The organism is Azospirillum sp. TSO5, assembly GCF_003116065.1.
Taxonomy (GTDB): Bacteria; Pseudomonadota; Alphaproteobacteria; order Azospirillales; family Azospirillaceae; genus Azospirillum.
The window spans coordinates 1-97,178 of the sequence record NZ_LGQY01000010.1 but is presented as its reverse complement, the minus strand read 5'-3'; the positions used below and the strand labels follow the sequence as shown (position 1 = coordinate 97,178).

General features: G+C 68.3%; 85 protein-coding genes, 1 tRNA gene and 1 riboswitch. Of the genes, 47 read left to right on the top strand and 39 right to left on the bottom strand.

From position 1 onward, the window contains the following. From TSO5_RS02960 to TSO5_RS02945, 4 genes are all read right to left on the bottom strand, one after another. Positions 1–713: hypothetical protein (locus TSO5_RS02960; protein ID WP_199230790.1), on the bottom strand; the 713-nt coding region annotated here is incomplete at its 3' end. Continuing rightward, the gene (locus tag TSO5_RS02955; protein ID WP_146203663.1) at positions 688–4,071 is read right to left on the bottom strand and encodes an AAA domain-containing protein; all 3,384 of its coding nucleotides are present in this window, start codon (positions 4,069–4,071) and stop codon (positions 688–690) included. The genes TSO5_RS02955 and TSO5_RS02960, both read right to left, overlap by 26 nt. A 377-nt stretch (positions 4,072–4,448) precedes the next feature. Beyond that, a complete protein-coding gene (locus TSO5_RS02950; protein ID WP_109150164.1) occupies positions 4,449–7,037 on the bottom strand; it encodes a DEAD/DEAH box helicase in 2,589 nt (862 codons plus the stop codon). Continuing rightward, complete coding sequence (locus TSO5_RS02945) at positions 7,027–7,974, bottom strand: DUF1837 domain-containing protein (RefSeq protein ID WP_146203661.1); 948 nt, start codon at positions 7,972–7,974, stop codon at positions 7,027–7,029. Before TSO5_RS02945 ends, TSO5_RS02950 begins: the two co-directional genes overlap by 11 nt. 920 nt (positions 7,975–8,894) lie before the next feature. Between TSO5_RS02945 and TSO5_RS02940 the strand changes: the two genes are divergently transcribed. Then, positions 8,895–9,845, top strand: a complete 951-nt coding sequence (locus TSO5_RS02940) for an MBL fold metallo-hydrolase (protein ID WP_109150163.1) — start codon at positions 8,895–8,897, stop codon at positions 9,843–9,845. 15 nt (positions 9,846–9,860) lie between these two features. On the opposite strand, the gene tyrS is transcribed toward TSO5_RS02940, so the two are convergent. The 8 genes from tyrS to TSO5_RS02900 form a co-directional block, all read right to left on the bottom strand. Continuing rightward, complete coding sequence (gene tyrS / locus TSO5_RS02935) at positions 9,861–11,108, bottom strand: tyrosine--tRNA ligase (protein WP_109150162.1); 1,248 nt, start codon at positions 11,106–11,108, stop codon at positions 9,861–9,863. A 232-nt stretch (positions 11,109–11,340) separates the two neighbouring features. Beyond that, positions 11,341–11,934 carry a DUF882 domain-containing protein gene (locus TSO5_RS02930; protein WP_247870562.1) on the bottom strand — a complete coding sequence of 198 codons (594 nt, stop codon included), beginning with the start codon at positions 11,932–11,934 and terminating at the stop codon, positions 11,341–11,343. 198 nt (positions 11,935–12,132) lie between these two features. Next, entirely contained in the window at positions 12,133–12,960 is an 828-nt protein-coding gene (radC, locus tag TSO5_RS02925) for a DNA repair protein RadC (protein ID WP_247870561.1), read from the bottom strand. Positions 12,961–13,152: 192 nt separating this feature from the next. Next, positions 13,153–13,713, bottom strand: a complete 561-nt coding sequence (locus TSO5_RS02920; protein WP_109150160.1) for a cytochrome b — start codon at positions 13,711–13,713, stop codon at positions 13,153–13,155. 43 nt (positions 13,714–13,756) lie between these two features. Next, complete coding sequence (locus TSO5_RS02915; RefSeq protein WP_109150159.1) at positions 13,757–13,975, bottom strand: hypothetical protein; 219 nt, start codon at positions 13,973–13,975, stop codon at positions 13,757–13,759. A gap of 119 nt (positions 13,976–14,094) precedes the next feature. After that, positions 14,095–15,519, bottom strand: a complete 1,425-nt coding sequence (locus tag TSO5_RS02910; protein ID WP_109150158.1) for an ATP-binding protein — start codon at positions 15,517–15,519, stop codon at positions 14,095–14,097. After that, positions 15,516–16,217 carry a response regulator transcription factor gene (locus tag TSO5_RS02905; protein WP_109150157.1) on the bottom strand — a complete coding sequence of 234 codons (702 nt, stop codon included), beginning with the start codon at positions 16,215–16,217 and terminating at the stop codon, positions 15,516–15,518. The genes TSO5_RS02910 and TSO5_RS02905 overlap by 4 nt, the downstream gene beginning before the upstream one ends. Positions 16,218–16,332: 115 nt before the next feature. Next, complete coding sequence (locus TSO5_RS02900; protein WP_109150156.1) at positions 16,333–17,301, bottom strand: tripartite tricarboxylate transporter substrate binding protein; 969 nt, start codon at positions 17,299–17,301, stop codon at positions 16,333–16,335. 675 nt (positions 17,302–17,976) lie between these two features. Here TSO5_RS02900 and ykgO point away from each other — a divergent pair. The 9 genes from ykgO (at position 17,977) to TSO5_RS02855 (ending at position 29,507) form a co-directional block, all read left to right on the top strand. Further along, positions 17,977–18,102 (top strand): type B 50S ribosomal protein L36, encoded by a 126-nt coding sequence (ykgO, locus tag TSO5_RS02895; protein ID WP_012973122.1) that lies wholly within the window; start codon positions 17,977–17,979, stop codon positions 18,100–18,102. 228 nt (positions 18,103–18,330) lie between these two features. Continuing rightward, positions 18,331–19,818: an FAD-linked oxidase C-terminal domain-containing protein gene (locus TSO5_RS02890; RefSeq protein WP_109150155.1), complete on the top strand. Its 1,488-nt coding sequence runs from the start codon at positions 18,331–18,333 to the stop codon at positions 19,816–19,818. Between the two features lie 16 nt (positions 19,819–19,834). Continuing rightward, positions 19,835–21,133 carry an FAD-binding protein gene (locus TSO5_RS02885; RefSeq protein WP_109150154.1) on the top strand — a complete coding sequence of 433 codons (1,299 nt, stop codon included), beginning with the start codon at positions 19,835–19,837 and terminating at the stop codon, positions 21,131–21,133. Positions 21,134–21,150: 17 nt separating this feature from the next. Beyond that, positions 21,151–22,476 (top strand): glycolate oxidase subunit GlcF, encoded by a 1,326-nt coding sequence (gene glcF / locus TSO5_RS02880; protein WP_109150153.1) that lies wholly within the window; start codon positions 21,151–21,153, stop codon positions 22,474–22,476. 195 nt (positions 22,477–22,671) lie between these two features. Then, positions 22,672–23,379: a phosphatidylcholine synthase gene (pcsA, locus tag TSO5_RS02875; RefSeq protein ID WP_109075280.1), complete on the top strand. Its 708-nt coding sequence runs from the start codon at positions 22,672–22,674 to the stop codon at positions 23,377–23,379. A gap of 93 nt (positions 23,380–23,472) precedes the next feature. Beyond that, positions 23,473–24,453, top strand: coding sequence for a cation diffusion facilitator family transporter (locus TSO5_RS02870; protein WP_109150152.1), 981 nt, complete (start codon positions 23,473–23,475; stop codon positions 24,451–24,453). Then, the gene (locus TSO5_RS02865) at positions 24,453–25,208 is read left to right on the top strand and encodes a DUF72 domain-containing protein (RefSeq protein WP_109150151.1); all 756 of its coding nucleotides are present in this window, start codon (positions 24,453–24,455) and stop codon (positions 25,206–25,208) included. The genes TSO5_RS02870 and TSO5_RS02865 overlap by 1 nt, the downstream gene beginning before the upstream one ends. Positions 25,209–25,340: 132 nt before the next feature. Beyond that, positions 25,341–28,109 carry a DUF2339 domain-containing protein gene (locus tag TSO5_RS02860; protein ID WP_109150150.1) on the top strand — a complete coding sequence of 923 codons (2,769 nt, stop codon included), beginning with the start codon at positions 25,341–25,343 and terminating at the stop codon, positions 28,107–28,109. A gap of 81 nt (positions 28,110–28,190) precedes the next feature. Then, the gene (locus tag TSO5_RS02855; RefSeq protein WP_109150149.1) at positions 28,191–29,507 is read left to right on the top strand and encodes a hydroxyacid-oxoacid transhydrogenase; all 1,317 of its coding nucleotides are present in this window, start codon (positions 28,191–28,193) and stop codon (positions 29,505–29,507) included. A 9-nt stretch (positions 29,508–29,516) separates the two neighbouring features. On the opposite strand, the gene TSO5_RS02850 is transcribed toward TSO5_RS02855, so the two are convergent. Beyond that, positions 29,517–29,963 carry a GFA family protein gene (locus TSO5_RS02850; RefSeq protein ID WP_247870560.1) on the bottom strand — a complete coding sequence of 149 codons (447 nt, stop codon included), beginning with the start codon at positions 29,961–29,963 and terminating at the stop codon, positions 29,517–29,519. Positions 29,964–30,177: 214 nt separating this feature from the next. Next, positions 30,178–31,974: an acyl-CoA dehydrogenase gene (locus TSO5_RS02845; protein ID WP_109150147.1), complete on the bottom strand. Its 1,797-nt coding sequence runs from the start codon at positions 31,972–31,974 to the stop codon at positions 30,178–30,180. Positions 31,975–32,180: 206 nt separating this feature from the next. Here TSO5_RS02845 and TSO5_RS02840 point away from each other — a divergent pair, with 206 nt between their 5' ends. Both TSO5_RS02840 and cobT read left to right on the top strand, forming a co-directional pair. Then, positions 32,181–33,227 (top strand): transglycosylase SLT domain-containing protein, encoded by a 1,047-nt coding sequence (locus TSO5_RS02840; protein WP_109150146.1) that lies wholly within the window; start codon positions 32,181–32,183, stop codon positions 33,225–33,227. Positions 33,228–33,340: 113 nt separating this feature from the next. Further along, positions 33,341–34,366: a nicotinate-nucleotide--dimethylbenzimidazole phosphoribosyltransferase gene (gene cobT, locus TSO5_RS02835; RefSeq protein WP_109150145.1), complete on the top strand. Its 1,026-nt coding sequence runs from the start codon at positions 33,341–33,343 to the stop codon at positions 34,364–34,366. Between the two features lie 170 nt (positions 34,367–34,536). Here cobT and TSO5_RS02830 read toward each other — a convergent pair whose 3' ends face one another. The 5 genes from TSO5_RS02830 to TSO5_RS02810 form a co-directional block, all read right to left on the bottom strand. Beyond that, positions 34,537–35,106, bottom strand: a complete 570-nt coding sequence (locus tag TSO5_RS02830; protein WP_109150144.1) for a hypothetical protein — start codon at positions 35,104–35,106, stop codon at positions 34,537–34,539. A 22-nt stretch (positions 35,107–35,128) separates the two neighbouring features. After that, positions 35,129–36,277 (bottom strand): succinyl-diaminopimelate desuccinylase, encoded by a 1,149-nt coding sequence (gene dapE, locus TSO5_RS02825; protein ID WP_109150143.1) that lies wholly within the window; start codon positions 36,275–36,277, stop codon positions 35,129–35,131. A 13-nt stretch (positions 36,278–36,290) separates the two neighbouring features. Then, on the bottom strand, positions 36,291–36,608 hold the full coding sequence (locus TSO5_RS02820) for a hypothetical protein (RefSeq protein WP_109150142.1): 318 nt from the start codon (positions 36,606–36,608) through the stop codon (positions 36,291–36,293). 108 nt (positions 36,609–36,716) lie between these two features. After that, positions 36,717–37,559 (bottom strand): 2,3,4,5-tetrahydropyridine-2,6-dicarboxylate N-succinyltransferase, encoded by an 843-nt coding sequence (dapD, locus tag TSO5_RS02815; RefSeq protein ID WP_109150141.1) that lies wholly within the window; start codon positions 37,557–37,559, stop codon positions 36,717–36,719. 92 nt (positions 37,560–37,651) lie between these two features. Continuing rightward, positions 37,652–38,383 (bottom strand): pyrimidine 5'-nucleotidase, encoded by a 732-nt coding sequence (locus TSO5_RS02810; RefSeq protein ID WP_109150140.1) that lies wholly within the window; start codon positions 38,381–38,383, stop codon positions 37,652–37,654. A 248-nt stretch (positions 38,384–38,631) separates the two neighbouring features. Between TSO5_RS02810 and TSO5_RS02805 the strand changes: the two genes are divergently transcribed. From TSO5_RS02805 to TSO5_RS02790, 4 genes are all read left to right on the top strand, one after another. Beyond that, positions 38,632–40,341: a diguanylate cyclase gene (locus TSO5_RS02805; RefSeq protein WP_109150139.1), complete on the top strand. Its 1,710-nt coding sequence runs from the start codon at positions 38,632–38,634 to the stop codon at positions 40,339–40,341. Next, entirely contained in the window at positions 40,338–41,666 is a 1,329-nt protein-coding gene (locus TSO5_RS02800) for a DUF2336 domain-containing protein (protein WP_109150138.1), read from the top strand. Before TSO5_RS02805 ends, TSO5_RS02800 begins: the two co-directional genes overlap by 4 nt. Positions 41,667–41,697: 31 nt before the next feature. Then, on the top strand, positions 41,698–42,330 hold the full coding sequence (locus tag TSO5_RS02795; RefSeq protein WP_109150137.1) for a hypothetical protein: 633 nt from the start codon (positions 41,698–41,700) through the stop codon (positions 42,328–42,330). Between the two features lie 134 nt (positions 42,331–42,464). Further along, complete coding sequence (locus tag TSO5_RS02790; RefSeq protein ID WP_109150136.1) at positions 42,465–43,109, top strand: hypothetical protein; 645 nt, start codon at positions 42,465–42,467, stop codon at positions 43,107–43,109. A 33-nt stretch (positions 43,110–43,142) separates the two neighbouring features. On the opposite strand, the gene TSO5_RS02785 is transcribed toward TSO5_RS02790, so the two are convergent. After that, positions 43,143–44,495 carry a pentapeptide repeat-containing protein gene (locus tag TSO5_RS02785; RefSeq protein ID WP_109150171.1) on the bottom strand — a complete coding sequence of 451 codons (1,353 nt, stop codon included), beginning with the start codon at positions 44,493–44,495 and terminating at the stop codon, positions 43,143–43,145. A 333-nt stretch (positions 44,496–44,828) separates the two neighbouring features. On the opposite strand from TSO5_RS02785, the gene ffh reads away from it, so the two are divergent. The 15 genes from ffh (at position 44,829) to thiC (ending at position 57,742) form a co-directional block, all read left to right on the top strand. Beyond that, entirely contained in the window at positions 44,829–46,214 is a 1,386-nt protein-coding gene (gene ffh, locus TSO5_RS02780) for a signal recognition particle protein (protein WP_109075295.1), read from the top strand. 61 nt (positions 46,215–46,275) lie between these two features. Then, positions 46,276–46,632, top strand: a complete 357-nt coding sequence (gene rpsP / locus TSO5_RS02775) for a 30S ribosomal protein S16 (protein ID WP_063633821.1) — start codon at positions 46,276–46,278, stop codon at positions 46,630–46,632. Positions 46,633–46,674: 42 nt separating this feature from the next. Further along, complete coding sequence (gene rimM, locus TSO5_RS02770; protein ID WP_109150135.1) at positions 46,675–47,256, top strand: ribosome maturation factor RimM; 582 nt, start codon at positions 46,675–46,677, stop codon at positions 47,254–47,256. After that, on the top strand, positions 47,253–48,062 hold the full coding sequence (gene trmD / locus TSO5_RS02765) for a tRNA (guanosine(37)-N1)-methyltransferase TrmD (protein WP_109150134.1): 810 nt from the start codon (positions 47,253–47,255) through the stop codon (positions 48,060–48,062). Before rimM ends, trmD begins: the two co-directional genes overlap by 4 nt. A 41-nt stretch (positions 48,063–48,103) precedes the next feature. Further along, positions 48,104–48,499 carry a 50S ribosomal protein L19 gene (rplS, locus tag TSO5_RS02760; protein WP_109150133.1) on the top strand — a complete coding sequence of 132 codons (396 nt, stop codon included), beginning with the start codon at positions 48,104–48,106 and terminating at the stop codon, positions 48,497–48,499. Positions 48,500–48,600: 101 nt separating this feature from the next. Continuing rightward, a complete protein-coding gene (gene rpmH, locus TSO5_RS02755) occupies positions 48,601–48,735 on the top strand; it encodes a 50S ribosomal protein L34 (RefSeq protein WP_098740538.1) in 135 nt (44 codons plus the stop codon). Between the two features lie 8 nt (positions 48,736–48,743). Further along, entirely contained in the window at positions 48,744–49,130 is a 387-nt protein-coding gene (gene rnpA / locus TSO5_RS02750; RefSeq protein ID WP_109075298.1) for a ribonuclease P protein component, read from the top strand. A 15-nt stretch (positions 49,131–49,145) separates the two neighbouring features. Then, positions 49,146–49,475, top strand: a complete 330-nt coding sequence (yidD, locus tag TSO5_RS02745) for a membrane protein insertion efficiency factor YidD (protein ID WP_109150132.1) — start codon at positions 49,146–49,148, stop codon at positions 49,473–49,475. 55 nt (positions 49,476–49,530) lie between these two features. Next, on the top strand, positions 49,531–51,273 hold the full coding sequence (gene yidC, locus TSO5_RS02740) for a membrane protein insertase YidC (RefSeq protein ID WP_109150170.1): 1,743 nt from the start codon (positions 49,531–49,533) through the stop codon (positions 51,271–51,273). A 111-nt stretch (positions 51,274–51,384) separates the two neighbouring features. Further along, positions 51,385–52,068 carry a ribosome biogenesis GTP-binding protein YihA/YsxC gene (gene yihA, locus TSO5_RS02735; RefSeq protein ID WP_199230789.1) on the top strand — a complete coding sequence of 228 codons (684 nt, stop codon included), beginning with the start codon at positions 51,385–51,387 and terminating at the stop codon, positions 52,066–52,068. Positions 52,069–52,080: 12 nt separating this feature from the next. After that, the gene (locus tag TSO5_RS02730) at positions 52,081–53,370 is read left to right on the top strand and encodes a cation:proton antiporter (RefSeq protein WP_109150131.1); all 1,290 of its coding nucleotides are present in this window, start codon (positions 52,081–52,083) and stop codon (positions 53,368–53,370) included. A gap of 82 nt (positions 53,371–53,452) precedes the next feature. After that, positions 53,453–54,352, top strand: coding sequence for an acetylglutamate kinase (gene argB, locus TSO5_RS02725; RefSeq protein ID WP_109150130.1), 900 nt, complete (start codon positions 53,453–53,455; stop codon positions 54,350–54,352). Positions 54,353–54,372: 20 nt separating this feature from the next. Further along, entirely contained in the window at positions 54,373–54,660 is a 288-nt protein-coding gene (locus TSO5_RS02720) for a hypothetical protein (RefSeq protein WP_109150129.1), read from the top strand. A 38-nt stretch (positions 54,661–54,698) separates the two neighbouring features. Further along, positions 54,699–55,685 (top strand): CorA family divalent cation transporter, encoded by a 987-nt coding sequence (locus TSO5_RS02715; RefSeq protein WP_109150128.1) that lies wholly within the window; start codon positions 54,699–54,701, stop codon positions 55,683–55,685. Between the two features lie 76 nt (positions 55,686–55,761). Then, a riboswitch (TPP riboswitch) is annotated at positions 55,762–55,895 on the top strand. Positions 55,896–56,014: 119 nt separating this feature from the next. Further along, a complete protein-coding gene (gene thiC / locus TSO5_RS02710; protein WP_109150127.1) occupies positions 56,015–57,742 on the top strand; it encodes a phosphomethylpyrimidine synthase ThiC in 1,728 nt (575 codons plus the stop codon). A 157-nt stretch (positions 57,743–57,899) separates the two neighbouring features. Here the strand turns inward: thiC and greB are convergent, their stop codons facing one another. Further along, positions 57,900–58,451: a transcription elongation factor GreB gene (greB, locus tag TSO5_RS02705; protein WP_109150126.1), complete on the bottom strand. Its 552-nt coding sequence runs from the start codon at positions 58,449–58,451 to the stop codon at positions 57,900–57,902. Between the two features lie 102 nt (positions 58,452–58,553). Further along, positions 58,554–61,589, bottom strand: a complete 3,036-nt coding sequence (locus TSO5_RS02700) for a ribonuclease E/G (RefSeq protein ID WP_109150125.1) — start codon at positions 61,587–61,589, stop codon at positions 58,554–58,556. Positions 61,590–62,266: 677 nt separating this feature from the next. Here TSO5_RS02700 and TSO5_RS02695 point away from each other — a divergent pair. Then, positions 62,267–63,760, top strand: coding sequence for an N-acetylmuramoyl-L-alanine amidase (locus tag TSO5_RS02695; protein ID WP_109150124.1), 1,494 nt, complete (start codon positions 62,267–62,269; stop codon positions 63,758–63,760). Between the two features lie 227 nt (positions 63,761–63,987). Continuing rightward, complete coding sequence (locus TSO5_RS02690) at positions 63,988–66,525, top strand: penicillin-binding protein 1A (protein WP_109150123.1); 2,538 nt, start codon at positions 63,988–63,990, stop codon at positions 66,523–66,525. A 70-nt stretch (positions 66,526–66,595) separates the two neighbouring features. On the opposite strand, the gene TSO5_RS02685 is transcribed toward TSO5_RS02690, so the two are convergent. Both TSO5_RS02685 and TSO5_RS02680 read right to left on the bottom strand, forming a co-directional pair. Continuing rightward, positions 66,596–67,648 carry a hypothetical protein gene (locus TSO5_RS02685; RefSeq protein WP_109150122.1) on the bottom strand — a complete coding sequence of 351 codons (1,053 nt, stop codon included), beginning with the start codon at positions 67,646–67,648 and terminating at the stop codon, positions 66,596–66,598. A gap of 19 nt (positions 67,649–67,667) precedes the next feature. Continuing rightward, a complete protein-coding gene (locus TSO5_RS02680) occupies positions 67,668–69,104 on the bottom strand; it encodes an MBOAT family O-acyltransferase (protein WP_109150121.1) in 1,437 nt (478 codons plus the stop codon). A gap of 360 nt (positions 69,105–69,464) precedes the next feature. Here TSO5_RS02680 and prfB point away from each other — a divergent pair. Further along, positions 69,465–70,596 (top strand): peptide chain release factor 2 gene (prfB, locus tag TSO5_RS02675; RefSeq protein ID WP_108546617.1). Its coding sequence is split into 2 segments (ribosomal slippage): positions 69,465–69,533 and positions 69,535–70,596, totalling 1,131 coding nucleotides; the frame shifts between segments, so codons are not numbered across the junction. A gap of 126 nt (positions 70,597–70,722) precedes the next feature. After that, positions 70,723–71,034, top strand: coding sequence for a peptidoglycan-binding domain-containing protein (locus TSO5_RS02670; protein WP_109150120.1), 312 nt, complete (start codon positions 70,723–70,725; stop codon positions 71,032–71,034). 15 nt (positions 71,035–71,049) lie between these two features. Here TSO5_RS02670 and TSO5_RS02665 read toward each other — a convergent pair whose 3' ends face one another. Together TSO5_RS02665 and otsB are read right to left on the bottom strand one after the other, a co-directional pair. Next, positions 71,050–71,286: a hypothetical protein gene (locus TSO5_RS02665; RefSeq protein ID WP_109150119.1), complete on the bottom strand. Its 237-nt coding sequence runs from the start codon at positions 71,284–71,286 to the stop codon at positions 71,050–71,052. A 203-nt stretch (positions 71,287–71,489) separates the two neighbouring features. Then, complete coding sequence (otsB, locus tag TSO5_RS02660; RefSeq protein ID WP_109150118.1) at positions 71,490–72,278, bottom strand: trehalose-phosphatase; 789 nt, start codon at positions 72,276–72,278, stop codon at positions 71,490–71,492. 471 nt (positions 72,279–72,749) lie between these two features. On the opposite strand from otsB, the gene TSO5_RS32090 reads away from it, so the two are divergent. Further along, positions 72,750–73,055, top strand: coding sequence for a hypothetical protein (locus TSO5_RS32090; protein ID WP_146203660.1), 306 nt, complete (start codon positions 72,750–72,752; stop codon positions 73,053–73,055). 94 nt (positions 73,056–73,149) lie between these two features. Here the strand turns inward: TSO5_RS32090 and TSO5_RS02655 are convergent, their stop codons facing one another. Together TSO5_RS02655 and TSO5_RS02650 are read right to left on the bottom strand one after the other, a co-directional pair. Continuing rightward, entirely contained in the window at positions 73,150–73,374 is a 225-nt protein-coding gene (locus TSO5_RS02655; protein ID WP_247870559.1) for a hypothetical protein, read from the bottom strand. A gap of 193 nt (positions 73,375–73,567) precedes the next feature. Next, positions 73,568–74,473, bottom strand: a complete 906-nt coding sequence (locus TSO5_RS02650) for an ROK family protein (RefSeq protein WP_109150116.1) — start codon at positions 74,471–74,473, stop codon at positions 73,568–73,570. 218 nt (positions 74,474–74,691) lie between these two features. Between TSO5_RS02650 and TSO5_RS02645 the strand changes: the two genes are divergently transcribed. Continuing rightward, positions 74,692–77,181 (top strand): ankyrin repeat domain-containing protein, encoded by a 2,490-nt coding sequence (locus tag TSO5_RS02645; RefSeq protein ID WP_109150169.1) that lies wholly within the window; start codon positions 74,692–74,694, stop codon positions 77,179–77,181. 19 nt (positions 77,182–77,200) lie between these two features. Here the strand turns inward: TSO5_RS02645 and TSO5_RS02640 are convergent, their stop codons facing one another. After that, positions 77,201–78,895, bottom strand: coding sequence for a caspase family protein (locus TSO5_RS02640; protein WP_109150115.1), 1,695 nt, complete (start codon positions 78,893–78,895; stop codon positions 77,201–77,203). Positions 78,896–79,188: 293 nt separating this feature from the next. On the opposite strand from TSO5_RS02640, the gene TSO5_RS02635 reads away from it, so the two are divergent. After that, positions 79,189–79,452, top strand: coding sequence for a DUF3126 family protein (locus TSO5_RS02635; protein WP_085088058.1), 264 nt, complete (start codon positions 79,189–79,191; stop codon positions 79,450–79,452). Between the two features lie 24 nt (positions 79,453–79,476). Here the strand turns inward: TSO5_RS02635 and TSO5_RS02630 are convergent, their stop codons facing one another. Continuing rightward, positions 79,477–80,106 carry a hypothetical protein gene (locus TSO5_RS02630; protein WP_109150114.1) on the bottom strand — a complete coding sequence of 210 codons (630 nt, stop codon included), beginning with the start codon at positions 80,104–80,106 and terminating at the stop codon, positions 79,477–79,479. Between the two features lie 671 nt (positions 80,107–80,777). Between TSO5_RS02630 and TSO5_RS02625 the strand changes: the two genes are divergently transcribed. The 7 genes from TSO5_RS02625 (at position 80,778) to TSO5_RS02595 (ending at position 86,817) form a co-directional block, all read left to right on the top strand. Continuing rightward, positions 80,778–81,554, top strand: a complete 777-nt coding sequence (locus TSO5_RS02625) for an ABC transporter ATP-binding protein (RefSeq protein ID WP_199230791.1) — start codon at positions 80,778–80,780, stop codon at positions 81,552–81,554. Further along, the gene (locus tag TSO5_RS02620; RefSeq protein ID WP_109150112.1) at positions 81,547–82,410 is read left to right on the top strand and encodes an ABC transporter permease; all 864 of its coding nucleotides are present in this window, start codon (positions 81,547–81,549) and stop codon (positions 82,408–82,410) included. The genes TSO5_RS02625 and TSO5_RS02620 overlap by 8 nt, the downstream gene beginning before the upstream one ends. An 8-nt stretch (positions 82,411–82,418) precedes the next feature. After that, complete coding sequence (locus TSO5_RS02615; RefSeq protein WP_247870558.1) at positions 82,419–83,555, top strand: ABC transporter permease; 1,137 nt, start codon at positions 82,419–82,421, stop codon at positions 83,553–83,555. A 68-nt stretch (positions 83,556–83,623) separates the two neighbouring features. Then, entirely contained in the window at positions 83,624–83,956 is a 333-nt protein-coding gene (locus TSO5_RS02610; RefSeq protein WP_109150168.1) for a hypothetical protein, read from the top strand. A gap of 175 nt (positions 83,957–84,131) precedes the next feature. Continuing rightward, complete coding sequence (locus TSO5_RS02605; protein WP_109150110.1) at positions 84,132–84,905, top strand: ABC transporter ATP-binding protein; 774 nt, start codon at positions 84,132–84,134, stop codon at positions 84,903–84,905. Further along, complete coding sequence (locus TSO5_RS02600) at positions 84,898–85,728, top strand: ABC transporter permease (RefSeq protein ID WP_348981043.1); 831 nt, start codon at positions 84,898–84,900, stop codon at positions 85,726–85,728. Before TSO5_RS02605 ends, TSO5_RS02600 begins: the two co-directional genes overlap by 8 nt. Positions 85,729–85,779: 51 nt before the next feature. Next, complete coding sequence (locus TSO5_RS02595; RefSeq protein ID WP_247870557.1) at positions 85,780–86,817, top strand: ABC transporter substrate-binding protein; 1,038 nt, start codon at positions 85,780–85,782, stop codon at positions 86,815–86,817. A 23-nt stretch (positions 86,818–86,840) separates the two neighbouring features. Here TSO5_RS02595 and TSO5_RS02590 read toward each other — a convergent pair whose 3' ends face one another. From TSO5_RS02590 to TSO5_RS32530, 6 genes are all read right to left on the bottom strand, one after another. Next, on the bottom strand, positions 86,841–87,554 hold the full coding sequence (locus tag TSO5_RS02590; RefSeq protein ID WP_109150108.1) for an ABC transporter ATP-binding protein: 714 nt from the start codon (positions 87,552–87,554) through the stop codon (positions 86,841–86,843). After that, the gene (locus TSO5_RS02585) at positions 87,551–88,294 is read right to left on the bottom strand and encodes an ABC transporter ATP-binding protein (RefSeq protein ID WP_109150166.1); all 744 of its coding nucleotides are present in this window, start codon (positions 88,292–88,294) and stop codon (positions 87,551–87,553) included. Before TSO5_RS02585 ends, TSO5_RS02590 begins: the two co-directional genes overlap by 4 nt. Positions 88,295–88,320: 26 nt before the next feature. Then, a complete protein-coding gene (locus TSO5_RS02580) occupies positions 88,321–90,168 on the bottom strand; it encodes an ABC transporter permease (protein ID WP_109150107.1) in 1,848 nt (615 codons plus the stop codon). Positions 90,169–90,316: 148 nt separating this feature from the next. Beyond that, positions 90,317–91,588, bottom strand: a complete 1,272-nt coding sequence (locus tag TSO5_RS02575) for an ABC transporter substrate-binding protein (protein WP_109150106.1) — start codon at positions 91,586–91,588, stop codon at positions 90,317–90,319. Between the two features lie 150 nt (positions 91,589–91,738). Next, a complete protein-coding gene (locus TSO5_RS02570; RefSeq protein ID WP_109150105.1) occupies positions 91,739–92,179 on the bottom strand; it encodes a MarR family winged helix-turn-helix transcriptional regulator in 441 nt (146 codons plus the stop codon). Positions 92,180–92,547: 368 nt separating this feature from the next. Next, positions 92,548–92,721, bottom strand: a complete 174-nt coding sequence (locus TSO5_RS32530; RefSeq protein ID WP_158282330.1) for a hypothetical protein — start codon at positions 92,719–92,721, stop codon at positions 92,548–92,550. 416 nt (positions 92,722–93,137) lie between these two features. On the opposite strand from TSO5_RS32530, the gene TSO5_RS02565 reads away from it, so the two are divergent. Then, on the top strand, positions 93,138–94,406 hold the full coding sequence (locus TSO5_RS02565; protein ID WP_109150104.1) for an outer membrane beta-barrel protein: 1,269 nt from the start codon (positions 93,138–93,140) through the stop codon (positions 94,404–94,406). A 372-nt stretch (positions 94,407–94,778) separates the two neighbouring features. Continuing rightward, positions 94,779–95,360 (top strand): polysaccharide biosynthesis/export family protein, encoded by a 582-nt coding sequence (locus tag TSO5_RS02560; RefSeq protein ID WP_247870556.1) that lies wholly within the window; start codon positions 94,779–94,781, stop codon positions 95,358–95,360. Positions 95,361–95,464: 104 nt separating this feature from the next. Here the strand turns inward: TSO5_RS02560 and TSO5_RS02555 are convergent, their stop codons facing one another. From TSO5_RS02555 to rlmB, 3 genes are all read right to left on the bottom strand, one after another. Beyond that, the gene (locus tag TSO5_RS02555; RefSeq protein ID WP_247870555.1) at positions 95,465–95,659 is read right to left on the bottom strand and encodes a hypothetical protein; all 195 of its coding nucleotides are present in this window, start codon (positions 95,657–95,659) and stop codon (positions 95,465–95,467) included. A gap of 213 nt (positions 95,660–95,872) precedes the next feature. Continuing rightward, positions 95,873–95,948: transfer RNA gene (locus TSO5_RS02550), tRNA-Thr, on the bottom strand. A gap of 83 nt (positions 95,949–96,031) precedes the next feature. Further along, entirely contained in the window at positions 96,032–96,958 is a 927-nt protein-coding gene (rlmB, locus tag TSO5_RS02545; protein ID WP_109150102.1) for a 23S rRNA (guanosine(2251)-2'-O)-methyltransferase RlmB, read from the bottom strand. Between the last annotated feature and the right edge of the window lie 220 nt (positions 96,959–97,178).

The window sequence follows — 97,178 nt, the reverse complement described above, 5'->3', positions numbered from 1 at the left end:
GTGCGCGCGGCGGTGAGCTTGGCGATGACGTCGGCATGCTCCTTCGAGCCCCGTTCGACAGCCTCCTCGAGATCGGCTCGTTTGCGCTGCAGATCCTGCAGGATGGCGGCGGCCTCCTTCTGCTTGGCCGTCGCCTGCTGCTCCGCCTCCTGGGCGGCCTTCCGCCGAGCCTCGGCGTCGCGTGCGTCCTTCTCCGCGGCGACGGTGCTCCGCCGCAGTCCGTCGAGATCGCGCTCGAGGCTCTGCGCCTGCCGGCGGGCCGTCTCGATCTGCTGGACGAGCTGCTTGGACTCGGCCTCCGAAGCGGTTGCCGCGGCGCGGGCAGTCGTCTCCTGCTCCCGCGCGGTCTTCAGGCGCTGTGCGGCCTCGGCAAGCTGCCCCTCGAGCTGTCTGGCCTCGGCGCCGGCCCTCGCGGCTGCGGCATCCGCCTCGGCCTTCTCCTGGCGCAGACGCGCGACGTCCCGCTCGAGCGAGGAGCGATTGCGGACGAGATCCTCGTTGAGGGCGGTGAGCTGGGCGCGCTGTTCGACCCAGGCCCGGCGGGCGGCGCCGTCGGTCACGATGGCGGCGCCGGCGCCGGCGAGGCCGAGCGTGCCGAGCAGGCCGAGGCCGCACACCGCCTTGAAGAGGCGGGAGTGCCCGGCAAGGGCCCGGTCGGCTTCGCCGCGGACCGGCTCCCGTACGCCGTCAGAGTTCTCGTGCGACCCGTTCAACGCATCCCTCCATGTCCTCGCGAAGTTCATAGACCCAGAAACGGAGCACCTTCCAACCCAGCGACCGGAGCTGCAGGTCGCGGAAGTAGTCGGACTGCTTGCGGTTGCCGTCGATGTCCCGATGCCAGCGATCGCCGTCAACTTCGACGTCGATCATACGGCCGCCATCGATGATCCCCAGATCGAGGCGGCGACCGGCGACCGGGAACTGCGGCACCGTCGCGATGCCGCGTTCGAGCAGCGCGTCGTGGAAGCGCTTCTCCCAGGGCGAATCGAAGGTGCCGATGCGGTCGGCCGCGCGCCGGTTGCGCCGAGCGACAAGAGCTTGGACATGCCCGATGCCGCATGTCGCCGCGAAGTCGAGGTTGCCGAAGACGTGGCAGACGGCGCGAGCCCGGCTGACGGCGACGTTCACCAGGTTCGGCGTGGTGGCGACGAAGCCCTGGGAGCCGCGCGGCATGTCCGGGCCGAGGCAGAGGCTGAACACCATAAGGTCGCGCGCATCGCCCTGGAACTTGTGCGCGGTGGCGACGGTGAGATGGGCGGCTTCGCGGATGTCGGCCGGGATCTCGGCCTCGATACGGTCGCGCAGGCGCTCCGCCTGCGCGACGAACGGGGTGACGACGCCGACGGAGCCGCGGTAGCCCTGCTCGAGCAGCAGGGTGCGCAGGTGCGCGCAAACGGCGTCGGCCTCGGCTCGCGACCAGCAGCCGCTCGCCGCGGCGTTGATCGGTCCGACGACGGACGTCCAATGGAAACCCGGCGGCGTTCCGGGCGGCGGGCGGATCGCCGTCGGCGCGGTCAGCGCGCGCAGCCTCTGGCCGTAGAACGTGTCGCTGATGTAGTCGGCGATGTCCGAGTGGCAGCGGTAGTGGTCGCGCAGCAGATGCTGCCGTCCGCCCGCCGCGGCAACCAGATGGAACAGGCTGTTGGCGACGAAGCTGTAGCGGCCGATCCCCGGAGCGTACAGGCCGGCGGCGCGCAGCGCATCGACCTCCCAGGCATGGTCGACCTTGGTGATGTGCTTGAGCTGGGCGGGGTCGCCGACGACCACCACCGACCGGGCCCGTGCGAGCAGCGGGATGGCCGAGGCGATGTCGCACTGCGACGCCTCATCGATGATGAGGATGTCGAAGAGCCCGGGGATAAGCGGGATCTTGCTAGAGACGCCGAGGTTGGACACGGCCCAGAGCGGGAAGTGCCGGAAGATGAGCTCCCTGGCGCGCATCCAGAGATCGCGGTACTGCTCGGCGCCGGCGGCGCCGCCGCGTTGGTTGAGACCGACCTCGCCGCGCAGATCCGTCAGTTCGGCGCGGTCGGACGGATCGCACTCCACCATGGCGTCCACCAGTGTCCGCAGCGCCGCCGACGAACGGCTCCGGATGTTGGCGCCGTACTCGGCCAAGTCCGGCCGTTCCGTCGCATCGAACGCGCGCAGCTCCGCTTCGATGCGATCGCGTTCGGCCAGCGCGGCCCGCAGCCGGGCGCCCTTCCCGAAGGCGTCGCGCCAGGTCTCGAGATGCTCCTCGTCGAGGGACGCCGTCTCCGGGGGGCTCAAGCGGGCGACGGCGCGCATGAGAAGGTGGCGCACGAGGCGCCTCGGCAGGAGGCCCGCCCACCACGGCGTGCGGGAAAGGTCCGGGAGCTCCGGGGCGTTAAGCATCCATCCCGCCGCCTCGGCGCCGAGCTCGGCCTCGAGGGTCTCGATCTCCTCGACGATCCGCCCGAGAGCGTCGGCGACCGCGGCCTCGTCGTCGAGCCGGCGGCACGCCGCGACGCGAAGGTCGTCGAGGCGGCGGAGCTGATCGACCGCGTCGGCGAGGCGTTCCCGGCGTCCCGAGGCGGCGGGCCGCGCCATGATGGATTCGATGGCGCGCTCGAAGCTGAAGCCGGCCGTGTCGTCGTCGCTGTTGGCGCGGGCCAGGAGGGGTTTGTCGTCGACGAGGGCGCGGATGCGCTCCTCCACCGCGTCCAGGGCCTTGTGGTTCCGGCTTGCCAGGAGGACGCTGCGCCCCTCGAGCGCGGCGCAGGCCATGATCGCTGCGACCACCTGGGACTTGCCGGTTCCAGGCGGCCCGGTGACGACGGTCAACGGGCCGCGCAGGGCGTCCCGCAAAGCCGCGAGCTGGTCCTGGCCGAGCTCGATCGGTTCCGCCGCCGGCGGCGTCCGCGGAGCGTCGTCGTCGGCTTGGCGCTCTTCCGATGCCTCCGGGAACACGGCGGCCAGCGCGGTGGAGGACAGGTCGTGCTCGGACCATGCGGCGATCTCGCCGATCTCGCGCGCCGCGCCGCGGGCGAAGCGCAGCTCCGAGGGCAGGAAGATGCCCAGCAGGTTGTACATGCCAGCGCGGTCGGAGAGATCGAGGGCATCGGCGAGATGCGCCGGCCCGATGGGCGCCCGCACGTCCGGGGCGGCGAAGATCTGCGCGCGCTCCGCCACCGACCTCCAGTCCTGGAAGGGCGCGTCCGTGCCGTCCTCCGTCTCCTCGGACGCCGCCCAGCGGGCGAGATCGCTGGTGTCGCGGCCTCGGAAGCGCTGGTCCTTCAGCCAATCGGAGGCGAAGCGCGGGGGCTCGTCGGGGATGACGATCTCGAGCGCGTCCGCCGTGAGCGACCAGCCGCAGGCCATCGCGGTCACCGGAAGCACGAAAGACGGCGCGTCGTCGCCGCGCGGCCGGACGTAATGCACGGGATAGGCAAGCACCAGCGGTTCCGCCTTGCGCCGCGCCAGCCCCGCGAGGAACTCTTCGGGCAGGTGGACCCGCTCGATCCGCAGACGTCCTTCGCTGCCGAGCTCGGGCCACCACCGCCCCTGGGGGCGGCAGAACAGGAACTGCTTGCCGTAGCTCTCGGTGTTCCCGTTGGTATCACGCGATTCGTTGCGGACCAGGCACTCGCGGTAGAACGGCAAGAGCCGGCGCAGGATGCTCAGGCCATGCTCGATGGAGTCCGAGGCGTGGGGTTCCGGCGCGACTGGGCGCCGCCCGCTGGAGAACGCGACAGCGCCGCGGACGGCGATCAGGCGCTGGTCATCGGACCAGGCTGTGTCATGCGGAGCGTCACCGGCGCGCTTCGGGCCCAGTTCTCCGGCAATGGCGCCGCGCCACGTCCAACGTCGATCGGGAGCGATGCGGGCGAGACCGTCCCGCTGCAATCCAACGAGTTCCTCGGCGACCGCCGCCGCCGTGACGTCGAGACGAGCAGCGCGCAGGAAGCGTAGGATGCGGTGAAGAGTAAAGCCCTCAGGACGCCCTTCTAACGCCTGCCGTAGCGCGGATCTTATAACGTCAGGCCCGGAGTGGCCACGCCGTCCCGTCGACGCCGAAAGCGTCTTCTCGACGTCGATCAGCGTCGCCATTGATCTCATCCTTACTCATAGTGCCGACTCCTGAGCGTCCTCTACTATTATAGAACAACATTTCCGTGTCTACCACTTTAGAAGGAATTAGCCGAAAACCCAAATTTCAAGGCTGTAACTTGGTCTGAACTGTGGCGGAATCTGCTAACGGGCGCTCTTGAAGTTCTGAAAGCGGTTTCCCAGCAGCTTGGCTGCTCACGACAGGATAGTCGCGCGGCCCTAGCGGGAAGAAGAGAATCGCTGGCAGCAGGTTGGTGGCAGACATCTTCGACAGGAATTAGGTAAAATTGACCTTCGCTTCCGAGCGGCCGAAGTCGCCCTTCAGCAGCGTGACCAAGGCGAGCAATTTCAGAGAGCGCCACCAGTGATGCATCACTTCAGGCCGCTTGAAGGGCGCGCTTGATCTCTTTGATAATGATCGGCGACATGCCCAAAACATCCAGATCCTGTGTCTGCACCCAAGCCTTGGCCTCGACGGGCCCCATGTTCTGGCGGGCTGCCTCTCTGGCGAGCGTGCGCGCGGAGATACGCGAGAGTCCCATGCCGATGAACGACATCATCGTCTGAGAGCACGCGCCGACCTCCATGAACATCGGGATCGGCACAATTCGTTCCGCGAGTTCGGTATAGCTCTTTGCGATCAGCGCCCGCTTGAGCAGTGTGTTGTAGCAGCCGGTCAGTCGGACGTAGGTGAAGCGGACCTCCTCCTCGATCGTCTTGAGCGTGGTGAGGATCGCCTTGGCGATGGTGTACCCCTCGTTCCGCTTCAATTCATAGTCGAAGTGGGCGTCGATGATCTGCGGCAGGGGATCGCCGCGCATCCAGGGGTGGGCGAAGACTGCGGCCCGGAGATGGCGCTTGTCGCCAGTGGGCCATTGGAAAATGTGGGTGTGGCATCGCTTAAAGATGGCCACCAAGCTCTCGTACGCACCCGGGCTGAGCGGGTGTACAGGCATTAGGTACTCGGGGCCCTTCTTGGCGATTTTCGCCAGCATGTAGTCGTACAGCCGCTGCTGCCGGTACACTGAAACCGTGGGACTTGCCCGGACCACGTCGTCCTCCAGTCGGACGAGCCGCTCCGCCTCCCGCAGCGCCTTGGAGAGGTCGACGCGCACCTCGGACTGGGGCGGCACCTCCAGGCGGTCCAGCGTCTCGCCGAGGTGTCCGGCGCGATGATCGCCGTAGAGCTTCGTGAAGGTGTTCTCGAACTCGTCGGTGCCCGAGCGGTCCGGCTTCCTATCGGGATCTCCGATGTAGGTGATCAGCTCGTCCGCCCTCTCGTGCACGTGCTCTTCCAGCGTCGGGCGGATCGCCACCTCGCGCTCTCCGGCCAGGGGCTGGCTGGGCCACTGGTCGTAGTCGATGAGGTAGACGTCACCTTCGAACTCCTTGCCCAGCCTTCCGGCGCGGCCCGCCAGGTTCCAGAAGTCTACGGGTCCGAGAGGGGTCTCGTTGCCGCGGCGCGGCCGGTTGAGGAACAAGCTGCGGGCGGGGAGATTGAGCCCGTGCAGTAGCGTACTGGTGCTGACCAGGAACTTCAGCTCGCCGCCGCGGAATGCGTCCTCGATCGACCGCCGCAGCAGGGGCGGCATGGCGCCGTAATGGAAGCCGACTCCGCTCAGGACGGTCTCGGCCAGGGCGTACTTGGGATGCACGCTCTCCTTGACGAAGGCCGACAGCTGCCGGCGCTCCGCGCTAGGTTCCGGCGAGCCCGCGGCCTCGGCCCGCGCGGTCTCAAGCTGCATGAGACCGGTCGCCAAGCTCTGGCAGTCCGCCGGTCCCTTGGCGTAGACGAGGCTCTGGCCGCTTTGGCCGAAGAGGTTGGCGAGATGGACCGTCGCCTGCTTGACCCCGGTCAGGTCGTCGTCGGTGGTCAGCTCGCCGAGCGGCTGCTTCGCTCCACCCATGCTGAGCGAGACCCGGACGCGGCGGGGGTCCGCGCCGGCCGTGTCCAGGTGGATCAGGTTCTGCGCCACCGCGATGTCGCGGCTCTTGTGGTGGCGGTAGTTCTTCAGGCCGAACAGGCGGCCGAAGATCTGCGGGTTGGAGACGTTGGGGCTGGCGAAGAACATCTGGACCGCCGCGTTCCGCCGCGTGAGCTCCTCCAGGACGGCGGTGAGGATCACGCCGCGCCCGCCGTCGCCGATGGCCTGCGCCTCATCAACGATCACCAGATCGAAGGCGGCATCAGGATGGTTCGTGAGGATCAGCTGCAGCCGCTCCTGCGTCATCACGAATAGGGCATCGGCCGGGACCGGCTGGTCGGCTGCCAGCGGCACGGTGACGACGCCGACCTCGTCGGTGCCGTCGCTGCGCAGCGCGGCGACGAGCTCTCCGGACACCTGGTTGATCAACGCGCGGGTCGGGACGATGTAGACCACCCGCGGCCGTGGCGGAGCAGCCCACAGCCGTCGGATGAAGGCCTGGAGCAGGAAGCTCTTGCCGGCCGACGTCGGCGCCGAGGCGCCGAGCGATGCGCCCTCGTCGAGCGCGCTCCAGACATTCCGCTGGAAGTCCGTGAGCACGATCTCGGATGAGCCGAGGGGCGTGTGCCGCACCGTCACGGTGTTGCCGATCAACCGGTGGCCGGCCTCGATCGCCACCGGGAGCGGCAGCCCTTCGGGGGCGTGCACCGATCCACGGCTGAATTCGATTGCCGGGAAGTTCCCCAGCCGCGACAGAACCACGTACAGCAGCTGGGGAAGGCGATCGTACGCCTCGGCGTACAGCGTGTACATCGCCGTCGCGATCCGATAGGCGGCCTCCTTGTGGGGCGGCGCCGCGGACTGCGCGAGCACGGCGGCGGACTGCAGGAGGCGGGCGAGCGTACCCTCGTCGAGCGCCTCCGCGCCATCCGGGGTGGCGTCACCCAGGGTGGAGCGCCGGACGCGGGCCGCGACCAGGGTCAGGAGCTCCTGCTGGAACCTGGGGTTCGCCCAGATCCGGCCAGCCAGCTCATTCAGCATTGCCGATCCCCGTGTGCTTGAAGAACGCGGTGCGGAACGCCTTCACGGACGGGAAGGGGATCAGGAAGAACTCGAAGTTCACCACCTCCATCCCATCGGCGACGAGTCTCCGCCGCAGCAGCTCGATGGCTTCGACTGCGCGCTGATCGAAGAGCTTCCGGAATTCCTCCTCCACCTGGTCCGGATGGAGCTTCCGCAGCTGTTCGTACCGGCTGTAGTCGAATCCAACGAAGCAGGCGAACACATGCCTCCGCTTGTTGGCCTTGTTCGAATAGGGATCGAGGTACTCGAGCAGGGCGTCGCGCAGCGCCTGTTGATCGTCGCCGAGATCCATGTGATCGCGGACGATGTCGATCTCCCGCTTCTGCTTGCCAGCATCCTCCTGGAAGTCCCGCACCGACTTGAAGACGGCGTCCAGCGCGTCCGGCAGGTCGCCATAGAGCTTGGACTCGCCCCAGTACAGCAGCAGCGTCTCGCCGTCGTCGTGGAGCCCGACATGGATACCATCCGTGCCATGCACCGGCATCTCCGCGGACGTCTTGAGGTACATCTTGGAGATTAGCTGGGGCGCCCGTAGGGCCCACTCCAGGAGCACGAACAGGATCAACTCGCCGGGCTCGCCGGCCTTCTTCTGCTGCTCCTTGGCCCTGATGAACAGATCGCGCGCCTTCTCGAACTGCTCCAACACCAAGCGCTCGGCTTCATCGGAATCGGCGAGGATCTGCGCACGCACGTGCATGCGCTCCCGCCGCGGGATACAGAACGTCACCATGCGATGCTTCAGGTATAGAACGAACTGGTCGATCGTCGGGAGGCCATCCTGGAAGGCGAGATAGTAGAAGCTGGCCTGCACCCGCGGGAAGCCATCGACGGAGAGGCGGGACACCTTGCGCACCCGCGCGTTGAACGTATCGTGCTTTCCGGTAAGGCTGTTCAAGGCCTCATCAAGACTTAGGGACTCATCCTTGACAGCCGTGTCCGACACGTTGGACCACCATCCTGTTAGATATGCGCGTGCTTAACCTCTATAACGAGCATCGCGCAACTTGAAACTCTCCGATGAATAGGCCGTACCTGTAGCTGCGTATCAAGGGGGATCGCCCTCCCATTGTCCTTGATGGACGTCAACAGACCTCGCCTCTTCACCGCAACAGACGCCTCCTTCAAGGTGGAGAGCGCACCAGCTTGTGGATCAAAACCGACAGCCGGACGTTGTTCGACATTCTGGAGGCGGTTGCCCTGCCGTAGATGCCCGGTGACGAAGCTCGCATGTGTCGGACGTGCTTGAGGGCGGCTCCGACCGCGCTGTCGTCGGGGTGGTGCCGCTGTTTCGCATGGATAGGAATTGAGAGGCGGCGGATACCACCGTGCTGTCTCCGGAGGTTACCTGGCCGTATTCATGGCCGTCCCGCGGAAGCAGCAAAGCGCATACATAGTCAAGCATAGCTGCCCGGTGTTCTCCGCGATTCCAGAAGCGGAATCGGCGTATCGGTTCCACTTGCATGCAGGTCGTGTAAGCTCACGCCCCATTCAGTCTCCTGCTTGCTTATCAACCGCATTAGTCTTCAGCATTTCTGCGAACTTTATTGCATCGATATCGTAGGGGTCACACCGCCACTGGCGGCAGAGTCAACTCTCGGTGGCTTCGCGCCCCCGCAACCAAATCAACAAAATGCCCGCCTCCGCAAGGAGCGCGGGCTTTTTGCTGTTCATGGTCTCCAGCGGTACAGGTGCCATTCCAGCCCCGCAAACGCATTGCATGGTTTCAGATGCAACGATATGGTTGGCCCAACCGATCAATGATGGTCGCGCCACCTTGAGGGTTGGGGGCGTCGGCCGCGCCTGTGGAGAAACCGGATGTCCAAGAACTTCGCCTCGCACGCCGACCTGGACGAGAAGACCGTCAGCTTCGACAAGCTGTCGGACAACGCCTATGCCTACACGGCGGAGGGCGATCCCAACACCGGTATCGTCATCGGTGACGATGCGGTGATGGTGATCGACACCCAGGCGACTCCGGTGATGGCTCAGGACGTTATCCGCCGCATCCGCGAGGTCACCGACAAGCCGATCCGCCATGTGGTTCTGTCGCATTACCATGCGGTGCGCGTTCTCGGCGCGTCGGGCTATGCGCCGGAACAGATCATCGCCAGCGAGGACACCCGCGACCTGATCGTCGAGCGCGGCGAGGCCGACATGGCGAGCGAGATCGGCCGCTTCCCCCGCCTGTTCCGCGCCGTCGAATCGGTGCCCGGCCTGACTTGGCCGACCATCACCTTCCGCGGCCACATGACGATGTGGCTTGGATCACTGGAGGTGCAGTTGCTGCAACTCGGCCGTGGCCACAGCAAGGGTGACACGGTGGTGTGGCTGCCGCAGCAGAAGATCCTGTTCTCCGGCGACCTCGTCGAATATGGCGCCACCCCCTATTGCGGCGACGCCTATTTCACCAACTGGCCGGCGACGCTCGACGCCATCGCCGCGCTGAAGCCGGAAAAGCTGGTGCCCGGCCGCGGCGCCGCCCTGACCACGGCGGAGCAGGTGCAGGAAGGGCTGCGCGGCACCCGCGCCTTCACCAGCGAGTTGTTCGAACTGGTGAAGCAGGGCGTGGCTCAGGGCAAGGACCTGCGGACCATCTACAAGGACACCTATGCCGTGCTGAAGCCGAAGTTCAGCCAGTGGGTGATCTTCGACCACTGCATGCCCTTCAACGTCACCCGCGCTTATGACGAGGCGACCGGCCACGTCGATCCCCGCATCTGGACCGCCGAGCGAGACATGGAGATGTGGCGCCAGCTGGAGGGCTGACGCCACCGTTTCCCATCAGGCGGTGACGATCAGGCGGATATGGCGCTTGCGGCCGGCCGACAGGACGGCCGGTGCGGTGAGCGTCGCCGCCTCGTCCGTCACCGGCCGGCCGTCCAGACGGGCGCCGCCTTCGCGGATCAGACGGCGCGCCGCTCCCTTGGAGGCCGACAGGCCAGCCGCCACCAGCGCATCGACCAGCGGCACGCCGTCGGTCCCCTCCGCAAGCCGCAGAGTGACCTCCGGCAGGCCGTCGCCATCGGCGGCGAAGGGGCTGCCGGCGGCCGAGGCTGCCCGGTCTGCCTCGGCCGCGCCATGGCACAGGCGGGTGGCCTCCGTCGCTAGGATGATCTTCGCCTCGTTGATCTCGGCGCCTTCCAGCCGCTCCAGCCGGGCGATCTCGTCCAGCGGCAATTCGGTGAACAGACGCAGGAAGCGGCCGACGTCGGCATCCTCGGTGTTGCGCCAGAACTGCCAGAAGTCGAAGGGCCTCAGCGCGTCGGCGTTCAGCCACACCGCACCTCCGGCGGTCTTGCCCATCTTGGTGCCCGACGCGGTGGTCAGCAGAGGCGTGGTCAGGCCGAACAGCTCGCGCCGCTCGACCCGGCGGGCCAGCTCGATGCCGTTGACGATGTTGCCCCACTGGTCCGATCCGCCCATCTGCAGCAGGCAGCCGTGGCGCCGCGACAGCTCCAGGAAATCATAGGCCTGGAGGATCATGTAGTTGAACTCCAGGAAGGTCAGCGGCTGTTCGCGCTCCATCCGCTGGCGCACCGACTCGAAGCTCAGCATGCGGTTGATGGTGAAATGGCGGCCGATGTCGCGCAGGAAGGGCACGTAGTCGAGCCCGTCCAGCCAATCGGCATTGTCGACCATGACGGCATCAGTGGGGTTGTCCCCGAAGGTCAGGTACTGGCCGAAGACACTGCGCAGACCGGCGGCATTCTCGGCGATCTGGGCGTCGTCCAGCATCGGCCGCGTGGTATCGCGGAAGCTGGGATCGCCGATCCTGGTGGTGCCGCCGCCGATCAGGACGATCGGGCGGTTGCCGGTGCGCTGAAGCCAACGCAGCGCCATGATCGACAGCAGATGCCCGACATGCAGGCTGGCCGCCGTGGCGTCGAAGCCGACATAGGCGGCCAGCACCCCGCCCGGTGCCGCGGCGGCGAGGCCCGACAAATCGTCGGCCGGGTCGCTGCATTGGTGGAGAAAGCCGCGCTCGCGCAGGATGCGCAGGAAGTCGGCGGCATTGGAGTTGGTCGGCATCGTGACGTCTCTACGGTTGGCCGGGCCGTCCGGAGACTGTCTCTGTCGCGTGAGAGAACCATGGCCGCCGGACTTGCGACGGCATGGTTTCGGGTATGACCGATCGACGCCGCGCTATGCGAGCGGCGGATAATACATCGGGGCAGTGAGGGCGATGCGGTCGGTCATGGCGGCAGTCCTACCTGGGGATGCCGGAAAGATCCACCCCCATCAGGTCAATGCAGGTCCCCGCTCACCGCCGCCCGAGCATCTGGCGGCGGGCAAGCGCGCGGTGGAGCTGCATGCGCTGGGACACGCTGCGCAGGCGGGGGCTGCGGGCGCCGGGGGCGAACAGCCCGTCCAGATTCTGGCCGAACATTTCCCAACTGCGCAGCGGGCCGGTGTCGATGTGCAGGAAATGCGAGCGTGGATACCAGCCGACGCCGCCGCGCTTGAGGTCCAGCGCGCTGCGGTGCGCGTCGGGCAGGCGCGACGGCAAGGTGACATCCAGGGCGCGGCCCAGCAGATGCTGGCTGTGTTCCGCCACACCCAGGCTGCGGGCGGCGAGCATGGCGTTGGTTTCCGGCGTGCGAAAGGCCGACAGGATGGTCGCCTTGGACTGGCCCACCGCCTCCAGGATGTCGGCCAGGAAGTCGAGCGTGCCGACGTCGACCGGCCCTTCCTTGTTGGCGCGGTGGTCGCGCAGGAACTTGGCGAGATCGGCCATCGCGTCGGGCAGCGGGCCGGAGGCGTCGCGATAGGGCCCGTCGAAGGATTCGCCGGTGTTCTGGTTCTTCAGGCTGAGACGGCGCGGCGCGGCGGGGGCGGCCAGAGCGCGGTCGGACATCAGAACCAGCGCTCCGCACCCGATCAACAGGCTGCGGCGCTTCATGGATAAGGGCGAGGAGGACATGCGGTCGGTCGATTCCTTCGGCGGGGCACCGTCAGGTCAACAAAATGGCGACCGATTCGCAAATGCAAAGTGGCGGCGCATGGCGCGGCTGCATGAGAAGCGGGAGAAGGGGGAAGCGGGAGAGCCGGGCTTTCACAGCAGGCGTTGCGCCTTGAAGCTGGTGTGGCGGCCGCCCTTGCCGATCACCAGATGGTCGTGGACGACGAGACCGACGGCATTGCCGGCGCGGACGATCTCCTTGGTCATCTCGACATCGGCGCGGCTGGGGGTGGGGTCGCCGGAGGGGTGGTTGTGGACGAGGATCACGGCGGCGGCCGACAACTCCAGCGCCCGCTTCACCACCTCGCGCGGGTAGACTGGGGTGTGATCGATGGTGCCGCGCTGCTGCACCTCGTCGGCGATCAGCTTGTTCTTGCGGTCGAGGAACAGCAGGCGGAACTGCTCCGTCGGCTCATGCGCCATGGCGGCGGCGCAATAATCGATCAGCGCCTGCCAGGAGGCGAGAACCGGCCGGTCGATCACCCGCTGCTGCAGGGCGCGCAGGGCCGCCGCCCCGACGATGCGCACGGTGGCGACGGCGTTGTCGGTGCCGAGCGTCACGCCCTCCGCCTTCAGGCCGCGCAGCCGCTCGGGCGGGGCGTTGACCACCCCCCACAGGTCGCCGAAGGTGCGGATCAGCAGCTTTGCCAGCGGCTTCACGTCGCGCCGCGGGCTGGCGGCGAACAGCACCATCTCCAGCAGCTCGTAATCCTCCAGCGCGTCGGCGCCGCGGTCGAGGAAGCGGCGGCGCAGCCGGTTGCGGTGGTCGAGGTAATGGGGATCGCCGTCCTCCGCCCCGTCCTCCGTCCCGCCGTCCGGGTCGGCGGGCACGGAGCCGGTGGCAACGGTGGAGGGATCGATCCGGGACGACGGCAGGTCCGGGAGAGGCAGGAGGCCGGCGGTCAGGCCGGCATCGTCCATCTGCGCGCCGCCGTCCTTGCCCGCCGTTCCGCGCGCCTTCCGGCCGCGTCCCCCCGAAGCCTGTCCTGCCGTCCTGTGTCCTGCCATCGGTCATCGCCATGCATCTGTATGGAGACGACTATAGCGTCTGAACGCGCGAGCGCACAGGGGTCGCGCTCGCGCGGATGGGGAAAGCCGTGGGGCGCCCCTGGTTCAGTCGGCGAGGCCGTGCTGTTCGCTACCCCGGCCGGGCAACATGCGGGTCAGGACGTTGTCGCGGCGGACGAAGTGGTGCCACAGGGCCGCCGCCGCATGAACCGCGGCGAGCGCCAGGATCAGGTTGGCGCCAAGCTCGTGGATATCCTTCACCGAGCGGCCCAGCGTGCGGTCGGCCTCGACGGGGGAGGGGATGGTGAACAGGCCGAAGAAGGACAGCGTGTCGCCGCGCAGCCAGGTCAGCACCACCCCGACCAGCGGAATGCCCAGCATCAGGAGGTAGAGCCCGAGATGGACGGCCTGGGAGGCGCCGCGTTCGACCGGCGTCATCTCCGGCGGCAGGGCGGGCGTGCCGCGGGTGAAGCGCAGCCCGATCCGGGCCAGCACCAGCCCCAACAACAACAGGCCGAAGGAAATGTGCAGCCACCAGATCGTGGCGCGCATCGGATCCCCGCGTTCATAGAAGTCCTCGCCGAAGGTCAGCAGATAGACGCCAACGATCAGAAGGGCGATCAGCCAGTGCAGGGTTTTCTGGGTTGCGCTGTAGGTGTTGGGCATCGGACGGACTCCTGTGGAAGGGCGGCGTTGATCGCGCCTCCATTCAGGCGGTGATGTTCAGGGTGCGGCCGCGGTTGGGGTCGGCGGGCAGGCTGGGAGCGGACCCGCGCGACTCGGCGGCCTTGGCGGCGGCGCTCTCGGTCGTGTCGTTGTCCCGGTCGCCGTCGCTGTCGATCCCGGTGGGGGCCGGCGTGGAAGCGGGACGGCTCTGCAGCGGCGACGGCATCGACGGCAGGGTGGCGGAGGACGTGGCGGACAGCATTGGCGGTTATCCTGGCAAGAGCGGTGGAGCAAGAGCGGTGAGGGGCCGGGGCCGGTCATGCCGGCGCGGCTGGGGAGGGACAGTCCCCACCGGTCTATCCTGCCAAGCTTACATGTGGCTTACGGGGCGCCGGAGACAGCTGGGATCGGGCGTCCTGCGTCGGTTCGCCGCTGCATAGGCGGAAAGTGCAGGGTGAAGCTGGCGCCGCCGCCGGGGGTGTCTTCGACCGAGACGCTGCCGCCATGCGCCGCCATCGTGCGGGCGACGATGGACAGGCCCAACCCGGCACCTTTGGAGCCGTCGGCGCGGTCCCGGCCGCCCTGCCAGAAGCGTTCGAACACATGGGCGCGCAGGTCCGGCGGAATGCCGGGGCCGCGGTCGATCACCCGCAGCACCGGCTCGCCGGCGGCCGAAACCGCCAGCTCGACGCTGACCGTGCTGCCGGCGGGGGCATGGCAGACGGCGTTTTCCACCAGATTGCGCAGGGCGCGGAACAGCGGGTCATGGGCGCCGCGCACCGGCAGCGGCCGGTCGTCGCCGACCACCTCGATCAGGCGCCCCTGCCCAAGCGCCAGTGGGGCGAGGTGGGCCGAGACCTCCACCGCAAGCCGGGCCAGATCGACCGTTGCGTCGGGGGCGATGCGCAGGGCGTCCAGCCGGGCCAGATCGAGCAGCTGGTCCACCAGCCGGGCCATGCCGGCGACATCCTCGCGGATCGGGGCGCCGGGGGTGCCGATCAGCGCCAGATGGGCGTCCAGCACCGCCAGCGGCGTGCGCAGCTCGTGCGCGGCGTCGGCGATGAAGCCGCGTTGCGCCTCGTAGCCGGCCTCCAGCCGGTCCAGCGCCTGGTTGACCGCGCGGACCAGGGGCAGGACCTCGCGCGGCATGCCCTGTTCCGGCAGCCGTTCCGACACGCTGTCCGGCCCGATGGCGGCGGCGCGGGCCGACGCGCGGCGCAGGGGGCGCAGGCCGCGATGGATGATGACGAGGTTGACCAGGATCAGCACCAGGGCGAAGGGCAGCCAGATCCAGCCGAAATGCTCGATGAACTCCTCCAGCAGCCATTCGATGTGCAGTTCCTCCTCGCCGGAGGCGACCTGGATCCAATAGGGCTGGCCGCCGACGGTGATGCGGTGGCTGAGGCCGTAGAGCGGCGGTTCACCGTCCTGCGCCGGCACGCGGAAGACGCTGCGCGGCCGGTCCGTCGCGCTGGGGTCGAGCGGGCCGTCCACCCCGTCGGAGCCGAGCAGCAGCCGGCCATCCCCGTCGACCACGGCGAAGGAGGCGGCATTCACCCGCAGCATGGCGCGGACCGACTCGGGCAGGTCGGTGTTCAGCCTGTCGTCGGGCCCGCGGATCGCCTTGTCGATCACACGGACGACGCCGGACAGGGTCCGCTGGCGCATGCGGTCGTGCGTGCCCTTGAACTCGACATAGAGCAGCAGCGCCGTGGTGGCGACCGCCAGCAGCGTGACCAGCACCAGCCAGCGGGCGATGGCCGCCAGCAGGGACGGCGGGCGGCTTTCAGTCGTGCCGGCGCTCATTCGCCGCTCTCCCCGCCGGCCTCCGCCGGGGTTTCGGTCAGGATATAGCCGATGCCGCGCAGGGTCTGGACGCCGGCCGTCGCACCGGCGGTCTGCAGCCGCTTGCGCAGCCGGTGGATCAGCACCTCGACCGCGTTCGATCCGACCTCGTCGCCGAAGCCGTAAAGGCCGTTTTCCAGCGCCGCCTTCGACACCACCCGGCCGGCGCGGCGCAGCAGAAGCTCCAGCGCGTCAAGCTCGCGCCGGCTGAGGTCCAGCGGCCGGCCGGCGACGGTCGCCAGCCGGGCGGCCGAATCGAAGGCGACGTTGCCCTGCTGCAGCACCATGCCCAGCGCCGCCCCCGGCCGGCGCAGCAGGGCGCGGATGCGGGCCACCAGTTCCTCCAGCGCGAAGGGCTTCAGCAGATAGTCGTCGGCCCCCAGGTTCAGGCCCCTGACCCGCTCGTCCACCCCATCGCGGGCGGTCAGGATCAGCACCGGGGTGGTGTCGGCCCGCGCCCGCAGCGCCGACAGCAGGGTCAGCCCGTCGGCGTCGGGCAGGCCGAGGTCGAGCAGGACGGCGTCGAAACCGGCGACCGCCAGGGCGGCCGACGCATCCTCCGCGCTGTGGACGAGGTCGACGGCGAATCCGGCCTTGCGCAGCCCCTCGGCGGTCAGGGACGCCAGCCGGCGGTTGTCTTCGATCAGCAGAAGCCGCAAGGGGAAATTCCGGAACCGTGGGCGGGATGCGGTGGCCGCGACTTTCCGCCTTTTGCCCGGCGACTTCAAGCAAGGCCCTACAAGGACAGGGGCGGGCGGTGGAACTGTCCGGCGCCTACCTCAGCCAGGGGGCGGTGGCCCACAGGTCGCGCAGGTTCTTGGTCGATCTGGTCAGTTCGGCGGCGTACTGGTCGGGAGGCAGCAGGCGGAGAGGCTGATACAACTCCTTCATTCTGGCCTGGAACGCCGGATCGTCGGCGGTGCCGGCCAGGGCGTCGATCAGCCTTGCCCGCACCTCGGGCGGCAGCCCCCGCGGGGCGGCGATGCCGCGCAGCGACGACATCAGTGTGGGAAAGCCCTGCTCCGTGAAGGTGGGGATGTCCGGCGCCTGCGGCTGCCGCTGCTCGGTCATCACGCCCAGGATGCGGATGCGGTCCTTCTTCTTGTACTGCATCGCCTCGCCGACATTCACGCCGCTCAGCATGATCTTCTTGTTGGCCAAAGCCGCTTCGTTGGCGGCGGCGCCCTGGAAGGGCACATGGGTGAAGGTCACGCCGGCCTGGCGCTGGAACATCAGCATCGCCAGATGGTCGTCGGACCCGATGCCGGTGGTGCCGACCGTCACGCTGTCGGGGTTGGCTTTGGCGAAGGCGGCGACGTCGGCCAGCGAGCGGAACGGGCTGTCCTGATGGACCGCAAAGGCGCCGGGATCGTCCACCAGATTGTAGAGCGGGTCGAGCCGGTCCAGCGAATAGCGGGCCTGGCGTTCGATCGGGATGGCGTTGACGTTGGGCGAGTTGATGGCGCCGATGGTGTAGCCGTCGGGAGCAGCGTCGGCGATGGCGGCGAAGCCGATCTCGCCGCCGGCGCCGGGCTTGTTCACCACCTCGATCCGGGCGCCGTTGCCCAGATGCCGTTCAAGAAAGGGTACCAGCGTACGGACCAGCAGATCGGTGCCGCCGCCCGTGCCGAATGCGACGATCATCGTGATCGGCTTCTCCGGATAGGCCGCCCGGGCATGCGTCGCCGACAGGAACAGAGCGCCGGCCACGGATGCCAGGGTCAGAGCTTTCCAGAACGTCATGGTCCCCCCTTCGACAATGCACCGTGCGGGCGGGCCGGAGGTAGCTTGCCGTGCGGCAAGGGGCGGCATCCGGGCCGATTCGGTACAAAACGGCAGCCATTCCGGCGGGTTCGCTGTAATCGCGCATGGCGACGGTCCGGCTGCCGCGGAATATCTGGGATTGTTCCTAATTCAGCAAGAACAATCCTTCAATGCTGAAGCATATGGCTTCGCGTCATCGCGTCAATACACCGCAGAAAATCGGGTATGATTGATAGCCGGGATGGGAAAATCCAAATGTGTACTGCAGATATGCCGTGGAAGTCCGAAGATTTTGCTTTTCCTCTCCCGGCGGCGGGAAGTCGAGAATCGTCGGCGGACAGTCGTCTTCCGCCTCCAGGCCGCCGATGGGCCTTAACGCAGAGTTGCAGGCGTCCGATATGCTTTGGCGTCTTGTCGCCGGGTTTTTTCCCTTTATTCGGGAGGGCGATGAAATCTTTATCGGCCTGAGATGTGCGATGCATTCATCGGTACTCGCGGCTGTCGCGCCGGATGGACCGCGGCAGGCGGAACGGGCGGCGGCAGGCCGATGGAAAAGGACGGCATTCCAGGCCATTCCCGGGCGTTGACAGTTGGTGGGCACCGCACTATGGTGCGCGCCTTCAATCGAGCCGCCGAGCGTTCAGGAACAGCATCATGAAAATCGTCAACTCCCTGAAGTCGATGAAGACGCGCCATAAGGCCTGCCGCGTGATCCGCCGCAAGGGCCGCGTCTACGTCATCAACAAGCAGAACCCCCGTTTCAAGGCCCGCCAGGGCTGATCGATCCGCAAGGGTCGATCGACTGCGAGGCAGGGCATCGCGCCCAGCCTCTCCGTCATCGGGTGTTTACGCAAGAGCCGCGCCTTCGGGTGCGGCTCTTGCGTTTTGGGGCTTCGGTATCGGGATCGGCCCAGGGCATCCCGGCTGCGGCATCGTCTTGTATTAGGATCGCGGCGGATGGTACGTGTGGCGGACGAGTTCGCCGCAACGGGATAAGGACCGCCCGCCATGAAGATGCCGGTGCCGGACAGCGGGGTGATCGCCCGCCGCCGGGAGATCGTGGAGGCGCTGCGCGCCATCGTTCCGGGCGAAGGCGTCATCGTCGACGAGAACGAGCTGCGCGCCTATGAGTGCGACGGCCTGACCGCCTTCCGCCAGCTGCCGATGGTCGCCGTTCTACCCAGCACGGTGGAACAGGTGTCGCAGGTCCTGAAGGCCTGCAAGGCGATGGGGGTGAAGGTGGTGCCGCGCGGCGCCGGCACCTCGCTGTCCGGCGGCGCGCTGCCGCTGGCCGACGGCGTGCTGCTGGGGATGGGCAAGTTCAAGCGCATCCTCGACATCGATTACGCCAATCGCTGCGTCACCGTGCAGCCGGGAGTGACCAATCTCGGCATCTCCAACGCCGTGGCGCATGAGGGCTTCTATTACGCCCCCGATCCATCCAGCCAGATCGCCTGCACCATCGGCGGCAACATTGCCGAGAATTCCGGCGGCGTGCATTGCCTGAAATACGGGCTGACCACCAACAATGTGCTGGGGCTGGAGATGGTGCTGATGGACGGCACCGTCATCCGGCTGGGCGGCAAGCATCTGGATGCCGGCGGCTACGACCTGATGGGGATCATCACCGGGTCGGAGGGGCTGCTGGGCGTGGTGACGGAGGTCACGGTGCGCATATTGAAGAAGCCGGCGACCGCCCGCGCCGTGCTGCTGGGCTTCCCGACCAGCGAGCAAGGTGGCGACTGCGTGGCGGCGATCATCGCCGCCGGCATCATCCCCGGCGGCATGGAAATGATGGACCGCCCCGCCATCCACGCGGCGGAGGCCTTCGTCCATGCCGGCTACCCGCTGGACGTCGAGGCGCTGCTGATCGTCGAGCTGGACGGCCCGGCGGCGGAGGTCGACCATTTGATCGACCGGGTGGAGGCCATCGCCCGCGACAAGGGCGCCTGCTATGCCCGTGTGTCGACCAGCGAGGAGGAGCGGCTGGCCTTCTGGGCCGGGCGCAAGGCCGCCTTCCCGGCGGTGGGGCGGATCAGCCCCGATTATTACTGCATGGACGGCACCATCCCGCGCAAGGCGCTGCCGCTGGTGCTGCAGCGGATGCAGGAGATGTCGGACCGCTGCGGCCTGCGGGTCGCCAACGTCTTCCATGCCGGCGACGGCAACCTGCACCCGCTGATCCTCTATGACGCCAACAAGCCGGGCGAGCTGGAGGCGGCGGAGGAGTTCGGCAACGACATCCTGCGCCTGTGCGTCGAGGTCGGCGGCGTGCTGACCGGCGAGCATGGGGTCGGCGTCGAGAAGCGCGACCTGATGACCGACCAGTTCGACGAGGCCGACCTCCAGCAGCAACAGCGGCTGAAATGCGCCTTCGATCCCGACGGTCTGCTGAACCCCGGCAAGGTCTTCCCGACGCTGCACCGCTGCGCCGAGCTTGGCCGGCTGCATGTCCACCAGGGGGAACTGCGCTTCCCCGACATCCCGCGCTTCTGAGGGGCCGCTGTCCGTCATGACCATCACCACATTGAAGCCGGAGACCGCCGCGCAGGTGACCGACGCGGTGCGCTGGGCTCTGTCGGCCGGCGAACCGCTGGAGATTCTCGGCAGCGGCAGCCGCCGTGGGCTGGGCCGTCCGGTGCAGGCCGGCCACGCGCTCGACCTGTCCGGCCTGTCCGGTGTCATCGCCTATGAGCCGGAGGAACTGGTGCTGACCGCGCTGGCCGGCACGCCGATGGACACCATCCGCGCCATGCTGTCCGACCGTGGGCAGCATCTGGCCTTCGAGCCGCCGGAAGGAGGAACCTTGGGCGGTCTGGTCGCCAGCGGGCTGGCCGGGCCGCGCCGCATCTCGGCCGGGTCCGCCCGCGACCACACGCTGGGCATCGCCGGCGTCAGCGGCCGGGCCGAGGCCTACAAGGGCGGCGGCAAGGTGGTGAAGAACGTCACCGGCTATGACGTCCCGAAGCTGATGGCGGGCTCCTTCGGCACGCTGACCGCGTTGACCGAGATCACGGTCAAGGTGCTGCCGGCGCCGGAGGACACCGCGACTCTGCTGCTGTTCGGATTGGACGATGCGGCGGCGGTGGCGATGCTCGACCGCGCACTGCGCAGCCCCTACGAGGTGTCGGGCGCCGCCCATCTGCCGGCGGCGACCGCCGCGCGGTCGGGTGTGTCCGAGGTGGCGGGAGCGGGCGGGGCGGTGACGCTGGTGCGTCTGGAGGGCTTCGGCCCGTCCGTCGCCGCGCGCGTTACCATGCTGCGCGAGGAACTGCGGGCCGATGGGGTGCTGGGGCGTGACGAGTCGCTGGCGCTCTGGCGCGAGGTGAGGGATGGGGTGGGGTTGGGGGAAGTGGTCGCCGATGGCCCCCTCCCCAACCCTCCCCCGCCTTCGGCGGGAGAGGGGGCCTTGCCGATGACGCCCCAATCTCCCTCCACCGCGCCAGCGGGGGAGGGTCGGGGAGGGGGCAAGCGCAGCGACATCTCCCACCTCTGGAAACTCTCCGTTCCCCCCTCGGCCGGCCCCGCCACCGTCGAGGCCATCCGTCGGACGCTCGACGTCGAGGTCTTCTATGACTGGGGCGGTGGGCTGGTCTGGCTGGCGGCGCCGCCCGAGTCGGGCGCGGCGATCCGCAGGGCTCTCTCCGCCGGCGGCCACGCCACGCTGGTGCGGGCGCCGGAGGCGGCGCGCGCGGCGACGGACGTGTTCCAGCCCTTGCCCGAGCCGCTGATGGCGCTGAGCCGCCGGGTCAAGGAGAGCTTCGACCCCAAGGGCATCCTCAACCCCGGCCGCATGTATGCGGGGCTGTAACGGGAAGACCGATCTCGATGCAAACGAACTTCTCGCTGGCCCAACTGGCCGATGCCGCGATCCGCGAATCGGACCAGATCCTGCGCAAATGCGTGCATTGCGGATTCTGCACCGCGACCTGTCCGACCTACACCATCCTGGGTGACGAGCTGGACAGCCCGCGCGGCCGCATCTACCAGATCAAGGACATGCTGGAGAAGGGCGGCCCGCCGCCCGACACCACGGTCAAGCACATCGACCGCTGCCTGTCCTGCCTGTCCTGCATGACGACCTGCCCGTCGGGCGTCCATTACATGCATCTGGTCGATCATGCCCGCGCCCATATCGAGGCGACCTATACCCGCCCGCCGGCCGACCGGGCGGTGCGCGACCTGCTGGCGCGGGTGCTGCCGAATCCGCGGCTGTTCCGGATGGCCCTGCTGGGCGCCTCGCTCGGCCGGCCGTTCCGCGTCATGCTGCCGAAACGGCTGTCGGCCATGCTGTCGCTGACCCCGTCCAGCGTACCGGCGCCGAGCTACAGCGACCGGCCCGGCACCCATCCGGCCGAGGGGGCGCGCAAGAAGCGCGTGGCCCTGCTGATCGGCTGCGCCCAGCAGGTGCTGGCGCCGCAGATCAATGAGGCGACGATCCGCCTGCTGACCCGCCACGGGGTGGAGGTGGTGGTGTCCAAGGGTGCCGACTGCTGCGGCGCCTTGACGCACCATATGGGCAAGGAGGACCTCGCCCACGCCGCCGCGAAGAAGACCATCGACGCCTGGACGAAGGAGATCGAGGGCGAGGGACTGGACGCCATCGTCATCAACGCGTCCGGCTGCGGCACCAGCGTCAAGGATTACGGCCACATGTTCCGCGAGGACTCCGCCTATGCCGCCAAGGCGGCGCGGGTGGCGTCGCTGGCCAAGGACGTCACCGAACTGATGGACGAGATCGGCTTGGCCCGGCCGGTGGTGGAGACGGGGCAGACGGTCGCCTACCACTCCGCCTGTTCGATGCAGCATGGCCAGCGCATCAAGGAGCCGCCGCGCGCCCTGCTGCGCGCCGCCGGCTTCCTGGTGAAGGAGATTCCGGACGCGCATCTCTGCTGCGGGTCGGCCGGCACCTACAACATGCTGCAGCCGGAACTGGCGGGGGAGTTGCGCGACCGGAAGGTCGCCGCCATCGAAAGCACGCAGGCCCAGGCGGTGGCGGCCGGCAATCTCGGCTGCATCACCCAGATCGCGTCGGGCACAGGACTGCCGGTGGTCCACACGGTGGAGTTGCTGGATTGGGCGACCGGCGGCCCGATGCCCGACGCGCTGGCCGGCCGCGCCGCCTTCCGCCAGGGTGGCGCACGGGCGGCCTGAGCGGCAGGGCGGGGAGGGCGGCAAGGACCGGGGCGCACGTCAGCGTGGGCGGAGCCGGGGGTTCCGTACCCCCACAATTCTGTGTTTATCTAAGTTCATCTGTGTCAGAAAATCCGCCCGCTCCACCGCCCATCCTCCCATCCCCGCCCCGTTCAGGTCATCACCTTGTCCTTGCCACCCACGGAAAACATCAGCATGAGCGCCGCCTACGGAATCACCCAACGCCTGTCGGCTTGGGGCGTTCACATCTTCACGGCCAGCGGCGCCGTGCTGGGGCTGCTCGGTCTGCTGGCGGCGGCGGCGGGCGACGCCAAGCTGTGCCTGATGTGGCTGGGCATCGCGCTGGTCGTCGACGGCGTCGACGGCACGCTGGCCCGCCGCGTCTCGGTCAAGCAGGTGCTGCCGGGCATCGACGGGTCGGCGCTGGACCTCGTGATCGACTACCTGACCTATGTCGTCGTGCCGGCGGTGTTCATGCACCGCTTCGGCCTTCTGCCGGAGGGGCTGATCAGCATCGCGCTGGCCGCCTGGGTGCTGCTGACCGCGCTCTATTGCTTCGCCAATGTCGGGATGAAGAGCGGCGACAATTATTTCGTCGGCTTCCCGGCGATCTGGAACGTCGTCGCCCTCTATCTATGGCTGCTCGACCTCAGCCCCTGGTTCAACGCGGCGGTGGTGGTGGCGCTGGGGCTGCTGACCTTCACCACGGTCAAGTTCCTGCACCCCTTCCGCGTCAAGGCGCTGATGCCGCTGAACATTGGCGTCACCACGGTCTGGCTGCTCTGTTGCATCGCGCTGGTGGTGCTGGAGCCGGCGCGGCCGGGCTGGCTGTTCGGCCTGTGGCTGGCGACCTCCGTCTATTACGCCGCGGTCTGCGCCTGGCGGACCCTGCGCGGTCCCTGATGAGGGCCTAAAGGGAGTCGTGGGGGAACCGGGACGGCCGGCGGACGTTGCTCATGGGCAGTCCGGCATCCGCTCCAGCGAAGGGTTCCCGCTTTGGCCGAAGGCTCCACCAAGGTCGTGCTCGCCGCGCTCGGCGGCAATCTGATGATTGCGCTGACCAAGTTCGTCGCCAGCGCGATGACCGGCAGCGCCGCCATGTTCAGCGAGGCGATCCATTCCGTCGTCGACAGCGGCAACCAGCTGCTGCTGCTCTACGGCATCCGCCGCGCCCGCCGCCCGCCGACGCCGCAGCATCCCTTCGGCCATGGGCGCGAGGTGTATTTCTGGTCCTTCGTGGTCGCCGTGCTGCTGTTCGGCATCGGCGCCGGCCTGTCCGTCTATGACGGCTGGCACGCCCTGTCTAACCCGGAGCCGGTGGAAAGCCCCTGGGTGAATTTCGCCGTGTTGGGCTTCGCCGTGCTGTTCGAAGGCTTTTCCTGGTTCGTCGCGCTGCGCGAATTCCGACGCACCCAGAGCGGCGTCGGCATCCTGTCGGCGCTCCACCGCTCGAAGAATCCGTCGGTCTTCGTCGTGCTATTGGAGGATACGGCGGCGCTGGTCGGCCTGCTGCTGGCCGGCATCGGCCTCTATCTGGGCGAAGTGACCGGCAATCCCATCTACGACGCCTATGCCTCCATCGCCATCGGCGTCGTGCTGGCCATCGTCGCGGCGCTGCTTGCCTACGAGTCGAAAGGGCTGCTGATCGGCGAGTCGGCCGACCGCCGCATCGTCGAGGGCATCCGCCGAATCGTCGGCGAGGAGGCGCGGGTGAAGCGCCCGCTCGATGTGCTGACCATGCATATGGGTCCCGACGACGTTCTGCTGAACCTGTCGGTGGAGTTCCAGGACAGCCTGAACGCCCGCGAGGTGGAGGACGCCGTTTGCACGCTGGAAAGCCGCATCCGCAGCCAATACCCGATCATCCGCCGCATCTTTGTCGAGGCCGAGTCGCTGCGCGCCCGCCGGGGCCGGCAGGAAGATGGCCGGCAGGCGGATGACGGAACCGCCCCGGCGCAGGGGCTTCCCGCCGAGTGATGACGGCGGCCCACCCGATCCGCATCGGCACCGCCGGCTGGAGCATCCCCAAGCTCTCGGCCCCGGCCTTCCCGGTCGAGGGGACTCATCTGGAACGCACGGCCCGCGTCATGCCGATGACGGAGGTGAACAGCAGCTTCTACCGCCCGCACAAGCCGGAGACCTGGGCGCGCTGGGCGGCCTCCACCCCGTTCGGCTTCCGCTTCGCGGTGAAGCTGCCCAAGGCGATCAGCCACGAGGCCCGGCTGGTCGGCACGGAGGCGGCGCTGGACCGGTTCCTGGCGGAGGCGGGGATGCTGGATGACCGCTTCGGTCCGCTGCTGGTGCAGCTGCCGCCCAGCCTGCGCTTCGATCGTGGGGTGGCGGAGGATTTCTTCGCGCTTCTGCGCGCCCGTTTCGACGGCGACGTGGTGTGCGAGCCGCGCCACGCCTCCTGGTTCACCGACGCGGCCGAGTCGCTGCTGGTCGCCCACCGCGTTGCCCGCGTCGCCGCCGATCCCGCGCCGGTGCCGGGAGCCGGCGAGCCGGGCGGTTGGGACGGGCTGCGATACTGGCGGCTGCACGGGTCGCCGGTGATCTACCGCTCGGCCTACGAGCCGGCGGTGCTGGATGCGCTGGCCGAGAGGCTGTCGGCGGAGGCGGCGCTGCGGCCGGTCTGGTGCGTCTTCGACAACACCGCCGATTTCCACGCCGTCGACGACGCGCTGGCGACGATGGCGCGGCTGGGAATGGAACCGCCCCGCGCCCGGCACTGAGAAACGCTCGATTATCGGCGGACTCTCCGATGGGGGGAGCCTCCAGCACGACCGAGACAGTGCATTGTTGCAAGGCTATGCTGCGGCAAAACGCCCCCGATAGAGGGGCAACGTCGTGCAGGCGGTGCGGTCATGGAGTTCGTCGTTCTACTGCTGATCTTCGGCTTCATCACCCACCGGCTGGACCGGCGGTTGAAGGCACAGGCGGCTGAAATCGCCCTCCTGCGCGGCAGGCTGGAAAAGGCGCTGACCGGCGCGCTGACCGGCGCGCTGCCGCTCTCTTCCGCCGAGGCCGCTCCCGCCGAGGCGCCGGTCCCCGAGGTCGAAGCGCTTCCCGAGGAGGAGATCGGCGAACCGGTCTTCGCGTCCGAAGCGGAAGAAACGGCGGCCCCTCCGCCACCGGAACCCGCCGCCCCGGCCCCGCCGCGGGCGGGTTGGCGCGAGCTGGAGGAATCGCTGGCCTCGCGCTGGCTGATCTGGCTCGGCGGCGGCACCATGGCGCTGGCGGCGGCCTTCTTCATCAAGCTGTCGGTCGATCACGGCTGGCTCGGGCCGAGCGTCCGCGTCGCGCTCGGGCTGCTCGCCGGCTTCGGGTTGATGGTGGGGGGAGAGTGGCTGCGCCGCCGGCCGATGCAGCGCGCCGTCGCCGCCCTGCAGCCGGATTACGTGCCACCGGCGCTGACCGCCGCCGGCCTGTTCACCGCCTTCATCAGCGTCTATGGCGGCTTCGCCCTGTTCGGCCTGTTCGCGCCGCTGGTCGCCTTCGCGTTGCTGGCCGCCCTGTCGCTGATCGGCATCGGGCTGTCGCTGCTGCAGGGGCCGCTCATCGCGGCTTTGGGGCTGCTGGCCGGCTATGTCTCTCCCCTGCTGGTGTCGACGGACAATCCCGACGCCTGGGGCCTGTTCGCCTATCTGCTGGCCTTGAACGGGGCGGGGATGGCGGTGGTGCTGTATCGCGGCTGGCGCTGGCTCGGCTGGGGGGCGCTGACCGGTGCGGCGCTGTGGCCGCTGGTCTGGCTGATCGACTCCTGGCGCAACGGCGACGCGCTGCCGACCGGCATCTACCTGCTGCTGACCTCCGCCCTGTTCCTGGTGCCGGCGGTGCTGGGCGTGCTGGACCAGACGCCGCCCGAGCCCGCCCCCGCCACCGGCTGGCGCCGGGCCTTGCCCGACTGGATCCGGCGCAAGCAGCGCCACCCCGCCGACCGGCTGGCGATGATGGCGATGCGGCTGTTCGGCCTGCTGGTCGCTGCCGTCACCTGGATCGACGACCACGGCTCGGTGTCGCTGATCGCGCTCGGCCTGTTCGCCCTGCTGGCGATGGTCGCCGGCCGGCGGACGGAGCGGATCGCCGGGGTCGCCTGGATCGCTGCGCTGACCGTGCTGCTGTCCCTGGCGCCCTGGAGCCTGCCCTATGTCCCCGCCAGCCCGCCGCCGCTGAATGCGGACGGCCAGCCGCTGATCGTCGCCGATCCGGCCGGCTACCCGGCGGCCGTCGCGCATTTCCTGTGGGTGGCGGCCGGATTCGCCGCGCTGTTCGGCATCGGCGGTTTCATTGCCTTGTGGGACGCGCGGCGGGCCGCCCTGTGGGCGTCGCTATCGGCGCTGGTGCCGCTGGCCCTGCTGACTCTGGCCTATGCCGTGGTGGCGCCGCCCGAGACCGCCATCGGCTGGCCAGCTGCGGCCCTTGGGCTTGCCGCCCTGCTGGTCGGCGCCACCACGCCGCTGGCCCGCCACCGCCACCGTCCGGGCGCCTCGCTGGGGCTGGCCGCCTTCGCCGCCGGAGCCACCGGCGCCATTGCGCTTGGCGCCACCATGGTTTTGCAGGAGGCGTGGCTGACGGTCGCGCTGGCGATGCAGGTGCCGGTGCTGGCATGGCTGGAGCGGCAGCTGACCCTGCGCGAACTGCGCGGCGTTACCCTTCTGGTGGCGGTCGCCGTGCTGGTGCGGCTGGCGGTCAATCCGTATGTGCTGGATTACGAAGGCTATGGCTGGATCGCCTACGGTTATGGCCTGCCGGCGTTGGGCTTCCTGGCGGCGGCGCGCTGGATGCGGTCTGCGCCCGATGGAAAGGGCGACGATCTGGTGGTGATGGTGCTGGAGGCCGGCGCGCTGATCTTCACCACCCTGATGCTGTCGCTGGGCATCCACCGCTGGATGTCCGGCAGCCTGGAGGAGGCGCCGTCCACCCTGGCGGAGGTGTCGCTGCACACCCTGTCCTGGCTCGGCCTCGCCCTGCTGCTGGCGGCCGACCGGCGGTGGAGCGCGCGGCCCGTCGCGGTGTGGGGACGGCGCCTGCTGGTGCTGCTGGCCGCCTTCAACGTCGTTTTCCTGCATCTGACCGCGCTGAACCCGCTGTGGAATTTCGAATGGGTCGGCATCTGGCCGGTGGTCAATCGGCTGCTGCTGGCCTATGGCGCGCCGGCCGTGCTGGGGCTGGTCTATCTGTGGTACGACCCGCCGCCGTCGCGCAGCCTGCGCAGCGCGGCACCGGTTCTGCCGCTGCTGCTGATCGCCACCAATCTGGCGCTGGAGATCCGCCACGCCTTCCAGGGGCCTGTCCTGTCCGGCTACGAGATGTCGGACGCCGAATGGTACAGCTATTCCGCCGGCTTCCTGCTGTTCGCGGTGGCGATGCTGGTGGTGGGCATCCGCTTCGGCTGGGGTTGGATGCGCCATGCCGGGCTTATTCTCGTGCTGGCGGTGGTCGCCAAGGTATTCCTCAGCGATATGTCCGACCTGGAGGGGATGTACCGCGTCGCCTCCTTCCTCGGCCTCGGCCTCTGTCTGGTCGGCACCGGCTGGCTCTATCAGCGGCTGCTGCGCCCGCCGCCGGCCGGTGGGACACCGGAGTCGCCGCTCCCACCCACCGACAATCTGTTGGACCAACGGACGCATTGACAGGCCGGGCGCGGGACGCTCCCATACGGGCAAGGATGGGCCGGGGCAAACCCGGCCCGTGCAACCGGAGGAGCAGCGCTCATGGCAAGCGACACGCACGGCAACGCCTATCCCATCCTGCCCGACGGCGAGGAGGGCTTTACCGTCGAGGCGGCGCGGATGAAGTTCGGCCCCGGCATGCTGGCCGAGCTGGGCGGCGACGCGCTGTCGCTGGGCATGACGCGGGTGGCGCTGTTCACCGACCCACGGGTTGCCGCAACCGCGCCCTTCGCCATGGCGCTCGACTCGCTGAAGCGGGCCGGCATGGATCCGGTGGTCTATGACCGCTGCCGGGTGGAGCCGACCAGCGCGTCCTTCCTCGACGCCGCCGATTTCGCGCGAGACGGCGGCTTCGACGGCTATGTCTCGATCGGCGGCGGATCGGTGATCGACACCGCCAAGGCAGCGAACCTCTACGCCACCTATCCGGCCGACTTCCTCGCTTACGTCAACAAGCCGCTGGGGGAGGGCATCCCGGTCCCCGGCCCGGTCAAGCCGCACATCGCCTGCCCGACCACCTGCGGCACCGGCAGCGAGACCACCGGCGTCGCCATCTTCGACCATGTGGAAAAGCAGGTGAAGACCGGGATCTCCTCGCGCTACCTGCGTCCGAGCCTTGCCGTCGTCGATCCGCGCACCATCGACAGCCTGCCGCCGGGCGCCATCGCCGCCACCGGCTTCGACGTGCTGACCCACGCCATCGAGAGCCACACCGCGCGCCCCTTCCGCTCCCGCCCAAAACCTGAGTCGCCGACGGCCCGCCCTCCCTACCAGGGCGCCAACCCGTGGTCGGACATCGGCAGCCTGCAGGCGATCCGGCTGGGCGGGCAATGGTTGGAACGGGCGGTCAACGACCCCGACTGCCTGGAAGCGCGCGACGCGCTGATGTTCGCGGCGACGCTGGCCGGTCTGGCCTTCGGCAATGCCGGCGTCCACATCCCGCACGCCATGTCCTATTCGGTGGCGGGGATGAACCACAGCTTCACCGCCACCGGCTACGAGACGGTGGACCCGATGGTGCCGCACGGCATCTCGGTGGTGCTGAACGCCCCCGCCGCCTTCCGCTTCACCGGCCCCGCCGCTCCGGAGTCCCATCTCCGCGCCGCCGAAGCGCTGGGCGCCGACACGCGCGGCGCCTCGCCGGAGGATGGCGGCGAGTTGCTGGCGACCCGGCTGATTTCGATGATGCGCGCCACCGGCCTGCCGAACGGGTTGTCGGCGCTGGGCTATGGCGAGGCCGACATCCCGGGTCTGGTGCGCGGGGCGTCCGCCCAGCAACGCCTGCTGACCATCGCCCCGCGCCCGGTGTCGGAGGACGACCTGCGCGGGCTGTACGCGGATGCGATGCGTTACTGGTGAGCGGAGCCGCTATTCCGCCATCGTTTCGCCGGAACCGCCGAACTCCGCCGGGAAGTCCTTCAGCTTTGGTAGGCCATCCCGCATGGGCAGTACGGTCTCGGCATAGTTGACGTGAACGGCGGGGGTGAAGGTCAGGGTCGGCAGGGTTGCGGAGAAAACGTCCACGAGGCCGAGCGGCGGGTGATTGGTCATCAGATGCCCGCCGCACTTCGCGCAATACTGACGCTGGCTGAGCGGCGTCTTCTGAAACGTCGCGAGATGCTCGGCGCCCGCGGTCACGCGCACCGCGTCCGGTTTCCACAGGGTGAAGGCATTGACCGGACCGCCGGACCAGGAGCGGCAGGACCGGCAGTGGCAATAGCCCATGGCCTCCGGCGATCCGGTGACCTCCACCTCCACCGCACCGCAGAAGCAGCGTCCCGAATGAGTCTGTGTCTCGGTCTCCATGCTTGTCATGGCTTTCGACTTCATCTTAGTTGGTGATGCGAACGATGTGACGCTATCACCGATAACAAGGATGTTCAGTTGGCCATTAGGACCATGCTCATTCGATAGGCGATAACAAAGCTCCCCGAAAAATCGGGGCTGTCGAGAGTCGACGGAAGGATTAGGGGCGGGCAACGCAGGGAAAGCCCCTCTCCCAACTGGAGAGAGGGGCCGGACACATTGGTCAGAACTGCTCTTCGCTCAGCGCCATCACCGTGTTGCGGGCGCTGGCGATGGTCGGCAGCAGGGCGGGGGCGGTGGCCAACACCTGCTCGGCGTAGAAGCGCGCGACGATCAGCTTGGTTTCCAGGAAGGAGGCGTTGGCGCCGGGCTGGCGCATGCCCTCCATCGCCTTCATCGCCGAGCGGGCGAGCATCCAGCCACCGGCGACATTGCCCCACAGCTTCAGATACGCCACCGCACCGGCGGCGGCCCCTTGCAGGTCGCCTTCCGCCTGGGTGGCGACCATCCAGTCGATGGCCTTGTCCAGAGCGTCCAGCCCGGACGACAGTTCGGTGCGGATCACTGCGAGGTCGTCGCCGGGGGCGGAGCCCAGTTCCTCCACCGTCGCCCGCATGTCGGCGACGAAGGCTCTCGCCGCGGCACCCTTGTCGCGGCCGGTCTTGCGGAAGGTCAGGTCGTTGCCGTGAATGCCGTTGGTGCCCTCGTAGATCGGGGTGATGCGGGCGTCGCGGTAATGCTGGGCGGCGCCGGTCTCCTCGATGAAGCCCATGCCGCCATGGATCTGCACGCCGGTGGAGGCTACCTCGCAGCCGATGTCGGTCGACCACGCCTTGACGATCGGGGTCAGCACATCGACCCGCGCCGTGGCGGCGGCGCGCACCGCCGGATCCTCATGGTGGCGCGAGATGTCCAGCTGCGTGCCGGCATAGAGCGCCAGCGCGCGCGCGGCCTCGGTCTTGGCGCGCATGTCCAGCAGCATGCGGCGCACGTCCGGATGCTTGATGATGGCGACGCCGGAGCCCTTGGGATCGGCCAGGTCCTTGCTCTGCACACGGGCCTTGGCGTAGTCGCGGGCCTGCTGATAGGCGCGCTCGGCGATTGCCACGCCCTGGATGCCGACGCCGAGCCGGGCGTTGTTCATCATCGTGAACATGTATTCGATGCCGCGGTTCTCCTCGCCGACGAGGTAGCCGATGGCGCCCTCGTCGTCGCCATAGGCCATCACCGCGGTCGGGCTGGCCATGATGCCCAGCTTGTGTTCCAGGCTGGCGCAGCGCAGGTCGTTGCGCTCGCCCGGCGTGCCGTCCGGCTTGGGCAGGAACTTCGGCACGATGAACAGGCTGATGCCCTTGATGCCGGCCGGGGCGTCGGGCAGGCGGGCCAGCACCAGATGGACGATGTTCTCCGTCAGGTCATGCTCGCCATAGGTGATGAAGATCTTCTGGCCGGTGATGCGATAGCTGCCGTCGCCCGCCCGCACTGCCTTGGTCCGCACCGCGGCAAGGTCGCTGCCCGCCTGTGGTTCGGTCAGGTTCATCGTCCCGGTCCATTCGCCGGAGATCATCTTCGACAGATAGACCGCCTTCTGCTCGGCACTGGCATGCTCCGTCAGCAGATCCACCGCGCCCTGGGTCAGCAGCGGGCACAGGCCGAAGGACAGGTTGGCGGCCTGCCACATCTCGTTGACCGCGAAGGCGACGGTCCAGGGCAGGCCCTGCCCGCCATATTCCGGTTCGAAGGGCAGGCTGTTCCAGCCGGCCTCGGTGAACTGGCCATAGGCCTCCTTCCAGCCGGTGGCGGTGCGGACGACGCCGTTCTCCAGCTTCGCGCCTTCCTTGTCGCCGACCCGGTTCAGCGGAGCGAGCACGCCGGAGGCGAATTTGCCGGCCTCTTCCAGGATGGCGTCGACCAGATCGGGGGCGGCGCTGTCGCAATGGGGCAGGGCGGCGATGGCGTCGAGGCCCACCACCTCGTTCAGGACGAAGCGCAGATCGTCGACCGGAGCGGTGTAGGTCATGGCGGGGCAAGTCTCCCAGAGCAAGATTGTTTGGTTTACCTATACGTTAACATACAGCATCGGATGGCGCTTGGCGAGAGGGCGGGATGCCGCGTCATGATAAGGCTAGGCCCGCTCCGCGGCGTCATCAAGCCTCTGTCCGTTTGGCACGGTGTCTGCATGGATGTGAGCGCCTCTCATCGGGGCCTTCACACGGGGATCGACCCATGACCTACGCTTCCGCCCTCGGCAACCTCAGCAACGCAGCCACCCAGGCCACCAGCGCCTCGCGCGGGCCGGCGAGTGTGGAGGCCGCCGTGCGCAATGCCAGCGCGAAGACGGGGGTCGATTTTTCCTACCTCATGGAAAAAGCTGCCGTGGAGAGCGGCTATCGCACGGACATAAAGTCCTCCTCCTCCTCGGCGACCGGGCTCTACCAGTTCATCGACAGCACCTGGCTGCAGACGATGAAGGAGCATGGCGCCGACCATGGCTATGGCAAATACGCCAACGCCATCCAGACCCGCGGCGACGGCCGGCCCTATGTCGCCGATCCGGCGATGAAGAAGGAGATCCTGGAGCTGCGCAAGGACCCGACCGCGTCGGCCCTGATGGCCGCGGAATACACCCGCGACAACAAGGAGTATCTGGAGGAGACGGTGGACGGCAAGATCGGCTCGACCGAGCTGTATCTGGCGCATTTCCTGGGGGCCGGCGGCGCGTCGAAGTTCCTGAACGCGATGCAGGAGAACCCCGGCCGCACCGCCCGCGACGTCTTCCCCGACGCTGCGGCGGCCAACAAGAACGTCTTCTACGACAAGGCCACCGGCAAGGCGAAGTCGCTGAAGGAGATCTACGACCGCTTCGCCAGCAAATTCTCGGAGAACCCGCTGGCCAACTTCGCCCCGGCCCAGGTGGTGAACGATGCGGTGCGCAAGCAGGACATGCCGGACGGCTTCACCACCCAGGTGCCGATGGCGCCGGCCAAGTCGCTGAACGGCACGCCGCTGTCGATCTATCAGGTGCTGGCGCTGAACGCCCTGGAGACTCCGGACGAGGTCGACAGCGTCAGCGGCCGCCCGGCCCGCCTGCGCGACAAGGACCACCGCCGCATGCGTGACGAGCCGGTGCGCACCGACCAGACGGCGGGCACCGGCGTCGCCATGGGCTTCGGGCTCGGGCTTGGCCGGATCGTCGGGTCCGAATCGGCGACGCCGGTCGCCTCGGCCACCGCGGGTGCCGCCGGGACCGACGGGGTCGCCAAGGCGGCGTAAAGCTGTCAACCGGGCGGGGTGGGGTCAAAATGCCCTACTCTGGCGCTTTGACTTGACGGTCGGATGGGTGCAAGGTCGCGCCGTTTTTTGGCGCTCACCCCTCAGGACCGATCATGAGCAACCAGCAGCCCGCCGTCACCTTCGAGGAAATCCGCGCGCTCGTGCGCAACCTGCCCGGCCCCGACCTGGAGGCCGGCACCGCGGCCCTCCAGCGCGAACGGCAGCTGACCAAGCCTGCGGGCTCCCTCGGCCGGCTGGAGGAGATCGCGCAGTGGATGGCGACGTGGCAGGGCCAGCACCCGGCCGAGGCGCGCCGTCCCCGTGTCGCCGTCTTCGCCGGCAACCACGGCGTGGCCGCCCGCGGCGTTTCGGCCTTCCCGGCCGATGTGACGGTGCAGATGGTCGCCAACTTCCAGAATGGCGGCGCCGCGGTCAACCAGCTCTGCGAAGTGGCCGACGCCGACCTCCGCGTCTATGAACTGGACCTGGACAACCCGACCGCCGACTTCACCCAGGGTCCGGCCATGGGTGAAGAGGACTGCTGCCGCACCATGGCCTACGGCATGATGGCGGTGGAGATGGGCGTTCAGCTGCTGTCGCTGGGCGAGATGGGCATCGCCAACTCGACCTCGGCGGCGGCGCTCTGCCTCGCCCTGTTCGGCGGCGAGGCTGCCGACTGGACCGGCCGCGGCACCGGCATCGACGACGAGGGCCTCGCCCGCAAGATCGCCGCGGTGGAGGCCGGTGTCGCCGCCAACCCGCAGGCCAAGAACGACCCGTTCGAGGCGCTGCGCTGCCTCGGCGGCTACGAGTTCGCCGCCATCGCCGGCGCCATCCTGGCCGCCCGCGTCGCCCGCGTTCCGGTTCTGCTCGACGGCTTCGCCTGCACCGCCGCCGCTGCGGTGCTCTACAAGGCCGACCGCCGCGCGCTCGACCACTGCATGGTCGCCCACCGCTCGGTCGAGCCGGGTCACACCCGACTGATGCAGGCCATCGGTAAGGAGCCGCTGCTCGATCTCGGCATGCGGCTGGGCGAGGGATCCGGTGCGGCGCTGGCGATCAACATCGTGAAGTCTGCCGTCGCCTGCCACGCCGGCATGGCGACCTTCGCCGAAGCGGGCGTCAGCACGCAGGGATGATTGCGGGGAGTAGGGGCCTTTTGCCCCCTCCCTAACCCTCCCCCGCCTTTGGCGGGAGAGGGGACTGCCGCCACTCTGGCGTTTGCGTCACGCCGACAAGCATCTTGCCCCCTCTCCCGCGAAGCGGGGGAGGGATGGGGTGGGGGCAAAGCCGATGGCAAATCAGAGCCTCACAGCATCCCATCCGCCAGATCGCTGATCGCCGCCGACAGGAACAGGTCCAGCATCACCAGCGCCGCGGCGGCCAGCCCCGGCAGCGACAGGGCGGTGCGCAGGACGAACCACTGGTAGGTCAGCATCGCCATCATCACGCCGAAGACCAGCGCTTCGGACACCCCCGATGGCAGCAGGCCGGTGGCGGACAGCACGATGGCCGGCAGGTAGATCATCATCTGTACCACCGCCGACCAGTTGTAGGCGGTCAGCGCGCCGGGATAGAGCTGCTCCTTGCCCATCAGCGATGCGATGCGGAACAGGGCCAGCGGGAAGGCGGTCCAACTGACGACATAGGCGATGCCCTCCACCGTCACCAACTGCAGGATCGGCGTGCCGTCCAGCTGGTCCCACAGCCGGATCGCCAGCAGCAGCGCATAGGCCGGCAGCACCACCAGCGCGGCGTAGAAGGAGTTCAGCGCGCCGTCCGGCGTGCGGTCGAAGAACTCCATCCCCGTCCGGTCGAAGCGGGCCAGCCGCCACGCGCCGGTCAGGGCGGACAGGATGGCGGGGGTGGTCAGCGGCATCGTGGTGTCCCGGTCAGGCTTCTCACCCGGCAAGGCGCGCGAACACGCCCTTCAGGATCGATTCGTAGATGGCGGTCAGCTGTCGCAGATCCTCCACCGAACAATATTCATCCACCTTGTGCATGGTCTGGCCGACCAGCCCGAACTCCACCACCGGGCAGACATTCTTGATGAAGCGGGCGTCCGACGTGCCGCCGGTGGTCGAGTATTCCGGCCGGTGCCCGGTCACCCCCTCCACCGCCTCCGCCACCAGCTCGGTCAGCGAGCCGGGCGGGGTGACGAAGCTGTCGCCGGAGCAATAGACCTCGAGCTCATAGGCGCCGCCGACGGCGTCGAAGGTTTGGCGCAGCCACGCCTCGATGCTGGCCGGGGTGTGGGCGTCGTTGAAGCGGATATTGAAGGTCGCCTTGCCCTGCGCCGGGATGACGTTGGTCGCCTTGTTGCCGACGTCGATGGTGGTCAGCGCCAGGGTGGAGGGCTGGAAATGCGCCGTGCCCTCGTCCATCGGGTGTTCGGTGATGGCGGCCAGCATGCGGACCAGCCGCGGCAGCGGGTTGTCGGCCAGATGGGGATAGGCCACATGGCCCTGCGCGCCGAACACGGTCAGGAAGCCGCTCAGGCTGCCGCGCCGGCCGATCTTGATCATGTCGCCCAGCGCCTTGGGGTTGGTCGGCTCCCCCACCACGCAGGCGTCGATCCGCTCGCCGCGCTCCGCCAACCAGTCCAGAACCTTGCGGGTGCCGTTGATCGCCACCCCTTCCTCGTCGCCGGTGATCAGCAGGCTGATGGAGCCGGCGGGCGGCCCGTCCTGCAGCCGGCGCGACACGGCGGCGACGAAGGCGGCGATGGCACCCTTCATGTCGACGGCACCGCGGCCGAACAGGCGCCCGCCCATCACCTCGCCGGCGAAGGGATCGACCGTCCAGCCCTTGTCGCCCGGCGGCACCACGTCGGTGTGGCCGGCGAAGCAGAAGTTGGGGCCGTCGGTGCCGAGCCGGGCATAGAGGTTCTCCACCGGCTCCGTCCCCTCCTGCTGGAAGCGCAGGCGGTGGCAGGTGAAGCCCATCGGCGTCAGCGCCGCCTCCAGCACGCCCAATGCGCCGCCGTCGCGCGGCGTAACGCTGGGGCAGCGGATCAGGTCCTGGGCGAGGGCGACGGGGTCGATGGTCATGGGGTGCCTGACTTCAGACTAGACGGGATGCGGTCAGCTCGCTGCCGGCGCGGGTATTTGGATTTTCAGGTTTCGTCCGGTGGATCGCCAGGGTCGCCAAATGCGACTCCATCGCTGCATTCGTGCGCTCGATCCGGTGCAGGATCTGTAGAACATGAACGACAGCCATAATGAAGGCAGCAGAAACCAGGGCGCCGAAAAAGGTTGTGGCCACGAGGAGAAGATTACCGGTTGCCATCATGGCAAACGCAGCGAAAAACCCAATTGTCACACTTACAAATGCTAGGATCTTCAAAACTGCGGTGACGAAAGACAGCTTGAATATGTCCATTTCCGCCTCGTTCGGCGCTATGCCGTAACCTGAATACGATTTCCCGGCAAATTGACTGTTGTGCGGCAGGAAGCGCTCCCCAATGACTGTATCGGGGAGCGCAATGGATCAATCCCGCAGCAGATCGTTGATCGCCGTCTTCGAGCGGGTCTTTTCGTCGACGCGCTTGATGATGACGCAGCAGTACAGGCTCGGGCCGGGAGTGCCGTCGGGCAGCGGCTTGCCGGGCAGAGAGCCGGGGACGACGACCGAATAGGCCGGGATGCGGCCCATGAAGACCTCGCCGGTGTGGCGGTCGATGATCTTGGTCGAGGCGCCGATGTAGCAGCCCATGGAGATGACGGCGCCTTCCTCGACGATCACGCCCTCGACGATCTCCGAACGGGCGCCGATGAAGCAGTTGTCCTCGATGATGACCGGGTCGGCCTGCAGCGGCTCCAGCACGCCGCCGATGCCGACGCCGCCCGACAGGTGGACGTTCTTGCCGATCTGCGCGCAGGACCCGACGGTGACCCAGGTGTCGACCATGGTGCCACTGTCGACATAGGCGCCGACATTGACGAAGCTGGGCATCAGGATGACGCCGGGGGCGACATAGGACGACTTGCGGGCGATGGCGCCGGGCAGGGCACGGAAGCCGGCGTTCTGGAACTGGCCTTCGGTCCAGCCTTCGAACTTCGGCGGCACCTTGTCGAACCAGGACGAGCCGCCGGGGCCGCCGGGGATCATCTCGTTGGCGTTCAGGCGGAAGGACAGCAGAACCGCCTTCTTCAGCCACTGGTTGACCTTCCAGCCGTCCGCGGTCTTCTCCGCGACGCGCAGGTCGCCGGCATCGAGCGCGTCCAGCGCCGCGTTCACGGCGTCGCGGACGGGGCCGGTGGTGGCGGTGGTGAGATCGGCCCGGTTTTCCCAGGCGGCATCGATGGTGGCTTGCAGGCTGGCGTGGCTCATGGCGCGGTCGTTCTGCTGTCGATTGTCCAAGGGACGGCACCATGGAGCCGCATCGCGTCCGCTGTCAACAACACCAAGCCTGCGGAAAAGCCCTAAACCCCCGCCACCGCGGCCAGCCAACTCGGCAGATCGTCCACGGTGTGGTCGATGTGGATCCCGGCGCCGACACCGGCCTTCTCGTATTCCTTCTCGCCGCGAACCCAGACGGTGGTCATGCCCAGCGCGTGGGCGGGGGCGAGGTTGCGGGCGATGTCCTCCACCATGCAGGCGTCGGCCGGGTCGACGCCGTGGCGTTCCACCAGCGTGGCGTAGGGGCGGGGATCGGGCTTCGGCACGAAACCGCCGGCGGCGATGTCGAACACCGCCTCGAACCGGTCGAGGATGCCCAGCCGGCCGGCGACATTCTCGGCATGGCGGACGGAGCCGTTGGTGTAGATGATCTTGCGGCCGGGCAGCCGGGCGAGCGCGTCGGCCAGCTGGGCGGAGGGCTGGACGCCGGTCACGTCGATGTCATGGACATAGTCCATGTAGGCGACCGGATCGACGTCATGCTCCATCATCAGGCCGCGCAGCGTGGTGCCGTATTCGCGGAAGAACTGCTTCTGCCGCACCCGCGCCTCGTCCATGCCGATGTTGAAATGGGTGGCGATGAACTCGTTGATCCGGCGGTCGACCTGGGCGAACAGGTTGCAGGATGCCGGGTAGAGCGTGTTGTCGAGATCGAAGATCCACACGGCGCGGTCGCGCAGCGCGGCAAGGGGATTGCCGGCGGATCCGGTGGCGGAGTCGGGCGCCGGAGCGGCGGGGGAGGTCGGGACGGTCATCCCCCAAGAATGGGGCCGCCGGCGTGCCGCCGCAAGGCGCTTCACATGGTCGCAGCGTCGGTTGGTCCCTTGCCCGTTCCTTGGGTCGAGCCGCCGCCATGGGGGCTCCCCCGCATCGTTGGTTGATTGAAGATTAACCCCTAAAGAGGTAGCATGGGCCGGACCTTATAACGGTTTGCAGCCTAAGGTTTTTCACCCCGCCCGCCGCGCGGCTCGTCCGCCTCGTGGCCCGCCGATCTGGGATCGCCGTGGACCTTCTCCTGACCACTGGTACTTCCGCCACCAATGCCGGTCCGACTGGCCCCGTGACGCTGGTCGCGCTGTATCCCGGCCCGGCCCTGCGGCTGGATGCGGCGCTGGCCGTCGCCGAAGCCAATGCCGAGGCGGAAGACATGATGGACAGCGACCCGCGCTGGCTGCCCGAACTGCGCAACTGGCTGTCGGGGTCAAGCGTGGCGCCGGGGCTGCGTTCGGTGCCGGTGGAATCCCTGCGCGGGATCATGATCGTCGAATGGGCCGGCGTGCCGCTGCCCGACGGCGGCTTCCTGCTGTTGGGCCGCGACGACACGCTGGAACGGCAGCTGCGCCACACGCTGACCGAATCGCGCCGGCGCTACAAGGATCTGGTGGAGGTCTCGTCCGACTTCGCCTGGGAAACCGGGCCGGACGGCACCTTCGTCTTCGTCAGCCATAAGGGCGCGCTGGGCTATCCGGCCGACGCGCTGATCGGCCGCGACCCGCGCAGCCTGGCGCTGGAGGAGGCGGAAGACCTGCCGATGCCCTTCGACTGCCGCCGCGCCGTCGATCAGTCCGAGCTTTGGCTGAAGAGCGCCGACGGCACGCCGGCCTGCATCGTCGCCTCCGCCCTGCCGCTGTTCGGGCCGCAGGGCGACTGGATCGGCGCCCGCGGCGTCTGCCGCGACGTGACCGAACAGGTGCTGCGCTCCAACGAACTGGCGCGCATCCGCTATCGCGAACGGCTGCTCGGCCACATCGTCCACACCCTGCGCGACCGGCTCGATGCCGCGGAAGCGCTGGTGGTGGCCGCCACGGAGACGGCGCGGGCGCTCAGCGCCGACGGCTGCCGTATCTACCGGGCGGAGGAAGGCGGTGCACAGGGCGGTGGCCGTGTCGCCTTGTCGCTGGTGGCGGAGTTCGGCGCGGAGTTGCCGGAGGTCGGCACCGCGCTGCTCGACCGCATCGCCAATGGCGAAGGCCAGCTGGCCGACCGGCTGGGCCACGTGCAGCTGATCGGCGAGCGGACCGAGTACCGGCAGGCGGTGAACGGCGCGCTGCTGGTCTGGCGCACCGGCGATTCGGAGCCCTGGGACGACGACGACCGCCAGCTGATGTCCGGCGTGGCCGACCATATCGGTATCGCCCATGCCCATCTCGCCTATCAGGAGCGGCTGCGCCGCCTGTCGGAGCGCGACGGGCTGACCGGCCTGTTCAACCGCCGCACCTTCTTCGAACGACTGGAGGAATCGATCTCGCGGCCGGACAGCGGGCCGTCGGCCCTGCTCTATGTCGATCTGGACAACTTCAAGGCGGTCAACGACCTGCACGGCCACCAGCAGGGCGACACGGTGCTGAAGGCCATCGGCACGCTGCTGACCACCGGGGTGCGGCCGGGCGACCTGCCGGGACGGCTGGGCGGCGACGAGTTTGTGCTGTGGCTGGGCCGCACCGACGAGGAGAAGGCGCGGATCGTCGCCGATCGGCTGCTGAACGGCATGCGTGACCTTGCCCACCTGTCGGCAAGCCCGGAGAAGCCGCTGGGCCTGTCGATCGGCATCGCCGTCCACACCCCCGGCCGCGGCGAGACGGTGCGCGAGTTGACCGACCGCGCCGATGCCGCCATGTACGACGCCAAGAAGAGCGGCAAGGGCCATTACGCCTTGGCGCCGGTCTTCCAGGCATCTTCGTCCGACATTTCCGCCGCGGAGCCCGCCCCGTGACCCCGCCCGCCTCCCCGCGTCCCGAGACGCTCGACCCCGCCGATTACGAATCCGCCAAGCGGATGGTGCAAAGCGAGGACCCGGCGGTTCGCCGGAAGGTCGCCGAGCATCCCAAGACCCGGCCGGAGCTGCTGTATTTCCTGGCCGCCGACGCCGCGGCCGAGGTGCGGCGCGCCATCGCCACCAATGCCGGAACGCCGCGGCAGGCCGACCTGCTGCTGGCCAAGGACCGCGAGGTCATGGTGCGGCAGGCGGTGGCGCAGAAGATCGCCCGCCTGCTGCCGGAACTGTCGGCCGATCAGGCGATCCAGATCGAGCGGCTGACGGTCGAATGCCTCGAAACGCTGGCTCGTGACCAGGCGAGCGAGGTGCGCGGCATCCTGGCCGAGGCGCTGAAGGACCTGCCCAACGCTCCGCACGGCGTCATCAACCGGCTGGCCCGCGACGTGGAGCTGTCGGTCTGCGCGCCGGTCCTGCAGCATTCGCCGATCCTCACCGAAGAGGATCTGACCGACATCATCATGAAGGGGCCGGTGCGGGGCGCGATGACCGCCATCGCCAGCCGGCAGAACGTCTCCGCCTCCGTCGCCGACGCCATCGCGCGCTCCGACGACGAGGCGGCGGTGACGGCACTGCTCGGCAACCCGTCGGCCCAGATCCGCGAAGAGACGCTCGACCGCATCCTCGATCAGGCGCCGCAGCACGAGCCCTGGCATTCGCCGCTGGTCCGCCGTCCGCGCCTGCCGGCGCGCGCGGTGGCGCGGCTGGCCAGCTTCGTCGCCGACAATCTGCTGAAGGTTCTGCAGGACCGCGACGATCTCGATCCGGCGGCGGCGCGCGGGCTGGTGGAGGCGGTGCGCCAGCGGGTGGGGCAGGCGGCGGCCGGCACCGCGCCCGGCCAGCCGCTCGGCCCGGTCGATTTCGGCGAGGAGGCGGTCGGCGGTGCCGCCGGGCCGGAGAAGCCGGTGGAACGTCCTAGCGACAAGGCGGCCCGCCTGAACAAGGAAGGCAAGCTGACCGAGAAGCTGATCGAGGGGTCCATGGTGGAGGGCGACCGCGGCTTCGTCATGGCGGCGCTGGCGGAGCTGTCGCAGATCCCGCTTCCGGTGGTCGACCGCATCGTCGCCACCCATGCGCCGCGCGCCGTCACCGCGCTGGTGTGGCGCGCCGGGCTGACCATGCGCTTCGCCCGGCAGGTCCAGTTGCGCCTTGCCCAGATTCCGCCAAAAACGGCGCTTAATGCTCGCGACGGCACGCACTATCCGATGACCGATGAAGAGATGCGCTGGCAGCTCGAATTCTTCGGCGTCGAGGAGAAGGCGTGACGTTTCCAACCGTTTTCGGGTTTTCCCTGGCATGCGTGTCGCTTTCCTCGCCTTCTTCGTCATCCTGATCGCAGCATCCACCAGCTTCGCCGCCCCGCCGCGCGAAACGCCGGAGGAGCGCGAGGTCGCCGCGACCTTCGACGCCGCCCGCAGCGCGCTGGCCGAAAAGCGAGGGGCGGCGGTGATCCCGCTGCTCACCCGCAACTCGGTCAAAGCGCTGGAGTCGGTGCGTGACGCCGCCCGCCAGCCCGGCGACGCGCCGCTGCAGCGGCTGGAGCCGGCCGAGCGCTTCGCCGCCATGGGGCTGCGCCGCTATCTCGGCCCGTCCGAACTGCGCCGCATGTCGGTCGGCGACATCGCCAACCATGCGCTGAAGGCCGGCTGGCTCGGCCCCAACGTCATCTCCCGCAGCGCGCTGGGGCCGGTGCGGGTCAAGGGTGACCGGGCATCGGGCCTGCTGATGGTCGACAACCGGCCGGCGCTGGTTCCGGCCGACTTCGTGCGCGAAGGCGGGGCGTGGCGCATCGACCTGTCCAGCGTCTTCTCCTTCGGCAGCCAGATGCTGAAGGGCTTCGCCGCCATGTCCGGCAAGGACGAGACCGCCTATATCGACGAGTTGCTCAACCGCCTGCCGGCCAAGCCGGGGGCGATGAGGACGCACTGAGCCCAGGTGCGATACTCCGTCCGGCTCAAATCCCTCTGCGCGAAATCCGTCTGGCCGCGTTCATACGCGTGATTGCGGCGATTCAAGAGTTTGCGTAGACTCGCGCCCGCTTCCACCAAGTGTTGGCGCCGACGATGACCGCACCGGAAGAGTCCAGTTCCTTGTCAGCCCCCGGCCGATCCGTGCCCTGCGGCGCGCGTTTTCGCACCGCGGTGCTGGAGCTTGCCGCCCTGCGCGGGGTCGGGGTGTCGGCGCTCGTGACGGCCGCCCTGCTGCTGGCGCCGGAGGGGGCAGCCGATCCCGGATTGCGCGACCCAGGCGGGGAAGCGCTGCTGGAGGTGGAGGGCGTGGAAGCCGGCGACGCCGCGATCCGCAGGGCGCTGGCCGCCGCCCTTGCGCTCGCCGATCCGGGCGCCCGCATCCTGCCGGGTGAAGATGTGCGCCGGCTGGAAGCCGCGGTGGAGACGCTCGGCTACCGCAACAAGACGCTGGCCCACGCGCTGCAACGCCTGTCCTTCCAGCCGCTCGACGGTCAGATCACCGAAGTGCGCGACGCGGCCCAGCTGTTCGGCTTCGTCAATGAATGGTGTTTCGACGAGGATCAGGTGCGGCGGCGTTTCCGCGAACTGGCGCCGGTCTATCACCCCGACACCGGCATCGTCGCCTGCCGCGAGCGGATGGGCCAGTTGATCGACGCCCGCAACCTGCTGGTCCACCATGTCCGCAGCGTCTACAGTTCCGGCGATTGGCTGGCGAAGCGGGGCGGGACCCCCGTCTGACCCGAATCCTGACCTGGATCCGGGGCGACCGCTTCAACTGGCCAGCCCGATCGCTTCCTCGACGATCGCCTGATCCATCGTGGCGCCGTCCAGCACGGCCCCGGTCAGGTCGGCGCCAGTCAGATCGGCTTCGCTGAGGTCGGCGCCGGTAAGGTCCGCCCCGGCCAGATTTGCCCCGGCGAGGTTGGCCTTGCGCAGGTCGGCCTTGCACAGCAGCGCCATGCCCAGCCGGGCGCGCTGCAGATTGGCGCGCCAGATGTGGCCGCTCATCGTCTGGATATGGACGGGGCCAAGCTGGGCGCCAGTCAGGTCGGCACCGGTCAGGGTGGCGCGCTCGAAATTCACGCCGCGCAGATCGGCCTTCGACAGGTTGGCCTTGCGCATGTCGGCCAACGACAGGTCGGCTATCGCCATCGCCGCCCCCGACAGGTTGGCGCCGCGCAGCGCGATGCATTGCAGGATCGCCGCCGACAGGTTGATGCCGTCCAGCTTGCGGCCCGACAGGTCCAGCGCCGACAGGTCGGCGCGCTTGCCGGCCTTGCCGCCGCTGTCGATCCAACTCAGATGCTCCATCAGCATCTCGCGCAGGTCGTCTTCCGGGTTCTCCAGCGTCTTGGCCAGCACCGCCGCCTGCAGGTTGGGCGAGCGCATCTGGGCGGCGTCGAGGATGGCGCCGATCATGGTCGCGCCGCTGAAGTTGGTGCGGTTGATGGCGCAGCCGGTCATCACCGCCCCCGACAAGCGGGCGCCCGACAGGTTGGCCTCCGTCAGGTCGGCGTCGGTCAGGTCGCAGCCGGTCAGGTTGGAGCCGGTCAGGTTGGCCCGCATGAACTTCGTGCCGCGCAGGATGGCGTCGGTCAGGTCGGTCTGCATGACGAAGGCGTTGGCGATCTTTGCCCGCGACAGGTCGGCGCCGCGGATGGTCGCCGCCGTCAGTTCCGACGTCAGGACCGAATCCTCATATTCCTGCGCGTACATCTCGCCGCTGGCGTCGTAATGCAGCAACGTGCCGTCGCGCAGGTCGACCTCCACCAGCGTCGCCTCGCTCAACACCGCGCCGCGCAGGCAGGCGCCGCGTAGGTCGGCCCGGCGCAGGTCGGCCTTCTCAAGGTTGGCGAGCCGCAGGTCGGCGGCATAGAGGTTGGCGTTGGAAAGATTGGCGCCGGTCAGCCGCGCGCTGAACAGCTTGGCGCCCGACAGATCGGCGTCGGACAGGTCGATGCCGGACAGGTCGAGATGCGACAGGTCCCGCATCTTCAGATTGGCGCGTACGCCGCCGGGCTGGCTCTTACGGAATGCCTGGTGCCGCAACAGGATCGCGTTGAGCTGGCTCTGGGTCAGCTTGGTGCGCGGACTGTTGGACCCGAAGCCCTGGGCGGACGACATCGCCGGCATACCTTCTCTATTTGGTAACCCATAATCCGAAAGAGTCGCCAAAATTTGGTTAAGAGTCTGCGGACTGTGACAAGGTTGCGACCGATAACCGCGCTCCCGCAAGGGCGACCTTCGGCGGGAGTCCGAGGACCGCTTGCAACGGTTGACTCGTGGTCCCGGCTTCTCTATGGTCCGCCGACCTGTCTTCCGCCAAGTCGATAGACCGGGTACCCCGGCCCCATGCCGGGTATCTCCGCCAGTCCGCGAGGTTCGCGCACTGGCGCTTTCGTGCTTGTGCGGGTGGCGGCTCTGACGCTGGACCCGGAACTGGGGAACGAGTAACGCATGTTCGAAGGCCTGACCGGACGCCTGGGCGACATCTTCGACAAGCTGCGCCGCCGTGGCGCGCTGACCGAGGAGGACGTCTCCGCAGCACTGCGCGAAGTTCGCGTGGCGATGCTGGAGGCCGACGTCGCGCTGCCCGTCGTCAAGCAGTTCGTCACCCAGGTGAAGGAACGCGCCGTCGGGCAGGAGGTGCTGAAGTCCGTCACTCCCGGCCAGCAGGTCATCAAGATCGTCCACGACAACCTCGTGGAGATGCTGGGCGAAGGCGCCGACATCAACCTGAACGCCGCCGCCCCGGTGCCGATCCTGATGGTCGGCCTGCAGGGCTCGGGCAAGACGACCAGCACCGCCAAGATCGCGCTCCGTCTGAAGACGAAGGAGCGCAAGAAGGTCCTGATGGCCTCGCTGGACGTCCGTCGTCCGGCCGCGCAGGAACAGCTGAAGGTTCTCGGCGAGCAGACCGGCGTCGCGACGCTGCCGATCGTGCCGGGCCAGGACCCGGTCGCCATTGCCAAACGCGCCATCGAGACCGGCCGTCTCGAAGGCTACGACGTCGTCATGCTCGACACCGCCGGCCGCCTCGCCATCGACGAGGAGCTGATGGCGGAGGTCGCGGCGGTCCGCGACGCGACCAAGCCGGCGGAAACGCTGCTGGTCGCCGACGCGATGACCGGCCAGGACGCCGTCACCGTCGCCACCAACTTCAACGACAAGGTCGGCATCACCGGCATCGTGCTGACCCGCATCGACGGCGACGCCCGTGGCGGTGCCGCCCTGTCGATGCGCCAGATCACCGGCAAGCCGATCAAGCTGCTGGGCGTCGGCGAAAAGATCGACGCGCTGGAGTCCTTCCACCCCGACCGCATCGCCGGCCGTATCCTCGGCATGGGCGACGTGGTGTCGCTGGTGGAGAAGGCCGTCGAGACCATCGACAAGGACGAGGCCGAAAAGCTCGCCCGCAAGATGGAGAAGGGCCAGGGCTTCGACCTCGACGACATGGCGATGCAGCTGAAGCAGCTCCGCAAGATGGGCGGCATGTCCGGCCTGATGGGGATGCTGCCGGGCATCGGCAAGATCAAGGACCAGCTGAAGGACGCCAACGTCGACGACGGGATGATCAAGCGCCAGGAGGCGATCATCTCCTCGATGACCAAGGCGGAGCGCAAGAACCCCGACATCATCAAGGCTTCGCGCCGCAAGCGCATCGCCGCCGGTTCCGGCACCTCGGTGCAGGAGGTCAACAAGCTGCTGAAGCAGTTCGAGACCATGCGCGGAATGATGAAGCAGGTGCAGAAGCTTGGAAAGAAGGGGATGCTGCGCGGCGGCCTCGGAAATCTGCTGCCGAAGGGACTCGGCGGCTTTGGCGGCAAGGGGCCTTTCGGCTGACCTGACCGCCTTACGAAATCACCTGATACCTGTTTGACTTGAGAAGAGAAAGTTTCGACCAATGGCTCTGAAGATTCGTCTGGCTCGCGGTGGTGCGAAGAAGCGTCCGTTCTACTCGATCGTCATCGCGGACGCCCGCAGCCCGCGTGACGGCCGCTTCATCGAGAAGATCGGCACCTACAACCCGATGCTGCCGCGCGAGCACGAGCAGCGCATCATCCTGAACGCCGAGCGCGCCAAGCATTGGCTGTCGGTCGGCGCCCAGCCGACGGACCGCGTGGTGCACTTCCTGGCCAATGCCGGCCTGGTCGAGAAGCCCGCCGTCCGCGAGACCCCGAAGAAGTCGGCTCCGAAGGCCAAGGCGCAGGAGCGTCTGAAGGCCGAGGCCGCCGCTGCCGCCGCCGCGGCTGAAGGCTGAGTTCAGGGTTGAGGTCGTGACGACGTGCCGGGTGCTCCTTCGATGACCGCCAAAATCTGTGTCGGCCAGTTCGCGGGATCGCACGGCGTGCGGGGGCTGGTGAAGCTGCGCAGCTTCACCGCCGAACCCGCCGACATCATGACCTATGGCCCGCTGTCGGACGAAGCCGGCGCCCGCCGCTTCACGGTGACGCTCCAGGGCATGGTCAAGGACAACTTCCTGGCCAAGGTCGACGGGGTGACCAGCCGCGAACAGGCGCAGGCGCTGGCCGGTGTGCGGCTCTATGTGGACCGCGGCGCCCTGCCGGCGACGGAGGACGAGGACGAGTTCTACCATGCCGACCTGATCGGCCTGCGTGCGGAACTCGCCGACGGAACCGTCTACGGCACGGTAAAGGCGATCTACGATTTCGGAGCCGGCGACGTGCTCGAAGTCCGAACCGCCGGCGGGCCGCTGGAGATGCTTCCCTTCTCCAAGGCCTGCGTGCCGGTGGTCGATGTCCGGGGCGGTCGCATCGTCGTCGATCTTCCGGCCGTGATCGAAGCCCGCGAGGGTTCCGATGACGAGGCGGAGGAGGGCGAGGGGGAAGAGGGCGGAGACCAGCGCGGGGAGGAGGGACCGTGAATCACGGCGCCGACGGTCCGCGGGTCTGGACGGCCAAGGTTCTGACGCTGTTCCCGGAAATGTTTCCGGGGCCGCTCGGCCACTCGCTGGCCGGCAAGGCGTTGGAAAATGGAGTCTGGGCACTGGAATCGGTGGACATTCGCTCGTTCGCGCGCGATAAACACCGCTCCGTCGACGACACCCCCTTCGGCGGAGGGGCCGGCATGGTCATGCGGCCCGACGTGCTGGACGCGGCTTTGACCGCGACGGCGGGACCTGTGGGGGCACCGGGACGCGGCCGGGCGATCTATCTGTCGCCTCGCGGACGGGTGCTGAACCAGGAACTGGTCAAGGAGCTGGCCGCCACCCCGGTGGTGACGCTGCTCTGCGGCCGGTACGAAGGGGTGGACCAGCGGGTCCTCGATGCGCACGGCCTCGAAGAGGTCAGCCTCGGGGATTTCGTGCTGTCCGGCGGGGAACTCGCCGCGCTCAGCCTGATGGATGCCGTGGTGCGCTTGCTCCCCGGCGTCATGGGCAACGTGGAGACGGCGGGCGAAGAGAGTTTCGAACGGGGGTTGCTCGAATACCCCCACTACACCCGGCCAGCGGTCTGGACCGACGGGCAGGGTGTGGAACGCGCGGTGCCGGAGGTTCTGCTGTCCGGTCACCACGGAAAGGTCAAGGCCTGGCGGCTGGCCGAGGCGGAGAAGATCACGGAGGCCCGACGGCCGGACCTGTGGTCGCTCTACCAGGCGAGCCGTCCGGCAGAAACTGTTACGAACAAGGGTCGGCGGCAGGCTCGCCGGCGCGACCCGAAACCGGAGTGACGGTCCGCCGCGAGGCGCGCCGATAGAAAAGGGGTAGTGCTATGAACCTGTTGCAGCAGCTCGAGCAGGAGCAGATCGAGAAGGCCCTCGGTGGCAAGACGATCCCGGAGTTCTCCTCGGGCGATACCGTCCGCGTGAACGTGAAGGTCGTCGAAGGCACGCGCGAGCGTGTCCAGGCCTATGAGGGCGTCGTGATCGCCCGCAAGAACGCTGGCGTGAACAGCTCCTTCACCGTCCGCAAGATCAGCTATGGCGAGGGCGTGGAGCGCGTGTTCCCGCTGTACTCCCCGCGCATCGACTCGATCGAGCTGGTCCGCAAGGGCGCCGTCCGCCGCGCCAAGCTGTACTACCTGCGCGATCTGCGCGGCAAGGCCGCCCGCATCGCCGAGCGCACCACCGGCCGCGGCATGGTCAACGGCCGCCGGGCTGCCGAGTAAGGCGCCTACCGGTTCGTTTCAGGTTCATAGGTTCGGCGCCCGGCCATCCGGCTGGGCGTCTTCTTCCCGTCACCATCAGCAAAGCTTAAGGAGTAGGCGCCATGAAGCGCACGTTCCAGCCGTCCAAAATCGTGCGTAAGCGTCGCCACGGCTTCCGCCACCGCATGTCGACCGTCGGCGGCCGCAAGGTCATCGCCCGTCGCCGCGCCCGCGGCCGCAAGGTCCTGAGCGCCTGATCCCCGCGATGGCGGCGCCGGACCACGAGGTCGGGCGCCTGATGCGGCGGCCGGAATTTCTGGCCGTGGCCGGGACACGGCGCAAGCATGTGGCTCCCGGCCTGATCCTCCAGGTGCGCCGGCACGACGACAAGCAGCGGCCCGCCGACGGCGGTCCGCCGATCCGTTTCGGTTTGACGGCGAGCCGCAAGGTCGGCAACGCGGTGGTGCGCAATCGCGCCCGCCGCCGTTTGCGTGAGGCCGCACGGCAGATTTTGACCGTTCATGCGGCGCCCGGCCACGACTTCGTCCTGGTCGCCCGCGGCGGCACGGCCGAGCGGCCGTGGACTGACCTGCTCGGCGACCTGACCGCCGGGCTGAAGCGTCTCGGCCTGTGGCGCGAGGCGGAAGGGTAGGAGGCCCGCGACGTCATGTTTCGCATCGCCGGCCTCAGCCCGCTCGCGCACCTGCTCCGCGCGCTTGTTTATCTCTATCGCTGGACCTTGTCGCCCTTCGTGGGCTGGCATTGCCGTTTCCAGCCGACCTGCTCCTGCTACGCCATCGAATCGCTGGAAAAGCATGGGGCCATCCGGGGGGGATGGCTGACCGTGCGCCGGCTCGGGCGTTGTCATCCCTGGGGCGGGTCGGGATGGGATCCCGTGCCCGATCCCGCTCCGCAGGGGGCGCCCAAGGCGTCCCATCGCTGTGGTCTGCGGGAAAAAGGGCATGCGGCGGTTGCCCAGCCCGGCGAAAACCCGTAACAAGGCCGCGCACACGCCGCCCTTCTTCCAAAGGCCCCACGGCAACCGGGACGCCATGACCGACCAACGCAACCTCATCATCGCGATTGCCCTGTCGATCGCCATCCTGCTGGGCTTCCAGTATTTCTACGAAAAGCCGCGGGTGGAGCAGCAGAAGCAACTCGCCGCCCAGCAGGCCGCCCAGACGGAGCAGTCGGTGCCGGTGCCGGCCCCCGGCGTGCCCGCCCAGCAGCCCCCAGGCACGGCCTCCGTTGGCACGGCAGAGGTCGCGAAGGAGCGCCCCGAGCTGCTCGCCGAGCAGCTGGCGGCCGGCACCCGCGTGAAGATCGACACGCCGGCCCTGCACGGGTCCGTCAACCTCGTCGGCGGCCGCATCGACGACCTGACGCTGGCGCAGTACCACGAGACGCCGGACCCGAAGAGCCCGGAGATCGTGCTGCTGGCCCCGGCCGGCACGCCCGCCGCCTATTATGCCGAGTTCGGCTGGGTGCCGCAGGGCGCCGGCATCGCCACCCCGACCGCGACCACCCGCTGGACCGCCGACGGCACCGCGCTGACCCCGGACAAGCCGCTGACCCTGACCTGGGACAACGGCCAGGGGCTGGTGTTCGAGCGCAAGATCGCCGTCGACCCGGACTTCATGTTCACGGTGACGCAGTCGGTCCGCAACACCGGCGCCAACCCGGTTACGTTGCTGCCCTACAGCCTGGTGTCGCGCACCGGCACGCCGCACACGTCGGGCTATTACATCCTGCATGAAGGCCCGCTCGGTGTCTTCAACGGCTCGCTGACCGAAGAGAAGTACGACGACGTCCGCAAGGCCGGCTCGATCGCCAAGGACACCACCGGCGGCTGGATCGGCATCACCGACAAGTACTGGCTGGTGTCGCTGGTGCCCGACCCGAACGAGAAGGTCACCGCGCGCTTCCTTTACAACCAGGTCGCCAACTTCGACCGCTACCAGACCGACACCATGGGTGCGCCGGTCACGGTGGCGCCGGGTGCCTCGGTCGAGAACACCGGTCGCCTGTTCGCCGGCGCCAAGCAGGTGAAGCTGCTGGACAGCTACTCCGAGAAGCTGAACATCAAGAACTTCGACCTCGCGATCGATTTCGGCTGGTTCTACTTCCTGACCAAGCCGTTCTTTTACGCGCTGGACTTCCTGGGCCGTGTCATCGGCAACTTCGGCATCGCCATCCTGGTGCTGACCGTCTGCGTCAAGGCCGTCTTCTTCCCGCTCGCCAACAAGTCCTATCAGGCGATGAGCAAGATGAAGGCCCTGCAGCCCAAGATGCAGGAGTTGCGCGAGAAGTTTAGCGACGATCAGGCGCGCATGAACCAGGAGTTGATGGCGCTGTACAAGCGCGAGAAGGTCTCCCCGGTGTCCGGCTGCCTGCCGATCCTGATCCAGATCCCGGTGTTCTTCTCGCTCTACAAGGTGCTGTTCGTGACCATCGAAATGCGGCATGCGCCGTTCTTCGGCTGGATCCACGACCTGTCCTCGCCCGATCCGACGAACCTGTTCACCCTGTTCGGTATGATTCCCTGGGATCCGCCGCACCTGCTGCATCTCGGCCTGTGGCCGCTGATCATGGGCGTGACCATGTGGTTCCAGCAGAAGATGAACCCGGCCCCGCCGGACCCGGTCCAGCAGAAGGTGTTCCAGTTCCTGCCCATCGTCTTCACCTTCATGCTCGCCGGCTTCCCGGCCGGTCTGGTGATCTACTGGGCCTGGAACAACTCGCTGTCGGTCCTGCAGCAGTGGACCATCATGAAGCGCATGGGCGTGAAGGCCTGATCAACCTGATCCGACCGCTGCCCAGTTTCTGAGACCTGCCGCCGGCAAAGACCCTTGACGGGCCTTTGCCGGCGGTATGTTTTTTAGCCGATCCCAACGAGAGCGCCCGCCATGACCACCCCCGACACGCCGACCCCCGACACCCCCAGCATCGTTTCCGGCTTCGACGAGGCCGCGCTGGAGGCCGGGCGGCTGCTGTTCGCCAAGGAGTGCGACTTCGTCTGGGGCGCCAACGCGCTGAATCAGCTGCCGGAGGCCGACCTGCCGGAGGTCGCCTTCGCCGGACGGTCGAATGTTGGCAAGTCGAGCCTCGTCAACGCGCTGACCGGGCGCAAGACGCTGGCCCGCACCTCCAACACGCCGGGCCGCACGCAGCAGCTCAACTTCTTCAACCTCGGCGACCGGCTGAAGCTGGTGGACATGCCCGGCTACGGCTATGCCAAGGAATCGAAGGAGAAGGTGGAGGCGTGGAACGACATGGTCCGCCGGTTCCTGCGCGGCCGCGTCACCTTGCGCCGGGCGCTGGTGCTGATCGATTCGCGTCATGGGCTGAAGCCCAACGACCATGAGATCATGGAGATGCTGGACCGCACGGCGGTGCCCTACGTCGTCGTGCTGACCAAGGCGGACAAGGTGAAGGCCGCGGATCTGGACAGGATCCGCCGCGACACCCAGGCGGGGCTGAAGAAGCACCCGGCAGCCTTCCCCGACATCCATGTCACCAGTTCGGAGAAGGGCACCGGCATCGCCGAGCTGCGCGCCAGCCTCGCGGCACTCGCCCTGGCCGCCGAATAAGGGCCGGCGGCGGTGGGTGGCATTTCCCCCGCGCTGCTGTTCCTGATGCAGGCCCTGCTGCTGATCGCCGGGCCGTTTCTGCTGTGGCGGCTCGGCGGCGGGCGCCACATCGCCCCGATGGTGGTCATCCAGATCCTGTTCGGGGTGGCGCTGGGGCCGTCGTTGCTCGGCCGGCTGGTGCCGGATTTGTGGGGCGTTCTGTTCGCGCCGACGGCACTGGCGCCGCTGTCCGGTCTGGCCCTGATGGCCGTCGTTTTCTTTGCCTTCCTGACCGGCCTGCATCTCGATCCCGCCGAGTTCCGTGGGCGGGGAGGGGCCTTCGCCACCGTGGCGCTGTCCAGCATGCTGGTGCCGACCCTGTTGGGTGGCGCCTTGGGCTGGTGGCTGGCCGGCGCCTTTCCCGGCATGACCGGACCGCATGCGACCCCCGGCCTGTTCGCCGCCGGCTTCGGCATCTGCGTCGGCGTCACCGCCCTGCCGGTGCTGGGGGCCATCCTGCGCGAGATGGATTTGCTCGGCGACCGGGTCGGGCGTCTGGCGCTGGGCTATGCCGCGGTGAACGACGCGCTGCTTTGGCTGCTGATCACCGCGGTTCTGGCATGGTCCACGGCCGATGGCGGCGGCGATCCCTGGGCTGTCGCGAAAGTCGGGCTGCTCGGCTTCGCCTATGTCGGGGCGACGGTCCTGGTCGTGCGCCCGCTGCTCGACCGACTGCTGGAGCGGGTGGCGCCGGATGGGCGGATGGGCGACACCGCGGTGGTGGTGACCTGTGCGGCGCTTCTGGCCTCGGCTGCGATGACCGAATTGATCGGACTGCATTACATCCTGGGCGCCTTCATCGCAGGCAGCGCCATGCCACGCCGCTACGCCGCCGCCATCCTCGACCGGCTGGAGCATTTCTCGACGCTGATCCTGCTGCCCTTCTTCTTCACGCTGACCGGGCTGAAGGTGAATTTGACGCTGGACGACCCGGCGCAATGGACGGTGTTTGCGCTCGCCAGCCTTGCCACGTTCGCCGGCAAGATGGCCGGTACCACGCTGCCCGCCCGCTGGACCGGCGAGTCCTGGCCGGACGCGCTCAGGCTCGGCACGCTGATGCCGTGCAAGGGGCTGATGGAGGTGATCGTGCTGACCGTTCTCTTGGAGGCCGGCGTGCTGTCCGGTCCCTGTTTCTCGGCGATGGTGCTGATGGCGGTGGCGGTCACCGCGCTGACGCAGCCGATGACGCGGCTGGCCGGATTGTGGCGTCCGGCCGGCGGTACGGCGGCGGCGACCGCGGGAGGCAGGCGTGGGGGTATGTGACCGTTAAATTGCCCCCTAGGCAACCGGCCGGCCTTTCCGTTAAAGAGACCCAACACTCCATCCCGACAAAGGGCATCCTCCCGTGCAGACTCCCACCCGTGACGAGTGGCTCGCCAAGGCCCGTACCCTGTCCGAAGCGCTGCCTTACATGCGCCGTTATGCCGGGAGCACCTTCGTCATCAAGTACGGCGGCCACGCCATGGGCGACGCCGGTCTGGCGGAGCTGTTCGCGCGCGATATCGTGCTGCTGAAGCAGGTCGGCATCAACCCGGTGGTCGTCCACGGCGGTGGGCCGCAGATCGGCCAGATGCTGGAGCGCCTGAAGATCAAGTCCAGCTTCATCGACGGCCTGCGCGTCACCGACAAGGAGACGGTCGAGGTGGTCGAGATGGTGCTGGCCGGCTCCATCAACAAGCAGATCGTCGCCGCCATCAACAGCGCCGGCGGCCGCGCCGTCGGCCTGTCGGGCAAGGACAGCAACCTGATCACCGCCCGCCGGCTGGAGCGTGTCCAGCGCGACCCCGACAGCAACATCGAGCGGGTGCTGGACCTGGGCTTCGTCGGTGAGCCCTACAAGGTGAATCCGGAGATCCTGCAGGCCCTCGCCAAGTCGGACGTCATCCCGGTGATCGCGCCGGTCGGCTTCGACGTGAACGGCGACACCTACAACATCAACGCCGACACGGCGGCCGGTGCGGTTGCAGCGGCGGTGAAGGCGGCGCGCTTCTTCCTGCTGACCGACGTCGCCGGTGTGCTCGACAAGGAAAAGAAGCTGATCGAGAAGATGTCGCTGGCGGATGCGCACAAGGCCATCGCCGACGGCACCGCCTCGGGCGGCATGATCCCGAAGATCGAGACCTGCATCGGCGCGGTGGAGCAGGGCGTCGACGCAGCTGTTATCCTGGATGGCCGCGTGCCGCATGCGCTGCTGCTCGAGATCTTCACCGAAGGCGGCGCCGGCACCCTGATCGGTAAGGCCTGACGCCGGAATATGGGGGACTGATGTCCGACCTGCGCAAGGATTTGCTCCGCCAGATGAAGGCCATCCGCGAGAAGATGGACCCGAAGCTGGTGGAGCGCGCCAGGCTGGCGGCGTTGGGCAAGGTTCCCTACGACAGTGACGCGGCGAAGGAGGCGGTCGGCCATTTCCTCGACGCCAAGCGGGACGGCGGCGCCTTCCGGCGCAAGCTGGAACAGGCGCTGAAGGCCGAGGGCGCGGCGCTGGACCTCGATGACGGGGACAAGGCGCCGCCGCCCGCGAAGCCGAGGCGCGGCGGCCGGGTGACGTAACGCCGCGTGCCGACGCGAACCACGCAAGGAGCACAGCCTTGCTGCATGTCTTCGTCAATGACGGCGGTCTGCTGCGCTGGGTCAGGGAGGCGGCATCGGACGAGGCGGCGCCGTTGCCCGACTCCGCCGTGTGGCTCGACCTCATCAATCCGACGTCCGAAGAGTTGGCACGGGCGGAGGCGCTGATCGGAACGGGCCTGCCCACCCGCGAGCAGATGGCGGAGATCGAGGAGTCGAGCCGTCTGCGCGTGACCGGCGGCACCTTGACCATGACCGTCACCGCGCTGGTCTGGGCCGACACCGACGAGCCGCGCATCGCCACCGTCAGCTTCGTGCTGGCCGGGCGGCGGCTGGTGACCATCCACGACATCGATCCGCAGGCGCTGCTTGCCTTCCGCCGCCGCGCCACCCATGGCGAGATCTCGGCCGCCCGTGGCGAATTGGTGCTGGCGGCGTTGGTGGATGGGATGATCGACCGCACCTCCGTCGTGTTGCGACGGACCGGGGTGGAGTTGGATGCGCTGAACCGCCGCTATTTCCGTGGGCGCAAGCTGCGGTCCCGTGGCGAGACGCTCGATGATGCCCAGACGCTGAAGCGCATCGGCCATGCCGGCCATCTGATCGGTAAGGCGCGGGTCAGTCTGGCCAGCCTTACCCGTATGACCGATTTCCTGGCGCGCGGCGACGGCTGGAATTCCGGCAAGGCGACGCGGCGCTGGGCCAAGACCACGCTGCAGGACCTGCGCGGGCTCGACCAGTATGCCAATTTCCTCGCCGGCAAGGTCGCTTTGGCGCTGGATACGGCGCTGGGCCAGATCAACGTCGAGCAGAACGAGATCGTCAAGATCGTGTCGGTGCTGACCGTTCTGCTCTATCCGCCGACCCTGGTCGCCAGCATCGGCGGCATGAACTTCACCGACATGCCCGGAAGCGGCTCGCCCTTCGGCTATGCCAGCGCCCTGGGGCTGATGTTGTTGTCGGCTTTGCTGCCGATGGTCTATGTGCGGTCGAAACGCTGGATGTAGCGCGTTTCCACAATATGGCAGGCGGATCGTCCGCGGCGCTTTCCTTTTGACAGGCGCGTCCGTCGTCGGCAGGATGGGCGCATTCCAGGGGGGTCCCGACAGGGGGCTGAGATACCAACGGCCGGACGGCGCCAAGCGTCGCCGGCAGCGTGGTGACCCTTCGAACCTGATCCGGGTCATACCGGCGAAGGGAGGGACCTCGTGACGGGCCGACCACGCCCCCGTCCGGCCGTATCGGCTCCGCTATGCCGGGGAACGGCCTGCACGAAGATACCGCACCTCCGTCCGCAGTCCCGGGTTTGTCCGCCCAACTCCGACGGAGAAACCCAATGCCCAAGGACTTCAACGAGAACGCCATCCGCATCTCGACCGGCCCGCTGCCGTCGTCGCGGAAAATCCATGTGCCCGGCACGCGCTTTCCCGACCTGCGCGTCGCCCTGCGCGAGATCGCGCTGTCGGGCGGCGAGCCGCCGCTGACCGTCTATGACGCTTCCGGCCCCTACACCGACGAGTCGGTCGCCATCGACGTGCGGGCCGGGCTGGCTAAGCACCGCCGCGACTGGATCCTGGCGCGTGGCGATGTCGAGACCACCGACAGCGGCGTGCTGCGGGCCAAGGGCGGCGGGGCCGTGACCCAGATGGCCTACGCCCGCGCCGGCATCGTCACTGCGGAGATGGAATACATCGCCGTCCGCGAGAACCTCGGCCGCGCCGCCGCGCTGGAGGCCGCGCGCGACGGCGAGGATTTCGGTGCCGAGATCCCCGACTTCATCACCCCGGAATTCGTCCGTGACGAGGTGGCGCGCGGGCGGGCGATCATCCCGTCCAACGTCAACCACCCCGAGTCGGAGCCGATGATCATCGGCCGCAACTTCCTGACCAAGATCAACGCCAACATCGGCAATTCCGCCGTGACCTCCTCGATCGAGGAGGAGGTTGAGAAGATGGTCTGGTCGATCCGCTGGGGCGCCGACACCGTGATGGACCTGTCCACCGGCGCCGACATCCACCAGACCCGCGAGTGGATCCTGCGGAATTCCCCGGTTCCCATCGGCACCGTGCCGATCTATCAGGCGCTGGAGAAGGTGAATGGCAAGGCCGAGGATCTGACCTGGGAGCTGTTCCGCGACACGCTGATCGAACAGGCGGAGCAGGGCGTCGATTACTTCACCATTCATGCCGGTCTGCGGCTGGCCCACATCCCGCTGACCGCCAAGCGGGTGACCGGCATCGTCTCGCGCGGCGGGTCGATCATCGCCAAATGGTGCCTGGCGCATCACCGCGAGAATTTCCTCTACGACCATTTCGCCGACATCGTCGAGATCTGCCGGACCTATGACGTGGCGCTGTCGATGGGCGACGGTCTGCGGCCGGGCAGCCAGGCCGACGCCAACGACGCCGCCCAATTCGCCGAATTGGAGACTCTGGGCGAGCTGACCAAGATCGCCTGGGCGCGCGACGTGCAGGTGATGATCGAGGGGCCGGGCCACGTGCCGATGCACAAGATCAAGCACAATGTGGAGAAGCAGATCGCACTGTGCGGCGAGGCGCCCTTCTACACGCTCGGGCCGTTGGTGACCGACATCGCGCCGGGTTACGACCACATCACCAGCGCCATCGGCGCGGCAATGATCGGCTGGTTCGGCACGGCGATGCTCTGCTACGTCACGCCGAAGGAGCATCTGGGCCTGCCGGACCGCGACGACGTGAAGGCCGGCGTCATCGCCTACAAGATCGCCGCCCATGCCGCCGACCTCGCCAAGGGCCACCCGGCGGCGCGGCTGCGTGACGACGCCATGTCGCGCGCCCGCTTCTCCTTCCGCTGGCGCGACCAGTTCGCCCTGTCGCTCGACCCCGACACGGCGATGGCCTACCACGACGAGACCCTGCCGGCGGAGGGCGCCAAGACCGCGCATTTCTGTTCGATGTGCGGGCCGAAATTCTGTTCGATGAAGATCACGCAGGAAATCCGCGACGCCGCGGAGTCCGGCATGGCCGAGATGTCGCAGAAGTTCCGCGAGTCGGGCGGGGAAATCTACCAGCCGGCGGCGGAGTGAGGGTTCGGCGTTGATGCCCCCTCCCTAACCCTCCCCCGCCTTTGGCGGGAGAGGGAACTCCGCCGCTTCGGCGGATCGGCAACGCTGGCAAGCGTCCTACCCCCTCTCCCGCGATAGCGGGGGAGGGTGGGGAGGGGGCATCCGTCATAGCTACTCCTCACCCCGCGTACCTGATCTCCAACACCTCCACCTGCTCCATCCCCGCCGGGGTACGGACGTCGACCAGATCACCCTCCCGCGCTTTCAGCAGGGCGCGGGCGATGGGGGAGATCCAGCTGACATGGCCGCGGTCGGGGTCGACCTCGTCGGCGCCGACGATGGTGATGGTGTTCTCCGACCCATCCTCGCGGGCATAGGTGACGGTGGCGCCGAAGAAGATCTGTTCGCGGTTCTTCTGGTCCTGCGGATTGACCACCACCGCCGATTCCAGCCGCTTGTTCAGGAAGCGGATGCGGCGGTCGATCTCGCGCAGGCGCTTCTTGCCATAGAGATAATCGCCATTCTCAGACCGGTCGCCGTTGCCGGCGGCCCAGGACACCACCTCCACCACCTTCGGCCGCTCCACCCGCAGCAGGTGGCGCAACTCCTCCTGCATGCGCTGGAAGCCCGGCGGAGTCATGTAGTTCTTGAAGCCTTGCGGCAGCGGTGCCGGATCGTCGAGATCGTCGTCGTCAGGCGTGTCGTTCTCGCGGGTGAAGGCCTTGCTCATGGTCCGACCTGTCCTGTGGCAGGGGTGATAACGTCCGGGAAAAGGAAAAGGCGCCTTGCGGCGCCTTTTCCCGTTCCAGAGGTCCCGGTTGGGCCGTTGGGCTTACCGCTTCCACCAGCCGCGGCGCGGCTTGGCATTCGCCTCGTCCTCGTCACCGGCGGGAGCCGGCTCGTTGGCGGGTTCGGCGGCCGGAGCGGGCTGAGGCACCGGAGCTGGCGCGGCAACGACCGGCGCGGCCTCCGCCGGAGCCTCGGCAGCGGCCTTGCGCTTGCGCGACGCCTTCTTGGCCGGAGCCTTGTCGGTCGCGACTTCCGCCGGGGCTTCGGCGGCGGCAGCGGCCTTGCGCTTGCGGCCCTTGGCCGGGGCTTCGGCAGCGGCCGGAGCGGCCACGGGAGCGGCCTCCACCGGGGCTTCGGCGGCAGCCTTGCGCTTGCGCGAGGCCTTCTTGGCCGGCGCGGCTTCGGCAGCGGCTTCCGCCGGCGCTTCGACCGCAGCGGCGGCCTTGCGCTTGCGGCCCTTGGCCGGGGCTTCGGCAACTGCCGGAGCGGCCATGGGGGCAGCCTCGGCCGGAGCCTCGGCAGCGGCCTTCCGCTTGCGCGACGCCTTCTTGGCCGGAGCCTTTGCCGCGGCGGCTTCGGCCGGAGCCGGAGCGGTCACCGGCGGCTCGGTGGCGGTCACCGGAACCGGAGCTTGCTCGACCGCCGGGGCCGTATCGCCGGCCAGGATCCAGTCGAGGTCGCTCGCCTCGGTCGGAGCCGGGGCCGGGGCCGGAGTGGCCTGAACCGGAGCGGCGGGTTGCTCGGAACCGGCCTCCTCGCCGCCCTCCAGGCCTTCCGCACCCTCGCGGCGCGACCGGCGACGGCCACCGCGCTTGCCGCGGCGGCGCTTCTTGCGGCCTTCGCCGTTGCGCTCGCCGGCGTCGGCGCCGGTTTCGTCCTCACCGTCCTCATCCTCGTCGTCGCCTTCGCCTTCGGCTTCAGCCGACTCGGCGTCGGGTTCGGAGATGGCGGCACCGGGGATCGCCTCGGCGGCAATCGGCAGAACGGTCTCCTCGGTCTCCTGACCGGCTTCCTCCGTCTCGCCCTCGCCCTCGGCGGTGTCGCCCTCGGCCCGGCCTTCCTCGCGGTCACGGCCACGGCCGCGACGACGACGACGGCGACGACGGCGGTCCTCGCCATTGCCATCGCCGTTGGTCTCGGCACGCTCGGCGGTCTCCTCGACCTGGGCGGCTTCGACCTCGGCTTCCGGCTCCTCCATCGGCTGGACCGGCTCGGCGGCGAGCGCGCGGTCGGTCTCGGCCATCACGCGGTCGGCGCTGACCAGCGGGCCTTCCTCGTCGGGCAGGCGGGCCTTGTTGCGCTCCAGACGGTGGTCCGGGGCGATCAGGGTATCGTCGGCCTGGACCATGACGCTGAAGGCATGACGCTCTTCGATCTTGGCCAGCTCACCGCGCTTCTGGTTGAGGATGTAGAGCGCGATGGAGGTCGGCACGTAGATGGTGATCTCGGCCGACCGCTTGCGGATGCCCTCTTCCTCGATGGCGCGCAGGACGTGCAGCGAGGCGGATTCGACCGAACGGACGACACCGGTGCCCGAGCAGTGCGGGCAGCGCTCGAAGTTGGTCTCCAGCAGCGACGGGCGCAGACGCTGGCGCGACAGCTCCAGCAGGCCGAAGGCGGAGATGCGGCCGAGCTGGATGCGTGCCCGGTCGTTCTTCATCGCCTCCTTCATGCGGCGCTCGACGGCGGCGTTGTTCCGCGGCTCCTCCATGTCGATGAAGTCGATGACGATCAGACCGGCCAGATCGCGCAGACGCAGCTGGCGCGCCACCTCGTCGGCGGCCTCCAGGTTGGTCTTGTAGGCGGTTTCCTCGATGTTGCGCTCGCGGGTCGACTTGCCGGAGTTGACGTCGATGGAGACCAGCGCCTCGGTCGGGTTGATGACGATGTAGCCGCCGGAGCGCAGCTGCACCACCGGGCTGTGGATGGCGTCGATCTGCGTTTCCACCTGATAGCGGTGGAACAGCGGGATCTGGCTGTCGCGGTACAGCTGGACGCGCTGGGAGTGGCCCGGCATCAGCATGTCCATGAACTCGCGCGCCGTGCGGAAGCCGGCCTCGCCCTCGACCCAGATCTCGTCGATGTCGTTGGCGTAGAGATCGCGGATCGACCGCTTGATCAGGTTCGCCTCTTCATAGATGAGGCAGGGCGCCGACGACTTCAGCGTCTGTTCGCGGATGTCGTCCCACAGGCGCAGGAGATATTCCAGGTCGCGCTTGATCTCGGGCTTGGAACGTTCCAGCCCGGCGGTGCGCAGGATGACCGCCATGCCATCGGGAATGTCGAGGTCCGACAGGATTTCCTTCAGGCGCTTGCGGTCGGCCGGGTTGGTGATCTTGCGGGAAATCCCGCCGCCGCGGCCGGTGTTGGGCATCAGGACGCAGTAGCGGCCGGGCAGCGACAGGTAGGTGGTCAGCGCCGCACCCTTGTTGCCGCGCTCCTCCTTCGTCACCTGCACCAGCATGACCTGCCGGCGCTTCACCACTTCCTGGATCTTGTAGGAACGCAGCGGGCGCGAACGGCGGCGCTGGGTCTCGGCCTCTTCATCCTCGTCGCCGCCGACCATGTCGGGGCTGTCGGCGGACTGTGCGGCGCCCTCGGTCTGGGCGGCCTGCTCGTCACCGGACTCGGTGTCTTCGCCGTTGTCGTCGCCGTCTTCCTCATCCGACGCCTCGGGCGCGATGGGGGAGGGCATCGGCGACCATTCCTCGACGATCTGCTCGGGGCGGATCGGTTCGCCCATCACGGCGCCGTCGGCGGCGGCCTCGGCCCGGGCTTCCGCCTGCTCTTCCAGCCGGCGCTCCTCGGCCAGCAGGGCCTCGCGGTCGGCGATGGGAATGCGGTAATAGTCGGGATGGATTTCGGAGAAGGCGAGGAAGCCGTGGCGGTTCCCGCCATATTCCACGAAGGCCGCCTGAAGCGAAGGCTCGACCCGCGTCACCTTCGCCAGGTAGATGTTGCCCTTCAGCTGCTTGCGGCTGGCGATCTCGAAATCGAGTTCTTCCAGCCGGTTCCCATTGACCACGGCAACCCGGGTTTCTTCCGGGTGCGTGGCGTCCACCAGCATGCGCTTGGCCATATACGGTCCTCAACGGCGCGACCCAGGGAACCCGCGCGACCGGTCGGGCCGCCTGGACGCAGCGTCTGTTGTGGGCGAAGCATACGGCACGACGGACCGGAACCGTCGAACGGCGCTGACGAGAGCAGCCAGGACGGCCCGGTCGACACGCGCCGGGCTGCCGCCTTGCGGCCACAGCCAGCTTCGAGGTTTCGTCCTCTCACCGCCAATCCGAACGCGCCACCCCGCGACGTCCCTCCGGCGCGGATGGCCGGACAGGCGGTGTCGGGGGCGACGCCGCAGCCCCTTGGTCGGCCCCGTGACCGGCGATCGGCTGATCCTGGGAGGTTGGTCCCGGCATCAGCGAATCGGCGCTCACCTTGGGAGTCCGACCCGAATCTGGCGAATTGCGGTCTGTCGCAAAGATACCATAGACAAGCGATCCCTCTTGCACAACGCGGAAATGCGCCGATTCGGCGAACAAGTTCGTCGCGGGGAAGCGGAGGGGCGTGCTTCCACCATGGCAGCCCGTCCCGACATGGCCGCCGCCGCGCTCACGCTCACTGTTGCAGGAACGGCACCCCCGTCCGGAATTGACTCAAGCTCTGACGATCCGCGTTGAGAGCGTTGAATTGGCTAGGCTATAGCTGAGCGTCCGTTGCCTTGTTTTGTGCCCCTTCAGCCGCCGAGGAGTCTCGATGCCACGGCCGCCCAGCCCGACCACAGCCGCCGCTCCAGCCACCGCTTCGCCCCATCGGCTGGTGATGCGCGTTCTCGGTGCGGTTCTGCCGGTTCTGCTGGCGCTGGTGCTGATCGGCTTCGGGACGGCCGCCATTGCGCGGGCGCAGACCACCGCGGCCCTGCCGTCGGCGCCGCCGCGCACGGCGGTGGTCGATGCCAGGCTGGGCATCCATCCGGACAAGACCCGCTTCGTGCTGGAGCTGAGCGACGCGGTGTCCTTCACCGTGTCGATGGCCGCCGATCCCTACCGCGTCATCATCGATCTGCCCGACCTGATCTGGCCCGGCGGCGCGCTGCCGGTGGAGGGCAAGGGGGTGGTCGCGCGCTACCGCCATGCGGCGGGCGGCCCGCGCGGCACGCGCCTGACCTTCGAGACGGTCGGCCCGGCCCGGCTGCGCGAGGGCTACATGATCCCGGCGCGGGACGGTCACCAGCCGCGCCTCGTGCTCGATCTGGAGAAGACCACCCCGGCGGAGTTCCGGCAGCTTGCCGCCGCCACGGCGGGGAACGACGCCGTCGGAGAGTTCGGGACCAAAAGCCCGCTGACGATGAGTTCGATCGTCGCGTCGGCAATGGCGATTCCGACGCCGCAGCCGTCCCCGCAGCCGGCCGCTCCCGAGTCGACCACCCCGTCCGCCGTCACCGCCCCGCCGCCCTTCGCGCCGCTGCCGCCGATCCCGCCGGCCCAGCTGATCCCGGCCGCGCTGCCCGTTGCCCCGCCGCTGCCGGACAACAAGCCGCCGACGGTGGCGGAAAAGCCGCTGATCGTGCTCGACCCCGGCCATGGCGGCCAGGACCCCGGCGCCATCGGCGTCGGCGGCATCTATGAGAAGGACATCACGCTCGCCACCGCCAAGGAGGTGAAGCGCCAGTTGGAGGCGACCGGCCGCTACCGGGTGAAGCTGACCCGCGACAGCGACGTGTTCATCCGCCTGCGCGACCGCGTCTCCATCGGGCGCGAGGCGGGCGCCGACCTGTTCATCTCGCTGCATGCCGACAGCATCAGCAGCGGCGACATTCGCGGCATGTCGATCTATACCCTGTCCGACAAGGCGTCCGACCGCGAGGCGGAGATGCTGGCTGCCAAGGAGAACCGGGCCGACGCCCTGGTCGGGCTCGACCTGTCGGGCGAGAACAAGCTGGTCGCCAACATCCTGATCGATCTGGCCCAGCGTGACGCCATGAACCATTCGAAGCGGTTCGCCACGCTGGCGCTGCAGAATCTCGGACGCGACGTGCCGCTGATCCCCAACCGGCCGCACCGGCAGGCCGGCTTCGCCGTGCTGACCGCGCCCGACGTGCCGTCGGCGCTGATCGAGATGGGATACCTGTCGAACCAGCGGGACATCAAGCTGCTGACCTCCTCCGGCCACCGCGAGCGTCTGGGCAAGGGGCTGGCCCGGACCATCGACGCCTATTTCCGCTGGCTGCACGGCACGCAACGGAGCTGAAACGCGGCCGGGCTGCCGGAATACTGACTGCCCGAATACCCCCTTTGCGCCGGCGCCTTCTTGCGGGCGCCCTCTGCGTGTCACATTTTCCTGACATGACGGGAACGAGGGCGGCACTTCGCACCGCGGCGGTGTAGGATGCGCCGCCCTGTCAGGCGCACCTGCGATCCGGATCCATCGGAACCGAACCGCGGGCGCGCCGTTCGTCGTCTCTTGCGGGATCGGTCATGCGCCTTCTTTTGTCCTTGCTGATGGCCTTCGTGATGCTGGCTCTTGCCGGCGCCGGGGGGCTGGTCTTCCTGTTCGAGCATTACGACCACGACCTGCCCGACTACACCAAGCTGGCCAATTACGAGCCGCCGGTGACCACGCGCATCTATGCCGGCGACGGGCGCCTGATGGCGGAATTCGCATCGGAACGGCGCATCTTCGTGCCGATCGACGCCATGCCGCGTCAGGTCATGAACGCCTTCATGGCGGCCGAGGACAAGAATTTCTATGGCCACCAGGGCGTCGATCCGATTGGCATCCTGCGTGCGATTCTGACCAACGTCGAGAATTTCGGCCGCGACCGCCGTCCGGTCGGCGCCAGCACGATCACGCAGCAGGTCGCCAAGAACATGCTGCTGACCAACGAGGTCTCCTTCGCCCGCAAGATCAAGGAGGCGATCCTGGCGATCCGCATCGAGCGGACCTTCAGCAAGGATCGCATCCTGGAGCTGTATCTCAACGAGATCTTCCTGGGGAACCGGTCCTACGGCGTGGCGGCGGCGGCACTGAACTATTTCAACAAGGCGCTGGACGAGCTGAGCATCGAGGAGGTCGCCTTCCTGGCGGCCTTGCCCAAGGCGCCCTCCAACTACAACCCGGACCGCCAGCATGACGCCGCCGTCGCCCGCCGCAACTGGGTGATCGGCCGCATGGCGGAAGACGGCTACATCACGCCGGAGGAGGCGAAGGCCGCGCAAGGGCGGCCGCTGGTCACCCGCAAGCGCGACGAGCAGGAGGTGGTGACCGCCGAGTATTTCTCCGAGGAGGTCCGGCGCGAGCTGGTGAAGCTCTACGGCGAGCAGGCGCTGTATGAGGGCGGGCTGTCGGTTCGCGCCTCGATGGACCCGACGCTGCAGGTGACCGCGACCAAGGCGCTGCGCGACGGGCTGATCGCCTACGACCGCCGCCATGGCTGGCGCGGCCCGGTCGCCAAGATGGAGAATTTCGACAACTGGCCGAAGAAGCTGGCCGCCCTGCCGCCGCCCGCCGGATCGGAAGGCTGGAAGATGGCGGTCGTGCTGAAGGACGACCAGTCGGACGGGCTGGACATCGGGTTGACAGACGGCACCCGTGGCCGCATTCCGCTGTCCGAGCTGCGCTGGGCCCGCGCCTCCAAGGATGGCGACGTCGCCGGCCCGGCGATCCGCAAGCCGTCCGACGTCGCCAAGCTGGGCGACGTCCTGCTGGTCGAGCCGCTGAGCGGCCCGTCGAAGGACGAGGACGAAAAGCCGGCCAAGAAGGGCGACAAGTCCGCGCCCAAGGAACTGCCGCCGAACAGCTACGCTCTGCGCCAGATCCCGCAGGTGCAGGGCGGCCTCGTCGCGCTCGATCCGCACACCGGCCGCGTGCTGGCGATGGTCGGCGGCTTCTCCCCCGCCATGAGCGTCTTCAACCGTGCCACCCAGGCGCTGCGCCAGCCCGGTTCGTCCTTCAAGCCCTTCGTCTATCTGACGGCGCTGAACCAGGGCTTCACCCCGTCGTCGCTGGTGATGGACGCGCCCTTCTCCTTCGACCCGGGTGGCGGGCAGCCGGTCTGGCGGCCGGAGAACTACAGCCATGAATTCTACGGCCCGACCCCGCTGCGCGTCGGCATCGAGAAGTCGCGCAACGTCATGACCGTCCGCCTGGCCCAGCAGATCGGCATGGACAAGGTCAAGGCGCTGGTCGAGAAGTTCGGCATCGTCGACAACCTGCAGCCCTACCTGCCGATGTCGCTGGGTGCCGGCGAGACGACGGTGCTGCGGCTCGCCACCGCCTACGCCATGCTGGACAATGGCGGCAAGCGGGTGGTGCCGACCTTCATCGACCGTGTGCAGGACCGGAACGGCAAGACCATCTTCCGCCACGACAACCGTGCGTGCGAGGGCTGCAACAACGTCGCCTGGAAGGACGGAATGGCGGTGCCGGCGGTGCCCGACACCCGCGAGCAGGTGAACGACCCGCGCACCACCTACCAGATCGTCTCGATCCTGGAAGGCGTGGTCCAGCGCGGCACCGCGGCCGCGCTGCGCTCGCTGGGCAAGCCGCTGGCCGGCAAGACCGGCACCACCAACGACAGCCACGACGCCTGGTTCATGGGCTTCTCGCCCGATCTGGTGGTCGGCACCTACATCGGCTTCGACCAGCCGCGCTCGCTGGGCGGCCACGAGACCGGCGGGTCCGCCGCGGTGCCGGTGTTCAAGGAGGTCATGCAGGTGGCGTTGAAGGACAAGCCGGCGACGCCGTTCCGCGTGCCGCCCGGCCTGCGCCTCGTCCGCGTCAACCCGGCCAACGGCCAGTTGGCCCAGCCGGGCGACAACCGCGCCATCTGGGAAGCCTTCCTGCCGGGCACCGAGCCCAACCCCGACCAGCCGCAGGTGGTTCTGGACGGTTCCTCGCAGGCTTCCGGCGCCATGATGGGCGATCCGAACGCCACAGGCGGCTTCGGCTCGCAACAGCCGGGCGTGCCGGCCCCGCCGGCCGCGGCGACGCTGGGAACCGGCGGGCTCTACTGAGCCAAAGAAAGAGGGGCGCCCATTATGGACGCCCCTTTTTTGTATTCGCTACGAAACGATGCCGTCGTGGTCAGTGCGTCGAACCCATTGCCGACAGCGAGGCCAGTGCGTCCACCGGGCAGGTTCCGAGCGGGCGCAAGGCGGGTTCCAGTGCGGCGAACATCGCGCGCACGCCGTCCTCGTTGACGTGCAGGGCGTCCATGAACAACTCGTCCTTGTCCACGGCGCGGCGGGCGTCGACCACGATGACGCCGGCGGGCAGGCGGCTTTTCAGCTCGGCGAAGAAGGCGTCGAAATTCCTCAGCTTGCCGGCATAGGTCGGGAAATAGGGGGTGATGACCACCGCCACCCGGGTGCCGTGCGCCTGGGCGCTGCGGATGATGTGGTCCAGCGCCTGCCAGTTGACGTCGGCGGCGGTCATCACCTCCTCCGGCGCGGCGGCGAGTTGGATTTTCATCGGTTCGGGTATGGCGCCCACCAGGGTGCGGTCGGCGGCGGGCTTCACCAGACCGGCGATCAGCCGCATGGTCTGGTTGTTGTTGAAGGTCATCAGGTGGAAGGCGTGGTTGGCCATCCACAGCTCCTCGTTCTCCTGCCGGACGAAGGCGTCGATGCGCGGCGAGTAGTAGGCCAGCAGCGGCAGGTCGGCGAGGTCGTGCGGATTGTCGACCACGCCGGTCGGCTCCAGCACCAGCAGGCGCGGCGCGCCGTGGCGTTCGACGTAATCCTCCCACAGCAGGGCCGACAGCACGGTCGGCGCCCCGCCCATCCCCAAATTCAACGCCCGGCCACAGGTCATGTCCTGCAGGGCGGAGACGGGGAAATGGTTGTCCGCCCGCGAGTTGCCGAGCACCAGCACGTCGGCCGGCCCGCGAACCGGGCGCGGCTCGGATTTCAGGGCGGCCTTTACCAGTAGGGGACTCGGCTGCTGCTCCTTGTCGACGGGCGGCTTGGCGTGCGGCTTGATGCCCGGCCTTTCGGCTTCCGGTTCGAACGGGCGGTAGATCGCCATGAAACGGTCGCTGGAGCGCAGCAGCAGGCCGCCCAGCGCCGACGCCAGGACCCGGTCCATCGCCGTGACGGTGGCGAGGATCAGTACGATGCAAGCCAGAAGGCGATACATGGGAGGGGGCTCCGTCCGGTCAGAACTGGAAGTAGATGAAGGCGTGGTTGGCGAAGCTGCCGAACAGCAGCATCACCAGGATCAGGGCGGAGCAGGCCATCGACCGCACCACCACATTCATCCCGGCATAGCGGCGGCCGGCCCCTCGCTCGATCATTGCGTCGACCATCAGCACGATCAGGCCGGTGACGGCGACGCGCAGAAGCGAGCTGGCCTGCTGGTTGCCCTGCTGAAGCCCGAAATCGCCGTCAGCGATGATGCCCAGGATGGTCCAGACCGTGTGCAGGTTGTCGGCGCGGAAGGGCAGCCACGTCAGCGTCACCACGGCGAAGACCAGCCCGATCATCACCAGCCGCCCGGCGGCCAGCACCGTACCGCTGAGCCGCACCGGGCTGAGGACGGCCAGCCGGCGGGCGCCGTCCTCCACCAGCATCAGCCCGCCATGCAGTGCCCCCCACAGGACGAAGGTCCAGTTGGCGCCGTGCCACAGGCCCGAGATCAGCATGGTGATGACGACGTTGCGGATGCGCAGCCAGCGCGTGCGGCTGCCGCCCATCGGCACATAGACGTAGTCGCGGAACCAGGTGGACAGCGAGATGTGCCAGCGCCGCCAGAAATCGCGCATGCCGGTGGCGAAATAGGGCCGGGCGAAGTTCTGGCACATGGTGTAGCCGAAGATCTGCGCCAGTCCGATGGCGATCAGCGAATAGCCGGCGAAGTCGCCGTAGATCTGCAGCGAGAAGCAGATGAGCCCGATCACATGCTGGAGCGCGTTGAAGAACTCCGGCTGGTGGAAGCGGGCATCGACCACCACGGCGGCGTTGTCGGCCAGCCCGATCTTCAGGAAATAGCCCCAGATCACCTTTTCCAGCCCGGCGAAGCGCTCCTCGAACGGGATGTCGCGCGGGCGCTCTTGGATTTGCGGCAGCAGGTCGCGTGCCCGCACGATGGGGCCGGCCACCAACTGCGGGAAGAAGGCGACGAAGCTGGCATAGCGCGTCAGCGAGCGTTCCGGCTGCTTCAGCTCGCCGGTGTAGAGATCGATGCCGTAGCTGAGATTCTGGAAGGTGTAGAAGGAGATGCCGACCGGCAGCAGGATGTCGAGCGTCCGCCGCCCGATCTCGATCCCCAGCGAAGCGAGCGCCACCTCGGCGCTGTCGGCGAAGAAGTTGTAGTATTTGAAGAAGAACAGCATGCCCAGGTTGGCCCCCAGGCTGATGAACAGATACATCTTCTTGGTGCTGCGGTCGGGCGCATCGGCGATCTTCAACCCGCAATAGAAGTCGATGAAGGTGCTGAGCGCCAGCAGGCCGCAGAACCGGTAGTCCCAATAGCCGTAGAAGATGTAGCTCGCCACCAGCAGGAAGGGGGTGAAGGCGCGGGTGCGGGCCAGCGCCATGAAACCGGCGCTGAACACGGTGATGAACAGCAGGAAATTCAGGCTGGTGAAGCTCATCGTGCCCCCGGCAGAGGTGGTCGCGCGTCCTTGCATCCGCGCAGGAATGGCCATGCGCAGAAACGCGCAAAAAAGGCGCGGAACGACGCCGACCGTAACCTCGATTTCGGGAATTCCCGGCCTCCGCGGTAGGGTTGTGCGGCCGGATTTGGGACGTACTCTGAAATGAGCCGGACCGATGATCCCAAACGGTTAGGACCTCCAAGCAGGGGCTGGGCCATACACGAAAGTGGCAAGCCCTCCCATTGCGGGCTTCCGGTTGGCCTGCCCGCGGTCATTAAGAGGGTGCAAGGCGGGGAACGAGCGGCTACATATGCAGCCGACAAACCCTTCAACTCTGGCTGACGAGGAGGCACCGCCATGCGGGCCGAGATCGAAGCGGCCGCCGGCGAGATCAGAGAATCGCTGGCGCTGCTGAGGAGGCATCTTTGACTGGGACAATGCACTGCGGCGTCTCGACGAACTGAACAACCTCGCGGAGGATCCCAAGCTTTGGGACGACCCGACGCGGGCCCAGACCATCATGCGCGAGCGCACCCAGCTCGACACCTCCGTCGCCGGGTATCGGGCGCTGGAGCGCGATCTGTCCGACAGCCTGGAGCTGATCGAGATGGGCGAGGCGGAAGGGGACGCCACCGTCGTCGCCGATGCCGAGGCCCAGCTCTACGGCCTGCGCGACCGCGCCAACAAGCTGCAGATCGAAAGCCTGCTGTCGGGCGAGGCCGATGCCAACGACTGCTTCGTCGAGGTGAATGCCGGCGCCGGCGGCACGGAGGCCCAGGACTGGGCGCTGATGCTGATGCGCATGTACACCCGCTGGGCGGAACAGCACGGCTACAAGACCGAATGGCTGGACGAGACGCCGGGTGAAGAGGCCGGCATCAAGTCGGCCACCGTGCAGATCAAGGGCCACAACGCCTATGGCTGGCTGAAGACCGAGGCCGGCGTGCACCGTCTGGTGCGCATCAGCCCGTTCGACAGTCAGGCGCGGCGCCAGACCAGCTTCGCCGCCGTCTCGATTTCCCCGGTGATCGACGACAAGATCGACATCGAGATCAACGAGAAGGACTGCCGCATCGACACCTACCGTGCGTCGGGCGCCGGCGGCCAGCACATCAACAAGACCGACTCGGCGGTGCGCATCACGCACATCCCGACGAACATCGTGGTGAGCTGTCAGCAGGAACGGTCGCAGCACAAGAACCGCGCCAAGGCGTGGGACATGCTGCGTGCCCGCCTGTACGAGCGCGAGCTGAAGATCCGCGAGGATGCCGCCGCCGCGCTGGAAGCCACCAAGACCGACATCGGCTGGGGCCACCAGATCCGCTCCTATGTCCTGCACCCCTACCAGATGGTGAAGGATCTGCGGACGGAAGTGGAGACCTCGCAGAGCCAGGCGGTGCTGGATGGTGCGCTCGATCCCTTCCTGGAGGCGGCGCTCGCTTCCCGGATCAAGGGCCAGAGCGACGACGCGCACGCCGCCGGGGGCTGACGGGTCGGAACGAAAAAAGGGCGGTCGCTTGCGGCCGCCCTTTTTGATTCCCAGCATTCTGGAATGCAAGGCTGGGCTCGGCTGTTTCAACAGGCTGCGGCCCCAACGATCTGGAGCAACCGATCCATGAACAGACTTCTTCTTCCGGCCCTGTGCGGCGCCATGCTGCTGGCGACCCCGGCCTTTGCGGCCTGCGAGACCGACAATCTGCCGGACGAGATGCGCCAGGCATTCATCTCCGGCGCACAGGAGGCGTTGAACGAGCACGGCTTCAACGCCGGAACGGTCGACGGCAAGATGGGATCACGCACCCGCACGGCGATCCGCTCCTACCAGCGCGCAGCGAAACTGCCGGTCGACGGCTGCGCCACCCAGGGGCTTCTCGACCACCTGAACTTCAGCCAACCCAAGATCTACGGGCCGAACAAGCCGCGCTGACCCGGGTTTATCGTCTCAGGCCAGCATGTCGAGAAGGCGGCGGCTGTTCTCCTGCGTCGCCTGGAGCACCTTGGCGTTCGCGGCGAAATCCACTTGGGCGGAGGTCAGGTCCAGCACCACCGCCGGGTCCAGGTTGCCCGCCGCGATCTGCTCCGACGCCGCATCGGTCCGCGCCTGCGCGTCCTGCAATCCGTCGAGCGCGCTCGCCTGTGGCCGGTAGGGCGTGGCAGTTGTGGCCGATCCGATGTCCATGACGCGCTGTCCGGCTGGTTGAACGGTCAGGATAGCGGGCTGACGGTTTAGGGTTGGTGAATGGGGAAGGCGTCGGCTGGCGAATGCCCCCTCCCTAACCCTCCTCCACCTTCGGTGGGAGAGGGGACTGCCGCCGCTTCGCATAAGGCACCCTCTCCCTCGAAGAGGGGGAGGGTTGGGGAGGGGCAGCGGCCGAAGCGACCTCACCCCTCCGCGAGCCAGTCCGCCAGCCGCCCCAGGAACGCCGTGGCCTCCGCCGGATCGTGCAGGCTCCAGGTCGCCGCGGTCTCGGCCGGGCTTTCCATCACCCGGATGCCGACACCGCGGCCGGCCAGCGCGCGGAAGGCGTCCTCGTCCGTCTCGTCATCGCCGAGATAGATCGGCAGGGTGCCGTTTCCCTCCAGCCCCAGCGTCTCCAGCAGGGTGATCACGGCGCGGCCCTTGTCCCAGGGCAGGTTGGGGCGAAGCTCGAACAGTTCCTTGCCGCCGGTCATGCGCAGGCGCGGTTGCGCTCCCGCCACTGTGCGGACGGCTTCGCCGACCTGCGGCTTGTCGGGCGGGGCGACCTGCCGGGTGTGGATGGCGATGGCGAAGCGCTTGCGCTCCACCAGAGCGCCGGCGATGCCGCCGAGCCGGTCACGCAGAAGCCGTTCGGCCGTGTCGAGGTCGGGAACATACTCCACCCCCACCTGCCGGCGCAGGTCCGGACCGCGCAGGTCGAAGCCGTGGCTGCCGGCATAGACCAACCCCTCCACCGCGACCATCGCCGTAAGATCATCCAGGTCGCGCCCGCTGACGAAGGCGACCGGGCAGAGGGCCGACAGCCGCTGCACCACCGCGCGCGCCTCGTCCGGCATCACCGCCAATTCGGGGCGCGGCGCGATGGCGGCCAGCGTTCCGTCATAGTCGAGGAACAGGGCGGGGGTGCGTCCGTCCAGTGCCGCGGTGAAAGCGTCGAATTCCGTGAAAGCGGATGGGGGGAAGAGGGTCAATGCTGGCTCCTCGCGCCGCTGCCTGTCGGGATGCGGCGGCTGACCGGAGCCGGCACGCCGCAGGTGAGTAACGGGCGGGAGGAGAAGACGGCCAAAGGCCCGAAATTAGGAGCGGGCTCGATGTGGCCGATCAGCAACAGGTCCCGCCAAAAGCTGCGGCCCCACGCAGGGGCCGGCTTTGGGGGTTGCAGGACCCCCGGGTTCTGATACTGTTGCAGTGCAGCAAGCGATTGCTGCTTCGCCCTTCTTGGGCGTTTCCTCCCTAAACTCAAGGCCGCTGACTTCAGCGGCCTTTTTCTTGCCAGAAAGCCCCCGGGGAAGGCAACCCCTGAAAAAAGTCATAGCGCTGCGGTTTTTCCATCTGGAATCCGTAGTTTAAGGGGGACGGGCCGCCGCTTGGGCGTGGTCGGCCATCGGTGCCGGCGGTTCGGCTGGGCAAGAAAATTCTTTGCTTACAAAGAGTTGAGCTGATTGGCGGCGGCCATCCGCGGCTGGCCGTTGGGGTTGGCGGCCGTGGAGCCGCTCCGGATTCGGGCGCTGTCCGGACCATGGACGCTGTCGGTCCAGCGGAATTTTTTGTGCGGATCGGCTGTCAGGCTGGGCTGGGGGGTGAAAAACCGCCGCAGGGGAACGGAAGCACTGCCACCGGCCGGCGAACTGTCGTATAGATCGACGCGAAACGCCTATCCGCCGTCATCCACAGGAGTCGTTCCCATGGACATCGCCATCATGGTCCTCGCCGTCGCTTTCTTCTTCTGGCAGACCATCACCGACTGAGCAGGCCACTGCCGTCGGACGAACGAAAAGGGCGGCCCGTGTGGCCGCCCTTTTTCATGTCGTCTTTCATGTCGTCAACCGGCTTACCGGCGGGTCAGTCGGCAGCGATCGGCGGCTCCAGCCGGGCATGGGTCGATGCGATCAACTGCAGCGTCTCCATGATCGACCCGATCGCCTCGTGCAGATCGGCCTGCTCGTCGCCGGGCAGTCTCGCCAGCACCGTCTCCAGTTCGACGGCAGCGTTCTGCAGGCTGGCGCAGGCATGCTCCAGATGGCGTCCGGTGCCCTGACTTGCATCAGGGTCATTTGCAGAATGCAAACGCGCTGCCGGTTTTCCGGCCCGCGTCGCGTTCCGGTTTGCAAAATGCAAATGGACGCTGTTGCCCGCAGCCCGCGTCCCCACTTTTTTCCGCATCATGGGCGTACCCCCGTTCGGTCCGACCGGAGAATGCGCAAGTCCCGTGCCACTCCGTGACCGTTGGTTGCGGTCGCCGTCGCAGAGGTGGTGACGCTCAGTCCGGCCACAAGCGGGCGGCGCCGCGCATTCCGCTTTCGGCACCATGGCGGGCGACGGCCATCCGGGTGCGCGGCTCGGCCGCCAGCGTCCAGGCGCCCCAGCGCCGCGTCACCGCTTCGCACAGGCCGGGCAGCGCGGACAGGCCGCCGCCGACCACCACCATGTCCGGGTCCAGCAGGTTCAGCACCGGGGCCAGCGCCCGGGCCAGCGCGTCGGCATGCCGGGCCAATGTTCCGGCCGCGGCGGCATCGCCGGCCAGGGCGCGGGCGGCGATCTCCGGCGGGTCCAGCGCCTCGCCGGTCAGATGGCGGTGCAGGCGCGTCAGACCGGCGCCGCACAGCACCGTCTCCAGGCACCCCGTCTTGCCGCAGCCGCAGGGCACCGGCGGGCCGTCGGCCTCCTCGCGCCAGGGAAGCGGCGCATGGCCCCATTCGCCGGCAAGCCCGTTGGCGCCGGGCAGGATGCGGCCATCGATGACGATGCCGCCGCCGACCCCGGTGCCGAGGATGATGCCGAACACCACCGAGGCGCAACCGGCCGCCGCGCCGTCGGTCGCTTCCGACAGGGTGAAGCAGTTGGCGTCGTTGGCGATCCGCACCGGCCGGCCGATCCGCCGGGCCGCATCCTCGGCGAAGGGACGGTTCTCCAGCCAGGGCAGGTTCACCGCGCGCACCCGCCCGGCGGCGGCATCGACCACACCGGGAAGGCTGATGCCGACGCCACGCGTGTCGCCAGCAGGAATACCGGCAGAAATGAGGGCGGCCACCGTCTCGGCCAGCGCATCCAGCGTGGCGTCGTAGCCGCGCGGGGTTGGGCGGCGATGGCGGGCGAGTTCCGTCCCGTCGCGATCCAGCGCCACGGCGGCGATCTTGGTGCCGCCCAAATCGATTCCGAGTCGCATGCCTGCCGCCGTCCGGATGGGGGAAGATGACCGATTTTCGGGGGCAACCCTATACCGCTCCCCCGATCGGCGGGCCAGGGATGCTTTCGTGCCGGAAGGGTCAATCCACCCACCCCGGAAGAGAAGGGGTAACCGCCCTTTGCCCCGTCGGGGCTTGCGGGGGGCATCACTAGAGTCTCATGAGCGCACCCTTCACTGATCGGCGTCTTGAGATGTCCATGGACCGTTCTGCCCCGAAACATACTTCGCGCGCCCGGCGCGCCGCTCCGGGCCACCACGATCCCGTTTCCGAATCCGCCGGCGCCACGGCGGCCGAGATCCGTGATGGACTGGTTCTCGCCTTTCTGGCCCGCAAGAGGCTGCTGGTGCTGGTGGGAGATGCCGGGTCGGGCCGTCCCGCGCTGTTCCGCCAACTGGTCGAGCATGTCGAGGCGGACGGCGCCATGGCGTTGCCGGTCGCGGCGTCGCTCGGCGCGGAACTGGAGGATCTGGTCGCTGCCGCCGGCACCGGCGCGCTGCCCGATCTGGCCGCCGGGGAGGAGGGCGGCGAGGTCGATTTCGACGCCCTGATCGCCGCGCTGGAGGAAAGGCTGGAACTTGCCGGCTCCGGGCTGCTGGCGGTGGACAACGCCGCCGTGCTGGCGCCGCCGGTGCTGAGCGATCTGGTCGAACTGACGCGGGCGGAAACGCCGTCCGGCCGCTTCATGCAGGTGCTGCTCTGCGGCACTCCCGAACTGGAAGGAACCTTGGCGCGGGCCGGGCTGACCGATGTGCTGCGCGACATGGGCGTGATCTACCGGATGTCGCCCGGCGGGAACTTTGCCGACGAGTCGCAGGATGCCGCCGTATCGCCGCCGGCGCCGCGTCCGGTGCCGATCCTGGCGCCGCCGCCCCAGTCGGCGGCGATTCCGCCCGCGAACGACTGGTCGGTGGGTGAGCGGCAGGAAGACCGGGCGCAGGACCCCCGCTGGTCGGGCGATCAGGAATGGAGCGACCGCGATCCCGGACCGATGGCCGGTGCGGAGGGGCCGGTCGCCGACTATCGTGACCGGGGGTACCCGGGTTTTGGCCAGGGCCAGACGATGCGGGCGCCGCGGCGGACCGGGCTCTATGCTGGAGCGGCGCTGACCACCCTGGTCCTGCTGGGAGCCGCAGGCGCCGCCATCGCCACCGCGATGCCTGGCGCCTTCCCCGACCGGGCGCTGGCGATGGTGGAGGAGGGGTGGGTCCGGGCGCGCGATGCGGTCGAGCGGACGGTGCTGGGCCTGACCGGTGGCGAGACTCCGGCGGTCAGCCAGCATGCCGCCGCCGATACCGGCACGACCGCGCCCGGTGCCGTCCCGTCGGTGCCGGCAGCTTCCGTTCCTGTGGCGCCCGCCGCTTCGTCCCCGACGTCGACACCGCCCGCCGCGACGGCACCCGCACCGCGTCCGGCCGCCACGGCCGATGCTCAGAAGACGCCGGCCCAGAGCGCGCAGACGCCTGCGAGCGGCACCCAGACGGTGGCGAAGGCGGCGGTGCTCGCCTCGACAGCCACTCCGCCGGCGGTGACGCCGGTCGAGACCGCGGCATTGCCGCCGGCCCAGTCGCAGCCGCAGTCACAGCCGTCTGCCGCCGCCAAGCCCTCCGCCCCGGCGGGCAATGCGGAGGCGGCGCCGGGCGTGGCCTCGCTGCCGCCGCTGGAGGACCCGTCGGCCACACCTGCCGTTCCCGCCGTGCCGCAGGTCGCTGTTCCCGACGCCGACACCGCCCAGCGCGTGCGCAGCATGGTCGATCAGGCCCGCCGCCAGATCGCCGGCAAGCGCCTGACCACCCCGCCCGGTGACAACGCCTTCGAGACGGTGCAGCGCATCCGCCAGATCGCGCCGTCGGCGCCCGAGGTGGCGGAACTGCTGACCACCATGGAGGACACCTATCGCCGCTGGGCGATGATGGCGGAGCGCGACGGCGACTGGTCGGAGACGAAACGCTTCTACGAGCGGGCGCAGATGATCTCGCCCGCCAGCCCCGATCTGGCCGAACGCATCCGCGCGGCGGGGGAGCAGCGGGCCTACGCCGGCCCCTCCAACGGCCCTTCCACTGGCACCGCGTCCGGAACCGGCGGCGGAAGTTCCGCGGCGCCGGTGAAGGCGACTCCGGGTCTGGGCGACCGCGAATCGGTGCTGGCCCTGCTGCGCAACCCGGCGGAACTGTCGCGCACGCTGCAGGCCGGGGCCAGTCCGGATACGCGGCTGGAGAATGGCAAGACCCTGCTGATGATCGCCGCCGAACAGGGGCTGACCGACGCGGTGCGGGTGTTGCTGGACCGTCATGCCCGATCCGATCTGCGCACCTCCGATGGCGCCACGGCGGTGATGTACGCCGCCTGGGGCGGACATGATGCGGTGGTCCGCGCGCTGGCCGACGGCGGCGCCGATCTCGACACCACCAACAGCGACGGCAAGACCGCGCTGATGGCCGCCGCCGCCCGTGGCCACCAGGACGTGGCGCGCACGCTGATCCAGCATGGGGTGATGGTCGACCGCACCACAGCCTATGGCTGGTCGGCGCTGATGTACGCCGCCAACAACGGGCACGAGGCGGTGGCCAAGCTGCTGCTCGACAGCGGCGCCAACCCCTACCGCATGGACGCTAACGGCAACTCCGCCCTGACGCTGGGCGCGCTGCAGGGCCATGTGCAGGTGGTGGAGGCTCTGAAGCCGCGCTGATCCCCGCTCGGCGGTGGTCTTACTGGTCCAGGCGGACGGAGCCGCGCCACAGGCCGGCGCTCTGTCCGCCATTGGCGTAGTGGAAGACACCTGGCCCGTCCGGCTGGCCATCGCGGAAGCGCCCGGCGAACCGGCTGCCGTCGGTGAAGGTCATCACGCCATAGCCTGACATCAGGTCGCCCGACCATTCCCCTTCATAGGTCTGGCCGTTGGCGAAGTGGTAGACACCCGCCCCCTGGCGGATCGGCCGGCCGAGCCCCGAACCGGAGGACGGCTGCGCCCAGGTTCCTTCGTAACGGTCGCCGCCTGAGAAGCCGTAGCTCCAGTATCGGCTGTCGGGACGGCCGCGCGCCCGATCCGCGGCGGTGCGGGCATCACCCAGCGCGCGCATCGCCTGCTGCTCCGCTTCCACCGCCGGGCTGTCCGGGACAGTGAAGCCGGTGCCGGGCGGCGCGGTCGGGAAACTGCGCGGCTGCTCCGTCCGGATGGGATCAGAATTGCCGGTGGCCGGCGGCTCCATCCCTTGCTCCATCCCGGGATCGCCGAAGGAGGGGCTGGCCTCCACCGGACCACGGGCGCGGGCGGCGAGCGGCGACGGGTCGGCCCAGCGGGTGGCCAGCACGCCGGCGGTGAGATAGCCGGTCCTTCCGGCCGGATCGCGCACGCGCAGCCAGCTTCCTTCCGGCACAGCCTCCAACACCGTCACCATGCTGCCGGCTGACAGCTGTGCGACGCCGCGCGCACCGACAGCCGGCCGGTCGAACAGGGTGCTCGACTTCGCCATCTCATATTCGCCGGGCGGAAGGCTTGGGGTGGTTACCGCCGGCGGTTCCTTGGCCGGTGGTTCCTTTGCCGGAGGGGGAGTGGACGCCGCTGGCGGGGTGGCCGGCGGTTTGGCGGGCGCCGATGCCACGGCCGGCACCAGCACCAGATTGCTGCCCAGCCGGTCCTGCAGCCAGGGCAGTTGCCGGCCGTCGCTGCGTTCGGCGACGGCGCGCGCCACCTCGGCCAGCGAATCGCGGAAGGCGACGCCGGGCTTGACCATCTCGCGCGCCAGCGCGGCGGTGAAGGGATCGGGACCCTTGCCCGACTTGGGCGGTGCCGGCGGCACGCCCGGACGGTGGGCGTAGACGACGAACAGGCCGTCCGCCTCGATCGGCGTGCCCAGCGCGCCGCCGCCGACCCGCTGGGCCAGCGCCTCGGCGATGCCGGGGTCGATCACCACCACCGCCTTGCGTCCGCTGTCCCGCAGGTCGCTCAACACGGTGTCGAGGTCCAGGGCGGCGCGCGGCAGGTCCTCCGCACCCGTGGGCGCGGCGTCGGCCGGCAGCAGGAACTCCCGCTCCCCCAGTCCGACGGCGAGGCCGGTGTAATAGACGAAGCCGAGGTCGGCACCGGACAGCGCCTCGCGGAAGCGCTCCAGGGCCGATTCCATGGCGATCCGCCCGACATTGTCGGCCCGCGTCACCGAGAAGCCGGCGTTGCGCAAGGCCGACGCCATGGCCGAGGCATTGGCGGCAGCCTGGTCCGACCGGCCGTCGAGTGCCGTGTAGCGGCCATTGTCGATGACCAGCGCCACACGCTTTCCATTGTCCGCCAGCGCGCCGCCGAAGGGCAGGGCGGCCAGCAGCGCCGCCGTGAGGACGGTTGCTTCAAGGCGACGCCTCCATCCTCCTGTCTTGCGGCGGGTGGCATTGCTTGCAGTCGGGGTCATCGTCACGGCGTTCCATCCTTCGTCTGCGCGGCAGCCTCCGGCACGGGCATGATCCTATGCGCCGCCCGATGCCGGGTTGCGTACCGCCGCCGGGAGCATAGCCTTTTCCACCAGTCGGGAACCCCGCTCTTTCGGGGCGGCGGACTGTGCCGGCGTTACCCCGCGTGGACGATGGGCGGAGCCGGAGCAGGCGCCGGGTCTCCGGCGGGAGGGAGGAGATCCGGCGAGGTATCGCTTTCCCTTCGCGGCGAAGCCGCCTATATGACGCTCCTTCGCAGACAACGAGGTTCGCCATGCCGCCCGCCAAGCCGTCCGTCGTCCGGATGTCCGACACCGAAATCGCCCGCGTGCAGATGTACCTGCGCAAGACGCTGGGCAATCCGAAGATCGTGATCGAGCCGCCGGCGAAGGCCGGCCAGTCGGCCGAAGTGACGGTGGATGGCGAGTTCTTCGGCACGCTGAATCGTGACGAGGACGAGGGCGAGGTGTCCTATGCCCTGAACGTCGTCATCCTGGAAGAGGATCTGCCGGAGCCGCCGGCCATTCCGCGCCGCTGATCACGCCGGTCTTTTCCTGACGCCCTAGCGGCTGTGAGCGCGAAGCTCCGCCGCCAGGGCGGCCAGCAGGGTCTGCCCGCCCGACAGGGTCAGGCCGCGCACCAGAACGATCGCCTTGTGCCCGCCGCGCCGGTGCATGACCAGCCGCACGTTGCGGCTGCCCGCCGCCTTCAGTTCCGCCTTCACCGCATCGTTGGGCGCGACGTTGCCGGCGACGAGGTTCATCTCCGCCTTGTGGCCGTAGTCGTGCGCCGGATCGATCCAGGCGACGAACAGCGGCTTGCCGCCCACCATCGGGTACAGCGCCAGATCGCGGATCGTCTCATGCGCATGGATGCGTGAACCGTCCACCGTCAGCCCGCGAGCCGTCACGCCCAGCCGCACGGCCCGGCACTGGACCGTCTCGGTCAGCATCACCACCCACAGCAGCAGCACCGGAACCGCGCAGAAGACCGCCAGCCATTGCAGCATGCCGGCCAGTTCGTCGGGCGCCAGACCTGCCCCGGCGATGAAGCCGGTGGCCAGAAGCCCCGCGATCAGCAGATAGCGCGTGCGGATCACCGGGGTCAGCACCGGGGTCGCCACGAACACGGCACCGGCCGCGCCGTCCTCGCGCGTGATCTCAAGGCTGGGGGGCGGCTTGGCGGCGGGCATGTCTCAAGGGTGTTGCGGTAAAGGGGCGTGATCCTGTTCCGGCATGGTGCCGCCCGTCCAGTTCTTTCACCCATCTCCCTTCGATGGACGGCCCGCACCCGCGGAGCGTGTCGCGCTTGTGTCGCCCTTCGCTCGTGCCTTGAAAATGGCGGGGGGCGTGGTAATCTCGGGGGCAGGAGGTGACGCGAGCCGCTTCCTGAATGGCGGGACCGGTTTCCCGGCCCCACCATCTTTGGCTTACCTGTCCTGGTCCGTGTTGAAGCCCGCTTCGAACTCGAACTTCAGCTTGAACCAGAAGCGGCCAAGCCACTTCAGGAATTTTCTCACTCGCGTCACCTCCTTTCGGTTGCCTTTCACGCGTGATGCGCGTCCGGCAGCGCGAGAATACCGCGCACGCATGTGCATGCCAATGTCGCTTCGGCGAAGATTTCCCTTAAAGTTGCGTTCTGATGTCCTCGGGCAAGAGGGCTGGGCTTTTGCAACCCTGGCGCCTCAATCGGAGGGGTGATAGTTTGCGAGGCGGACGATTCTGACCGAACCGTCAAGTCCGCTCCCCAAATCCGAGCTGTGAAGGACCGCCGCCCGTGACCTTCCCCAATCCGCTCGATGTCCGGGAAGCGACCGCTGCCCGGCAAGGCTCGGACCAGGCCGCTTCTTCGGCCGCGTCCCCGGTGGTCGTCGAGGCGCGCAAGCTTTCGCTGGTCTATCCCACGGCGGATAAGCCGGTCACGGCGCTCAGCGAGGTCGATTTGACCATCGCGCGGGGCGATTTCGTTTCCCTGATCGGTCCCAGCGGCTGCGGCAAGACCACCTTGTTGCGGGTGATCGCCGATCTGGAGCGGCCCACCTCCGGTCATGTCGCCATCGAAGGCATGACGCCGGAGCAGGCGCGCCTGAAGCGGCTCTATGGGTATGTGTTCCAGGCGCCGGCGCTCTATCCCTGGCGGACGGTGGAGCGCAATGTGATGCTGCCGCTGGAGATCATGGGGCTTCCCAAGGCCGAACGTCAGCAGCGCGCCCGCGAACAGCTTGAGCGCGTCGGCTTGGTCGGCTTCGAGCGCAAGTTCCCCTGGCAGCTCTCCGGCGGCATGCAGCAGCGCGTATCCATCGCCCGCGCCCTGGCCCTGCAGCCCGACCTGCTGCTGATGGACGAGCCGTTCGGCGCGCTGGACGAGATCACGCGCGACCATCTGAACCTGCATCTGACCCAGCTTTGGCGGGCGACCGGCAAGACCTGCGTCTTCGTCACCCATTCCATTGCCGAGGCGGTGTTCCTCTCCACCCGCATCGTTGTCATGAGCCCGCGCCCCGGCCGTATCCTCGACGTTATCGACTGCGATTCGCTGCCGCGTGAGCGCACGCTGGACATCCGCGAGTCGCCGGAGTTCGCCGCCATCGCCCACCGCGTGCGCGAGGGGCTGAAGGAAGGGCACAGCTACGATGACTAAGCGCGCGCTTCCCGTGACGGTGATGACGTTGCTCCTGCTGGCGGCGTGGTATGTCGGGGCGGCGTGGCTGAACTGGCCGCAGGCGGTGGAGACGCTGGCCCGTGCCGGCAAGCCCACGGCCTTCGGTGACGTGCTGGCCCAGGCCTATGCGATGAAGCGGCCGATCCTGCCCACCCCCGATCAGGTGGTGGTGGAGTTGTGGAAGTCGCTGACCGGCTATGCGCCGACCAGCCCGCGCAACCTGCTGTTCCACACCTGGGTGACGACGAAGGCGGCATTGACCGGGCTGGCGATGGGGCTGGTTCTGGGCATTCTGCTGGCCGCCGGCATCGTCTACACCCGCACGCTGGAAGCCAGCCTGCTGCCCTGGGTGATCGCGTCGCAGACCATCCCGATCCTGGCCATCGCGCCGATGATCGTCGTCATTCTCGGCAACATCGGGCTGACCGGTCTGCTGCCGAAGGCGGTGATCTGCATGTATCTGTGCTTTTTCCCGATCACGGTGGGCATGGTGAAGGGGCTGCGCTCGGCCGATCCGCTGTGGCTCGATCTGATGCGGACCTATTCGGCGAGCGGGATGCGGGCCTTCTGGTCGCTGCGGCTTCCGGCGTCCATGCCCTTCCTGTTTGCCAGCCTCAAGGTATCGGTCGCCATCAGCGTGGTCGGCGCCATCGTTGGCGAGCTGCCGACCGGCGGGCAGGCCGGGCTGGGGGCGCGGCTGCTGTCCGGGTCCTATTATGGGCAGACCGTGCAGATCTGGGCGGCGCTGATCATGGCCTCGCTGCTGTCGGTGGCGTTGATCGGGGTGGTGCGCGGGCTGGAACTGGTCCTGCTTGGCCGGGCGGGTGCGCGATGAGCGAGGCTATGACGAACCCATACCGCACCAGCCTGCGCAGCGCCGCCGACTGGGGGCTGGTCGCCGTGGTCCTGCCGGCGCTGGTGGCGCTGGTCCTGCCGCTGGGGTCACTGAACGGTGTGCCCGTCGGCTGGCTCGGCGGAACCATGGCGCCGCTGTTCCTGATCGGCGTGGTGCTGGCGGTGATTGCGGGCCGCTCCGCGCCGAAGCGGGTCTGGGGCGCCTGGGCGGAACTGGCCGGCGTGGCGCTGGCTTGGCTGCTGCCGTTCCATTTGCTGAAAGAGGGATTGGACCTGTCGGTCGGTTGGGGGCTGTGGCTGTTCCTGGTGGCGGCGACGCTGCTGCTGTGGCGGGTGATGGGGGTGCTGGCCGGGGTGCCGGGCGGGATCCGCTCCGTCGTCGTGCCCGGTCTGTTCGGCCTGGGCCTGCTGGTGGGGTGGGAGGTGCTGGTGCGCGGCTTCCAGGTGCCGGCGATCCTTCTGCCGCCGCCCAGCCGCATCGCTTTGGCGCTGGCCGCCAACGCGCCGGTGCTGTGGGACGATTTCCGCCAGACGGTGCTGACCTCTGTGCTGCGCGGCTATGTGATGGGCTGCGGCGCGGGCTTCCTCGTGGCAATCCTTGCCGACCGGGTGCCGTTTCTTGCCCGCGGATTGCTGCCGCTCGGCAATCTTGCCAGTGCCATCCCGGTGGTGGGCATCGCGCCGATCATGGTGATGTGGTTCGGCTTCGACTGGCAGTCGAAGGCGGCGGTTATCGTCGTCATGACCTTCTTCCCGATGCTGATCAACACGCTCGCCGGCCTCGGCAATTCGGAGCGCATCCAGTTGGATCTGATGCGGTCCTATGCCGCCGGCTATGGTCGGACGCTGGTGAAACTGCGGCTGCCGAACGCGCTGCCCTTCCTGTTCAACGGGTTGAAGATCAACTCCACCCTGGCGCTGATCGGCGCCATCGTCGCCGAATTCTTCGGCACACCGGTGGTCGGCATGGGTTTCCGCATCTCCACCGAGGTGGCGCGGATGAACCTGGACATCGTGTGGGCAACCATCGCGGTGGCGGCGCTGACCGGCTCCGGCCTTTATGGCGCGCTGGCGCTGCTGGAGCGGGCGACGACGGCGTGGCACCCGTCGATGCGGCGGCGCTGAACCACCCGGACAGCGCTGGCACGGCCATTGCTTTCATTCCGCCATTCCAGCCGGCAGGGGAGGTGGGCATGGCCGTCGTCGTCGTTCTGAAGCATGTCCGCCTGACGCGGGCGCTGCAGGCCATCGAAATGGCCGCGGCGTCGCTGGACGGCGAGCTTGCCGCCTTGCATGCCGCCGGTCAGGCGGGATTGCTGGGCAATCATGCCGAGGAAGCCACGCTTCTGCGCACCTATGTCCGCACCTTGCGCGTTCTGTTGCAGGCGATGACCCCCGACGAACTGGACGAAGCGGGCTTGAGCGAGCGTCATGGTCTGGCGGAGGCCGCGGTCGGCCGCTGTGCCACCGCCTTGCGGGCGCTGGAGCTTCCGGCCGGCTCCGGTCCCGTCAGCGGCATCGCCTGACGAAGCCTGTCGCGAAGCCGACAGCGCCTTGACGCTTTCCGGCCACTGCCATACTGCCGTATGGCTGGAATGCGGAAAGCCTTTCCCCTCTCCAGAGGAGGAACGCCGCGCTATAGTGGCGGGCTCAACGAACAGTCGGATCCCGCCGACGAAGATGCGGGCATAAAAGGGCGCGATGAGGCTACTCATTTCCGATCTGACCCACCGCTATGACGATCTGACCGTCCTGGACGGCATCGACCTGACGCTGGCGGAGGGCGAAATCCTGGCCGTGATCGGCCCCAGCGGCTGCGGAAAATCGACGCTGCTCGGCATCGCCGGTGGCATCGTCGCTCCGACCTCCGGCAGCATTCGGGTCGAGGGGGAGGTGCCGGATGGCTGTCTGAACCCGATTACCTTCATCTTCCAGGATTTCGCCCTGCTGCCCTGGCGCACGGTGGAGGACAACATCGCCCTGGTGCTGGAGCATCACAGGCTCTCCACCGCCGAACGGCGCGAGCGTGTCGACAGCGGCCTGCGCCGCATGGGGCTGTCGGAGTTCCGCAACGCCCTGCCCAAGCAGCTGTCCGGCGGCATGCGCCAGAGGGTCGGCATCGCCCGCGCGCTGGCGGTGCGTCCGGCGATGCTGTTGCTGGACGAACCGCTGTCGGCGCTCGATGCCCAGACGCGCGAGCTGCTGATGGACGATTTCCTGGAGCTGTGGCGGCGGGAGAAGACCACCGCGCTCTATGTCACCCACAATCTGGACGAGGCGTTGCGGCTGGCCGACCGTGTCTGTGTGCTGAGCCGCCGTCCAGGCCGCATCCGCGAACTGGTCACCATCGAGGAGCCGCGCGAGCGCCGGCAGGAGCCGTCGGCGCAGGTCCATCTGGCCGAAGTGCGCGACCGTCTCTGGCACCTGATGAAGGCCGAAGCCCAGATGGCCGACCGGGAGATCGCCCGTGCCTGACAGCCTGAACCCGACTGCTGCTGCTCCCACCGCTGCCGCCATGGGCCAGCCCGTCCGCTTCCGCGGTGGTGGTTTTACGGTAAAACGGCATCCATGGGCGGCGCTGGCCGCCTTCGCCGTGCTGATCGCGGTTTGGGAGGGGGCAAGCCGCCTCGGCCTTGCCAGCCCCCTGTTCCTGCCGCCGCCGAGCGCCGTCGGCCACGCGCTGGCCGGCATGGTGACGGACGGCTCGCTCTGGCTGAACCTGAAGGCGTCGCTGGCGCGCATCGCCGTCGGCTGGGTGATGGGCACGCTGGGCGGCATGCTGGTCGGCTTCGCCATGGGCATCTTCTCCACCGCCCGCGCGGTGGGGGTGCCGCTGGTGTCGGCCTTCTTCCCGATCCCGAAGATCGCGCTGCTGCCGCTGTTCATCCTGTGGTTCGGCATCGGCGAGCCGTCGAAGTTCGCCACCATCGGCTTCGGCGTCTTCTTCCCCACCGTCATCGCCACCTACAGCGCCATCGATCAGGTGCCGCGCAACCTGATCCGCATGGCGCAGAGCTTCGGCCTGCCCTGGGGATCGATCCTGCGCTCCATCGTGTTGCCGGGCGCCTTGCCGGGCATCCTGGCCGGCTTCCGCATCACCGCGTCGATCGCGCTGATCCTGGTGGTGGCCGCCGAGATGATCGGGGCGGAGTACGGCATCGGCGCCTTCGTGCTGATGGCCGGCAACCTGATGCAGACCGACACGCTGCTGGCCGGCGTGCTGGTGCTGTCGCTGCTGGGGCTCGCCATCGGCACGGTGCTGTCGCAGCTTGAGCGGCGCCTGCTGAACTGGCGCTGATCGGCATTCTTCACAAGAAACCTGAACCATTCCTCGGGAGGATTTCCGTCCATGACCGCCGCCATGACCGTGGCCCGCCTCACCCGGCGCGCCGTGATCGCCACTGCCGGGGTAGCCTTCGCTGCCGGTACCCTGATGTCCGCCGCTCTGGCGCAGCCGCTGGAGAAGGCGACGGTCGGTGCGCTGGCCCTGTCCTCCTCCGGGCCGATTTTCATCGCCAAGACGAAGGGCTATTTCGAGAAGGAAGGGCTGGACGTCGATCTGAAGATGTTCACCTCGGCCCAGCAGGTTCCGGTCGCGGTGGCGTCGGGCGATGTCGATTTCGGCGTCACCGGCCTGACCGCCGGCTTCTACAACCTCGCCTCCAAGGGGGCCGTCACCATCATCGCCGCCCAGAGCCGCGACGAGCCGGGCTTCCCCTTGAGCGCCTATATGGCGACCAACGCGGCCTATGACGCCGGTCTGAAGGCGCCGGCCGACCTGAAGGGCAAGCGGATCGCCATCACCACCGTCGGCTCGACCTTCCATTACATGATCGGCCTTCTGGCGCAGAAGCACGGCTTCACGGTCAAGGACGTGACCATGGTGCCGCTGCAGGACGTGCCGAAGATGGTCGCCGCCTTCAAGGGCGGGCAGGTCGACGCCATCATCGCGCCGTCCACCGTGTCGCGGCAGCTGGCCACCGACGGCGCCGGCAAGATCCTGGGCTGGGTCGGCGACGAGACGCCCTGGCAGCTCGGCGCCCTGTTCACCGCGCCGAAGACGATGAAGGACCGCCGTCCGCTGGTGGAGAAGTTCATGCGCGCCTATAAGACCGCGCTGGCCGAATACCACACCGCCTTCAACGGCAAGGATGCGCAGGGCAAGCTGGTGAAGGGACCCGGCTATGACGAGCTGCTGGGCATCATCGCCGACGCCACCAAGCAAAAGCCGGAGATCGTCGCCGCTGGCCTTCCCTATGTCGACCCGCAGGCCCGCCTGCTGGTGGACGATGTGGTCAATCAGGTGAAGTTCTGGCAGTCGGAAGGCCAGGTCGACAAGTCGCTGGACCCGAAGTCGGTGATGGACCTCAGCGTCGCCGGGGAGTGACGAGAAGGGGAGGGGGCGGGCGGTCACACCGCCAGATACGCCGCCCTCACCCCCTCATCCGCCATCAGCTCCGTCATCGTGCCGGTCCAACGCAGGCGGCCGGTTTCGATGACACAGGCGCGGTCGGCAACGGCCGAGGCGAAGGACAGGCTCTGTTCGGACAGCAGCACCGACAGCCCCTCGGCCTTCAGGCGTCGCACCGCGTCGGCCATCTGCTTCACGATCAGCGGCGCCAGCCCTTCCGACGGTTCGTCGAGCAGCAGCAGAGACGGGTTGCCCATCAGCGTGCGGGCCAGCGTCAGCATCTGCTGCTCGCCGCCGCTCATCCGGGTGCCGCGGCGGCCGCGCATCTCGGCGAGGTTGGGGAACAGAGCGAACAGCTTCTCCGGAGTCCAAGTTGGGGCGCCGGGGCGGGGCGGCTGGCGGCCGACCTCCAGATTCTCCTCCACCGTCAGGTCGGCGAAGATGCGGCGGTCCTCCGGCACATAGCCGACGCCGAGCCGGGCGATGCGGTGGGCGGGCAGGGCCGACAGGTCGCGGCCGTCGAAGCGCAAGGTCGTGGCGCGACGTTCCACCAGCCCCATGATCGCCTTCAGCGTGGTGGTCTTTCCGGCGCCGTTGCGGCCCATCAGCGCCACCACCTCGCCACGGCCGACGGTCAGGGCGATGCCGTCGAGGATGTGGGCGCGGCCGTACCAGGCCTGGAGGCCGTCCACCGTCAGCAGCGGTTCGCTCACGCCTCGCCTCCCAGATAGACGGATTGCACGCGCGGGTCGGCGCGCACCTGATCCGGCGAGCCTTCTGCGATCAGCCGGCCGCGGTCGAGCACCAGCACGCGGGTGGCGTGGCCGAAGACGGCATCCATGTCATGCTCGGTGAACAGCACCGCGACCCCGCGCTCGCGCACCAGCTCCGCCGTCAGCGCCATCAGGGCGAGCCGTTCCGCCGGGGCCATGCCGGCGGTCGGTTCGTCCATCAGCAGGACGGTCGGCTCGCTCGCCAGCGCCATCGCCAATTCGACCCGCTTGACGTCGCCGTAGGCCAGCACGCCGCAGGGGCGGTCGGCTTGCCCTGCCATGCCGACGCGGTCCAACAGGGCCAGCGCCGGCTCGCGGAATTGCTCGGCGGCCGGGCGCCACAGCCCGAACAGGCGGCGGGCGCGCGACAGCAGCACCATCTGCACATTCTCCGCCACCGTCATCGAGGCGAAGGTCGCGGTGATCTGAAAGGTTCGGCCGACGCCGAGCGCCCAGATGCGCCGCGGCGGCAGACCGACCAGTTCGGTGCCGTCCAGCCTGACCGAGCCCGAATCGGGCCGCAGTTGCCCGTTCAGGAGGTTGAAGCAGGTGCTCTTGCCCGCGCCGTTCGGTCCGATCAGCGCCAGCAGATCGCCGGAGCGCAGGGTGAAGGACACGCCGCCCACCGCCTGCACTCCACCGAAGGAGCGTTGCAGGTCACGCACCACCAGTTCGCTCATGGGCAACTCGGTCATGGGCAACTCGCTCATGACCGCCTCCGCCCGAAATTCGACCGCAGGCCGGACAGGAAGCCGACGATGCCCTTGGGGAAGACCAGCACCAGCGTGACGATGATGAGGCCCAGCACCAGCCGCCACCAGTCGGTCATGCTCATCACCTCCGACTCCAGCAGGTGGAAGACCGCGGCACCGGCAAGCGGTCCGGCGACGGTCTGGATGCCGCCCATCAGCACCATCACCAGCGCATCGACCGATTGCGGGACCGCCAGCAGGGTGGGGAAGACGCTGCCCTTGGCGAAGGCGTAGAGGCCGCCGGCCAGACCCGCCGCCGTGCCGGCCAGCACGAAGGCCATCCACTGGAAGCGGCGCACGTCGATGCCCACCGACTCGGCGCGGAGCCCTGAGTCGCGACTGGCCCGCAGCGCATAGCCGAAGGGAGCGAACGCCGCCCGGCGCAGCAGCCACAACGCTCCGCCGCACAGCGCCAGCGTCAGCCAGTAATAGGCCGCCTTGCCCGCCGCCCAGGCCGACGGCCAGACGCCGAGGATGCCGTTGTCGCCGCCGGTCACCGCATACCATTGGAAGGCGATCGACCAGACGATCTGCGCGAAGGCCAGCGTCAGCATGGCGAAATACAGCCCCGACCGCCGGACGCAGAACCAGCCCGCCACCAGCGCCCCAAGCCCGGCCAGAACCGGCGCGCCGGCCAGCGCCAGCGGCATCGGCGCGTCCATGTGCTTGACCAGCAGGGCCGAGCCGTAGGCGCCCAGCCCGAACCACGCCGCATGGCCGAAGGACACCAGCCCGCCCAGCCCGATCAGCAGATGCAGGCTGGCGGCGAACAGGGCGAGGATCACCACCTCGGTCAGCAGGATCAGCGCGTAATCGCCGGCGACCAGCGGCGCCGCCGCCATGACCGCCAGCAGGGCCAGTGCCCAGGCCCCGGCATGACGCCCGGCCGACAGCGGCACGGTCACCGTGGCGGGCGCCGTCGGCGGCACCTCGTCGGCCCGGCCGAGCAGGCCGTGCGGGCGCAGCACCAGCACCACGGCCATGAACAGGAAGACGATCACCAGCGTGATCTGCGGGAAGACCAGGATGCCGAAGGCCTGCAACTGCCCGATCAGCAGGGAGGCGAGGAAGGCGCCGGTCAGGCTGCCCATGCCGCCGACCACGACGACGACGAAGGCCTCCACCACGATGGCCATGTCCATCTGCAAGGTCACCGCCTCGCGCGGGACTTGCAAGGCACCGCCCAGCCCGGCCAGCGCGCAGCCCAGGAACAGCACCCCGGTGAACAGCCGCGCCGGATCGACTCCCAGCGCGCTGGTCATCTCGCGGTCCTGCGTCGCCGCCCGCACCAGCGTGCCCCAGCGGGTGCGGTTGAACAGCAGCCACAGCAGCCCGAGCACCAGCGGCCCGAGCCCGATCAGCACGAGGTCGTAGAGCGGGAAGGGCTGGTCGAGGATGTCGATGGAGCCCTTCAGCCCCGGCGCCCGCCGGCCCAGCAGATCCTCCGGCCCCCAGGCCCAGGCGGTCAGGTCCTGCACCACCAACACGACGCCGAAGGTGCCCAGCAGCTGGAACAACTCCGGTGAGCGGTAGAGCCGGCGCAGCAGCCCGATCTCCATCGCGGCGCCGAGAACACCCATCGCCAGCGCCGCGGCGGCAACCGACCCCCAGAAGCCGGCCGGCGTGCCGCCGAACCGCTCGATCAGCGACCAGCCGGCATAGGCGCCGACCATGTAGAAGGAGCCATGCGCGAAATTCACGATCCGCGTCACGCCGAACACAATGGTCAGCCCCGACGACACCAGGAACAACGTCGCCGCGGTCGCAAGGCCGCTGAGGGCCTGGACGAGGAGGAAGGACATGGATTCGTCGTTTCGGTGCGGACTCTTGCCCCCTCCCCAACCCTCCCCCTCTTCGAGGGAGAGGGAGTCAGTCGCGGAGCGGCGGCAGTCTCCTCTCCCACCGAAGGTGGGGGAGGGTTAGGGAGGGGGCAATCGGAAGCCCGGCGCCTTACTCCGCCGGCCGCATCTTGCGTGCCACGTCGTCGGGCGGCAGGTAGTTGGCGCCGTCGGCGTAGTGCCAATCCTTCATGGTGCCGCGGCCGTCCTTCACCGTCGTCGTGCCGACATAGGCACCCATGGTCGCCTGATGGTCCGACGCGCGGAAGGTCACCGGGCCGACCGGGCTGTCGATGGTCAGGCCGGCCAGCGCATCGACGATCGGCTCCGCATTGGATGAGCCGGCCTTGGTGATCGCGGCGGCGACCGCCTTCATGGTGATGTAGCCGACGATGGAACCCGCTTTGGGCGATTCCTTGAAGCGCGCGGTGTAGGCGGCGACGAAGGTCTTGTGGGCGGGCGTGTCGATCTGGTCCCACGGATAGCCGGTGACGATCCAGCCTTCCGGCGCCTCGTCCTTCATCGGCTCTAGATATTCCGGCTCGCCGGTCAGCAGGCTGACGACCTTGCGGTTGCGGAACAGGCCGCGCCCCTCGCCCTCGCGCACGAACTTGGCGAGATCGGCGCCGAAGGTGACGTTGAAGATGGCGTCGGGCTTGGCGGCGGCCAGCGCCTGGACGGTGGGACCGGCCTCCAGCTTGCCCTGGGCCGGCCACTGCTCCGCCACGAACTCGACGTCCGGGCGCTTTTCCTTCAGCAGCTGCTTGAACCACGCCACCGCCGACTGGCCATATTCATAGTTGGGGGCGACGGTGGCCCAGCGCTTGGCCGGCAACTTTGCCGCCTCCTCCACCAGCATGGCCGCCTGCATGTAGGTGCTGGGGCGCAGGCGGAAGGTGTAGCGGTTGCCCTTGGCCCAGGTGATGGCATCGGTCAGCGGCTCTGCCGCGACGAAGGGCATCTTGTTGCGAGCGGCGAAATCGGCGACGGCCAGCCCAATGTGGGAGAAATAGGTGCCGGCCAGCACGTCCACCGCTTCGTTCGTCACCAGCTCCTGCGCGACGCGCACCGCGTCGTCGGGCTTGCCGGCATCGTCGCGCGAGACGACCTGCAGTTCGCAGCAGCCGATCACGCCACCCTGGGCGTTGATCTCTTCCAGCGCCAGCTGCCAGCCCTGGCGGTAGGGAATGGTGAAGGCGGGCAGGCCGGTGTAGCTGTTGATCTCGCCCACCCGCACCGGCGCGCCGCTGAACTTCACCGGCTCCTTCGCGGATTGGGCCGCGGCGGGACCGGTGGCGAGCGCGGCAACGGAGATCGCGGCAAACAGAGCGGCCGAAAGAAGGGACTTCGCCGTCGGCGAGGCGGTCGGGTGGCGGTGCTTCATCCTGCGGGGACCCCGGTTCGTGAGAGACCAGCGGCGTGTCCGGGTCGCGGTGCGACGCAACACACCGCGTTCATAGCAAACCCCGCGCAAAAGTCACCGACTGATCGGGGGTTTCCCGTTCGGCCATTTCCAACCGGCAGGCGATGCCGCCTACATCAGGCGGGCCAACAGGGCCAAGAACTGCACCCGCTCTTCCTCCGACAGCGGTTCCAGGGTGCGTTCGTGGGCGGCGGCGGCGTTCGCCATCAGGTCGACGACCAGCGCCTGCCCGATCCGCGTCAGGCGGACGCTGGTGCGGCGGCGGTCCTGCGGGTCGGGCTGGCGTTCGACCAGATTGCGCTCCACCAGCCGCAGGATCACGCCTTGCGTGGTCGCCGGATCCATGTAGGTCAGCCGGCCGAGCTGGTTCTGCGACAGCGGACCTTCGGCATACAGGGTGGCCAGGGCCGCCCATTGGGTGGGGGTCAGCAGCGAATCGCCGATCAGGTCGATGAAGATCGCCGACGAGCGCTGATGGGCGCGGCGGAGGCGGTGGTGAACCTGGCCGGCCAACTGGTAGTCGTCGGGAGGCAGTCGTCCGAAGTCGTCCATGGCAACGGGCCCGTGGTTCGCGCCCGCCTTCGGTCCGGGGTGAAGGCTGGGGCGGGCACGGACCGCCGCTCCCGGCTGCGTGGGCAGAGGTGGCCCGGCGTTTGCCGCCTGTTGCCACCCGTTGCATCCATTATGCGTTCCTCATGGAAAGGGTAGAAAACGCAATGGGCGCAGTGCAACCTTCGCAGATGCGTCATAGAGCCACAGGAATGCGAACGTCACCGTCGGCGCAACAAAAGAAGCGGCGCAAGTTCGAAAACAAGGCAAGCGCTGCTTCTGCCGCAATTCGGGTGAACCCGATCGCCGATTCATGACGCCGCCCCTATGATACGCTTCGGTCGCCGCCGCTTCTCACCGCCTTTTCTTCGTCAGGGTTTCCGCTTGGGCGGATAGCTGTCGGGCGGAGCGGTCTTCTCGGCAGGACTTGCCGGACCCCCTCCATCGGGGGGTGTCACCCCGCCCGGCGTGTAGGGTGGGGTGGTGGCGTCGGGCGGGCGCTTGGTCGAGGGCGGCGGCGGTGGCGTGTCGAGTCGGCGTGTCATACGGCACCTTTCCTGGTCAGGAATCGTCATGAACAACCGGGCGCGGGGCGGACGGTTCCAAGTAGGGGCAGGGCAGGGGTGGGGGAGCTTCGCCAGTTCTGTCGGTCCGCGGCTATGACCTTCATCTTACGACCATTTAAAAAATGGACTGAAATCAATCGAATCATTGCCACTGCCGCTCTTGTCCCATTGCCGGGCTTTTGTTGCGGCCACACCACAGGACCCGGCAAAAGCGGCGGCGGCCGGGCTTCACTGTTGCGGAAGGAGCACGGTTTGTTGTGTCTTTGCCGAGGATGCGTCCGCATCGGGTCCCGCCGGAAGGCGGTGCCCGGACATGTCCCACCAAGGGGCCGGCCCCGGCCCGACGGGCCGACCGAACCCAGAGCCGACCGAACCCAGCCAAGCGCGGTGACTCCATGAAGACCAGCACCCTTTCCCTCCTCGCCCTCGCTCTCGCCTCGACCGGGCTGACGTCGCTTCCCGCCGCCGCCCAGGACGACCTGCAGCGTGGCGAAACCGTGCTGGAGCGCCGCCGGCCGGAGCTGGAGCAGCTTGGCGTCCGCGCCGGCTCCTTCCTGTTCCTGCCGCGGGTGGAAGCCGGCGCCACCTATGAAACCAACGTCTACGCCACCCGCGACAACCACGAGGACGACGTCATCTGGACCGTCCGTCCGCGGATCGACATCAAGTCCGACTTCGCGGCCCATGCGCTGAACTTCTCCGCCTCTGCCGATACCGGCCGCTACAGCGACCATTCCGGCGAGAACTACACGGACTATGCCGCGCAGGCCGACGGGCGTTACGACGTGAACAAAGGCGGTGCGCTGGACGCCCGGCTGTTCCACCGCCGCAACCACGAGGGCCGCGGCGACATCAACAGCCTGCAGGGCTATGCCGAGCCGGTGAAGTATTTCACCAGCGGCGGCGAGGCCGGCTATACCCAGCGCTTCAACCGCCTGCGCGCCCGTGTGTCGGGGTCGGCCCAGTACATCACCTATGACGACGTCGACCTGATCGGCGGCGGCGTCGCCCGCCAGGGCGACCGTGACCGCTGGGAATACGCGACGGTCGGCCGTGTCGGCTACGAATTCATCGAGGGCTATGAGGCCTTCATCCAGGGCACCTATTCCTGGACCCGCCACAAGAACGACCGCGACGCCTTCGGCCTCGACCGCGACTCGGACGGGTACGAGGTGGTGGGCGGCGTTGCCAGCGAGCTGACCGGCCTGGTCACCGGCGAGCTGTTCGCCGGCTACCTCGTCCGTAATTACAAGGACTCGCGGCTCGAGGACTTCAGCGGCCTGTCCTTCGGCGGGCGCCTGAACTGGGCAGTCACCCAGCTGACCGGCATCAGCGCCACCGCCAGCCGCCAGGTGCGCGAGACCTCGTCGAGCCCGGGCTTCGGCACCGCCTCCAGCTACACCCGCACCCTGTTCGCCCTGGGCGTCGATCACGAACTGCTGCGCTCGCTGGTGCTGAACGCCCGGCTGCAGTACCGTCAGGACGACTTCAACGGGAACGACCGCAACGACAAGGTCTATACGGCCAGCATCGGCGGCACCTATCAGATGAACCGCTACCTGTATCTGACCAGCGGCTACACCTATGAAAAGCGCAACTCCAACCTGAGTGCGGCCGAGTACAGCGACAACCTGATCTACCTGCGACTCGGCGCTCAGATGTAATCCCGGCTGTAATCCGCCGAATCCGGATCGTCCGTCCGGGAAAGTCCCGGCCGAAGGTCCTAAAGGTTTTGCTGAACAGGGCAGGGCGTCCGTCCTATGACGGGCGCCCTTTTCTTATGCCTGCTTTTCTAGCCGGCAGCGATGTATTGGGGGGATCCGAAGGCGGTAATTCCTCTCCACTTTTTCCCAAGCGCTTGCGAGTTGCTAGTCTCCACCCGAATTCAGGTGCGTGACCAAAGGGCGCCGCTGCAAGGCGGCCGGCGGATGGGTGGTTCCAAGGAGCCGTTCCATCCATCCGGGCCAACCGGACCGGTGATCAGGACCGGACCGGCGCTGCGGCAGGCATCCACCAGCCAGGGAAAGGGTTTAGGGATGAATCGACGTCATATGTTCCGTGCGCTGGGCCAGGGGATCGGGTTGGCCGCGCTCGCCGTTGCCATGGTCGGCTGTGCCGGCAACGACGCGCCGATGGAGACCGCCAGCGCCGGTCAGATCGGCGAGTACCATCTCGGCCCGGGCGACGCCTTGCGCGTCATCGTGTTCGGTGAGGAACAGCTGTCCGGTGAGTTCCGCGTGGACGGCACCGGCAAGGTCGCCATGCCGCTGATCGGCGAAGTCTCGGCCAAGGACCGCAGCACCCGCGACCTTGAAAAGGAAATCACCACCCGTCTCTCCGCCGGCTATGTGAAGGACCCGAAGGTCAGTGTCGAGGTGCTGAACCACCGGCCCTTCTTCATCCTGGGCGAGGTGCGCAACCCCGGCCAGTACCAGTATGTCAACGGCATGACTGCCCTCTCGGCCGTGGCGATGGCCGGCGGCTACACCTACCGCGCCAAGGAGGATTACGTCCTCATCACCCGCGGCGCCGATCCCAAGAAGGAAATCCGCAAGGCTCCGATCACCACCTCGGTGATGCCGGACGACGTCGTCCGCGTGCCGGAGCGCTATTTCTGAGCCCAGACCTCCGAGGGTCGACGGCGGGACGCCTGACAACAAAAAGCCCGACCGGGATCCCCGGCCGGGCTTTTTGCCGTTCTGGACGTCTTGCAATCAGGCGGTCAGGTGTCGAGCGTATCGCCGCCCTTCTTCTGGCCCGGCGGGATGCGCTGGTTTTTGGGGACGATGGGGTCGCGCGACATGCCGTGCGGTGGGGTGGTGCCGGCCGCCTCGTCGTCGGTGCCGAGCGGAGCGGCGGCGGGATCGGTGGCAGGAACCTTGTCGCCGGTCAGCCCGCGATCGATGTCCGCGCGCATCCGATGGGCCTCCGCGCTGGGAGTGGTGGGCGTGTTACCGCCCGACTCGGGGCGCTGGGGCTTGGTCATGATCGGCCTTTCGCACAAGCTGGTGTCAGAGGGCATTCCAATGCCTCCTCCAACCGTGCTGCCGTCCAAGGGTTCCGTGGTGACAATGCCGTCAGTGTGGCATCGGGGCGGCCATGGCCTTGCCCGTACCTCCCCAGCGGGCGGTGGTGCCGGATACAGGAATCGAACCCGTGACCTTCTGATTACAAATCAGCTGCTCTACCAGCTGAGCTAATCCGGCGCGCCCGTCGCTTGGCGGAGGCACACCTTAGCGTCCCTTTTCCGTGCAAACAAGCACTTGGCCGCACCGGATCCACTTCGCGGTCACTCGCGCAGGCGGGCGACCTCGTACAGAGCCACCGCAGCGGCATTGGAAACGTTGAGGCTGCCCACCGGCCCGCCGGTCGGAAGGCGGGCGATGGCGTCGCAGCGCTCCATGGTCAGCCGACGCAACCCGCTGCCCTCCGCCCCCATCACCAGCACGGTCTTGCCCGTCAGATCCAGATTGGCCAGAGTCGATTGTCCCGATTCGGCAAGCCCCACCGACCAGAAGCCGTTCTGCTGCAGGTCGGTCAGCGCGCGGGCGAGGTTGGTGACGCGAATCAGTGGCACCGCTTCAAGTGCGCCCGAGGCACTCTTCGCCAACACGCCCGTGGTTTCCGGCGCATGGCGTTCGGTCACCACCACGGCGCGGGCGCCGAAGGCAGCGGCCGACCGCAGGATGGCGCCGACATTGTGCGGATCCGTCACTTGGTCGAGGGCGACGATGACCGCGGATTTCTCCGACTCCAACTCGTTGCACAAATCCTCGATGCCCAGCTCCGGCAGGGGAGAGGCGTCGACGACGATGCCCTGGTGGACGGCGCCCGGAGGCAGCATCCGCTCAAGCTCCATGCGGTCGACCGGCGAAGCCTCCGGACGTTGCAGCCCCAACGCGCGCGCCGCCGCGAAAGCCGGCTCCAGCGCTGCCCGGCCCGAGTCGGTCGCCAGCAGCCGGTGGATGCGCCGCTCCGGGTTCGTCCAGGCGGCGGCGACCGGGTGCAGGCCATAGAGAAGGACGCCGCGCGCGGCCGGCGGACGCCCGCCCTTCGCCGGCCGCCGGCCGGCCCGCCCGGAGTCGTCCGCCTGGTCCTGCCGCGGCGATGACCCATGCAGCTCCTTGGCGTCGGACCGCCCGGCGGTGCGGTCGGCATTGCGGTCGGAAGAACGGCTGAAAGCGGGGCCGGAGCCGGGATGTCTGGAGCGCGTCATGATACCCACGAAGAAGGGGAGGGGGCCGCAGCGGACTGCAGCCGAATTTTTTCTGGTGTGAACCGCTTAACCCGTGTTGACAAGGTCTGAAAAATTCGCATATTGCCGAACTCCGCGGCGGGCACTGCCAAGCCGCGGACTGGAAGGGTGGCCGAGTGGTTAAAGGCAGCAGACTGTAAATCTGCCCGCGTTAGCGTACGCTGGTTCGAATCCAGCCCCT

Bases quoted from the DNA above. Each gene is read 5' to 3' on its own strand.
- TSO5_RS02955 (WP_146203663.1), bottom strand. From the start codon at position 4,071: ATGGCGACGCTGATCGACGTCGAGAAGACGCTTTCGGCGTCGACGGGA.
- TSO5_RS02950 (WP_109150164.1), bottom strand. From the start codon at position 7,037: ATGCTGAATGAGCTGGCTGGCCGGATCTGGGCGAACCCCAGGTTCCAG.
- TSO5_RS02940 (WP_109150163.1), top strand. From the start codon at position 8,895: ATGTCCAAGAACTTCGCCTCGCACGCCGACCTGGACGAGAAGACCGTC.
- tyrS (WP_109150162.1), bottom strand. From the start codon at position 11,108: ATGCCGACCAACTCCAATGCCGCCGACTTCCTGCGCATCCTGCGCGAG.
- TSO5_RS02930 (WP_247870562.1), bottom strand. From the start codon at position 11,934: ATGTCCGACCGCGCTCTGGCCGCCCCCGCCGCGCCGCGCCGTCTCAGC.
- radC (WP_247870561.1), bottom strand. From the start codon at position 12,960: ATGGACGATGCCGGCCTGACCGCCGGCCTCCTGCCTCTCCCGGACCTG.
- TSO5_RS02920 (WP_109150160.1), bottom strand. From the start codon at position 13,713: ATGCCCAACACCTACAGCGCAACCCAGAAAACCCTGCACTGGCTGATC.
- TSO5_RS02915 (WP_109150159.1), bottom strand. From the start codon at position 13,975: ATGCTGTCCGCCACGTCCTCCGCCACCCTGCCGTCGATGCCGTCGCCG.
- TSO5_RS02910 (WP_109150158.1), bottom strand. From the start codon at position 15,519: ATGAGCGCCGGCACGACTGAAAGCCGCCCGCCGTCCCTGCTGGCGGCC.
- TSO5_RS02900 (WP_109150156.1), bottom strand. From the start codon at position 17,301: ATGACGTTCTGGAAAGCTCTGACCCTGGCATCCGTGGCCGGCGCTCTG.
- ykgO (WP_012973122.1), top strand. From the start codon at position 17,977: ATGAAAATCGTCAACTCCCTGAAGTCGATGAAGACGCGCCATAAGGCC.
- TSO5_RS02890 (WP_109150155.1), top strand. From the start codon at position 18,331: ATGAAGATGCCGGTGCCGGACAGCGGGGTGATCGCCCGCCGCCGGGAG.
- TSO5_RS02885 (WP_109150154.1), top strand. From the start codon at position 19,835: ATGACCATCACCACATTGAAGCCGGAGACCGCCGCGCAGGTGACCGAC.
- glcF (WP_109150153.1), top strand. From the start codon at position 21,151: ATGCAAACGAACTTCTCGCTGGCCCAACTGGCCGATGCCGCGATCCGC.
- pcsA (WP_109075280.1), top strand. From the start codon at position 22,672: ATGAGCGCCGCCTACGGAATCACCCAACGCCTGTCGGCTTGGGGCGTT.
- TSO5_RS02865 (WP_109150151.1), top strand. From the start codon at position 24,453: ATGACGGCGGCCCACCCGATCCGCATCGGCACCGCCGGCTGGAGCATC.
- TSO5_RS02860 (WP_109150150.1), top strand. From the start codon at position 25,341: ATGGAGTTCGTCGTTCTACTGCTGATCTTCGGCTTCATCACCCACCGG.
- TSO5_RS02855 (WP_109150149.1), top strand. From the start codon at position 28,191: ATGGCAAGCGACACGCACGGCAACGCCTATCCCATCCTGCCCGACGGC.
- TSO5_RS02850 (WP_247870560.1), bottom strand. From the start codon at position 29,963: ATGACAAGCATGGAGACCGAGACACAGACTCATTCGGGACGCTGCTTC.
- TSO5_RS02845 (WP_109150147.1), bottom strand. From the start codon at position 31,974: ATGACCTACACCGCTCCGGTCGACGATCTGCGCTTCGTCCTGAACGAG.
- TSO5_RS02840 (WP_109150146.1), top strand. From the start codon at position 32,181: ATGACCTACGCTTCCGCCCTCGGCAACCTCAGCAACGCAGCCACCCAG.
- cobT (WP_109150145.1), top strand. From the start codon at position 33,341: ATGAGCAACCAGCAGCCCGCCGTCACCTTCGAGGAAATCCGCGCGCTC.
- TSO5_RS02830 (WP_109150144.1), bottom strand. From the start codon at position 35,106: ATGCCGCTGACCACCCCCGCCATCCTGTCCGCCCTGACCGGCGCGTGG.
- dapE (WP_109150143.1), bottom strand. From the start codon at position 36,277: ATGACCATCGACCCCGTCGCCCTCGCCCAGGACCTGATCCGCTGCCCC.
- TSO5_RS02820 (WP_109150142.1), bottom strand. From the start codon at position 36,608: ATGGACATATTCAAGCTGTCTTTCGTCACCGCAGTTTTGAAGATCCTA.
- dapD (WP_109150141.1), bottom strand. From the start codon at position 37,559: ATGAGCCACGCCAGCCTGCAAGCCACCATCGATGCCGCCTGGGAAAAC.
- TSO5_RS02810 (WP_109150140.1), bottom strand. From the start codon at position 38,383: ATGACCGTCCCGACCTCCCCCGCCGCTCCGGCGCCCGACTCCGCCACC.
- TSO5_RS02795 (WP_109150137.1), top strand. From the start codon at position 41,698: ATGCGTGTCGCTTTCCTCGCCTTCTTCGTCATCCTGATCGCAGCATCC.
- TSO5_RS02790 (WP_109150136.1), top strand. From the start codon at position 42,465: ATGACCGCACCGGAAGAGTCCAGTTCCTTGTCAGCCCCCGGCCGATCC.
- TSO5_RS02785 (WP_109150171.1), bottom strand. From the start codon at position 44,495: ATGTCGTCCGCCCAGGGCTTCGGGTCCAACAGTCCGCGCACCAAGCTG.
- ffh (WP_109075295.1), top strand. From the start codon at position 44,829: ATGTTCGAAGGCCTGACCGGACGCCTGGGCGACATCTTCGACAAGCTG.
- rpsP (WP_063633821.1), top strand. From the start codon at position 46,276: ATGGCTCTGAAGATTCGTCTGGCTCGCGGTGGTGCGAAGAAGCGTCCG.
- rimM (WP_109150135.1), top strand. From the start codon at position 46,675: ATGACCGCCAAAATCTGTGTCGGCCAGTTCGCGGGATCGCACGGCGTG.
- rplS (WP_109150133.1), top strand. From the start codon at position 48,104: ATGAACCTGTTGCAGCAGCTCGAGCAGGAGCAGATCGAGAAGGCCCTC.
- rpmH (WP_098740538.1), top strand. From the start codon at position 48,601: ATGAAGCGCACGTTCCAGCCGTCCAAAATCGTGCGTAAGCGTCGCCAC.
- rnpA (WP_109075298.1), top strand. From the start codon at position 48,744: ATGGCGGCGCCGGACCACGAGGTCGGGCGCCTGATGCGGCGGCCGGAA.
- yidD (WP_109150132.1), top strand. From the start codon at position 49,146: ATGTTTCGCATCGCCGGCCTCAGCCCGCTCGCGCACCTGCTCCGCGCG.
- yidC (WP_109150170.1), top strand. From the start codon at position 49,531: ATGACCGACCAACGCAACCTCATCATCGCGATTGCCCTGTCGATCGCC.
- yihA (WP_199230789.1), top strand. From the start codon at position 51,385: ATGACCACCCCCGACACGCCGACCCCCGACACCCCCAGCATCGTTTCC.
- TSO5_RS02720 (WP_109150129.1), top strand. From the start codon at position 54,373: ATGTCCGACCTGCGCAAGGATTTGCTCCGCCAGATGAAGGCCATCCGC.
- thiC (WP_109150127.1), top strand. From the start codon at position 56,015: ATGCCCAAGGACTTCAACGAGAACGCCATCCGCATCTCGACCGGCCCG.
- greB (WP_109150126.1), bottom strand. From the start codon at position 58,451: ATGAGCAAGGCCTTCACCCGCGAGAACGACACGCCTGACGACGACGAT.
- TSO5_RS02700 (WP_109150125.1), bottom strand. From the start codon at position 61,589: ATGGCCAAGCGCATGCTGGTGGACGCCACGCACCCGGAAGAAACCCGG.
- TSO5_RS02695 (WP_109150124.1), top strand. From the start codon at position 62,267: ATGCCACGGCCGCCCAGCCCGACCACAGCCGCCGCTCCAGCCACCGCT.
- TSO5_RS02690 (WP_109150123.1), top strand. From the start codon at position 63,988: ATGCGCCTTCTTTTGTCCTTGCTGATGGCCTTCGTGATGCTGGCTCTT.
- TSO5_RS02685 (WP_109150122.1), bottom strand. From the start codon at position 67,648: ATGTATCGCCTTCTGGCTTGCATCGTACTGATCCTCGCCACCGTCACG.
- TSO5_RS02680 (WP_109150121.1), bottom strand. From the start codon at position 69,104: ATGAGCTTCACCAGCCTGAATTTCCTGCTGTTCATCACCGTGTTCAGC.
- TSO5_RS02670 (WP_109150120.1), top strand. From the start codon at position 70,723: ATGAACAGACTTCTTCTTCCGGCCCTGTGCGGCGCCATGCTGCTGGCG.
- TSO5_RS02665 (WP_109150119.1), bottom strand. From the start codon at position 71,286: ATGGACATCGGATCGGCCACAACTGCCACGCCCTACCGGCCACAGGCG.
- TSO5_RS02650 (WP_109150116.1), bottom strand. From the start codon at position 74,473: ATGCGACTCGGAATCGATTTGGGCGGCACCAAGATCGCCGCCGTGGCG.
- TSO5_RS02645 (WP_109150169.1), top strand. From the start codon at position 74,692: ATGGACCGTTCTGCCCCGAAACATACTTCGCGCGCCCGGCGCGCCGCT.
- TSO5_RS02640 (WP_109150115.1), bottom strand. From the start codon at position 78,895: ATGACCCCGACTGCAAGCAATGCCACCCGCCGCAAGACAGGAGGATGG.
- TSO5_RS02635 (WP_085088058.1), top strand. From the start codon at position 79,189: ATGCCGCCCGCCAAGCCGTCCGTCGTCCGGATGTCCGACACCGAAATC.
- TSO5_RS02630 (WP_109150114.1), bottom strand. From the start codon at position 80,106: ATGCCCGCCGCCAAGCCGCCCCCCAGCCTTGAGATCACGCGCGAGGAC.
- TSO5_RS02620 (WP_109150112.1), top strand. From the start codon at position 81,547: ATGACTAAGCGCGCGCTTCCCGTGACGGTGATGACGTTGCTCCTGCTG.
- TSO5_RS02615 (WP_247870558.1), top strand. From the start codon at position 82,419: ATGACGAACCCATACCGCACCAGCCTGCGCAGCGCCGCCGACTGGGGG.
- TSO5_RS02610 (WP_109150168.1), top strand. From the start codon at position 83,624: ATGGCCGTCGTCGTCGTTCTGAAGCATGTCCGCCTGACGCGGGCGCTG.
- TSO5_RS02605 (WP_109150110.1), top strand. From the start codon at position 84,132: ATGAGGCTACTCATTTCCGATCTGACCCACCGCTATGACGATCTGACC.
- TSO5_RS02595 (WP_247870557.1), top strand. From the start codon at position 85,780: ATGACCGCCGCCATGACCGTGGCCCGCCTCACCCGGCGCGCCGTGATC.
- TSO5_RS02585 (WP_109150166.1), bottom strand. From the start codon at position 88,294: ATGAGCGAACTGGTGGTGCGTGACCTGCAACGCTCCTTCGGTGGAGTG.
- TSO5_RS02580 (WP_109150107.1), bottom strand. From the start codon at position 90,168: ATGTCCTTCCTCCTCGTCCAGGCCCTCAGCGGCCTTGCGACCGCGGCG.
- TSO5_RS02575 (WP_109150106.1), bottom strand. From the start codon at position 91,588: ATGAAGCACCGCCACCCGACCGCCTCGCCGACGGCGAAGTCCCTTCTT.
- TSO5_RS02570 (WP_109150105.1), bottom strand. From the start codon at position 92,179: ATGGACGACTTCGGACGACTGCCTCCCGACGACTACCAGTTGGCCGGC.
- TSO5_RS32530 (WP_158282330.1), bottom strand. From the start codon at position 92,721: ATGACACGCCGACTCGACACGCCACCGCCGCCGCCCTCGACCAAGCGC.
- TSO5_RS02565 (WP_109150104.1), top strand. From the start codon at position 93,138: ATGAAGACCAGCACCCTTTCCCTCCTCGCCCTCGCTCTCGCCTCGACC.
- TSO5_RS02560 (WP_247870556.1), top strand. From the start codon at position 94,779: ATGAATCGACGTCATATGTTCCGTGCGCTGGGCCAGGGGATCGGGTTG.
- TSO5_RS02555 (WP_247870555.1), bottom strand. From the start codon at position 95,659: ATGCGCGCGGACATCGATCGCGGGCTGACCGGCGACAAGGTTCCTGCC.
- rlmB (WP_109150102.1), bottom strand. From the start codon at position 96,958: ATGACGCGCTCCAGACATCCCGGCTCCGGCCCCGCTTTCAGCCGTTCT.